This window comes from Achromobacter sp. MYb9 (assembly GCF_002975275.1).
Classification (GTDB): domain Bacteria; phylum Pseudomonadota; class Gammaproteobacteria; order Burkholderiales; family Burkholderiaceae_B; genus Achromobacter.
Genome location: NZ_PCOQ01000017.1, coordinates 54,183 through 135,708 on the forward strand (window position 1 = coordinate 54,183; position 81,526 = coordinate 135,708).

Here is an 81,526-nt window from a genome sequence, read left to right on the forward strand (position 1 = left end):
CGCAGGGGGATCGGACGCTGCCGGGCGCCGAGCCGTCCGCTTCGTCGCAGCACGGGTTCCTGGCGGTGTTAAGCGCCGACGACATCTGGCGGGTGTTCGACTATCTGCGTTTGCGGGCGTATGGTACGAGCGGCGGCGCAGGCATGCCGGCGATCCCCGCGCCAGTGGTGGGCCTGGTTTGCCGCGATGGCCGGGCCGAGACCCTGCGCGGATTGCGTGGCTTGCCGTTGCTCGTGGTAGCGCATGCGCCAGGCACGCCGGATGTGCCGCAAGACCCGCGCTTATTGACGATCGCGCTGACCCGCGGCGCGGTGGGCGACGTCAATGCCGATTGCACGGCGGCCGCGCGCGGCGCCTGGGATGCCTATGCGTTGGCGGCCGGTGTGCCGCCCGATGCGCTGGCCGGCGCGCAATTCATGGTGGACCGGCACGGCTGGTTGCGTGCCCGCCGGCTGCCCGGCACGGCGCCGAGCTGGACCAGCGCCGACAACGTCTGCGGCCCGGGCGGCCGAATCGATGGCGCGGCGCCCGGCGGGCTGGGCAATTTATTGATGGCAATGGATCGTGTGGCGATTAGGTTGCCCTCCAGCAGGCCTTGAAGCGCTACCGCCCTGGACAGCATGTGAACCTTTCCGAGGAGGGCTAATGCGCGGAAGGTAACACCGCGATGGCGAAGCCCATGCATAAATGGGGGGGCGGGACATCTGGCCCGGTCAGGTCAGCGTGCTGCGCATCAGGATTTCGGTTAGCGCACGCGTCGGCTTGTTGGGGGCAGGGGCCGCGATGACGATGAATTCCACTTGCGGCAACGGGGGCAATTGGGCGGCTCCGGCAGGTGCGGCCAAGCCCGCCGTGGACAGATGCGAGGGCTGCACCGTGATACCCAGCCCGGCGCGGGCGGCGGCCTGGCAGCCGGCGTAACTGGTGCTGGTGCAGACGATCTGCCAACTGCGGCCGGCGCGCGCCAGCGCGTCCAGCGTCAGCGTGCGGGTCACGCTGGGCTCGCGCAGCAGAATCAGCGGCAGCGGTTCGTCGGCGGCGATGCGCAAGCCTTCCTTGGCCCGCCACAGCAAGGCTTCCTTGTGCAGGGTCTGGCCCCGGCGGTCGCCGCGGCGGCGTTTACCGATCATCACGTCCAGCCCGTTGTCGTCCAGCAGCTTGTAGAGCTCGCTGGTGACGCCGATGGTCAGGTCCAGTTCCACTTCAGGATGCGCCAGCCGGAAGGCGGCCAGCACGTCGGGCAGCGGTCCCATCGCCAGATCGTCGGATGTGCCCAGGCGGACGCGGCCGCGCAGCCGGGGCGCATCGAACAGCCGTTCGGCCCGTTCATGGGCGTCTAGGATGATCTGCGCGTGCACCAGCAGGCTGCGGCCATCGCTGGTTAACGTGAGCGAGTGCGTGTCGCGCAGAAACAGGCGGCGGTTGACGGCCTGTTCCAGTTGCCGGACATGTTCGCTGACGGTCGGCTGGGTCAGGCCCAGGCGCCGGGCGGTTTCAGTAAAGCTGGGCGCGGCGGCGGCCGCGGCAAAGGTCTTGAGCCAGAGGGGATTGAGCATGGCGGCGACGGCTGGTCATAGGATATTCCGATGACAGTTAAAGTAATCAGTGGACTTCACGATGGCAAGAGGCGCGCCTATAGTTTTCCGTAACTTCTCGGAAAATCCTCTCGCCATGCGCCGCTTCCTGCCCGACTCATTCACGCTCACCCTGATCGCCACCGTGGTTTTCGCCAGCTTTTTCCCCGCGGTGGGCAAGGGTGCGTCATTCATGATGGTGGCCAGCAACATCGCCATCTCGTTGCTGTTCTTCTTGCACGGCGCGCGCCTGTCCACCGACGCCATCGTGGCGGGCGTGAAGGATGTGCGCTTGCATGGGCTGATCCTGGCAAGCACCTTCGTCTTGTTCCCGGCGCTGGGCCTGGGCTTGCGGGCGCTGTTCCCTGGATTGCTGGCGCCGTCGCTGTGGCTGGGCGTCCTGTTCGTCTGCACGCTGTCTTCTACCGTGCAGTCGTCGATCGCCTTCACGTCCATGGCGCGCGGCAACGTGCCCGGCGCCATTTGCGCCGCGACGGCGTCCAATCTGCTGGGCACCGTGCTGACGCCGTTGCTGGTGGCCGTGCTGTTGCACCGCCAGGGCGGCGGGCACGGCCTGGCCGATGCGGGGCGCATCCTGCTACAGCTGTTGCTGCCGTTCGCGGTGGGCAGCCTGTTGCGGCCGTGGATCGGGGCGTGGGCGCAGCGCAACAACCGCGCCTTGTCCAAGGTGGACCGCAGTTCGATCCTGCTGGCGGTCTACACCGCGTTCAGCGAAGCGGTGGCGCAAGGCATCTGGCATGCGTTTCCCGCGATCGATCTGGCCACGATGGTGCTGGTGAACGCGATGTTGTTGGGGGCGGTGCTGCTGATCACGACGTGGGGCAGCCGCAAGCTCGGGCTGTCCAAGGAAAACGAGATTACGCTGGTCTTTTGCGGATCGAAGAAGTCGCTGGCCTCGGGCATTCCGCTGGCGGCCGTCCTGTTCGGCACCGCGCAGATGGGCGTGGTGGTGCTGCCGTTGATGATCTTCCACCAGATGCAGCTGATGGTCTGCGCCGTGTTGGCGCGCCGCTATGCGGAACGCGTGGAGCCGGCCCGGGAAGCGGTGGTGGGCGCTTAGCCAGCGGGTGGCCGGTCGGTCGGTCAGTCAGTCAGGCCTGATCGTCCAGCGGGCGGATCTTGCCGCCGGGCTGCCAGAACACGGCGCCGTCGCGTTCTTCGACGGCAAGTACCGTCAGGCGGCCATTCTTGCAGGGACCGCCCACGCACAGGCCGGTGTCGGGTTGGTAGGTCGCGCCGTGGCGCGCGCACATGATCAGGTCGCCGGCGCGGGTAAAGAAGCTGCCTTCCCAATCGAGTTCGACCCCGACGTGGGCGCAGCGGTTCAAGTAGCCGTGCACGCGGTCCTGATAGCGCACGAAGAACGCGGTCGTTCGGCCCGCGCTGTCGGTCACCGGCACTTTCACGCCCAGGCCGCCGTTGACGAGCTCGGCGGCAGCGCAGACTCGGACTTCGGGGGCGGCGGGGGAATCCAGCATGGCAAGCCTCGTGAGGAAAAGGGTGCGATCTTCGGACAGGGCGCGGGGCTTGTCAATCGGCGGGCAAAACCGGGGCGCTGTCCTGCTGACGGGCCCACATGCCGGCGTAGACGCCGCCTTGCGCCAGCAACTGCGGATGGCGGCCGCGTTCGATGACGCGGCCTTCGGACAGCACGATGATCTCGTCCGCGTCGGCGACCGTCGACAGCCGGTGGGCGATGATCAGCGTGCTGCGCCCTTGGCTGACTTCCCGCAGGTTGGCCTGGATTTCGCGTTCGGTATGGGTATCCAGCGCGCTGGTGGCTTCGTCGAAAAGGAAAATGGCGGGATTTTTCAGGATCGTGCGGGCGATCGCCACGCGCTGCTTTTCACCGCCCGACAGCTTCAGGCCGCGCTCGCCCACCATGGTCTGGTAGCCATCGGGCATCGTCATGATCAGGTCGTGGATATGCGCCAGCCGCGCAGCGGCCTGGATGTCGGCATCGGTTGCGCCGGGCCGGCCGTAGCCGATGTTGTAGTGGATGGTGTCATTGAACAGCACCGTGTCCTGCGGCACCACGCCGATCGCCGCGCGCAGGCTGGCCTGCGTGACGTCGCGCACGTTCTGGCCGTCGACGACGATGGCGCCGCTATCGGCGTCGTAGAAGCGGAACAGCAGGCGGCCAATCGTGGATTTTCCGGCGCCGGACGTGCCGACGACCGCCACCGTCTTGCCCGCGGGGATGGTGAAGCTGACGCCCTTCAGGATGGGGCGGCGCGCGTCGTAGCCGAAATGGACGTCGCGGAATTCGACCTGGCCGCCCGAGATCCGCAGCGGGTGCGCGTCGGGGTGGTCGGCCACTTCGCGGTCCTGGCCTAGCAGTTCGAACATGCGTTCCATGTCGATGATGGCCTGCTTGATCTCGCGGTAGATGAAGCCGAAGAAGCTAAGCGGTTGGTACAGCTGCAGCAGGTAGGTGTTGACCAGCACGAAATCGCCCAGTGTGTAGCGGCCTTCGGCGATGCCGGTGGCGGCCATCCACATGACCAGCGTCAGGCCGACCGAAATGATGGCGGCCTGGCCCACGTTCAGGATCGACAGGCTGACCTGGCTGCGCACGGCGGCGCGTTCGTAGCGGGTCAGCGAGGCGTCGTAGCGGCGCGCCTCGTGCTCTTCGTTGCCGAAGTACTTGACGGTCTCGTAGTTCAGCAGGCTTTCGATGGCCTTGGTGTTGGCCTCGGAGTCGGTCTCGTTCATCTGGCGCCGGAACTTGGCGCGCCACTCGGTGACGGCAAGCGTGTAGGCCATGTACAGGATCACGGTCGCGCCCGTGGCCAACGCCAGCCAGACATCGAACATTTTCCAAAGCACGATGCAGACCAGGCCGATTTCAAAGAATGTCGGCAGGATGTTGAACAGCAGGAACGACAGCAGCGTCTGGATGCCTTTGGTGCCGCGTTCGATGGCACGGGTCAACCCGCCCGTCTGGCGCGACAAATGAAAACGCAACGCCAGGGCGTGCAGGTGCCGGAAGATCCGCAGGCCGACGGCGCGGATGGCGTGCTGACCGACCCGCGCGAAAATGGCGTCGCGCAGTTCGGAGAACAGCAACGACAGCACCCGGGCCGTGCCGTAGGCCAGGATCAGCCCCAGCGGTACCGTCACGGCGCCGGGGGCGCCTTTGCCCAGTTCGTCGATGGCGTGCTTGTAGATCAGGGGCACGTAGACGGTTGCCGCCTTGGCGGCGAACAGACAGAGCAGGGCGGCGACGACGCGCACTTTCAGCCCCGTCATGCCCGGGGGCCAAAGATAGGGAAACAGGGTGCGCAAGGTGGAAAAACCGCCGCGGTTGCTGGGCGGCGCGTCAGGGGGAGTCATGGCTGGCTGGGGACCGGATGCGGGGGGCGGGAGGGCGTCTACCGGCCATTATCGGGTACCGGCGCTATTATTTGGCTGATAACCCCTGGTGCATACGGACCATTGCCGGGGGACGTCTATCCGGTATTGCGATGCGGGCGTAGCTCGGCAAGCCCGCTCCTTTTTTCTCTTCAATCCTGGGGTAAGCCGGGCTGTGCCCAGGATTGCGCGACCTGGCGCATATTCGCCGCGCCGGTGTCGCGGTGCAAGCAACGGAGGGTCTTATGGCGAAAGTACCCGCAGTGAAATTGAACGACGGCAACAAGATCCCGCAACTGGGTCTGGGCGTTTGGCAGGTGCCGGACGAGCAGGCGGCGTCCAGCGTCAAGGAGGCGCTGGCGGCCGGTTACCGCTCGGTGGATACCGCGGCCATCTATGGCAACGAGCAGGGGGTGGGCGCCGGGCTGCGAGCGGCCGGCGTGGCACGCAAGGATCTGTTCGTGACCACCAAGCTATGGAACGACCGCCATGGCTACGACGACGCCCACAAGGCGATGGACGAGAGCCTGGAGAAGCTGGGCCTGGCGTATGTGGACCTGTACCTGATCCATTGGCCGGTGGCGGGCAGCACCAAATTCCTGGACGCCTGGCGCGCCATGGTCGAGATGAAGGAAGACGGCCGCGCCCGTTCGATCGGCGTATCCAATTTCACGCAGGCCAACCTTGAGCGGCTGATGGAATCGTCGAAAGTGGTGCCGGCGGTGAATCAGATCGAGCTGCATCCCGGCTTCACCCAGCGCGAGCTGCGGGCGTTCCATGCCAAGCATGGGATTGCGACGGAATCCTGGAGCCCGCTGGCCCAAGGCGGCATCACCAAGGAAAAGGTCATCCTGGATCTGGCCAAAAAGCACGGCAAGTCGCCGGCGCAGGTCACGCTGCGGTGGCATTTGCAAAGCGATCTGATCGTGATCCCGAAATCGGTCACGCCCGCCCGCATCCGTGAAAACATTGACGTTTTCGACTTTGAGCTGTCGGGCGACGATATGGCGGCGATCGACGGTATCAAGGAAGGCGCGCGCCTGGGGCCGGACCCCGAGCGCTTCGGCGCCTAAGGCCGGCAATCGTAAAAAATCGGCGGGGGTGGGGCTGCGGGGCCCCGACACCCCTCTGTCCAACGGGCTAGTGCTTCAGCGGAAAGCACCAGTAACGCACGATGACGACCAACAGGATGGTCAGCGTGATCCACGAGGCCCAGTGCCAGCCGCCCGTGCCAAGCAAGGCAGCCAGCAGGCCGAACACGCTTAGCGCGCCCAGCAGGATCGGCACACCCCAGACAAACATGAAGCCGCGGCCGCCTTTGCTTTTACGGGCGCTCATGCGGGAGTCCTTTGCGGGGTGGCGGCGGCCTGGTGCTTTTTCACGAGTTCGTTGATGCGTGCTTCGGTGGCGCGGCGGCGCGCCACCCACAGGTAGAGGCCGCTGACGAGGACCACGATGGTGATCAGGTCCAGCAAGGCCCAGATGATCTTCAGGGGCAGGCCGGCGTAGTCGCCAAAGTGCAGCGGGCGGGACACTTCAAGCGCGGTCAGGTACCAGGGCATCTTGGCCACGGTCGTCAGCGCGCCGGTCTTGCCGTCCACCAGCACTGGCGTGTTCAATTTAGACGTCAACGGGGTATCGCCGCGCATCCAGGCGATGTAGTGGTGCGGGCTGCCGAACGCGTTGCCGGGAAAGGCGATGAACGACACTTCGTTGCCGGGCAGGGCTTTTTTCGCCGTGTCGGCCGCCAGTTGGGCCGACGCCAGTTCCGTCGGTACGGTCTGGCCCTTGTAGGGCTCCAGGATGCGCACGAGTTCGGTCGATTGCCACAGGCGGAACAACGGCGTCGATAGTTCATTGATGACGCCCGTGACGCCCACGACGAACGCCCAGACCAGCGTGACGATGCCCAGCAGGTTGTGCAGGTCGAGCCATTTCAGGCGCGAAGACCGCGCGGCGCGAACGGTGCCGAACTCCAGCTTCTTCATGAAAGGCCCGTACAGCACGACGCCGGACACGATGGCCACGCAGAACAGCAGGCCCATGAAGCCCAGGAACAGTTCGCCCGGCAGCCCGGCGAACAGGTCCACGTGCAGGGCCAGCATGATGCCCATGAAAGAGAACTTGTCCTCGGTATAGAGCGGGCCCTCGAGCAGCACGTCGCCCGTGCGGGCGTCCATGCGCACGGCGTGCCCGGAGACCTGGCCGTCGCCCGGCGTCTTGGCCATGCCCACCCAGACCTGAGGTTCGTCGGGGTCGAAGAACAGGTAGTCGATCACTTCGCCGGGATACAGGGACTTGGCGCTTTCGACAAGCTTGTCCAGGTGGGCGGGCGGCGTGTTGGCCGGCACGTCCGACAGGGGCTTGGCGTCATCCAGCCAATGCTCGATCTCGTGATGGAACACCAGCGGCAAGCCGGTAAGACAGATGATGAGCAGGAAGATGGTGCAGACGAGACTGGTCCATTTGTGGATCCAGTACCAAGTCTTGATGGTGGAAGCGGCTGTCATGGCGACGGCAAAAGGTGGCCTGCGCGGCCCCCTTTCAGTTATTAGTTGGGAAAGTCGGAACATTATCACGAACAATACCGATTCTCGTAACGCAATATTTTGACCCCGACGCCGAGCGGGGCGAGACGGCGCCGGGCAGCAAAGCGGGTTAAAAAGAAGGGTCAGGTTTCAACAGGCAGGCATTGCCACGACCGGCTGGTGGGGACGGATCCGTCCCCGTTCGCGGGGGGTGGTTTCCGGATCATCATGGAGCAGCGATTTCTGAAAGTTCCCCGCAATGAACGCGGCCGCGATTTTGCGGTGGGCGACGTGCATGGGCATTTTTCCCGTCTACAGGAAAGTCTGGACCGGCTGGGTTTCGACCCGGCGCGCGACCGGCTGTTTTCGGTGGGGGATCTGGTCGACCGGGGCCCGGAAAGCGAGGCCGCGCTGGAATGGCTGGCCCAGCCCTGGTTCCATGCGGTGCAGGGCAATCATGAAGACTATGCGATCCGCCACGTCCGCACGGGGCAGGTGGACGTCATGAACTGGCGCGGCTATGGCGGCGGCTGGTTCCTGGACCTGCCGGCCGATCGGCAGGAGGTCTTTGCCGAAGCATTTGCGCGGCTGCCCATTGCCATCGAGGTCGAAACGTCCACTGGCGCGGTCGGTTTGTTGCACGCGGATTGCCCGGTGCTGTTCTGGCCAAGGCTGGAATCCGCGTTGCAAGACCGCTACAAGCGCACCAGCGCGGCGTGCCAGTGGTCGCGGGAACGCTTGCGGCAAATGGACAGGACGTTCATCAAGGGCGTGCGGGCGGTGGTGGCGGGACATACGCCGGTGGCGGCGCCCCTGCTATTGGGCAACGTGTATCACATCGATACCGAGGGCTGGCGGTCGGGCTATTTCACGCTGCTGGACCTGGAGTCCCTGCAGGCCTGGCCACGCGAGGTTGTCACCGAGCTGGCGACCGAGGAGTAGGCCGCCGGTCGTCAGCCGGTGGAACGGAAAAGGGCGCCCTGGAGGCGCCCTTTGTGTCGGTGCAAGGCCGGGATCAGAGCGGCCGGGCCGCGACTGGGGCAGAGGTGGTGATCGCGCTTGCGCTGACGCCGTTGCCGTCCAGGCCGAGGGCAGGCGAACCTGCGGCAGGCGAACCTGCGGCGGGGGCATTGTTCGCCCGGGGCGCCGGGATCGGCATCAATGGGGCCTGGATCGGGCTGTTGGGGTTCGGCGGCTGCACGGAGGTGCCAGGGGCCGGCAGCGGCTTGACCGAGGTGTCGACGCCGTCGGTGGAGCGGTTGTTGTTGAGGAAATCGGTCAGGGCATCTCCCGAGGACAAGTCCAGCGAGGCGACGGCCTGGCCCGGCGGGAATTCCGAGAAGTAGTACTCGCCGTTCTCGACCAGCAGCCCATCCGGGCGCGGCGCCTGCTTGGCGTCCGGCACGCCCTTGAGCACCGGCTGCATGAAGTCCAGCCAGGTCGACAGGGCCAGGCCGCTGCCGAATTCGTTCGTGCCCAGCGATTTTGGCTGATCGAAACCCATCCAGACCGTGGTGGCCAGCGCGGGCGTGAAACCCGAGAACCAGACGTCCACGGCTTCGTTGGTGGTGCCGGTCTTGCCGCCGACGTCGTTGCGCTTGAGCACCTGGTGCGCGCGCGCCGCGGTGCCGCTGGTGGTGACGCCGCGCAGGATGTCGTCCATGACCCAGGCGGTGCGCGGATCGATGGCGCGGGCGGCTTCGTCGCCCGCGCGGACGGGTTGCGCCTGCATCAGCACTTTGCCGGAGCGGTCGGTGACGTGATCGACCAGATACGGCGTGACGCGATAGCCGCCGTTGGCGAAGACGCTGTAGCCATTGACCACCTGCAAAGGCGTGGCGCCGCCCGCGCCCAGCGCCAGCGGCAGCACGGCCGGCCAGCGCGACTTATCGAAGCCGAAGCGGGTCAGGTAGTCCTGCGCGTACTGTGGCGAGATGGCTTGCAGGATGCGGATCGACACCATGTTCTTGGAACGGTACAGGCCCTGGCGCAAGGTGAGCATGGGCTCGTACTTGTTGCCGTCGTTCTTGGGCTGCCAGTCTTTTGAGCCGGTCTGGGCCGCGGTCAGCATGAACGGCTGGTCCGAGATCTGCGTGGCGGGCGTGAAGCCGCGTTCCAGCGCCGCCGCGTAGACGAACGGCTTGATGTTGGAACCGGGCTGGCGCCAGGCCTGGGTCACCCGGTTGAAGGTGCCGCGGTTGTAGTCGAAGCCGCCGATCATGGCGCGGATGGCGCCATCCTGGGGCGCCATGGACACCAGCGCCGCCTGCAGAGCCGGCATGTTGATGATTTCCCAGCCCTCCGTTTCCTTGTCGCCGGTCTTGTGGATGTAGACCACGGAACCGCGGCGGATGCGCTGGCTGTCGCTGGCCTTCGGGTTCAGGGCGCGGGCCACGACGGCCAGCGCCTTCTTGTCCGAAATGGTGATGATGTCGCGTCCGCTGCGGGCCAGCTTCACTTCCGTGGGGCTGGCCGCCAGCACCATGGCCGCCAGCAGGTCTTCGCTGTCGGGCGCCTTGTCCTGCACGCCGTCCAGGATCTCGTCCAGCGCCTGCGGGTCGCTTTCCACGCCGTCGGGCAGGTCGAGCTGGTCTTCCGGGCCGGGATAGACGGCACGGCGCGTGTAGTCCAGCACGCCGTCGCGCACGGCGCGGTAGGCGGCTTCCTGGGCCTTGGAATCGATCGTGGTGTAGACGTCGATGCCCTTGGAATAGGTTTCTTCCTGGAACACGCCATACATCAGTTGGCGCGCCAGTTCGGCGGGGTAGTCGCCATGCACGGCGAAGCCGCGCGCGCTGGTGCCGTCCGCGCCGCGGATCGTCAAGCGCTGCTTCAGGGCTTCATCGGCCTGCTCGGGCGTCAGGTAGTCCAGCGTCTTCATGCGGCCCAGCACGTAATGCTGGCGGATTTCCGCGCGCGGAAAGTTGGTGATGGGGTTGAAGCGCGAGGGGGCCTTGGGGATGCCGGCCAGCATGGCGGCTTCGGCCGGCGTCACCTCGGACAGCGGCTTGCCCAGGTAAGTACGCGAGGCGGCGGCGAAACCGTAGGCGCGATGGCCCAGGTAGATCTGGTTCATGTAGAGCTCAAGGATCTGGTCCTTGCTGAGCTCGTTTTCGATCTTGAAGGTCAGCAGCAGCTCGTAGAACTTGCGCGAATAGGTCTTTTCCGACGACAGGTAGAAATTGCGCGCCACTTGCATCGTGATCGTGCTGCCCCCTTGCGACTTCGAGCCCTTGACGACGTTGGTCAGCACCGCGCGCGCGACGCCCATCCAGTCCACCCCGCCGTGGCTGTAGAAGCGGTCGTCCTCGGCCGCCAGCACCGCCTGGCGCATCACGGCCGGGATCTCGTCGAAGCGCAGCACGTTACGGTGCTCTTCGCCGTATTCACCGATCAGCACTTTATCGGCCGTATAGATGCGCAGCGGCACCCGCGGGCGATAGTCCGTCATGGCGTGCAGATCGGGCAGGCTGGGCCAGGCCAGCGCCAGGGCGAGGCCAAGCAGAACGGCCCCGCACACGCCAGCGCCGGCCGCGGCGATACCCGCTTTGACCAGGATTCGTTTCCAGGGAAGGCCCGATTTGCCGCCCGGGGTGGCGGAGGATTGCTGGGGGGTGCTCATTGCAGGCGATTCTAGGACAGAACGCTATAGACCGGCCATGGCGCAATAAGGTTTCAGTAACCAAAGTTGCCGGGGAGCGGTGGGGGGCGTGTGCCACGTAAATATAGGGACGGGGTCTAGGATACGCGGGGCGGGGGTTTCGCGCGCGTGCGCATCGAAATGCGCTGTGAAATGTATTGCGCGCCGTGACAAACGGCAAGGCCGGTTGCACGCTTTTGTCGGAATTCAGCGTCGGTTCAGCGCATCGGCGTCTTGCAGGTACCGTTGCGGCGGCGCGCCTAGCGCCCGGTGGAACATCGCGCTGAACGCACTGGGGCTGCGGTACCCCAGGTCGGCTGCGATTCGCGCCACCGGTACCCCCAGCGACAAGCGGCACACGGCGTCCGCCAGCCGCACCTGCTGCACCCACTGCCGATAGTTCAGGCCCAGTTCGGCCTGGAACAGACGGATCAGGGTGCGGGCGCTGGCGCCCACGTCGCTGCCCCAGTCTTCGATGCTGCGTTGCAGGCCGGGTTGGTCCAGGATGGCCATGCAGATGGTCTGCAGGCGACGGTCGCGCGGCCAGGGAATCTGGATGGGCACCACGCGGGCGGCCGCCAGTTCGGACAGGATCAGTGCCGCGACCTGTTCTTCGCGGCCGCCCAGCGGGTAATCGGCGGGCGCCGCCGTCAACGCCAGGATCAGTTCGCGCAGCAGGCCGCTGACCTCGATCACCTGGCACTGCGGCCAATAATCCGCCGCCACCCCGGCCTGGATGTAGAGCGATCGCATGGACACCGCGCCAACCATGTCGACGCCATGCGGCACGCCCGCCGGCACCCACAGCGCGCGTAGCGGCGGCAGCGCCCAGAAGCCGCTGGGCGTGGTGACGCGCATCACGCCGTCGACCGCATAGATCAACTGGGCGCGGGGATGGGAGTGCGCGCCGGTTTGCGCGCCCGCCGGGAATTCCTTGGCCATGGCCGTGACCGCGCGCGGCAGGTGCTGGTAGTCCTGGGCATTGATGCTGCGGGCGGCGTCGGGCAAGGGCGGGCGGGTAGGCACGAGTGTCACTTCCGACAAAAGGATGAGGCGAAACCTGAAAGGGCCGTAGCCGTATTTTGTCACTTGCACGACGAAAATTGGCAGATCTTCGTTGCGCCGGATTTCTACACTGTCTGCTGGTCCCCGGCATGGCGCCGGGCCGCCCGGACCCTCTTGCATGCGCACCATGAATTCCGCCCAGAATCCTGTCGCCAGCGTCACGGACGCCACCCTTCCCACTCCCGCTTCCACGCCGGCTGCTGCACCGCCCGCGTCGGACCCGTCCACCGCGTTCAAGGTGCTGGGCGCCATCAGCGTGGCGCATTTGATGAATGACATGATCCAGTCGATCCTGCTGGCCATCTATCCGATGCTGAAAGCGTCGTTCAGCCTGTCGTTCGCACAAATCGGGATGATCACGCTGGTCTATCAGCTGGCGGCGTCGCTGCTGCAGCCGTTCATCGGCTTCTACACCGACCGCCATCCCAAGCCGTATTCCTTGCCGGTGGGCATGGGCTTCACGCTGGTGGGCCTGCTGCTGCTGTCGGTGGCGCCGTCGTTCGGCTGGCTGCTGGTGGCCGCCGTGCTGGTGGGAACAGGTTCGTCCGTGTTTCATCCGGAGTCGTCGCGGGTGGCGCGCATGGCGTCGGGGGGGCGGCACGGTCTGGCGCAATCGCTCTTCCAGGTGGGCGGCAACGTGGGGTCGGCGCTGGGGCCGCTGCTGGCGGCCTTGTTCATCATTCCGCACGGGCAGGGCAGCGTGGCGTGGTTTTCGCTGGCGGCGCTGTTCGGCATCGTGGTGCTGACGGGCATCGGACGCTGGTACAGCGCCAACCGCGTGCGGCTCAAGCCACGCGCGCGACGCGACGGGGCGGGCAACGGGCTGTCGCGCAACCAGGTGCTTGGCGCGTTGACCGTGCTGGGCGTGCTGGTGTTTTCCAAGTACTTCTATCTGGCCAGCTTGAACAGCTATTTCACTTTCTACCTGATCGGCAAGTTCGGCTTGTCGGTGCGGGAGGCGCAGCTGTACCTGTTCCTGTTCCTTGCCGCAGTGGCGGTGGGCACGGTGGTGGGCGGACCTATCGGCGACCGCGTCGGCCGCAAGATCGTGATCTGGGTATCCATCCTGGGCGTGGCGCCCTTCACGCTGATGCTGCCCTACGCAAACCTGTTCTGGACCGGCGCGCTGGTCGTCGTGATCGGCATGGTGTTGGCGTCGGCATTTTCCGCCATCGTGGTGTATGCGCAGGAACTGGTGCCGGGCAAGGTGGGCATGATCGCCGGCCTGTTCTTCGGCTTCGCGTTCGGGATGGGCGGCGTGGGCGCCGCGGCGCTGGGCAAACTGGCGGACGCGACCAGCCTGGGCCATGTGTACCAGGTGTGCGCGTATCTGCCGTTGCTGGGCGTGGTGGCGATTCTGTTGCCGAATGTCGAGAAGCCCCGGGCCGGCAGCACCCGGGGCTGAAGGGGCCAGCCGTCAGCCCGCTTGCACCGAGCGCAGGCGGGGTTGGCTTTTTTCTATTTGCTGGATATCGCCGTCGGGGCCATGGTGGATGATCGAGATCTGCGACGTGCGCAGGTCCGCGAGCTGAGCCGCCGTGACGGCGAAGCTCTGCGCCAGCCGGTGGTCCGAAAGCGGGCGGATCGGCTTGCGGCGGTCCTTGCCGCCGAAGCGCCGGTGGTTGTAGACCGCCCAGCCCACCAGGATGGCGGCATTCGCCAGCGCCAGCAGGCCGTATCCCCAGAGCGTGCGCGCGGTGGGCAGGAAGACGGGCCACAAGGCCACGTCCGGCCCGCCCGCCGCGGCGCGCAGGATGGCGACGATGCCCGATCCGAACAGGTAGGCGAAGGCGAACCAGCCGACGGCGGTCAGCAGCAGGTCGACGAGGTAGCCCGCGCGCGAGCGTTGCGTGGTGATGATCATGAGACGTCCGGTGATTTGATGCCCCGGTCCGGGCTGGTCCAGCGCGCGCGCCGGGCCTGCTTGCGAAGCATGACTTTGGGAAAACTGATCAGCGTGGTGAACAGGGTGACCATCCAGTAGGCCAGCGGATACCAGATGACCCAGTACAGCGCGCGGGTCAGGCCGGGTTCATAGCGGCGGTCGATCAGAATGCTGACGACGAATTGCAGCAGGCATACCATCGCCAGCATCATGCCGGTGAAGGCGGGCGGCATCAGGCTGGCGATCTGCATCTGGTTGGGCAGGGTGACGAACTGGCTGATCACCCATAGCAACACCGAGATCGCGAATGCGAACGCCCAGGCCGTGGACAGGCAGAATTCCGCTACCAGCGGCCACAGCCGGCGATGGCGCCAGCTCCAGATGGAACGCAGGTTCTTCAGGAAGACCTCCGCGCCGCCTTGGGCCCAGCGCAAACGCTGCTTCCACAATCCGCGCAGGGTTTCCGGCATCAGGATCCAGCACAGCCCGCGCGGTTCGTAGAAGATCGACCAGTGGTCGCGCTGCAACTTCCAGCTGATGTCGATGTCTTCGGTGATCATGTCCAGGCTCCAGTAGCCCACGCGGTCCAGCGCCACGCGGCGGAACGCGGCGACCACGCCGGATACGGTGAACACCTGCCCGTAGACGCGCTGCGTGCGTTTGATCAGGCCGATGATCGACGAGAACTCGCCCACCTGGATGCGGCCGATCAGCGTGGAGCGCGTGCGGATGCGCGGGTTGCCGGTGACGGCGCCCACTCGCGGATTGTCGATCAGGGGCGCCACCAGATACGCCGCGGCATCCGGGTCCAGCACCGCGTCGCCGTCGATGCAGACCAGGTATTCGCTGCGCGCGGCCAGCGCGCCCATGCGCAAAGCCATCGCCTTGCCCTGGTTCTGGGCCAGGTGCACGACACGCAGTTTCGGTTGCGACGCCGCCAGCCGGTCCAGCATGGCGGCGGTGCCGTCGCTGGAGCCGTCATTGATGGCGATGACCTCGATATGCGGATAGTTCTGGCCCAGCGCGGCCAGCAACGTTTCTTCGCCGTTGGCGGCTTCGTTGAAGCAGGGCACCAGGATGGACACCAGCGGATCGCCGGCCAGCACGGGCGGCTTGCGGTCTTTGCCCCATGTCCAGTGGCGCTCCCAATGCCACCAGAAATAGATGCCGCCGGCCATCCACATGCCGGACATGAAAAGGGGATAGAAGAAGACGAAGCCCAGCAGCGCTTCTCCGGTCAGCATCAACGTGAAGCCGAACGGCGCGCCGAGCACCGCGCAAAGAATTATCAGGGCGAGCAGACGGTCGATCATCGGAGGGGATACCAGGCTTCGGAGATGGCGGGCCGGATGTCTTGCAACCGGGGCTGGTCTTGCGAGAAGTCATCGGGGTAGTAGCCGAAACTGAGCGCGCCGCGCCGTTGCAGGCGCTGCATCCAGCCGGCCAGCACCGCGGTGTCCACCGGCGCGCCGTCGGGCTGGCCGGGGCCCGCGCGCCAGTCGCGGCTTTGCAGTTCGAACACGGTCTTGCCAAGCGCGCCCGGACGGCGGCCGACGGCGTCCACCATCGAATCCAGCCAGGCGTTCTCGCGTCCCTTGGGCACGTTTTCCATCAAGGGCATCGCCATGGGGGCGGTCCAGTCGTACGCGCCCAGGAAGTCGTCCAGATTCTGCGCGAACCAGGTCTCGGACTCGGGATTCAGCACGGGTTGCGCATAGATGTTGCGCGCCGTTTTGATCTGCGGGCCGCGCACCGCCCGCACGCGTTCCGCGAGTTGGGCGGTGAAGTCCACCAATGCGCGGCTCTTGAACCGGGTCCAGCGCTGCAGGGTGTCCGGGTCGGCGCGCAGCGCCTCGATGCTTCCCGGCAGGCCGGCCGCGCGGTAGGCGGCAAGCGCGGCGGGGCTGGCGTCTTCGAAGTCGGACAACAGGGCGTCGTCGTGAAACAGCACGCCGTCGAAGATCGCGTAGCGCGCCAGGTCTTCGTACAGGTCGCCGATGCGCGTGCGCACCGTGGCGTCGAAGGGGGACAGGCGGCGGTACTGATCGGGGTCGGGCTGCGCCGCTGCCTGCGAGTCGGGTTCCCAGCGGGTGACACGCGGCAAGGACGAATCAAGGTCGAACGCCAGCACCGGCATCCAGGCGTAGACCATCACGTTGGCCCGGTTATGCAATTGCCAGGCCGCGCGGTTGAACAGGTCCGCGCGCATGGGCAGCCAGCGGTTGGGGAAGTACACCGACTTCACCAGGCCGTCGCCTTCGGGGTCCGCATAGGCCTGCAGGAAAACGGTGTTGATCTGCATGTCGAGGATGCGCTGCACCAATTCGCCCAGGTTGCGGTCCGTCTGCGCCGGATCGGGGTCGTAGACGTAGTCCAGATCAATGTGCGCCACCCGCATGAAAGGGCTGGCTTCCATGCCGATGACACTGTTGGCGAAGGGTTTCAACGCGGGGTCGCTGGCCAGCAGCAACCGTGGCGTGGACATCAGGCGGCCCAGCCGGCCGGCGCCGTCTTCCAGCGTCAGCGCCAGTTGATAGCCGTGTTCCCCCGTGATGCGCAGCGTGGAGCCGCCTTCCGCCCCGTAAGGCCAGACCCACACGCGGGGCGCGCGGCCGGTCGCGCGGCGAATCTTGTCGGTGATGGCAGCCACGTCGCGGCCCATGCGGGCGTTGAATTCGGCTTCGGTTTCGTACTGGCGCGTCTGCGCGTTGTAGGCGCGGATGGCCGCGGCCGGTTCGGTATTGCCCTGGGGGTTGGCCAGCGCGCCGTAGTGGGACGCGTTGGTGTGCGCGGCGATCTCCACCAGACCGGATTTCGAGATCTCGCGGATTTCGTCCCAGTTCAAGAAGCGCTTGCGCGCCTCGGGGCTGCCGCCGAAGTCCACCGGCTGGCCTGCCGGCGTGTCCATCCAGACCCCGACGGGGGCTAGCAGCGCGGGCCAGCCATAGGCTTTCAGGATGGGCAGGACGCGGGTGTAGAAGCTGCGGTAGCCGTCGTCGAACGACAGCAGCACGGCGCGGTCGGGCAGCGGCTTGCCGCCCTGGCGCGCCGTCAGGATCTGGTCGACGGACACGGCCTGGTAGCCGTTGGCGCGCAACCAGGCCAACTGTTCGACCAGCCGGTCGGTGCGCACGCTGAGAAAGCCCTGGTCGGGGTCTTCGTCTTCGACGTCGTGATAGGCCAGCGCCAGGAACTGGTCAGGCTTCCAGGGCTGTTCCGAGGCGGCCAGGGGGCGTTCGGCCGGCGGCGTGTAGACAGGAATGTCCTTGGCACAGGCGGTCAACGCCAGGATGACCAGCAGCAGCAAGCCTGCCAGGATCAAACGGGTAGGGGTGTTAAGCGGCATGACGGGTTCCGGGTCCGGGTTCGGATGGAGGTTCAGAAACGGTAGGCAAGGTCGAACACGATGCGCAGTTCGCGTTCGCGCACGCCGTCGTAGGGCCGGCTGATGCCGGTGACCATGGCGCCCATGTCCAGCACGTCGTTGGCGCGGTAGCGTTGGCCATAGCCCAGCGCGATGACGCCGCCGGTGCCGTAGCCTTGCTGGCTGTAGGCGCCGGCGCCCAGCGTGCCGATCTGTTCCCATGCGGTTTCGTAGCGGCGGTAGAGCGTGTGCGTCAGGCGCACGCCGGGCACCGCCATGAAGTCGGCGCTGGGGTTGAAATAGGGGGCGTCGTCGCGCGTATTGCGCTGGGATGACAGCTCCAGTTCCAGATCGGCCTTGAGGTGGGGGGCGGTATAGACGCGTTCGCGGCCGTTGATGCCCAGTTCCCATCGCTGGTTGCCGTCGCTGAACCGGGAAGGCGCCACGGCCAGCGTCCATTCACGCCGTTCGTTGGCGCGCCAGCGCACGTACCCCGTCAAGCGGTTCGACGAGATATCGTTGGTCAAGGCGCGCAGCGGCGTGTCGCGCGACATGATTTCGCCCGATCCGCCGATTTGCCAGTGGTCGTCCAGGTCGTAGGCGGCCGACAGGCGCACCCCGGGCTTCACGCCATGCCCGTAATCGTGGGTCGAGACTTCGCCCTCGACCGTCAGGTCGCGGCCCCGCCATTCCACGCCCGTCCGCAGCCAGCGGTAGTCGCCGCGGCCTTCCTCGAAGTCGCCGGTTGCATAGCCGCCACCGCCGAATACGCGCCAGTTGTAGTGGATGGGCGATGAATAGAGCACGGCGTCGATGCCGAAGTCGCCATTGCCGTTGACGGGGCTGTCCGAGGCCAGGCCGCGGTAGCCGCTAATGCGCAGTTCGGCCTTGTTGTGGACTTCCCATTCGCGCGCCAGGCGGCGGCTGGTCAGGTTTTCCGGCGCGCGCGCCAGCGTGTCGGCGGATAGCGCTTCCGCCTGCCGCCATTCCTGCAGGTCCAGCGCGGTGAAGCCCTGGCCGTTTTCCACGCCCAGGCTGCGGGGCGATTGGGTTTCCGCCATTTTCAGCTCCGCCTCTGAAGCACGCGGCAGCTCACGCGCGCGATAGACGATGGCCAGGTCACTGCGCAGGCCGGAATTGTTGGGCGCGTTGGCGACCATGTCTTCCAGGTGCTGCTGCGCGGCGACGGTATCGTCGGCCTGCAGCCGGGCCGCTGCAAGGGTCTGGCTGCTTTCCAGCTTCAGGTCGTTGGGAATGCGGGTGGCCTGGCCCTTGGGGTACAGCCACGGGGCGTAGCCCGACTGCACGGCTTCGGTCACGGCGCCGGTCTCGTCGTATTGCTCGCCTTCGGCCAGCGCGTAGTAGCGTCCGGTCTGGTTGGCCAGCCGCTGCTCGGGGTCGTCGTGGTCGAAGGCCTCGTCCGCGGCAACCTGCCGGTAGAGGTCGCGCGCGCGTTCGGGCTGGCGCTGGTACAGATAGGCCGACGCCACATCGTTCAAGGCGTAGCGCGGCACGCTGATGCCTTCGGCGATGAGCGCTTCATATTCCTGCGTCAGGTCCGCCATGCGCGCGCGGGCATGCAAGGCGTGCAGGCGGTCGATGCGGGCACGAGCCACATCGTCGCGGGCCGCCTCGCCCAGTTGCCGCCATGCGGGGATCAGGGCGTCATAGCCGGCCAGCGCCCGGTCGGCGATCGCGAAGCGTTCGGCCTCGCTGCGGGTCGGCATTGCGGCCAGGCGCACCTGCTGGGCCAGCGCGTCGGCTTCAAAGCCCCGCATCTGCGCGGCATTGAACAGGTCCGGGCGCCGTTGCGCGCGTTCCAGCGCCATGTCGGCCATGCGTGCGCGTTGCAGCGCGTAGATGTACTCGCGCTGCACGGCAGGGGATTCGGGCGCAAGGCCCTGCGCCAAGTCTGCCTGGTGCAGGGCTTCGAACGGCTGGCCTTGGCGGGCGTGGACATAGGCCAACGCCAGCCGCGCGTCCGGGTTCCGGGGCTGGCGCGCCACCCATTTCAGCCCGGCGGCCCGGGCCGCGTCGAACTGGCCGGCGTCCGCGAGGGTCATGATTTCACCCGCGGCGAAAGCGGGCTGCGCCGGATGGCGGCGCAGCCCTTCGCGGTAGCGGGCCAGGGCATCTTGCCAACGCTGTTCATCGCGATAGGCCCGGGCCACCGCCAACTGCACGTCGGCGGGCAGAACCGCGCTGGCCGGTAGCCGTTCATAGGCCGTGATGGCTTCGGCGGGCTTGCCGGCCCAACCGGCAATGATGATGTGATCGTGGATCGCCCGTGTGCTGGCCGTCGGGCCTTGCTGGCGCAGCATGGCCAGCGCGGGTTCGTAGTCGCCGGCGCGGGCGCGGAGGATCAGCGCGTCGTAATCGGCTGACGGCCCCGCAAGGGCCAGGGCTGGAGCCAGGGCCGCGCAGGCGGCCAGGCGGCGAAGTGTCGTTCGGGCAACCTGGGGCTGCTTGGGGCCTCTACTTTGCATCGTTGTACTTCCGCAGTTGCGACTAGGGATGTTCATGGCTCCGCCTCCCGGCGGGCGCGCTGGCGGACGAACCGGCAGCGACGCGAGCGGCGCGCAAGGCGCGCTCGGAAGGCGAAACGAACATGTGGTGTGGACTGCGCGGCGCCCGCTACGGGGACCTTCGCACGCGCGCTGAGGCGGGTGCATGGCTAGTACGCGCCACGCCCGTGGGGCGTGGTCGAGGAGCTTCTTGTGGCTTCTTCGACAAGCGAGACTGTAGGGGTTTTCCGCCAATTCAACTGTCAATTACTGCAAAGGGGGGGGCCAGGCGCGTTGCCCTTGGCGTATTCTTCGTCGCATACCGTGCAATCGTCCTGGCGCGGGTAGTAAAGGTTCTGGACACATCGCATTCGCCTCGCGTCGGCCATTGGCCGTCTTGCGTGCAATGCGGCTATTTGTCCGTCTGGTAACAAAAAGCATCAAAAATGCTGACGTGTAACGCGTCTCCACTTACGAACCCAGTGCAACGGCAATTCCAAGCGACGGTAAGCGCCCTGCGGCGCAAGCCGTAAAAACCATGACGACTTCCTTGTTCTTCCTGATGTGGGGGCTTGCCACGGCGTTGGCGTTGCCGCTGCTGCTGCCGTTCCTGGCGCGCGGCGTGGGCGGCGTCCGGGCCTTCATCGTGGCGAATGCGCTGGCCGTGCTGTCCCTGCTGTCGTATGCGTCGGGCGACTTCGTGACGCCCGGCGTCTATGTGATGGTGTCCAACGCCGCGTGGGTGTGCGCGGTGGGCCTGGTCTACGTGGGCCTGCGCCAGTTCTTCGGCCTGCGTCCCCACATCGCGCGTACCGTCGGCATCGGCGCGGCCTGTCTGCTGGCGCTTGCGCTGATGCTGTACGGCAACGACAACATGAGCGGGCGCATGATGCTGTTTTCCATCTACACCTGCGGGTACATGGCGATGGCGGGGCGGGTGATTTTCCAGCAGCGCAAGCAGATCCTGACCCGCGGCGTGACGCTCTATCTGATGCTGGCGACGGGCGGCCTGGCCGGCCTGCACGGGCTGCGCGTCGTGGTCTACAGCACCGGCCTGGAACCCCCGGTGTCGCTGCTGCAGCCGTCGGCATGGGGGCTGTTCTTCATCGTATGCGGGTCGGCCACCGTGCCGGCCCTGTTCCTGGGGCTGTTGCTGCTGATTCAGACCAGCCTGTCGGAACAGATGCAGGCCGCGCTGACGTTCGACAGCCTGACGCGCGCCTACTCCCGTCGCAGCATCCTGGACGAACTGGAGCATGAGCTGCTGCGATGCAGCCGCACGGGCGGCCAATTGGCGGTGCTGGTGCTGGACATCGATCATTTCAAATCCATCAACGACCGCTACGGCCACGCGGCCGGGGACACGGCGCTGCGACACTACGCGCACGTGGTGCAGAACGCGGTGCGGGCGTCGGACCGATTTGGCAGGCTGGGAGGCGAAGAATTCGTACTGCTGATGTACGACTGCGATCCGGCGCAGGCGTTGATCCACGCGCAGCGGGTGTGCGACGCCTTGCGGGATACGCCGCTGTACCTGCAGGGATGCGAAGTGCCGATGACCACCAGCGGGGGCCTGGCGTCCTACCAGGCGGGGGACAGCGCCGATGTGATTCTGGCGCGCGCGGACGTGGCGTTGTATCGCGCCAAGGAGCAAGGGCGCGACCGTGTGGAGATGGCCTTTTCAGGCCGTGGCGTCGGCCGGGTGCACGTAACCGGGCAGGCGGCCAACGCGCCGTTGGCCGTCCAGGAGGCATCGGGGGACTAGCAGCCCCGGCGCCTCCTGGTGTGGGCAGGGGCCTAGGGTTTGAGGTGTTCCGTCAGGAACTTTTCCATTGCCTCGTAGAACTCGAACTTGTTCTCGTCGTTGTGGAACCCGTGGCCTTCGTTGTCCTTGACCATGTATTCCACTTCGATGCCGCGGGCCCTCAGCGCCTTGACCATCTGGTCGCTTTCATCCTTGTTCACGCGGGGGTCCTTGGCGCCCTGCGCAATGAACAGCGGCGTCTTGATCTTGTCCGCGTGCAGCGCCGGCGACGTGGCCGCCAGGCGGTCGCGGTCGCGCTCCGGATGGCCCACCATGTCCTGCATCTTGTCCAGCATGGGCTTCCAGTACGGCGGAATGGACTTCATGAACGTGAACAGATTCGACACGCCCACGTAATCGACCGCGGCGGCATAGAGGTCAGGCGTGTAGGCCACGCCGGCCAACGTGGCGTAGCCGCCGTAGCTGGCGCCGTAGATGCCGATGCGCTTGGGGTCGGCGATGCCTTCCTTGATCAGCCATTGAACGCCGTCGGTGATGTCGTCCTGCATTTTCAGGCCCCATTGCCCGAAACTGGCTTCCCAGAAAGCGCGCCCATACCCCGTCGATCCGCGGAAGTTCATTTGCAGCACGCAGAAGCCGCGGTTGGCCAGGAACTGCGTTTCGGGGTTGTAGCCCCAGCCGTCACGCGCCCACGGGCCGCCATGCGGGTTCACGATGCAGGGCAGGTTCTTCGGGTCGCGGCCGGCCGGCAGCGTGAGATAGCCGTGGATGGTCAGGCCGTCGCGGCTTTGGTAGCTGATCGGACGCACGCGCGACATGTCCGCTTCCGGGATGGCCGGGTTGATGTCGGCCAGCTTGGTCAGCGTGTCGGTGGCGGCGTCGTAGATGTAGCGCGATCCGGGCGTGCGGTCGTTGTAGGCGGCGACGATGAACTTGTTTTCATCGCGGTTGGAGCCTTGCAGCGCGACCTCATAGCCTTTGAGCTTTGTCGACAAGGTCTTGAACAGCGCTTCGGACTGGGCGTCGAAGAACTTGTATTGCGGCTTGTCGGTCTGGTAGGCGGCCAGGGTCAGCACGCGCCGCTTGCGCGAATAGCCGGCGCCGTCCAGGTCCACGGTATCCGGCGTGAAGACTTCTTCTTCGGCGTCGGGCTTGGCGGGGTCGATAACGACCAGCGAGAGTTTGTCGCGGCCCCGGTTGCTTAGCGCGTAGATCTTCTTGTCGTCGAAGGTAAAGAAGGACGGGCTGACGCTGGTGCGGTAGTCGGTCGTGATCAGCGGACGGAACTCGGAGGCTTCGTCGTCGCGATAGAGCAGGGTGGTGTTCAGGCCGTCGCTGGTGACGGCGGCGCGCACCTTGCCCGCGTGGTCCGTCTGCCAGCCGACGATGTTGCCGGGGTTCTGCGCCACCAGCACGGCGGCGCCGGTATGGACGTTGACGCGGTAGACGTCGAAGACTTCAGGGTTGCGCTGGTTGTGGCTGATCAGGACGTGGTCGGGATCGTCTTCCAGGTCGTCTTCGATGCTGGCGCGGGCGCCTTCATACGGGGTCAGGTCGGTGATCTGGCCGGTCTTGGCGTTGACGGCGAGCACATGGTAGTTCTCGTCGCCGCCGAAGTCCTTCTGGTAGAGCACGACGTCGCCGCCCTTCCAGAAATAGTTGCTGATGTCGCGGGCGGTTTCGCGCGTCAGCTGGCGGGGCTCGCCCACCAGCTTGCTGCCTTCCAGCGGCTGCACATAGATGTTCATGCGGGCCGGATTGCCATCCACGCTGGTGGGCTGCATGAACGCCAGCGTCTGGCCGTCTTCGGCCAGGCGGAAGAAACCGCGTTCCGGATTGCGGAAGAAATCTTTCAGGGGGTAGGCGCGAGGGGGCGGCGGCGTGGCGCATCCGCCCAGTGTGGTGCCGACGATGCTGGCGGCGAGAACGGTGCGCGTCATGAATGAAAACAAGGGGAGACCTCCGTGATTTCAATGCCTTACGTTATGGCAATACGTGATGGGCATTGGCGGACTGCGGCGCGTGCCGGCGCCGGGCGCCGGCGGCTCGTCGATAATGCCATAGTCGCGCGGGCGGTGTCGAACCGGCCCCACTTATGCCGCCGGACGGTTTGCGGGATAATCGCGGCAATTCATCTGGAGAATTACATGTACAGGAATCTGGTCGCGGCATCGGCGCTGGCGCTGGGCCTGGCGGGCTGCTCGCTGGGCATTTCGCAGGACAGCGCGTCGCCGCACAGCGAGTTCAAGGCGCCGGTCGCCTTCAAGGATGCCTACGCCACGGTGATCCGGCAGTCGAACAACTGCCTGCGCAGCACGGACAACGCCTACCGCGTGATCCCCGAACTGAACGAAGGCGCGCAGTCGGCCGTGGTGCGCGTGCTGGCGCCGTACAGCGATAACGAGATGTCGCGGGTCGACCTGAAGGCTGCGGGCGAGAAGTCCACGGATGTACGCATCGTGATGTGGGGCAAGGGCACCTGGGACGCCGCGGCGATGCGCGCGATGCAGGACGCAATCTACTACAGCATCACGTCATGCAGCACCTACATGCCGCTGGATCCGCGGCCGCCGGTCAAACCGTCGCGCGACCTGCCGAACTAGCGTCAATCGCCGCCGGGACGGCGGCGGATGATCTTGAAGGTGGCGGTGGCGCGGGCGACCAGTTCGCCGTCGGCGCGCCGGATGTCGCCTTCGCAGAAGGCGATGGACGCGCCACGGCGCAGGCAGCGCGCTTCAATGACCAGATCGCCCGTGCCAGGCGACAGGAACGTGGTGTTCATGTCGATGGTGGCCATGCCTTCGGTGGCGTCGGCCGAACCGCGAGCCGCGGCGCTGAGGGTGAAGTCCAGCACGCTCATCAGCGTGCCGCCATGCACGTCGCCACGGCTGTTGGTCAGGTCCTGGCGCCACGGCAGCGTGGTGCGGGCGTAAGCCGGCGCGATGCTCTCGGGCACCAGGCCGATGAAATTCATGAAGGGTATCGTCAGGCCGAAGTAATCAGTTTGGGCGGGTGCGGTCATGGAACGGTTGTGAGCGGAAAGGGATAGCGGGATCAGCCGGTCATAATATATTTTTTTGCAGTGGCCGCCAGCGCATCGCTGCGCCGGCCACGGTGTTCCGAGCGGAATGTCTCAATTAATGCGCAAGATCGTGCATGTGGACATGGATGCGTTCTACGCGTCCGTGGAGCAGCGCGACAACCCTGAACTGCGTGGCAAGCCGGTGGTCGTGGCATGGACCGGCCCGCGTTCGGTCGTGTGCGCCGCGTCGTACGAGGCCCGGCGCTTCGGCATCCATTCGGCCATGTCCGCCGCCCGGGCGGAACGGCTCTGTCCGCAGGCCATCTATGTGCCGCCGGACTTCAACCGCTACCGCGAAGTCTCGCGCCAGATTCGCCAGATATTCGCCCGCCATACCGACCTGATCGAACCGCTGTCGCTGGACGAGGCCTACCTGGACGTCACGATCAACAAATGCGGGCTGCCGTCGGCCACGGAAGTGGCGCAGGTCATCCGGCACCAGATCCGGGAAGAGACGGGGCTGACCGCGTCGGCGGGCATCGCGCCCAACAAGTTCCTGGCCAAGATCGCGTCGGATTGGAACAAACCCGACGGGCAGTTCGTTGTTCGGCCCGGCAAGGTGCTGGCCTTCTTGCAGCCCTTGCCGGTGCGCAAGGTGCCCGGCGTGGGCAAAGTGACGCAGGCCCGGCTGGAGCAGCTGGGCATTCTTACCGTGGGCGATCTGGCCACGCACAGCGCCGAAGAGCTTGAGCATTACTTTGGCCGCTATGGCAGGCGCTTGTACGAATTGGCGCGCGGCATCGACGAGCGCGAGGTGCAGACCGACCAGCCGTTGCAGCAGGTTTCGGCGGAGACGACCTTTTCGGAAGACATCCAGCTGGATGCGCTGGGCGACGCGATCGACCGCATGGCCGATCGGGTATGGGACCAGGCGCTGAAAAAAGGCGCGCTGGGACGCACGGTGGTGCTGAAGTTGAAGACGGACCGTTTCCGCATTCTGACGCGCAGCCAGACCAGCCCGAATCCGCCGGCATCGGCGGCCGAGCTGGCCGCCGTAGCGCGGTTGTTGTGCGAACGCGTGGAATTGCCGCCGGAAACGCTGTACCGGCTGGCCGGGGTCGGGATGAGCAATTTTGCCGATCCCGCCGAGCAGTCGCGCCAGCCGGATCTGTTCGGCGGCGCGTTCTGACTGGCTGGATCAGGCCAGGCGGGCTTTCACTTGCTGGGACAGCGCGGTCATGTCGGCACGGCCGGCCAGGGCCTGCTTCAGCAGCGCCATGACCTTGCCCATCGCGGGCGCGCCGGTCACGCCTTGCGCGGCAACTTCGGCCAGGGCGGCGTCGATGGCGGCGGCCACTTCCTCGGGCGTGGCGGCTTGCGGCAGGAACTCCTGCAGCACGGCCATTTCGGCTTTTTCCTGCTCTGCCGTTTCCGTGCGGCCGGCCTGTTCGAACGCGGCGATCGATTCGCGGCGTTGCTTGACCTGCTTTTCGATGATGGCGGTGATTTCAGCGTCGGTCAGGTCGCGGCGTTCGTCCACTTCCTTCTGCTTGACGGCAGCCAGCAGGAAACGCAGCGTCGTGAGGCGCTCGGCGGCCTTGGCGCGCATCGCATCCTTGACGGAATCGGAGAGGCGGGTCTTGAGCGTAGCAGTGCTCATCGGGGAACCTTTTGTGTGGTGTTGCGGCAAACGGGAAGTGTAAACCCGGACGGGCCTACTTCAATTGGGTCAGGTCGCCGCGCAGGGCCACCCCAGCGACCACCGCGCCCGCATGGCATTCGTAGTCGGTTTTGCTGGTGTATTCGTTCTTGCGATAGTAGCTGACGATGTTGGTCACGGCGTTCGCATTGGCCTTCTTGGCCGCTTCGTGCAGGGCGATGACGGCGGATTGCGCCACCCACTCGCAGGCCTCGGCGTCTTTCTTCGCGAAGGCATTGGTCTTGCGGTTGGTCACGACGCCAGCTTCCAGGACCCGTCCCTTGGGTCCGGTGCCTGCCAGATAGAACTTGACGCTTCCGTCGATCTTGCCGGCGGCCAGTGCCGCATCGATGGCGGGCTGCAACGGCAGGAACACGGTGCGGTCGGCGGCCAGCGCCTGTGCCGAGCAAGCCAGTGAAAGGGACAGGGCTCCAAGCAGCCTGGAAGGGAAGGTCATCAAACGCGCTCCATGGATGGAAAGTTAAAAGGGGCGGGCGCCGTGTTCAGGGCCACCGCCGGAAAATCAGGGAAGTATTGATGCCGCCAAAGGCGAAATTGTTGTTCATGACGTATTCGTTGCTCATGCGCCGGCCTTCGCCCTGCACGTAATCGAGTTCGCCGCAGCGGGGGTCGACGTTGCGCAGGTTCAGCGTGGGGGCGTACCAGTCGCTGTTCAGCATCTCGATGCTGAACCAGGATTCCAGTACGCCGCAGGCGCCCAGGGTGTGCCCCAGGTAGCTCTTTTGCGAACTGATGGGCATGCCGCTGCCGAACAGGCTGTGCGTGGCTTGCGTTTCGGCGATGTCGCCCTGTTCGGTCGCCGTGCCGTGTCCGTTGACATAGCCGATGGCCTGCGGCGGCAACGCCGCGTCCGCCAGCGCCATTTCCATGGCGATGCGCATCGTGCGGGCCTCGGGGCGGGTGATGTGCGTGCCATCCGAATTGCTGCCGAACCCAACGACCTCGGCGTGGATGCGGGCGCCGCGGGCCAGGGCGTGGTCCAGCGATTCCAGTACCAGCATGCCGCCGCCTTCGCCGATCACCAGCCCGTCGCGGTCGCGGTCGTAGGGGCGGGGCGTGAGTTCCGGCGTGTCGTTCTGCTGGCTGGTGGCGTAGAGCGCGTCGAACACCAGCGCCTCGCTGGCGCAGAGCTCTTCCGCCCCGCCGGCCAGCATCATTTCCTGGCGGCCGTAGCGGATGGCTTCATAGGCGTAGCCGATGCCCTGGCTGCCCGACGTGCAGGCGCTGGACGTGGGGATGATGCGGCCCTTCAGTTCGAAGAAGATGCCGACGTTGGCCGCGGTGGTGTGCGGCATCATGCGCACGTACGAGTTGGCGTTGAGGTCTTCGGTGACGCCGTTGAGCAGCATGTTGCCGAAGGCGCGGATTTCGGCCGTGCTGCCCACGGAAGACCCGCAGGCCACGCCCATGCGGCCGTCGGTGATGCTCGGGTCGCCAAGCAGCGCGGCGTCGGTCAGCGCCAGTTCGGCGGCGCGGACGGCCAACTGCGAAACGCGCCCCATGCTGCGCAATTGCTTGCGGGTCCAGTGCGCGGGCACCTGGAAATCTTCGACGGGGCCCGCCAGCCGGGTATTCAGTTCGGCGTATCGGGACCAGTCCGGCATGTGCCGGATGGCGCTGCGGCCCGACGCGAACGCCTGTTGTATGTGGGCCCAATCGGAACCCAGGGCGCTGATGCCGGCCATGCCGGTAATGACGACGCGCTTCATCAGCACAGGCCTCCGTTGACGGCGATGACCTGGCGGGTGATGTAGGCCGCGCCCGGCGACATCAGGAACACCACGGCGGCGGCCACTTCTTCAGGTCGGCCCATGCGCTGGGCCGGTACTGCCTTCAGGATTTCTTCCACGGGCACGTGTTCGTCGATCATGTCGGTATCGATCAGGCCGGGGGCGACGCAGTTAACGGTGATCTGGCGCTTGGCCAGTTCAACGGCCAGGGCTTTGGCGGCGCCGATCAAACCGGCCTTGGATGCGCTGTAGTTGACCTGGCCGCGATTGCCCACCAGCCCGGAGACCGAAGCCATGCAGACCACGCGCCCCGCGGCACGGCGCCGGATCATCGGCATCGCAAGCGGACTGAGCACGTTGTAGAAGCCGTCGAGGTTGGTTCGCAGCACCTGGTCCCAGTCGTCGCCCGTCAAGGCGGGGAAGGCGCCGTCGCGCGTCAGGCCGGCGTTCAGCACGACGCCATAGTAGGCGCCGTGGGCATCGACATCCGCTTGCAGGACGGCGGCGCATTGCGCGCGGTCCGCCACGTCGAACTGCAGGATACGGGCTTGGCGGCCACGGGCCAGGACGTCGGCCAGCACGGCCTCGGCCTGGTCGCGCTGCTGGCGGCAATGCAGCACCAGGTCATGGCCGGCGTCGGCCAGGGCCAGCGCGATGGCGCGGCCGATGCCGCGGCTGGAGCCGGTTACGAGGATAGGGGCAGCGCTCATTGAAGGGGGGCTTCCTGGATAAATGCGGTGGGATCTTTGGGCTGATAGACATTCAGCCGGGCCTGGGCCAGCAGGCGGGTCTGGTCGTGCAATTCGCATTCGAAGACGCTCATGCCGCTGGCGTCGATCAGGCCGCGTCGAACATGGATGGTTAACGCGGCCCCGGCGGGCAGGCGGTCAGCGTGGCAGTCGTAGCGCCGCGTGCCAAGCAGAAAGCCCAGCTTGACGGCCTGGCCTGCCTGGCGCGCCTGACAGCCGGCCCAGGCGCCCACGGCTTGCGCCATGAGTTCCATGCCCAGCCAGGGCGGCAGCGAGCCGTCGGGCCATGAATAGGGACCGGGGCGAACGACGGCGCGCGCGCTCAGGCTGTCGGCGTCGTAGGCTTGCACGTCGTCGATCAGGATCATGTTGCCGGCGTGAGGCAGCAGGGTGGCGACGGGCCAGGGGCATGGGCTCATGCGCGGGCTCCGAAGATCAGGCTGGCGTTGTTGCCACCGAAGGCGAAAGAGTTGCTCATGGCGATGCGCGGCCGGCCTTGGGCGTAGCGGTGCTGGCCGGTGCTGAAGTCCAGCGCGGGCAGCGCGGGGTCGGGGTGGCCGTCCCAGACGTGGGGCATCAAGCGGCCGTCGGGGTTGCCCGCCGACAGCGTGATCCATGCCAGCGCAGCTTCCATGGCGCCCGCGGCGCCCAGCGTGTGGCCGGTCAGCGCCTTGGTGGAGGCGCAGGGCACGCCTTGCGGGAACACGGCATGCATGGCCTGGCTTTCCATGGCGTCGTTGTGGGTCGTGCCCGTGCCGTGCAGGTTGACCCAGCCGATGTCGGCGGGCGACACGTCCGCGGCGCGCAGGGCGGCCTGCATGGACAGGCGCGCGCCGGCGCCGGAGGGCTCGGGGGCGGACATGTGCCAGGCGTCGGAACTGGCCCCACCGCCCAGCAGGGCGACGGCGTGCGGGTCGGCGGCATCGCGTTCCATCAGGAACAGGACGCCGGCTTCGCCGATGTTGATGCCACGGCGGTTGGCCGAGAACGGCAGGCACAGCGCGTCGTCCACGGCTTCCAGCGTGGCGAAGCCGTTGATCGTCAAGCGGCACAGCGTGTCCGCGCCGCCGCAGACCACGGCGTCGCACAGGCCGGCGGCCAGCATCCGGTGCGCCGACAACAGCGCGCGGGCGCTTGACGTGCAGGCCGTCGACAGCGTGTAGGCCGGCCCCGACACGCCCAGATAGGCCGCCAGGAAGGCCGCGGGCGAGGACAGGGCCTGGCGGCGGTAGTCGTAGCTGGCGGGCCAGGCTCCCTGGGCGGCCAACTGGCGGAAGGCGGGCGCGTTGTCGTTGACTCCCGACGTGCTGGTGCCCAGTACGACGGCGATGCGCGCCGGGCCATAGCGGTCGATGGCACGTTGCAGCTGTGGTTCGATCTGGGCGGCGCAGGCCAGCAGCAATTGGTTGTTGCGGCTGTGATGCTGCGCGGGCTGCGTGTCGGGTATCGCCGGCAAGGCGCCGGTGTAGCCGCCCAGCGTCAGGCTGCGGCCGTCGACCCAGCCCGTCTGGGCCACCATGCCGCCCGTATCGCCGTTGAAAGCGGCTTGCGCCGCCGCATCGATGCCGGCGCCCAGCGCGCAGACGATGCCGGGTGTGCCCAGCCAGCTGTTCATGGCTGCTCCTTGAGCGGCGCGATCCGCCAGGTGACGCCGTCGGCGCCGGTGATGGAAAAGACGTCCGGTTCGGCGGCCCGCGGCCAGCGGACGGTCCAGCGCGCCGCGCCGCGATCCCGCAAGCTGCGTTCGGCCGCGCCGTCAGGAGCGTGGCGGGCCTGCCAGGCGCCGGCGCCATAGGCGGCGTCAAGTTCGGCTTGCGGCGTCCAGGCGAACATCAGGGCCGCGAACAGGCTGCGAGCCTGGGCGTTCGGACGCAGAAATCCATCGTTGCGCCACTGTCCGTGCTCGTACATCTGCCGGGCCTGGGGCACGCCCATCGGGTCGAACAGCGACCACCGCAGCGCGGCGCCTTCGCGTTGCACCACCAGCATCGTATCCAGTGACGGCTGGCCGGCGGCCGTTTGCACCACGTGCAGCTGGCGCGGCACCGTGAAGGCCGTTTCGCGCGCAGGGACGGGCGGCGCGCCGGCGCAGCCCGCCAGCAGCGCGATGGCGATCACCGCGGCGATGACGCGGCAGGGGGACAGGAGGGGCAAGGACGAGCGCATGTCGGTATCAGGCGGGTTCCGCCTGCGCATTGGCGCCGCGGCAAAGTTCGCTCAGCATGCGCAGACGGCGCTGCGGGCTGGCGACGAAAGGATTGTCGGCGTCCCAGGCGTAGCCGGCAAGGATCGAACTGATCATGCGGCGTATGTCCGGTTGCGCGTTTTTGTAGAAGACCACATCCTGGAATTCGCCGCTATACCAGCCTTGCACGTAGGCGCGGAACGTCTCGACCCCCACCATCAGCGGATCGGCGAAATCGCGTTGCCAGTCGACCGGTTCTCCGCCCAGTTGGCGGTGCAGGGCGTCGGTGGCCAGTTTGGACGACCGCAGGGCAATGGTGACGCCGGACGAGAACACCGGGTCCAGAAATTCGGCGGCATTGCCCAACAGCGCGTAGCCCGGGCCATGCAAGCGCGTGACGCTGGCCGAATAGCCGCCGATGGTATTGGCGGGCGTATCCCAGACCGCGTTCGCAAGGATGCGCTTCAGGTTGGGCGCGGCGTCGGCCATGGCGCGCAGGGTGCTCATCAGGTCCTGGTCGGGCGCGCCGAACAGGTCTTGCCCGCCGACGACGCCAAACGAGCAGCGGCCGTTCGAGAACGGGATCAGCCAATACCAGATGCCCGGTTGCTCGGGATGCACGCTGATCAGGATTTTTTCGCGGTCGAAACCGGGGTCGTCGATGCGGTCTTCGATATGGGTGAAGATGGCTTTGCGCGGCGGCATCGACGACGGGCGTTCAAGATCCAGCAGGCGCGCCAGCACGCGGCCGTAGCCGCTGGCGTCCAGCACGAAGCGGCTCTTGACCTGGTAGGTGGCGCCGTCTGCGCCGCGCACGTCCAGAAGGGGGCCGTCGCCGCTGAAATCGGCAGCGGTGACTTCCTGTAGGTAGCGCACGTCCACGCCCTGGCGGGCGGCATCGTCGGCAAGCACCTTGTCGAACTGCGCGCGCTGCACCTGGAAGGTCGTGCCCGGGCCCGCGGTGAACTTGTCGCGGAAGTCGAAATACGTGTATTGGTCGCCGCGCGCGAAGGCGGCGCCGTTCTTCACCTGGAAACCCGCCGCCGCGACGGCGGGCATCATGCCGGCTTCCTCAACGAATTCCAGGCAGTGCGCCAGGAGGCTTTCGCCGATGGAAAAGCGCGGGAACTGCTGGCGCTCCAGCATCAACACATCGTGCCCTTGCCGTTTCAGCAGGGCAGCGGCGACGGCGCCGGCGGGGCCGGCTCCGATGACGACGACTTCACGATGTTCCATGCGGATTGATTCCATGTCGGTACGAAGAAAAGGGGAGGAAGGGGCTCAGGCTGTGCCCGGCGGACGGATCCAGGGAGCCCACAGCAAGGAGAAAGCCACGCCAAGGGCCACCGCCAGTCCGAAGTTGGCGATGGCCGGCGTCTGGCTGATGGCCAGCAACCCGAATGACAGCAGCGTGGTGACGGCGCCCAGCAAGATGCCCACCAGGCTGGCGGCGGCCCCCGCGACGCGCTCATACATGAAGATGGCGTAGTCGACGCCGATGGCGGACACCAGCAGCAGGCCGAACAGGCTGAACAAGGTCAACGGCTGACCCAGGTAGCCCAGGGCGGCCAGCGAGCAGGCGGTGGCGGCCAGCGGCACCGCCAGGATGCGCCAGGCGGCGGCGCGCCCAAGGGTCAGCAGCAGCAGCGCCGCGGCCACCGCGTACGACAGCAGCTTGAGTTCGGCGGCTTCGATGCGGGTCGAGGCGAACATCCGGTTCAGGTCGCCGCTGCGGTCCACCAGCATGACGCCCGGCAGGCCATCAGCAATGCCCTCAAGCGCGGCCGCATCGCGCAGACCCAGCAGCGTGACCATGCCCGCCGCTTCGCCATCGCGCACGCCCAGCCATTGCGCGCGCCAGCGTTCGGCCAGGGGGCCTTGCAGCGCGGCGTCGATCGTGATCGCGGGTAGCGAGGCCATCGCTTGCAGCTCCTGGCGCAGCAGGTCGAAAGGAATGCCGATGTCCGTCAGCGGCTTCCAGGTGCCGGGCTGCAAGGCCAGGGCGGCCAGCCGCTGGCCCAGCGCAAGTTGATCCGCGGCGGGCGATACCAGTTGGCTCAGGGCGCTGTAGGCCGCCAGGTCGCCGCGCTTGACCAGCACGTCCAGCTTTTGGGCGACCTGCGATTGGCGGCGCAGCAGCGCGTCTTCGCTGTCGGCGCGGACCAGGAAAAACTGGCTGGTCGGTGTAAAGCCGGTGATGTCGCCGATCTGGCGCGCCTGTTGCAGCAGGGGCGCGGGCAGGCTGAGCCACTGGCGCAGGTCGTCCTGGATGGCCAGCCGGCTGATGCCGCCGATGGTTGCCGCCGCCAGCACCAGCGCGCCCGCCCCAAGCAGGGCGCGCTGGCTGGCCAGGCGCGCGCGCAGGCGCAGCGCCGCATCGGCTGCGTACAGCAGCGGGGGCCAGGGCCGGGGACGCCAGCCGTCCATCCAGGCGGGCAATTGGCACACCGTGCAGGCATAGGCGCCCAACAGCCCGGCCGCGGAAAATACGGCCGTCTGCGTCAACGCGGGAAAGGGGGTGAAGGCCAGCGCGATGTAACCCACCAGGCTGGCGGCCAGGCTGATCGTCAGGCCCGGCAAGACGCGGCGCAGCGCCGGCCATGCCTGCCAGTCGGCCATGCCGTAGCTTTTGCCGAGCCAGTGCATGGGGAAGTCGACCGCCACGCCGATCAGGCTGGCGCCGATCACCAGCGTCAGCACGTGGATCGAACCGAACACCGCGACGCAGGCCACGGCGCCGGTCAACAGGCCCACCGCGACCGGCACGAACGCCAGCAGCGCACGCGCGCGGCGCAAGGCCAGCAGCAGCACAAGCACGATGCCGACCATGGCGCTTGAACCGATCCAGGAACTTTCCGCCACGGCCTGCGCGCGCCCGGCGGCCGCATAGAGCGGCCCGCCCGCCACCAGCAGTTGGGCGCCGCTGGCGTGCAGCGCCTGGCGGTCCTGATCGATCTGCTGCGAAATGCCCTGAGGGGCGTCGCTGTCGAAGGCGTCGGCGCGGGTTTCGGCGCGTATCAGCACCCAGCGCTTGCCGCCGTGTTCGGCTTGCAGCGTGCCGGTGCCCATGTCGTACTGCACCGCGCCGCCGGGACGCAGCGCTTGTTCGGCGCGGCGCGTCAGGCCCAGCCAGTCCTGATCGGCGGGCACCAGGCCGGAAGACGAGAACGGGTCCGACAGTTCGCGGGCACGCCGCTGGGCGTAGGCGGTGGGGTCGGATGCCAACTGTTCGCGGTCCGCGGCGGGCAGCATGGCAAGGCGGCCGGCAAGCAACTGCGCGCGCAACGCGGCAACGTCCACGTTCAGTTCCATCTGCACGGACGAGAACAGCCCGCTGCGGGTCCAGCGTTCGGCCAGCAGACGCGCAGGGGCCACCGGGTCCGCGTCCGGCCGCGCCGCCACCAGCGCCACGATCTGGCGCGATAGCGGTTCCTGGATGCGGGCTTCGGCCAGCTGGCGCGTGGCGTCGGCCGTTGCCTGCGGCACCAGGTCCATCAGGTTGGCGGATACCGGCCACCCGTTGCGGCACTGCCAGACGCCGGCGCACAGCACCAGCAGCAGGCCCAGCTTGAATAGCCGCGGCAGCCAGCGTTCAGTCTGAAAACGCACGTTGCTCCTCGGGGCTCAACCGGTCGGCGGCGGCCGCGTCCGTCATCTGCAGAACGCTTCGGTCGCCTTGCGTTTCGCGCAGTTCGATGCGGTCGACGAGTTTGCCGCCGTTGATCTGGATGGTGTCGAAAATCTGGCGTAGCAAGGCCGAACGCGGCGTCAGCAGCAATTGCCAAGCATCGGCCTGGCCCGTCAGCGCCAGGTCGAAGTTCTCTTGCAGCCCGCTGGTGTCGCCCGCCAGCACCGACAGGAACAGGCGGTTTTCGCGGCCCGATCCCGTCTGTTGCGGCAGCGCCTGCCAGGCGCCGGATTCGTCGCGCCGCGAAATGCCGTTGGCGTTGATGCGCAGGTCCTGGGCGATGGGCGTGCGCAGCAGCCACAGCAGCCCTTTGCCGGCCGCCAGCGTGAAGTCGCCGCGGCTGGTCAGCGGCTGGGGTAGCGAACGCAGGAATTTCTGCTGCACGAAATGGCCACGGACCACCGGCGTGGCGCGCAACTGGGCCTGCAAGTCGTTCAGGTCGAACGCCCGGGCGGTCCAGGGCAGGGCGGTCAACGCCAGCAGCAGGAACAGGCGCGTCGCCGTCTTCAGGAAAGCCATCGTCATGCGCGGACCTCCAGGGATTGCAGCTTGCGTTGCACCGCTTCCACGAACGCGGCGGGCGACGCCAGTTGCATTTCACGCGTTTCAATGCAGACCGCGACCTGTTCCGAGGTCGCGCGCGTCAGCCGGGTGCCGGTTGCCGCATCCAGGATCAGGTAGTTGATCTTCAAGCGGTTTTCCCATTCGACCAGTTCGGCGCGCACCGTCAGGCGCTGGCCGAATTGGGCGGGCTGCGCGTAGCGCAGATGCATATCGATGACCGGCCAGGCGTAACCGCTGGCGCGCATGGCGTCGTAGTTATGGCCCAACTGGTCCAGCAGCTCGCAGCGCGCTTGCTCCAGGTACTTCACGTAGTGGCCGTGCCACACGACGTTGAGCGAGTCGACGTCGAAGAACGGGACGCGGACTTCCACTTCGGCGCCGATAAGGCCTCGTTTACGCATCGTCTTTCCAGAAGGGGTAGAAGTTGAACCATTGCAGCGGCGCCTCGCGGCAATGCGCGGCAAGGCGGTCGGCGTAGCGCTGCGCCCAATGGGCGATGCGCGCCTGGCGCGTGGCGCGCGTCCATTCGATGCCGTCGGACAGGCGTTCCATCGCGACGCGGTAGCGCGCGCCGTGGCGGGTGCAGAACAGCAGGTTGACCGGGCAGCGCAGCAGGCCGGCCAGCAGCCAGGGCCCTTGCGGCAGCGGGGCGCTGGCGCCCAGGAACTGCACGGGCGTGGTGCGGTCGCCTTGCAGCGGTACCCGGTCGCCAGCGATGGCCAGCCATTCGCCGCGATCCAGGCGCTGCGCCAGGTCCAGCATGGCTGGCGCGTCCAGCTCGCTGACCTGGATCATGCGCGGGCCCCCGCCGGCTTCCGACAGCAGGCGATTGAAGTGGACGGCGTGCTTGCTGTGGACCAGGACATTCAGGCGCAGCGCGCCGGACCGTTCCGCCAGCGCACGGCAGACTTCGATGTTGCCCAGGTGCGATCCCACCAGGATCTGACCGCGCCCGGTGCCCATTTGCCCGTGCAGGCCGTCGGGGTCGGTGATGTCCAGGTCGGCCAGCGTGATCTTGCCTTGCCATACGTCCAGCTTGTCCAGCATGGCGTGGGCGAACGCCAGGTACTGGCGGTACACGGGCGCGGCGCGCGGCAGCGGCGCGGGCAATCCGCCGGTTTGGGTCAGCCGTTGCTGATATTGCGCGATGGCGCGCCGGGCGCGGCCGCCGAAGGCGTAGAAGTACAGCACCACCAGCCAGACCACGGGGGCGACCACGCGGCGGCCCAGCCGGCGGGCCGCCCACGCCGTCAGGCGCATCAGCACGGGGCTGCCGCGTTCGGCCTGAGCGGCCCAATGGGGATCGGCGGCGCTCAAGGCCGCGGCCCTCGCGCCAGTCGGCGCCACAGCAGGGCGGGCGAACGGACCAGCATGCCGAAGAACAGCCGCGCGTGCATGCGGCTGATCAGCAGGTTGTCGCGCAGGCCCTTGAAATGCGAAATGCCACCTTCGGGATAGACCACCCGCGTGGGCAGCCACGTCATGGCGACGCCGCGCCAATGCAGGCGCACCAGGATGGCGATGTCGAAGTCCATGCGGCGACCCACGCGAGCGCCGTCGATCACCGGCAGCACGTGTGCAAGCGGATAGACGCGAAAACCGCACATGGCATCGGGGATGTCGAGCGACAGAGTGTTGATCCAGACCCAGATGCGTGTCAGCCAGCGGCCGTAAAGGCGGCTGCGCGGCACGTCGTCGCCATAGACGGGTGCGCCGCAGATCACGGCTTGCGGCCGGGCCCGCGAGGCATCGGCAAACGCGGTGGCGTCGGGCAGCGCATGCTGTCCATCGGCGTCCACCTGCAAGGCGTGGGTGTATCCCAGCGCGGCGGCGGCGCGCAGCCCGTCTTGCACCGCGGCGCCCTTGCCGCCGTTCACGGCGCGGCGCAGCAGATGCGTACGCGGCAGCCTGGCCAGCGCGTCCAGGGCCGCCGCGCAGTCCGCGTCCGAGCCGTCGTCGACCAGGACGCAAGGCAGGTCCTGCGCGGCCAGGCGCGCATGCACGGCCGCGACCGTGGCGCCGTGGTTGTAGACCGGGATCACCGCGCAGAGCTTATGTGCCGGCATGGCTGCCCGCCTGCAGAATGCGGCCCGACGAGCAAGGCGCGTCGTCGACGGTGCACGTGAAATACAGTTTCTGCTTCGTTTCGTCCCAGCGCAGCGCCATTACGGCGACGTCGCCCGGGCGCAGCAGCTTCTGGAACTTCAGGGCTTCCATGCCGCCCACGCGCAAGTCCGGGCGCAGGTCGCGTTGCGCCAGCGATACCGCCCAACCGATCTGGGCAACGCCAGGCACGACGGGCACCGACGGGAAATGTCCGCTGAAGTGCGCCAGGTCGTAGGGAATGTCGAGCGCGTAGCGGCGTTCGCCAGCGGGCTGGTCGGGCAATTCCACCACGATAGTATCGACGGCGCGTGCGCCGGCCGCCGTGTCGAAGTCGGCCTGCGGCAGCTTGCCCTGGGCATTGACGGGCAGGTGCCGATAGAAGCGCCAGCTGCGGGGAATGGCCAGCGATTCGAAGCCGGTGCCCATGTGCGCGCGCAAGGTGTCCACGACCGTTTTGCGGCCCTGGTTGCGCAAAGCGTGCAAACCGGTGGCTGACAAGGCGACCAGCCCTGTCAGCCGCGCGGCGCCGGAAGGCCGGCCCAGCCGGGCGTCGTCCACATAGGCATGGCGCATCAGGAACTGCTCCAGCATGGGCAGCGAGATGCGCTTTTCTTCGATCTTGATGATGCGGTCCAGCCGGCCCAGCAATTGGAAGCCGCCTGGCGTGAGGCTCGCGCCGTCGGAGGTTTGCTGGTCGGCCGGATTCACCCACGGCGACTGCACGCGCAAGGCGCCTTCGGCGTTGAGGCTGACGGTCGTGCCAGGCAACGGTTGCCAATCGGCCGAACCCGTGCGCCACGCCACGGCGCCGGTTTCCGAGCTGCCGTAGATTTCGGTGGGGCGCAGGCCCAGGTCGCGCTCGATGGTGTCGGATACCTCGATGGGCAAGGCGCCGCCCGACGTATGGATGCGGACGAGCCGGCCGCGCAGCTGGGCCCAGTCCAGCCGTTGCCCAAGGCGGCGCAATAGCGCGGGGCTTGCGATCCAGGTGAAGGACGGGTAGCGCAGGCTGGCCTGCTGCAGCTCTTCGGGGTAGAGCCGCTGGCGGCGGTCGATCTGCCGCCCCGCGCACAGCGGCCACAGCACGCGGAACGGCAGGCCGTACATGTGCTGCGCCGACACGCTGCCCAACACCGGCGAGTCTGGCTCGGGCCATTGCTGTTGCAGCGCGGAGACTTCCGCCGCCAGTTGCCGCCATTGTTTGACAAGGTGCTTGGGGCTGCCGCTTGAACCCGAGGTGCACAGCACCAGCGTCAGGGAGGGATCCAGCTGGGCGGGCGTCATGGCGTCGCCGTCGTGCAGGCCGGACAAGTGCCACTGCCTTTCGGCGGGCAAGGGCAGAGCGCTGTCGGTCAACCAGGCGTCGACGTCCGTGTCCAGCGTGGCGCAAGTCTGCGCCTGCGCATCGCCGGGAAGCACGGCGACCACGCCCGCGCGCCAGCAGGCAAACAGGGCGGTGGCCAGTGCGGCGGCGTCATCAAACCACAGCGCCAGCCGGCGCACCGAGCGCGCGCGCAGCGCACCCGCGGCCAGCAGGCTGGCTTCTGCGAAGGCGGCGCGCGTCAATGGGGGGGAGTCGGCGACAGGCACGCCGCCGGCATCGGCCGACGGCAGCAACAGGCGTTCCAGCGGCGTCCAGCGCATGCTCAGGCCGCCTGGGCGGCTGCCGGGCGCAGCAGCCATTCGCCCGCGATCAGCAGGCCCATCAGGCCGTAGCTGACGGCCCCGTTGTAAGCGACCCACCAGCTCCAGGGCGCCCACGCGGCCAAGCTCGCCGCGATGGCGCCGTTCACCGCGAAGAACGCGCACCACACGCGGGTTACGTTGCGGGTGTAGCGCACGCCTTCAGGCGGCAGGTCGGGATGGCGCAGGCGCGCCAGCTGCTCGATGACCGGGCGGCCCACCCGCAGGCTGATGCCGAAAACGGTAAGCATCATGGCGTTGACCAGCACGGGATACCAGCGCAGCCAGGCTTCGGAGTTGGTCGCGGCAAGCACGAGGCAGAACGCGACGGCGACGGCGGGCAGCAACCGTCCGCCGGGTTGCGCGGCGCGCGCGGTCAGGCCGCGCGCCAGCCACAGCGCGGCCAGCGGCAGCGCCAGCCAGGCTGGATTCACGTGCCCCAGCGTCGCGTAGACGGCAAAGGGGTACGCGACGCCGGCGGCGGCGAGGCCGGCCGCGACGCCGCGTTTCATGCGTCGGGCGCCTGCTTTTGCCACATCGCCTGGACGACGTCTTCGACGGTGCGTACCGTGCGGAAATCGTTGGCGTCCAGCTTGCGGCCGGTTTGACGGCGGACGTGGTCGATCAGGTCGATGGCATCGATGCTATCGATCTCCAGGTCCGTATACAGATTGGCTTGCGGCGTGACGCGATCCGGTTCGATCTCGAAGAGTTCGACCAGCGCATCGCGCAGCGTATTGAAGATGTCCTCGCGGGTATGCATCGTGGACTCCGTATGCGTTAGGCGCGCCGTTGCGCGGCGACAAAGGCCGCCAGGCTATTGATGCTGGTGAAGTGATCGCGCATGTTGCGCGTTTCGGGATCGATGGTGATGCCGTAGCGTTTTTGCACCGCCAGACCAAGCTCCAGTGCGTCCACCGAGTCCAACCCGAGTCCGTCGCCGAAGAGCGGGTCGTCGGACGCGATGTCGGCGGGCGTCATGTCTTCCAGCCCCAGCGATTCGATGACGAGCATCTTGAGCTCAAGTTCCAATTCATTCATCCCGCTTAGACTCCGCTACCACCGTGCTGGGTGGGTTCGTTCATGAGAGCGCCGGCCGGCGCGGGGCGCGCCAGCTCGGCTTCGAAATAGGCATGTAGCCAGGCATTCATTTTGCGCCCGGCGATCGGCAGAGGATGCGCGTCGCCCCACACGGCCGGGTCGATATCCTCGCCCACCTGGATCACATAGCGCATGCGACGCGGTGGAATCCGGTACCAGGGCTCGCCTTTGGTAAGGCTGCGCGGGGTCATCCGGATGATCACGGGCGTGACGACTTTGGCGCCGCGCAGGGCGATGGCGCAGGCGCCGCGATGGAATTGCGGCGACGCATCGGGAGGCGTGCGCGTGCCCTCTGGGAAGACGATCAGTGTTTCGCCATTGCGCAGCACGTCGGCGGCGCGGTCGAACATGTCGAAGCTTTCATCATTGGTGATGTAGCCGGCGTTGGCGATCGGGCCGCGCGTGAACGGGTTGGTGGCCAGGCCGTGCTTGACGATGCAGTTGGCGTTCTTGACGTGGCCGACCAGGAACACGACATCGAGCAGTGAGGGGTGGTTGGCCAGGATCATCTGGCCCGGCTTGCCCAGGCGCTCGGCGCCCTTGAACTCCACCGTCAGGATGCCGACGCGGACCATGAAACGGATGAAGAACCGGAAAGTACGGTTCAGCGCCGACCGCGCGCGGCGCTGGCGGTCCGCCTTGCCGCCCGGCAGCAGGCGCTGCGGCGGAAAGACGAGCACGCGCAGCAGCACGCCGCCCAGCCCGAACATCGTGAAGGCCATACCGGTGGCGACCAGGCGCCAAAGCCAGAAGTCCTGCCGGGATTGTGGGGCGCTTGTCATGCCGTGCGTGTCCAGGTCCAGCGTCGGGCGTGATTCTGATGCGTCCAGGCGGGAGTTTTCAAAGTCAGGTGGCGCAGCAGGTTCAGCGGATTGGGCCAGGCCTGCGCGGCGTCAGGCGGCGTGCCGTCCGGGGTGGCTGCCATCGCCAGCGTCCATTCCGTTCCGGGGCGCAGGTGGAATGCCGTCGCATACGTATATGGCACGTCGTCGATCCAGGGGGCGTAGGGAGCGGGAGGGCGTTCTTCCGCCAGCACCACCAGGACGTCTTCGTGACCCTGGGCGAACAGCATCGCGCCTTCGATAAAGGCATGCTCAAGCCCATCGTCTTCCACGGACAGGGCGATGGATTCAGTGGTTTCGCGGCGTATGATCGACCATTGCGCCGCGATGGCGTTGTGCACGGACAGGCCGAAGGCGGTGGGCGATAGCGGCTCATCGGCCGCCAGCGACTGCAACAGGCCGAAATTGCGGGTGGTTTCCCCGTGGCGCGACGCGAATACCAGCGGCATGCCCGCGCCTTCCGCAGCCAGCGGCCAGGCGCACGCGAACACGGCGCGAGCTAGCGAGCTGAGCCGGCGGCGCTGCATCGGAGGCAGGAAATCCAGGCGGGGTGCGCATTGGTCCGCGAGGGGGCAGTAAGGATGTTCGGCCCACTGCAACCAGTCGGTGGGCGTATCGATTCCTTGCGCCCACCCCTGCCATTGCGCGATTGAGAACGTCAACATAGCGCGCGATTCTACTATGCCGCTACCCGTTGATTTTGTTTTGGATGGTTACTTTATGGCCAATTCGTCACTGTAAGCATCTGTTTGGCTGGAATAACTGGTTACGTATTGCTGTGGAAATTCAGGAACTATTCATGTACTGGGCGGACCAACGCGCCGCCGGTCTTTATCGGGAAGAGAACGTGTCCGACGAGGACGCGCGCCGGCTGCCCGCGAGCGATAGCCGGCAGGCAAGAAAGGACGACTGGCAGGTCAGCCGCGTCTTGCTGCACGAAGCCAGGTCGGCGATGACGCCTGGCGCGGTGTTGTCGCTGAGCCACAGCGGCGGCCATGCCATCTGCGCCCAGGCGCCGGCAGGCTGGAAATTGGGGGCCGACCTTGAACACATGCGGCCGCGCGACGTCCTCCGGTTAGCGGACTGGGTCTGTTCACCGGCCGAAGCCGCCGCGCTGGCGGCCCTGGACGGTGACGCGCAACGAGAGCGCTTCTATCTGCTCTGGACCTTGAAAGAAGCCTTCATCAAGGCGGCCAACCTGGACTTTCCGGCGGACATGGCGTCCGTGGGTCTGGCGCCGGACGCGGGCGGGGAGTGGCGCCTGAACGCGCCGGCGGGCGCGTGGCGGGCATGCAGTTGGCGGGTGGGGGGCGCATGGATGGCGTCGATGGTCTGGTTGGCGTCCAGTGATAACGCAATGTCACCGCAGTGGCGGGCGCCAACCGTCTGTCCGTTGCCGCCGGTGACGCTTATCGGTCATTGGGCGTCTGCCGCAGGGTGATCGCGCCCGGGCGTTTTGCCATGCGCTTTTAAAGATGTATTATAAATATATCTTTAAAAGCGAGCCCGCTCGCAACGCAAGGAGCCCCCTGATGTTGAGCCCCCAAGTCCGTGCGCTGGTCAAAGCCACGGCCCCTGTCCTGAAGACGCACGGCGTGGCGCTGACGCGCCATTTTTATGCGCGCATGTTCGAACACAATCCCGAGTTGAAGCACATCTTCAACCAGGCCCACCAGGCCGGTGGGCAGCAGCAGCACGCACTGGCGGGCGCGGTCACCGCCTACGCGGAACACATCGACGATCCTTCGGTGCTGATGCCGGTCGTGACTCGCATCGTGCACAAACACGTCAGCCTGGGCATCCGGCCCGAGCATTACGCCATTGTGGGCAAGCACCTGCTGGCCTCCATTCGCGAGGTGCTGGGCGAGGCCGCCACCGACGAACTGGTCGACGCCTGGGGCGCCGCCTATGGTCAGTTGGCGGATCTGCTGATCGGCGAAGAGGCGCGCCTGTACGCCGAATCCGCCGGGAAGCCGGGCGGCTGGACGGGCTGGCGGGCGTTCCGCGTGGTGGGCAAGCAGGCCGAAAGCGCTGAGATCACGTCGTTCTACCTGGCGCCGTCCGATGGCGGCGCCGTGCCCGCGTATCAACCCGGGCAATACGTGTCCGTGCGCGTCTACGTGCCGGAACTGGGGCTGATGCAGCCCCGCCAATACAGCCTGTCGGACGCACCCGGGCAAGACCGCCTGCGCATTTCGGTCAAGCGCGAACCCGCCGGGGCGCAGACGCCGGCGGGGCGCGTGTCCAATGCCCTTCACGACCGGCTGGAAGAGGGCGGCGTGCTGGACGTGGCGCCGCCGCAAGGCGATTTCCACCTGAAGGCAGACAGCGACGCGCCCGTCGTGCTGCTCAGTGGCGGCGTTGGCCTGACGCCGATGGTGTCGATCCTGAACCATCTGGTCCGCAACAACGACGAGCGCCAGATCCGCTTCGTGCACGGCTGTCGCAACCGGTCGGTGCATGCCATGAAAGACCACGTCAACCGCATCGCCGCCGAGCGCGGCAACGTGCGCAAGGCTGTGTTCTATGAAGAAATCGGCCACGACGACGAACCAGGGCGCGACTACGATCACGCCGGCCGCCTGGATTTGCGCGCCATCCGCGATGACGTCATCGTGCCCGGCGCCGACTACTACCTGTGCGGACCCGCGCCCTTCATGCTGGCTCAGCGCGAAGCACTGCTGGCGCTAGGCGTGGGGCCTGACCGCATCCATGCCGAAGCTTTCGGCACCGGCGGCGCGCCGGCCTGACGGTGTATCCTGGCGGCCTGATCCGCCTGGGCCGCCAGGCACCCGTCTTCCTCCTATGCAACTGACCCGATTCACCGACTTCGGCCTGCGCGTCTTGATGTATCTGACGCAATGCCGCGACCGGCCCGCCGCCGTCACCATCCCGGAGATCGCCGGACGCTTCGACGTGTCCCGCAATCACCTGGTCAAGGTGGTGCACTTCATGGCGCAGCGGGAATGGGTCAACACCACGCGCGGCAAGGGCGGGGGCCTGAGCCTGGCCCGGCCAGCTTCCGAGTACCGGGTGGGCGACCTGATCCGCGAACTCGAGCAGCAGGGGCCCTTGATCGATTGCCGCGAACCGCCCTGTGCCCTGGACGGCTCCTGCCGCCTGTCGGGCGTGCTGGCGCAAACCCTGAACGCCTTCTACGACGCCCTTAACGCCTACACGCTGGCCGACCTGGTGCGGGACCCTACCGCCGCGGCCATCATCAAGCTGCACCGCGCCGCCTGAGGCGGGCATGACGTTTTGTTATGGATGCTGCCCGCTTTGGCATTTGCCGTGCGGGCGCTGAACGTTCCAGAATAGCGGCTTATCTCCCTCGGGGGCAGCAAGCACACGTAGTGTGCGCGGCGTGGGGGCTATTTTTGCCGCCGGGCCGCCCCAAGGCAAAAAGCGCCCCCTCGGGGGGCAGCAAGCACACGCAGTGTGCGCGGCGTGGGGGCATAAACCCTTTTTTTTTTTTAGGACTCGGGCATGCGCGTTTGCGTAATTGGTGCGGGTGTTGTTGGCGTGACCTCCGCTTATTTCCTGGCGCGCCAGGGGCACGATGTGGTGTTGGTGGACAGCCAAGCGCGCCCGGCGGAAGTGTCCAGCTACGCCAACGGCGGCCAGCTCAGTTATAGCTATGTGGCGCCGTTGGCCGGCCCGGGCGTGTTGCCCAGCGTGCCCGGCTGGTTGTTGCGCCAGGATTCGCCACTGCGTTTCCGGCCCAGGCTGGACCTGCATCAATGGCGTTGGTGCCTGCAGTTCGCGCTGGCGTGCCGCGCGTCGGTCGCCCGGGCGTCGACGGCCGAGTTGCTGGGCCTGTCCTACTTGAGCCGCGACGTCATGCATACCTTGCTGGCGCAGGAAGACCTGGATTTTGGCCATTTGAAGAACGGCAAGCTGATTGCCTATCGCAGCGCCGCCTTGCTGGACAAGGCGCGCGCGCTGGTGGCGTACCAAGCGGGGCACGGCGCCGACCAGCAAGTGCTGGACGCCGCGCAGACGCTGGCCATGGAGCCGGCGCTGGCCGCCATGGGCGACAAGCTGGCCGGCGCGATCTACACCCCCAGCGAAGAGGCGGGCGACTGCCGCCAGTTCACCGAGGCTTTGTTCGACCGCCTGCAGGCATTGGGCAATGTGGAATGCGCCATGTCCAATCCGGTGTCCGGCCTGCAACGCGAAGGCCGGCGCATCGTCGCGGTGAACACCCGCGAGGGCGACATCGGCGCCGACGCGGTCGTGCTGGCCACCGGTGTCGGCACGCGCGCCTTGCTCAAGCCGTTGGGCCGCGACGTGCCCTTGTACCCGCTAAAGGGCTACAGCCTGAGCGTGCCGCTATCCGCCGACGACGCCGTTGCTCCGCACATCAGCGTGACCGACTATGAACGGCGCATCGTCTACGCCCGCGTGGGCGGCGTGCTGCGGATCGCGGCCATGGTCGATATCGGCAGCGCCAACGCCGATATCGAACCGGCGCGCGTGGCATTGTTGAAGCGGCAGGTGCACGAGGCCTTTCCGGCATTGGACTTGCGCCAGGCCGTGCCTTGGGCCGGTCTGCGTCCCGCCACGCCGACGGGCAAGCCGCTGATCGGGCGCAGCGACGCGGCGGACAACCTGTGGCTGAACATCGGCCAGGGGGCGCTGGGATTCACGTTGGCCTGCGGTAGCGCGGCATTGCTGACCGCGCAGATGGCGGGCCTGGAACTGCCGCTGGACCCCGCGCCTTTCCGGCCGTGATGCTTGCGCCGGGATGGGCGGATATGTCCATTTTGCGATAGCTGCCGCCTTTTCATCGGCAGACGGACCTTCGCGCGCTTAATAGGATAGCGATTGTTCCCCCGCCACGCGCCTTGACGGCACGCGGGCGGGCGGGACCCGATCCCTTTCTGCGAGCGCATTCATCATGTCCTTTCTGTTCCCCTTGTTCGCCATCTTGTTCTGGGCGGGCAATGTCATCGTGTCCAAATTGGCGGCCAGCGCCATCTCTCCCACCGCGATCACGTTCTATCGCCTGGTGCTGGCCCTGTTCCTGATGGGACTGTTCACGGCCCGCCCGGCGTGGCGCAACCGCAAGACCATCTTGCGGCACTGGCCCAAGCTGGCGCTTTATGGCGCCTTGTCGTCGGCGGTGTTCCAGGCGCTGTCCTACCGCGCGGCGGAAACCACCACCGCCACCAACATGGCCATTCTGACGGCGCTGATCCCCCTGCTGAGCATGCTGCTTAGCGTCGTCATCCTGCGCGACCCCCTTACGCTGGGCATGGCCGCAGGCGGGGTGATGTCGTTCCTGGGGCTGCTGTACCTGGTGGGGCAGGGCGACATGCTCAGCGTGTTCCAGCACGGCATCCATGCCGGCGATGGGCTGATGCTGCTGGCCGCCTTGTCGTACGCGTTGTACGGGGTGCTGCTGCGCTATTGGAAGGTGCCGGTTCCCGCCTGGCAGTCCACCTTCGTGCAGTCGATTTTCGCGCTGCTGTACATGCTGCCGCTGTACCTGCGCGTGCCGGCGGCGCAGGCCGCGCTGGACGTGAAGACCATTCCCCTGATTCTCTATGCCGGCATTTTTTCGTCGGTGTTGCTGTCCTATCTGTGGATCGAAGGCGTGCATCGCCTGGGGCCCAACCGTTGCAGCATTTTCATCAACCTGCTGCCGCTGTTTACGGCGCTGGCGGCATTCGTCATGCTGCGCGAGCAGTTGCACGCGTATCACCTGCTGGGCGGGGCAGTAACGCTGGCGGGTGTGCTGATGGCCCAGACGGTGCAGCGTCCGTTGATGCGCCGGGCGCCCGCCGCGCCGCTCACCGCCGCCGCGGCGGCCAAGCGCTAGCAAGCCGCTTCACGGCGGTTCACGCTGGCGCGCCCGTTCACGGGCGTTCAATACAAGCGCCTCCCGTTGCGCGATAGTGCGGCTCTTTAGCGGGAGCGCTCATGAGCCTTTTCCAGAGAACCACCATTGCCCTGGCGCGCAGCCCGATGATGGGCCGCGCGATGCGGGCGATGGCGGCCCGGTCGTCACTGGCCAGCCGCTTTGTCGGTGGCGCGGATGTGGATGCCGCGGTCGGGACCGCCTTGCGGTTGCGCGAGGCGCACGGCATCCGGGCCTCGCTCTTCTATCTGGGCGAGTACGTGGCGGATCCGGCCGCCATCGAACACAACGTCACGCAGTCCATTGCCGCCTGCGATGCGCTGGGCAGGGCGGGCCTGGACGTGCACGTGTCGGTGGACCCCACCGCCATCGGCTACATGGACAGCGACGCGCGGGGCGAAGCGAACGCGCGGCGCATCGGCGCGGCGGTGTCGCGGGCCGCGGGTGGCGGGCAGGATTGGGTGGTGCTGGACATGGAAGATTCCGGCATCCGGGATCGCACGTGCGGATTGCATCGCGGCTTGCTGGAAGCGGGCTTGCCCGCTGGCCTGACCCTGCAGGCGCGGCGCCGGCGCACGCCGGAAGACCTGCACTGGGCGATTCGGCAGCGGACTTCGCTGCGCCTGGTGAAAGGCGCTTTCCCGGAGCGCGAACTGGACCACGACGGTCGCGCGCGCATCGACCAGGCGTACCTGGACGCGGCCTCCATCATGTTGTCGCCCGAGGCGCGCAAGGCGGGCTTTCTACCCGTCTTCGGCACGCACGACGACCGTTTGGCCGGCGCGATCATGACGATGGCACGTGAGCGCGGCTGGGCGCCGGACGGTTTTGAATTCGAAATGCTCTATGGCGTGCGGCCCGATTGGCAGCTGGCCCTGCGCGGCTTGGGCTATAACGTCAGGGTCTATCTTCCGTTCGGCGGCGACTGGTGGCCGTATGCCATCCGCCGGGTGGGGGAAAATCCCCGTAACGCGTGGCTGCTGGCCCGCTCCCTGGGTTCGGACGGGAGCTACTTCAGCTAGCCGCAAGGGCTTGTACACCATGGCGGTTTCTCAACATATCTGGCATTGCGGCGCGGGCTTGCCCGCCGACGTGCTGATCGCGGATCTTCGCGCGTATCGCTATGCGCCGCACTTCCACGATGCGTGGTCCATCGGCGCGATCGAACACGGCAATTGCACGTTCAGCGTGCATGGCCAGGCGCATGCGGCCGGCGAGGGCGACCTGGTGGTGATCGCGCCCGGCCAGGTCCATACCGGGGGCACCTCGGCCACGCCGTTGGCGTACCGCATGGCGTACATCGACGCCCGGTGGTTCGACGACCATGCGCGTGCCTTGTTTGCCGACGGGGCCCGATTGCCGGGGCCTGTCATTACCGCGCCCGGCCTTTGCGCGCAATGGCTGGCCGCGCTGGCACCGGACCCGATGCCGGATGCGGTCCGGCGCCAACGCCTTTCCGCCGCGTTGTTCGGGCTGTTGGCCGAGCACGCCGAAACCGGCGACCCGGCGCGGGCCGACGTGCCCGACGTCTGCACGCTGCTGCGCGAGCGCATGGCCGCCGATCCGTCCTGCGCGCCTGACCTGGAAGCGCTGGCGCAGGCGCAGGATCGCCACCGCACGACGCTCGTCAAACAGTTTGCCCGTCGCTACGGCCTGCCGCCGCAAGCCTGGTTGCGCAATTGGCGAGTGGCGCGCGCGCGGACGCTGCTGCGCGACGGCTTGCCGTTGGCGCAGGCCGCCCAGGCGGTGGGGTTCGCGGATCAGGCGCATCTGACCCGCGTGTTCAAGCAGGTCTACGGCAGCACGCCAGGCGTGCTGCAAAGGGCTGGCGCGTCCCACACATTGTGAGCGCGGGGCGTCTCTATCCGGTAGTCGGAGTACTTCTGCGTGAAAAATGCGGCGCCCAGCCGCTCTGCCGCCAGCAGCGGCTGGCGGGGATCCGCGGCAACTTCACCGCGCCGATTGCCGGCGCCATGCACATAGCCCACAAAGTCGGAATGGGTGTAGCGCGCGTACTCCTGCACCTGGTGCACGATGCCCAGCGCCGCGCCGGGATAGGTCTCTTCGGACGCGACCGTCAGGCCCAGCCGTTTGCCGGTCATCGCGGCCTTGACCCGTTCCGGTTCGGCGCCCGAGCCGGCGTAATGAGTGAACGACCGGTCGAAGAACGCTTTGGCCTGTGCGGACATGCCATACCAATAGACCGGCGTGCAGAGCAGAAGGCCGTCGGCCGGCAGAAAATGTTCCAGGAACAGTTCGGCGTAGCGATCCGCGGGCGGCGAGCCGCGCCGCAGGTCGGGCAGGAAGCCCTGGATGTAGTCGTCCAGGAACAGCAGGGTGGTGGAGATGCCCGCCGCATCGGCGCCACGTTGCGCGGCCGCTGCCAGCGCGGCGCTGTTGCCGTCGCGCCGGGGGCTGCCCACCAGGATGAGCAGCTTGTGCTTGTGGTGATTTGAATTCATGCCTTGTCCTCGGGGTTCGGGGGATTCTTCGTAGGAAGGGGCAACTGTAGGCATGCACGAACCCGGCGACAAATGACGATTCCTTGGCTAAGATGAATTCATTTCATGTGTTGGCCACGTCCATGTTTGCTTCCCTTCCTGTCACGGCGCTGCGGGCCTTCGAGGCGGCGGCCAGGCTGCGCAGCTTCAAGTCCGCCGCGGCCGAGCTTGCGGTGACGCCCACCGCGGTGTCGCATCAGATCAAGGCGTTGGAACGGCAGGTAGGGATCGCGCTGTTCGATCGCGTGCCGCGCGGCGTGCGGCTGACCGATGCCGGCGCGCGCCTGTTCGTCAGCGTGCATGGCGCATTGCTGGATATCGCCCAGACGCTGGATGCCTTGCGGCCGGCGCCCGCGTCTGGCGCGCTGACGGTTTCCACCACGCATTCCTTCGCGGCGCTGTGGTTGGTGCCCCGCCTGGGGCGCTTCTACGATGCCTATCCGCAATACCAGTTGCGCTTGGATGCTGGCGCGGATCCCGTGGACTTGCTGCAGGACGCCAGCGTGGACGTCGCGATCCGGTACAGCCCGCGCGCCTATCCCGCCCTGCACGCCGCCTGCCGGTTGCCCGAATGGTTCGGCGTGTACGGCGCGCCCTCGCTCGTCGCGCAAGCCGGAAAGCGCGCGCCAGCGCTGGTGACGGTGCGCTGGCGCGATTCGCAACTGTATGACCAAGGTTGGCAGGCCTGGTGCGAAGCGGCGCGCTTGCCGTCGTGGCGCGAACCGGCGGCGGTGCATGCCTATACCGAAGAGCATTACGCCCTGCAGGCGGCCATCGCGGGGCAGGGCCTGGTGCTGGCCAGTTCCGTCATGGTGTCGGACAGCGTGGGGGCGGGCACGCTGACGGCGTATCGTCCTGATGTGCGTGTGGCCGGGTCCGCCTATACCGCGCTGTGCGCGCCGGGCCGCGAACGCCATCCGCCCGTCAAGGCGTTCCTGGACTGGTTGAGCCGCGAGTTCCAGGCATAGCGCGGCCGGTCGTGCCCAGCGTGCCTGGCATGGACTTCGGCATGGACTTCGGCAGCAGTGGCAGCGCAGCCAGCATGCACAACCCGGCGATCACCCAGGTGGCTGGCCAGGAGCTTGCGGCGACCACGTGGGGGATCGCCAGCGGCGTCAGGAACAGGCCCAGGTAGACGCAGCTGTTGGCCATGCCCAGCGCCGTACCCGCGCGGGGCGCGCCGGCCAATGTCGCCAACTCGGTATAGGCCACGCCGTGCCAGGCGGATGCGCAGATCCCCGCCGCGGCAAGCAGGCTGGCCGCCGCCAGCACCGCGCCGGGGCCGGCCGGCGCGCCTTCGACGCCCCACGCCGTCGCGCCCAATGCCGCGAACAGCAGGCAGCTTAGCCAGGCGCAGCGGCGCAGAAACCCGCGCCGGTCGCCACGGCGGTCCGTCCAACGGCCGCTGGCGATTCTTGCCACCATGGCGCCCAATTGCACGGCCACCATCACCATCGTCAACGTGCCGATGCCGGCGTGGCTGAAGTCGTGCAGGAATACCGTGGCGAACGTCAGTACCGCGAATTGCGGGCAGCACATGATGCCGATGGCGACAGCGGCCCGCCAGACGCGGCCGTCCCGCAGCGGGGAGGCGGCCTCCCGCGCCGAAGCGGTGGTGGCGGACGAGTCGGCTTGAGCCGTCCTGGCAATCCGGGCCGGGGCTGCCCGCACGCGCTCCGGTTCACGCAGCCACACCGCTGCCAGCGCGGCGGCCAGGCCGCACATCACGCTCAGCGCGCCGAATACGGCGCCAAAACCCGCGTGTGCCGCCAGCCATGGCAGCAGCAGGGCGCCCAGGCCTCCGCCCAGCGGCACGGCGGTTTGCCGGATGCTCATGGCCAGCCCGCGTTCGCCTTCGTCGAACCAGGCCATCACCGCCCGTCCGCTAGCGCCGTTGACGCTGCCGCCCAGGATGCCGACCAGCACCAGGCCCAGCGCCAGCAGCCACAGCGCGGGCACGCCATTGGCGGTGGGCGAGGCGAACCCGCTCATCCAGGCCAGCGCCGCCGCGGTGGCGCCCAGGCCGGTGAGCAGCACCGGCCGGTCGCCCCAGCGATCGGTCAGCAGGCCCCAGGGCAATTCGAACAGCGCCACGCCCAGCCCCAGCAGGCCCAGCGCCAGGCCCAATTGATCGTTGTCCAGCCGGTAACCCGACCGCATGAACACCGCCGTCGTGGGCAGGCCGGCCGCCGCCGCGGAGAAGGCGGCATTGGCGGCAACGCCCACCGCCAGCACCTTCCAGCGATGGGAGGGCCGTTGCGCATCGGCCGTTGAAGCGTGGGGGAGAGGCGGGATCATGCAAGGCTCCGAAAGCGCCAAAAAAGGCATAAAAAAAGGGGGCGACAAGGCGTCAACCCAGACGTCAAAGAAATCGACCCGGCCAGTCTGTGCTTCTGTTATCGTTTTGAAAATCAGGAAATATTGTTTGGACAGTTCAGAAATTCAGGACTATTGATGCGAGCGGTCACCTTCGACCTGGATGTGTTGCGCAGCTTTGTCGCGGGCGTCGACCTGGGTAGTTTCGGGCGCGCCGCGGACCGGCTGGGGCGTTCCACGTCGGCCGTCAGCGCCCAATTGAAGAAGCTGGAAGAGCAGGCCGGCGTGCCGCTGCTTCGCAAGGAAGGCCGCGGCCTGGCGCTGACCGAGGCGGGCGAAACGATGCTGGCCTACGCCCGCCGGCTGCTGGCCCTGAACGACCAGGCCTCGCGCGCCGTGCGCGGCGCCGAACTGCAAGGGCGCGTCCGCCTGGGCTTGCAGGAAGACTTCGGCGAAATGCTGTTGCCGCAGGTGCTGGGCCAGTTCGCAAGGGCGCATCCCAAGGTCAGGATCGAAGCGCGCGTCGGGCGCAATGCCGATTTGCTGGAACGCGTCACGCTGGGGCAACTGGACCTGGCGCTGGCCTGGGACCACGACGCGCGCATGCCGCATGGCCAGCGGCTGCTGGAGCTTCCGATGTGCTGGATCGGGCCGGCGTCGCCCGCCGCGTTCCTGTTTCACGACGACGGCGATCTGCCGCTTGTGGCCTTCGAGGCGCCGTGCCTGTTTCGAGATGGCGCGACCCAGGCGCTGGACCGCGCGGATCAGCCCTGGATGGCGGCTTTCACCAGCCCCAGCCTGGCGGGCTTGTGGGCGGCCGTTACCGCGGGCTTGGGGCTGGCGGTGCGTACGCCGTTGGGCTTGCCCCCCACCGTCCGTGCGCTGACGCCGGGCGAGCACGGTTTGCCGGCCCTGCCGTCAATCGCGCTTTCGCTGTATTGGGCCCAGGCGCAGCCCGACCCCGTGGCCGCCGCGCTGGGCGATATCGTGCGGCAGTGCATTCATGACAGCGCCCCGCGCGCGTTGGCCGGAGATACCCGCCGTGAATCGATTCCATGAAATGACCGTGTTCCTGGCGGTGGCCGAGGCGCAGGGCTTTGCAGCGGCCGCCCGGCGGCTGGGGATGTCCGCGCCCACCGTGACGCGCAGCGTCGCGGCGCTGGAACGGCGTCTGGGCGCGCTGCTGCTGGTTCGCACCACGCGCAGCTTGCGCCTGACCGAAGCCGGCGAGCGCTACGCCGCCGACTGCCGCCGCATTCTTGACGAGGTGGAACAGGCTGACGATGCCGCCGCCGGGGTGATGGCGGCGCCGCGCGGCGCGCTCAGCATCACCGCGCCCGCCTTCTTCGGCGAGCTGCATGTGATGCCGGTCGTGCTGGGCTATCTGCGGGCGCACCGCGACGTGTCGGTGCGCACTTTGCTGGTGGACCGCGTCGTGAACCTGCTGGACGAAGGCGTCGATGTCGCCGTGCGCATCGGCGCCTTGCCGGATTCAAGCCTGACCGCGGTGCCGGTGGGGCACGTGCGCCGCGTGGTGTGCGCCGCGCCGGATTTTCTGCGCCAACACGGCGCGCCCAGGGACTTGGACGCGTTGCCGCGTTTTTGCACCATCACCGCGGCCATGGAAGGGCGCGGCGTGCAATGGCGCTTCCAGCAAGACGGCCAGCCCCGGCGGGTGAACGTGGATTCGCAGTTGACGGTCACGTCGTTCCAGGCGGCGGTGTTGGCCGCCTGTGAAGGCTGGGGGCTGACGCAAGTGGTGTCGTATCAGGTGGCCCGGCATCTGGCCAGCGGCGCCTTGCAGGTGGTGCTGCGCGACTTCGAACTGCCCCCGTTGCCGGTGCACGTGGTGTACCCCGAGGGCCGGAAAAGCTCGGCAAAGGTGCGCAGTTTTGTTGAGTTCTGCGTGCAGGCCTTGCGCCGCGACCTGGCCGCGCTACCGGCCTGACGCGCCGCGATCCTCCACTTCCCCGTCACTTTTTCGGAACGACCCCAGCGTTTCTTTCACCGTGCGCAAGAGTGTCTTGCGGCGGCTGGCTGTTCTCGCCCCGCGCATGCAGGATCAAGATGGAGCCACGATTCATCCTCTTGAGAAATTCCATGACGACCGCTCCGTTGACCTTCTACAGCTTTCCCTTGTCCGGCCACGCGCATCGCGTCGCGCTGATGCTGTCCCTGCTTGACGTGCCGCACCGCCGCGTCGATGTGGACCTGCGTCAGAAAGAACAGAAGCGTCCTGAATTCCTGGCCATGAACGCGTTCGGCCAAGTGCCGGTGATCGACGACAACGGTGTCGTGCTGGCGGATTCCAATGCCATCCTCGTCTATCTGGCCAAGCGCCATGGCGGTGGGGCCTGGCTGCCGGAGGATCCCGCTGGCGCGGCCCGCGTGCAACGCTGGTTGTCGGTGGCCGCGGGCCCCTTGGCGAGCGGCCCGGCCGCGGCCCGACTGGTGACGGTCTTCGGCGCGTCTTTCGATGTCGAGGCCACGCTGGCGCGTGCGCATGCCTTGCTGTCCGTCATGGACGGCGAGCTTGCGCAGCACGAATACCTGGCAGGCAACGCGCCGACCATCGCGGACGTGGCCTGCTATACCTACGTGGCTCATGCGCCGGAAGGCAACGTGTCGCTGGCGGACTATCCGCATGTGCGCGCGTGGCTGGCCCGCATCGAAAGCCTGCCGCGCTTCGTGCCGATGGCCAGCACGGCCGCGGGTCTGGTAGCCGCCTGAACACCGGCGCCATGCCGGCAAGGAGCACGTCATGAACGTTTCTGATCCTGTCCTGGATTCGCCGCCCTGGCACGCAGGCGAGCGGCGGCTGCAAGCCCGCGCGGGCGTGGCCGACCGCATGGCGCAAATAGGCCCCAAGGTCGTGCGCGACTATATGCCGGACCAGCATCGCGAGTTCTTCGCCCAGTTGCCTTTCCTAGTGATGGGCACGGTGGATGAGCAGGGCGATCCGTGGGCGGGCGTGCTGGAAGGGCTGCCGGGATTTGCGGTGTCGCCCGACGCGCGAACCCTGCGCGTGGCGGCCGTGCCGGATGCCGACGATCCCCTGCTTGCCGGCCTGGGCCCGGACCAGGCAGTCGGTCTGCTGGGAATCGAACTGCATACCCGGCGCCGCAACCGCATGAATGGCCGGGTCGCGGCCTGGGACGGCAAGCGCTTCGATGTCGCCGTGGCCCAATCGTTCGGCAATTGCCCGCAATACATCCAGTCGCGGGATTTCCATTTTTCGCGCGCGCCGTCATTGCGCTTTCCTGGCGCGGCACGCGTGCGCGATGGGCTGGACGACGCGGGGCGCGCATTGATCTCGGCCTCTGATACGTTTTTTGTCGCAAGCTATGTCGACGCCGACGCGCGCGGCGGTCGCGCGGTGGACGTGTCGCATCGCGGCGGCAAACCCGGCTTCGTGCGCGTCGACGGCAACGTGCTGACGATTCCCGACTTCTCGGGCAACCGCTTCTTCAACACGCTGGGCAATCTGGCGGCGAATCCGCGCGCGGGTCTGGTCTTCATCGATTTCGCGCGCGGCGACATCCTGCAACTGTCGGGACGGGCGGAAGTGATCCTTGATAGTCCCGAGATCGATGCCTTCGCCGGGGCAGAGCGCCTGTGGCGCGTGGACGTGCGCCGCGCGGTGTGGCGGCCGGGGGCGCTGGCGCTGCGGTGGACGTTCGATGCGTATTCGCCGACGGCGCTGGCCACGGGGCAGTGGCCGGCGGCCGATGCCGATTCGTCGGGGCAGGCGCCCGGGCCCTAAGCGCCCGGCGTGGTCTTTTGCACCACGGTGTCTTCCGGGTCCAGCAGCCGCCCGTCCTGTGCGCGGATCTCCAGCCGGCGCACCGTTTGGCCGCGCTTGCGGTCGATCAGCGTAGAGTGCGCTTCGGCGGGAGCGTAGTAGTGGTCTTCGCCCCATTGGCGCAAGCCCACGATCACCGGAAACAGGGCGCGGCCCTTTTCCGTCAGCACGTATTCCTGGTAGGCGCTGCCGTCCGATGCGGGGACGGCGGTAAGAATGCCGTGGGCGACCAGCGTGCGCAGCCGGTCGCTGAGGATGTTCTTGGCCACCCCCAGGCTCTTCTGGAATTCGCCGAAGCGCCGCAAACCGTCGAACGCGTCGCGCACGATCAACAGCGACCACCAGTCGCCAATCGCGTCTAACGAGCGGGCCACCGGGCAGGCGGCGCCTTCAAGGCTGGTGCGTTTGACCATGTCGGGCCCTTTCAACAAGAGGATGGCGATGACGGCGGATCGAACTTAATGGTTGCATTATAAAACCTTAAGATCTAGCATTCTGGTTTCGTAATAAAACCATATTGGAAATCCGATGCCTTCCCTATCCGACGCCTCCGAACGCGATGCCGCGGCGCCGATGCCGACATGGCTGGTGATGCTGCTGGCGGTGGCCTGCGCACTGAGCGTGGCCAACGTGTATTACGCGCAGCCCTTGCTGGACGCCATCGGACGCGAGTTCATGCTGGACGATAGCGCCGTGGGCATCGTCATCAGCGCCACCCAGCTTGGGTGCGCGCTGGCCTTGTTGTTCGTCGTTCCGCTTGGGGATCTGCTGGACCGCCGCCGGCTGATGATCGGACAGTTGGGGTTGCTGGTACTGGCGCTAGGCGCCGTGGCGTTGGCGGGCAGCACGCCGTGGCTGTTGGCGGGCATGGTGGCGTTGGGCCTGCTGGGCACCGCGATGACGCAGGGCTTGCTGGCCTTGTCCGCCGCACTGGCGGCGCCGGCGGAACGCGGCCGGGTCGTGGGCGCCGCGCAGGGCGGGGTGGTCATCGGCCTGCTGTTGGCGCGGACGGTGGCCGGGCTGGTCGCGGATGCGTGGGGATGGCGCGCGGTGTATCTCGTGTCGGCGGCGCTGGCGGCTCTGTTGGCCTGGGTGCTGATGCGTCGCTTGCCGCAACGCCGCTTGCCCGTGGCGAACCTGTCGTACTGGGCGCTGCTGCGGTCGCTGTATGCGCTGTTGGCAACAGAACCCGTGTTGCGCGTGCGCGGCATGATCGCGCTGCTGATGTTCGCGGCGATCAGCGCGTTCTGGACGGCGCTGGTGTTGCCGCTGGCCGCGCCGCCGTATTCCCTGTCGCACACGGCCATCGGCGCGTTCGGGCTGGTGGGCGTGTTGGGCGTGCTGATGGCGGCGCGCGCCGGCCGGTGGGCGGACCGCGGGCTGGGCCAGCGCACCACTGCGGCGGGCTTGTTGCTGTTGTGCCTGGCGTGGGCGCCCATCGCCATGCTCGACCAAAGCCTGTGGGCGCTGGCGCTGGGCGTATTGATCCTGGACGTGGGGCTGCAAGCGCTGCACGTGACCAACCAGACGATGATCTTCAGCATCAGCGCGCAGGCGCATAGTCGCCTGGTGGGGGCCTACATGATGTTCTACGCGGTCGGCAGCGGACTGGGGGCCATCGCGTCGACGGCGACCTATGCGCGGGCGGGATGGCTTGGCGTCTGCGTGCTGGGCGCCGGCATCAGCGTGGCGGCGCTGCTGTTTTGGGCGGTGACGTTGCCGCGCAAGACGGCGGCAGCGGCGCTGCGGTGCTGAAGCGGCAGTCCTGCAAGCCCTGCGCGCCAATGCGAAAGACCGCGAAATCGCGGTCTTTCGGTCTGGCGTCTACAAGTACGGTTACGGCTGGATGTCGTAGTCCTTGGCGCCCAGCACCACGGCGGCCAGCCCCGGCGCCTGCGTCAGTTTGTGCAGCGCATAGCACTGGACCGTGGCGATCTTGGCCTGGTGGAACTCGGGGTCTTCATGCTGGCGGTCCAGGCTGACGAGCAGTGCGCGCGCCATCTGCCAGCCGGCCAGGGTGGTGCCGGCCAGCAGCAGGTAGGGCACCGCCGAACCGAACACGGCGTTCGGGGCGCTGGCGGCGTTGGCCAGCACGAAGTCCACCACATTCCCCAATGCCAGACGTGCCTGGCGCAACGGCTTAAGCACCAGGGTGGCGGCCGGTTCGCTGCGCGATTCCAATTCCGCTTCCGTCTGGCGGACGGCTTCCAGCAGTGCTTGAGCCACGGCGCCGCCGTCACGAAGCGTCTTGCGGCCGACCAGGTCATTGGCCTGGATGGCGGTCGTGCCCTCGTAGATGGTCAGGATGCGGGCGTCGCGGTAGTACTGGGCCGCGCCGGTTTCTTCGATGAAGCCCATGCCGCCATGCACCTGCACGCCCAGGCTGGTCACGTCGATGGACATTTCGGTGCACCAGCCCTTGACGATGGGCACCAGGAATTCCTGGACGGCCAGATGGCGTCGGCGCGCGTCGGGATCGGGGTTGGCGTGCGCCTGGTCGGCATGGCCGGCGGTGACGTAGGCCAGCGCGCGGCCGGCCTCCGTCAAGGCGCGCATGGTGCCGAGCATGCGGCGCACGTCGGGATGCTGGATGATGGCCACGGCCTCGCGCGAAGATCCGTCCACCGGGCGGCTCTGCACGCGCTCGGCGGCATAGGCCAGCGCGTGCTGATAGGCGCGGTCGGCAATGGCGATGCCCTGCACGCCCACGGCATAGCGCGCGGCGTTCATCATGATGAACATGGCGTCCAGCCCACGGTTCTCCTGGCCGACCAGGTACCCCAGCGCGCCGCCTTCGTCGCCGAACTGCAAGGTGGCGGTGGGGCTGGCCTTGATGCCCAGCTTGTGTTCGATGGACACGCAGGCGACGTCGTTGCGGGCGCCCAGCGAGCCGTCTTCGTTCACCAGGAACTTGGGCACCAGGAAGAGCGAAATGCCCTTGACGCCTTCGGGGGCATCGGGCAACCGGGCCAGCACCAGGTGCAGGATGTTCTCGGTCAGGTCGTGATCGCCGTAGGTGATGAAGATCTTCGTGCCCGACAGGCGGTAGGTGCCGTCGCCCACCGGTTGCGCACGGGTGCGGATCATGGCCAGGTCCGAGCCCGCCTGCGGCTCGGTCAGGTTCATCGTGCCGGTCCATTGGCCCGAGATCATGGGGCCGATGAAGCGCTTTTTCAGCTCGGGCGATCCGGCCGTCAGCAGCGCCTCGATGGCGCCATTGGTCAGCAGCGGGCACAACGCGAATGACAGGTTCGCGGCATTCAGCATTTCGGAACACGGCGAACCGATCAAGCCGGGCAGGCCCTGGCCGCCATACTCGACCGGATGCGACATGCCCTGCCAGCCGGCTTCCGTGTACTGGCGGAAAGCCTCCTTGAAACCCGGCGAGGTGGTGACGGCGCCGTCGCGCCAGGCGCTGGGTTCGCGGTCGGCGGGGTGGTTCAGCGGCGCCAGGACGTCGGCGGTGAAGTGGGCGGATTCTTCCAGCACCGCCTGGGCGGTGTCGGGCGTGGCCTCCTCGAAACCGGGCAGGGCGGCAACTTGCGGCAGTCCGGCCAGATGGTTCAACACGAACAGCATGTCTTTCACGGGGGCTTGGTACGTCATGGCGTCGGAGCTCCTGGATAGGGTTGTACGGGGCCGGTGTTCAGCCGGCCTGATCGGGTTTGGAACCGGGTTTGGAATCCGGTGCGGGGCCGGGCGCGGCGACGTCGATGGCCCGGGTCGCGCCCACTGCGGCGCGCAGTTCGAATTTCTGGATCTTGCCGGTGGAGGTCTTGGGCAATTCGCCGAAGCGCACGGCGCGAGGCACCTTGAATCCCGGCAGCAGCAGCTTGCAATGCGCGATGATGGCTTCGGCGGTGGCGGTGCAGCCGGGCTTGAGTTCGACGAAGGCGCAGGGCGTTTCGCCCCATTTGGGATCCGGCATGGCCACCACCGCCACGGCCGCGACGGCGGGGTGGCGGTACAGCGCGTCTTCGACCTCGATGCTGGAGATGTTCTCGCCGCCCGAGATGATGATGTCCTTGCTGCGGTCTTTGATGCGGACGTAGCCGTCGGCGGTCATCACGCCCAGGTCGCCGGTATGGAACCAGCCTCCTGCGAAGGCGTCTTCGGTGGCGCGCTCGTTCTTCAGGTACCCCTTCATGCAGATGTTGCCGCGGAACATGATCTCGCCCACGGTCTGCTCATCGGCGGGCACCTCTTGCATTGTGTCGGGGTCGCGCACTGAAATGCCGGCCTGCAAGTGGTAGCGCACCCCCTGGCGAGCGGTCAGCAGGGCGCGGCGATCGTCGTCCAGCGCGTCCCAGGCGTCCTGGCGGGCGCAGACCGCGGCCGGCCCGTAGACTTCCGTCAGTCCGTACACATGGGTCAGTTCGAAGCCGATGTCGCGCATCTTGGCGATGACGGCGGGCGCGGGCGCGGCGCCCGCCACCATGGTGCGCACGGTATGCGTGATGCCGGCGCGCATCTCGGCCGGCGCATTGGCCAGCGCGCTTTGCACGATGGGCGCGCCGCAGTAGTGGGTGACGCCTTCGTCGCGGATCAGGTCGAACACGGTCTTGGGGTCGAACTTGCGCAGGCACACGTTCACGCCGGCCCGGGCGGCGACGGTCCAGGGGAAGCACCAGCCGTTGCAGTGGAACATCGGCAGGGTCCACAGATAGACCGCGTGCTTGGGCATGTCCCATTCAAGGATGTTGCTGACCGCGTTGAGGTAGGCCCCGCGGTAGTGGTAGACCACGCCCTTGGGGTCGCCGGTGGTGCCGGACGTGTAGTTCAGCGCGATGGCGTCCCACTCGTCGGCGGGCGGCTGCCAGTCGTAGCGGGCCGCGGCGCCGGCCAGGAAGGCCTCGTAGTCGGTTGCGCCCGGCAGGGTGGCGGGCGCGCCGTCCAGGTCGTGCACGGAAATAATCTTCAGATGCGGGAATTCGGCGCGCGCGCGCTGGGCGACGTCGGCGTACTCGGTGTCGACGATCAGTGCGCGGGCTTCGCCGTGGCCCAGCATGAACAGCACGCTGGGCGCGTCCAGCCGGGTGTTCAGCGTGTTGAGCACGGCGCCCAGCATAGGCACGCCGAAATGCGCCTCGACCATGGCCGGGATGTTGGGCAGCATCACCGCGACGGTGTCGCCGCGGCGGATGCCGGCCTGCGACAGCGCGTTCGCCAGCCGCTGAGCGCGTTCATACGTCTGCGCCCAGGTGCGCCGGACCGTGCCGTGCACCACGGCCAGGCGGTGGCCGTAGACCTCCGCCGCCCGCGCAATGAAATCCACGGGGGTCAAGGCTTCGTAGTTGGCGTCGCGGCGCGTCAGGCCGTGGTCGAACATGCTGCTGCTCATGCGTTGTCTCCGGGCGGGGCGCAGGGGGCCCCTTATCTATTTCGGGAACGTTGATTCCCGTCGCTTGCGCCAGCTTAGGACGGGCCGGAAAATACTGTCTGTCGCCTGCATGACAGACCGCCGGCCGACCCGCGAAATCCAAGTTTTACACGGTTCTGCCCATGTTCGATGTTTCAAACACTGTTTCCGCCACCGAACTGTCCCGGCTGTTCCAGGCATGCGCCTGGTTCGGTGCGCTGGACGCCCGCCACCAGGACCTGGTGCTGGCGACCTCGCGCGCCGAACACGTGGCCAGCGGTGCGTGGATCGCGCGGCGCAATGCGCCGTCGGACTATTGGCTGGGCGTGCACGCCGGCCTGTTGAAGCTGGCGATCTACAACGAGTCGGGACGCAGTTGCACGTTCTCGGGCGTGCCGCCGGGCGGGTGGTTCGGCGAAGGCAGCGTTATCAAGCGCGAACTCCGCAAGTACGACGTGGTGGCGATTCAGCCGTCACTGGTGATGGAGGTACCGGTGGCCACGTTCCATGCGTTGTTGTCGGCCAGCCTGCCGTTTTCTCACTTCGTGATCGGCCAGTTGAATGACCGGATGGGCGAATTCATCGCGTCCATCCAGAACCACCGCTTGCTGGATGCGGATGCGCGCGTGGCGCAGTCCCTTGCCCAGTTGTTCAACCCGCAGCTGTATCCGTCCACGGACCTGACGTTGGCCATTTCGCAGGAAGAACTGGGCTTTTTGACCGGCTTGTCGCGCCAGCGGGTCAACCAGGCGTTGCAGGCGCTGGCCGACCTGGGGATGCTTGCGCTGGCGTACAACCAGATCAAGGTCCTTAGCCTGGATCGCCTGAGGCAATACGGGCGCGATCAGATCTGAAAAGGCCTAGCCGCGCCGTAGCGCGCGGGTCAGGGCGGCGCGGGCCAGGATACGGGTGGAATCCAGCGTGGGCAGGCAGGAATTGCCGTCGTTCAGTACCAGCGGAAGCTCGGTGCAGCCCAGCACCACGGCATCGCAGCCGGCGTCTTGCAGCGTCGCGATGATGCGGGCAAGCCGCGCCACGGATTCGGGCTTGAACACGCCGTACACCAGCTCGTCCATGATGATGCGGGCGAGCGTCGTCCGGTCTTCCTGGCTGGGGCGCACGGCCGCAAGCCCCAGCGCGCCCAGCTTGTCGGGGTAGACGTTGCTGTCCACCAGCCAGCGGGTGCCCAGGATGCCGACGCGCCGGTAACCACGCGCGACGGCCTCGGCAGCGACGGTTTCGGCGATGTGCAGCCAGGGCAGCGGCGACTGCGGCAGCACATGCGCCAACGCCTGGTGGATGGTGTTGTCCGGGCAGATCAGGAAGTCCGCGCCCGCACGCGCCAGTTTGTCCGCCGACGACCGCATCAGCGCGCCCACCCCCGGCATATCGCCTTGGTCCAGGCACGCCACGTAGTCCGCCAGGGAATGCGTGTGCAGCGAGATTTCAGGGTGCGCGTGCGGCCCCATGCGTTGCGCGCCTTCGGCGCACAACGTGCGGTAGCACAGCGCCGCGCCCTCGGCGGAGCAGGCGACGATACCGATGTGTAGCGGCGGGGTGTTCATTCGGAAGGGGCCTTGTTCAAGGCACGCACGTGGCGGGCGATGTGGCGGAAGCTCTCGGCCATCGCCGCCTGTTGCGGCGCGGGCAATTGCGACAGGAAGAGCTCGTCGATAGCGGGTCCGTACACCTTCCACATCTGGAGCCGCAGGGCGCGGCCCTTGGGCGTCAGCCGGGCATAGGTGGCCCGTCGGTCTTCGTCCGACCGGAACCGTTCCACCAGGCCCGCGGCTTCGATGCGGTCCATCAGGCGCGTCAGGTTGTAGCGCGCGATCACCATGCGTTCCGCCATTTCGAACATGCGCGCCGTACCGTCGGGCGCGCGTTCCAGCGCCCACAGGGCGTCATACCACGCCAGCGGCGGCAGGTCGGCGGCCGATAGCCGCTTTTCTATTTCCTCCACCACCAGCGCATGCGCGGTCAGAAAGAGGCTCCACGCGTCGGGCTTGCCCGTGGCCATGCGGTCGGTTCCTTTGGGTTGAAAGACAGGGGTGCTGCGGACGATTGTAGAAGGCGGGACCCGACGTGTCAGGGTAGAAAGAACCTATTGGTAGTGATTTATACCCTTTCTGGTTCGGGTCAAAACTACCGTCCAGATTTCAAGCGGTTGATTTGACGCCGTTTTTTCCTGGCACGGAATTCGCAAGGGAGGACACACCCCACTAACCGCAACACTGGAGGGCGTTCCCATCATGGGTCCGTATCGGAAATTATGGTTCACCTTGATCGCCGTCGTGGCGATCACCTTCGCACTGCTTGGCTTTTATGGCGGCGAGGTCTACCGGCACGCACCCCCGATCCCGGGCACGGTCGCCACCGCGGACGGCACGCGCCTGTTTGGCCGCGACGACATCCTGGACGGCCAGACCGCCTGGCAATCCGTGGGGGGCATGCAGTTGGGTTCGATCTGGGGGCACGGCGCCTACCAGGCCCCGGACTGGACGGCCGACTGGCTGCACCGCGAATTGACCGCATGGCTGGATCTGGCCGCGCGCGATGAACATGGCCAAGCCTACGCGCAATTGGCGCCCGCCGCGCAGGCGGCCCTGCGCGAAACGCTGAAGGCCGAATACCGGTCCAACCGCAGCGACGCCGCCACCGATACGCTGACCGTCAGCCCGCGCCGGGCGCGCGCCATTGCCCAGACCGCCGGCTATTACGATCAGCTGTTTTCCGATGCGCCTGCGCTGCACACAAGCCGCGAGAGCTTCGCGATGAAGGAAAACACCCTGCCTGACGCGGCGCGCCGAACGCAGCTGACCCAGTTCTTTTTCTGGACGGCATGGGCGGCGGCAACCGAGCGGGAAGGAAAATCCGTCACCTACACCAACAACTGGCCGCACGAGCCGCTGATCGGCAACCAGCCCAGCGCCGAAAACGTCATGTGGTCCATCATCAGCGTCGTGGTGCTGTTGGCGGGCATCGGCCTGCTGGTCTGGGCGTGGGCCTTCTTGCGGGGCAAAGAGGAAGACGAACCCAAGGCCCCCGAGCGTGATCCGCTGACCACGTTCGCGTTGACCCCGTCGCAGCGCGCCCTGGGCAAGTACCTGTTCCTGGTGGTGGCGCTGTTTGGCTTCCAGGTGTTGTTGGGCGGCTTCACGGCGCACTACACGGTCGAAGGCCAGAAGTTCTACGGCATCGACGTGTCGCAGTGGTTCCCGTATTCGCTGGTGCGCACATGGCACATCCAGAGCGCCTTGTTCTGGATCGCCACCGGCTTCCTGGCCGTGGGCCTGTTCCTGGCGCCGCTGATCAATGGCGGGCGCGATCCAAAGTTCCAGAAGGCGGGCGTCGACATCCTGTTCTGGGCCTTGGTGCTGGTGGTTGCCGGGTCGTTCACCGGCAACTATCTGGCGATTGCGCAGATCATGCCGCCCGAGCTGAATTTCTGGCTGGGCCATCAGGGTTACGAATACGTGGACCTGGGCCGGCTGTGGCAGATCGGCAAGTTCGCCGGCATCTGCTTCTGGCTGGTGCTGATGCTGCGCGGCATCGTGCCCGCCTTGCGCAAGCCGGGCGGCGACAAGAACCTGCTGGCGCTGCTGACCGCCTCTGTCGGTGCGATCGGCCTGTTCTACGGCGCGGGCTTCTTCTACGGCGAACGCACGCACCTGACGGTGATGGAGTACTGGCGCTGGTGGATCGTGCATCTGTGGGTCGAGGGCTTCTTTGAAGTGTTCGCGACCACGGCGCTGGCGTTCATTTTCTCGACGCTGGGGCTGGTGTCGCGCCGCATGGCGACGACGGCCAGCCTGGCCTCGGCGTCGCTGTTCATGCTGGGCGGCATCCCGGGTACCTTCCATCACCTGTATTTCGCGGGGACCACCACGCCCGTGATGGCGGTGGGCGCCAGCTTCTCGGCGCTGGAAGTGGTGCCGCTGATCGTGCTGGGTCACGAGGCCTGGGAAAACTGGCGCCTGAAAACGCGCGCCCCGTGGATGGCCGACTTGAAGTGGCCGTTGATGTGCTTCGTGGCCGTGGCGTTCTGGAACATGCTGGGCGCGGGCGTGTTCGGCTTCATGATCAATCCGCCGATCTCGCTTTACTACATCCAGGGCCTGAACACGACGCCCGTGCATGCGCACGCAGCACTTTTTGGCGTCTATGGATTCCTGGCGCTGGGGTTCACGCTGCTGGTGCTGCGCTACATCCGTCCGCAGTACGCGCTTAGCGCCGGCCTGATGAAACTGGCGTTCTGGGGCTTGAACATCGGCCTGGCGCTGATGATCTTCACCAGCCTGCTGCCGATCGGCTTGATCCAGTTCCATGCCAGCGTCAGCGAAGGGCTGTGGTTTGCCCGCAGCGAAGCCTTCATGCAGCAAGACCTGCTGAAGACACTGCGCTGGGGCCGGACGTTTGGCGACGTGGTGTTCCTGCTGGGCGCGCTGGCGATGGTGCTGCAGGTGATCCTGGGGCTGTTGAGCGCCAGACCCGCGCTGGCCGAACCGCGCCTGCAAACCAGGACGGCACGGGGGTAGGGCAGCGGCCCCGCGTTTGCGCCAGCGCAACGTCGCGGGGCCCGTCCGCCGGTTCAATGGAGACTTGCCCGCGCCGGCTCGGCGCGGGACCTCCGGAGCCTCGTATGCGCTTCCTTTCCATCGCGGTCCTGTCCTTGCTGACGGCCGCTTGCGGGCCGGCTGACCCGGCCCGCTCCGACTTGCCGGAACTGACTCGCCTGCCCCCGGGCGAACTGCGCCATCTGCCACCCGGCGAGGTGCTGCAAGACGGTTTCCCCGCAACGCCCGTACCGCGGCTTGCGCGCTTTCCCAAGGGCTTTTCCATCATGACCCGCCAGGTGAGCCAGGCGGAATACGCGGCATGCGTGGCGGCGGGCGGATGCAAGGCCCTGGATGCCGGGCAACGGCGGGCGTCCGCATTCGACCGGCCCGCCATCGGCATCAGCTGGACCGACGCCAACGCCTACGCCGCGTGGCTGTCGGCGCGCACGGGGCAGCCGTTCCGGTTGCCGACGTACGCCGAGTGGGCGTATGCGGCGGGCGAGGTGTTTCGCGAGGCGCCCGCGACCGTGTTTCCGGACCGCGAAGACCCCGCGCGGCGCTGGCTGGCGGAATACGCGCAGCAAGGCAGCGCGCGGACGGATGACGCGGTGCGCCCGTTTGGCGCGTTCGGCGTCAACGCCAACGGCGTGAAGGACATGGCCGGCAGCGTGTGGGACTGGACATCGGATTGCCATGTGCGCCGCGAGCTGAGCGCGCCTGAAGAGCCGGCAGGCGACGGGCCGTCCCAGGGCGTCCCGAGCGGCAATTGCGGCATTCGCGTGGCGGCGGGCCGGCACATTGCGTATTTGCCGGACTTTATCCGACACCCCAAGAACGGCGCGTGTTCGGTCGGCGTGCCACCCGCGAACCTGGGCCTGCGCCTGGTGATGCAGGCTCGGTAAGGGTCAATGGGGCAGGGCAGCCGAGGCCGGGGGCGCGCCGTCCCGGCACGACAGGCACGCGGCGCAATCCGCGAGGGCGGGGACGTGTCCGCACAGGCGGGCCAGCGCCGCTGGCGACCGCAGCACGATACGCATGCGTGCGCTGCCCCCGACGATGCCGCGTTGCTTCCAATCGCTTAGCAGCCGGCTGACGGTGTGCAAGGTGGTGCCCGTCATTTCGGCAATGTCCTGCCGCGTGATGGGAAAGCCGATATCGACGCCGTCGCAGGTGCGCAACCCGGTCTGCTCGACCAGCCGCAGCAGGGTGCGCGCCACGCGTTGTTCGACGTCGTCGTTCGCAAGTTCCCGGATGCGTTGGTGCGCATCTTGCAGGCGTTGTCCCATTGTGTGCAAGGCGGCGGAGGCCAGTTGCGGATGGCTGGCGGTGAAGCGGGTCCAGGCCGACGCGGGCCATGCCAGGCACACGCTTTCCTGCACGGCCGCCACGGTGGCCGGATAACAGGCCTGCCCCATGGCGCAGGCCAGCCCGAACATGTCGCCCGGGTTGACGTAGCGCACGATGATCTGCTCGCCGTCGGGCGTGACCTGGGTGACCTTCAGGCAACCGTGCAGCAGCACGAAGAAGTGCGCGCCGGGCGCGCCTTGGCCATACGCCACGGCCCCGGCCTGAAGGCGGCAGGGCGTGGCGCCTTGCAGCGCGGCCCGCAATTGCGCATCGGACAGGGGGGCGAACAAGTCCAGGTTGCGCAACAGCGTGTGGCAAAGGGGCGACGACATCGCGGTGCTCCGCTTGAAGGCGTGGTGCAGTTTCCACGGCTTGATGGTGACACCGCCGCCTTGTGCCGGCAATGCGCGCGCGGGCGATGCCTGGCCGCCAGTTTGCGCTACAGCAAAGAAGGATCAGTGCGCGCGGCCTTCAATGGGCTTGCCGACAGACTCGGCGCTGAAGAATCGGAATGAGGAGTTGCACATGAATGCGTTGCGTCCCACCGTGATTGCCACGGCCTTGATTTTCACGCTGGCGGGCGGCCTGGCCGGCGCCCGGAACGCCGATGAATTGCCACGCGCCAAGGTCGCGCTGGTTGCGCCGCCGCTTGTCCACCCGCATGAGCAAGTGGCCAGTTCGGGGCCCAAGGTGATCGAATTCGTCATGACCATCGAAGAAAAGAAAATGGTCATCGATGGCCAGGGCACGACCTTGCAGGCCATGACGTTCAACGGTTCGCTGCCGGGCCCGACGCTGGTCGTGCACGAGGGCGACTACGTGGAAGTGACGCTGGTGAACCCTGCCACCAACGCGATGCCGCACAACGTGGACTTCCATGCGGCGACTGGCGCGCTGGGCGGCGCCCAGCTGACCAATGTGAATCCGGGCGAACAGGCGACGCTGCGTTTCAAGGCGGACCGCAGCGGCACGTTCGTCTATCACTGTGCGCCGACCGGCATGGTGCCCTGGCACGTGGTGTCGGGCATGAGCGGCACGTTGATGGTGTTGCCGCGCGACGGCCTGAAAGACCCGCAGGGCAAGCCGCTGCGCTACGACCGCGTCTACACCATCGGCGAATTCGACCTCTACATCCCGAAGGACGAAAACGGCAAGTACAAGGACTACGCGACCCTGGCCGACAGCTATGCGGACACCCTGGAAGTCATGCGCACGCTGACCCCCTCGCACATCGTGTTCAACGGCAAGGTCGGCGCGCTGATGGGCGACAACGCGCTGACGGCCAAAGTGGGCGAGACCGTACTCCTGATCCATTCGCAGGCCAATCGCGACACGCGGCCGCATCTGATCGGCGGCCATGGCGACTGGGTCTGGGAGACCGGAAAGTTCGGCAACCCGCCCCAGAAAAACCTCGAGACCTGGTTCATCCGGGGCGGTTCCGCCGGGGCCGCGCTCTATACCTTCAAGCAGCCGGGCGTGTACGCCTACCTGAACCACAACCTGATTGAAGCGTTCGAGCTGGGCGCGGCCGGACACATCAAGGTGGAAGGCGAATGGAATAACGACCTGATGCGGCAGATCAAAGCGCCGGGCCCGATCCCGCGCTGATCGTTCCGTCGGGCAAGGGCGCCATCCCGCTGGCCGGCGGCGGGATGGAACAGTTGCACTTGCAATTGTTTAAAAACCTCCCTACGATTGCAATTGCACATTATGCAATTGCAATTCACGATGTGAAATAACGGCGCCGGCTATTGCGACCCAGGCGCCGCCCACACGCCCCAAGGAGGACGCCCATGGACACCTCGATCGACCCGATCGACGCCGACCCGCAGGAAACCCAGGAATGGCTTGAAGCCATGCAGGCCGTGCTGGCCCACGAAGGCCTGCCGCGCACGCACTATCTGCTGGACCAACTGATCAACCAGGACCGCGCGGCCAACGGCCGTTATGCGGCGCCGGGCGCAACGCCCTACGTGAACACCCTCTCGCCCGGGGCACAGGCGCGGTTTCCGGGCGACGTCGGCATCGAGCTGCGGCTGGATGCCTACTTGCGCTGGAACGCCATGGCCATGGTGCTGCGGGCGGGCAAGACCTCGGGCGTGGGCGGTCACATCGCCACCTATGCGTCGGCGACCACGCTGTACGAAACGGGCTACCGACATTTTTTCCGCGCGGCCACGCCGGAGTTCCTGGGCGACATGCTGTATATCCAGGGGCATTCGGCGCCCGGCATCTATGCGCGCGCCTATCTGGAAGGCCGCATTTCGGAAGCCGAGCTCGACCGCTTCCGGCGCGAGATCGGCGGAGGCGGACTCGCCTCGTATCCGCACCCGCGCACCATGCCGTCCTTCTGGCAATTCCCCACGGTGTCGATGGGCCTGGGGCCCTTGATGGCGGCTTATCAGGCGCGCTACATGCGGTACCTGGAAGACCGCGAGCTGATCCCCGAGCAAGGCCGCAAAGTGTGGGGATTCCTGGGCGACGGCGAACAGGATCAGCCTGAAACGCTGGCCGCCGTGGCGATGGCCGGACGTGAAAAGCTGGATAACCTGATCTTCGTGGTCAATTGCAACCTGCAGCGGCTGGACGGACCGGTGCGGGGCAACGCCAAGATCATCCAGGAACTCGAAAGTGTTTACCGGGGCGCTGGCTGGAACGTCGTCAAGGTGATCTGGGGTGCCGGCTGGGATGCGCTGCTGGCAGCGGACCACGACGGCCGCCTGCGCCGCCGCATGATGCAGTGCCTGGATGGCGAATACCAGGTGTTCAAGGCACGCGGGGGCGCCTACGTGCGCGAACATTTCTTTGGCACGGATCCCGTGTTGCGGGAACGCGTGGCGCACCTGACGGACGACGAGATCGGCGCGCTGAATCGTGGCGGGCATGATGTCGCCAAGGTCTATGCTGCCTACGCCGCGGCGCTGGCGCATCGCGGCCAGCCTACCGTCATCCTGGCCAAGACCGTCAAGGGCTATGGGATGGGCGCCGCGGGCGAGGCGGCCAACACCAACCACCAGCAGAAGAAGATGGCGGACCCGGCGGTGCGCGCGTTCCGCGACCGCTTCGCCATCCCCGTGCCCGACGACCAGTTGGAGCAGATTCCCTACATCAAGCCCGCGCCGGGCAGCGCCGAGCAGGCCTATTTCGATGCCGCCATCACGCGAGCCGGCGGCCATCTGCCGCGACGCGCCGCCGGCCCTGGGCCGCTGGCCACGCCATCGCTCGACGCGTTCGCAACGCACCTGAAGGGCAGCGACGGGCGCGAGTTCTCGACCACGATGGCGTTCGTGCGCGTGCTGGCGCAATTGCTGAAGGACCCGGAAATCGGCCAGCGCATCGTGCCGATCGTGCCCGACGAGTCCCGCACGTTCGGCATGGACGGCATGTTTCGGCAGGTGGGCATCTATTCCCATGTGGGGCAGCTCTACACGCCGCAGGACGCCGACCAGCTTAGCGTCTACCGCGAAGACCGCCAGGGCCAGATCCTGCAGGAAGGCATCAACGAGTCAGGCGCGATGTCGTCGTGGATCGCGGCGGCCACCTCCCACAGCACGCACGGCGTGGCCACCATCCCGTTCTATATCTTCTATTCGATGTTCGGTTTCCAGCGCGTGGGCGACCTGGCGTGGGCGGCGGGCGATATCCGCGCACGCGGTTTCCTGCTGGGCGCGACCTCGGGGCGCACCACGCTGGAAGGCGAAGGGCTGCAGCACGACGACGGGCACAGCCACGTGCTGGCTTCCGTCATCCCGTCCTGCCGCGCCTACGATCCGGCCTATGCCTACGAGATCGCGGTGATTGTGCAGGACGGCATGCGCCGCATGTACCAGGACCAGGAAGACGTCTTCTATTACCTGACCCTGATCAACGAAAAGACCGCGCATCCGGCCATGCCGGCGGGCGCCGAGGCGGGCATTCTGAAAGGCATGTATCGCTTGCGCGAAGGGATGCCGGGCGCGCTGCGCGTGCAATTGCTGGGAAGCGGCGCGATCCTGCGCGAAACGCTGGCCGCGGCCGACCTGCTGCAACAGGATTTCGGCGTGGCGGCCGACGTCTGGAGCGTGACGAGCTATTCGGAATTGGGCCGCGATGGCCAGGAGGCCGAGCGCTGGAACCGCCTGCATCCACTGGCTGACGCGCGCCGCGGCTATGCCGAGACCGCGTTGGCCGGCAGCATCGGCCCGGCGGTGGCGGCCACCGACTATATGAAGATGGTGCCCGAACAGATTCGCCCGTTCATGGCGGGCCGCCGCTATGTGACGCTGGGGACGGACGGGTTCGGAAGGTCGGATACGCGGCAGGCGCTGCGCTCGTTCTTCGAAGTGGACCGCCACCATATCGTCGTGGCGGCCCTGAAGGCGCTGGCCGACGACGGCCTGGTTGAACGCGTGAAGACGGCCGAGGCCATCGCCCGCTACGGCATCGACGCTGAAGCCGTCTGGGCCGCGTTGCCATAGGGCGCGCGTGGCGTGCCGGGCGTTAGACGCGGCGCGCCAGCATGGCCCAGACGCCGGCCACGGACAGCATGGCGCCGCCGCCCAGGTTGAAGCCGCGCTGGGCGCGGGGCGATGCCAGCAGGCGGCGGGCGGACCCCGCGAACACCGCGTACGCGGCGGCGTTGATGCCGGCGCAGGCGACGAACGTGGCCGAGAGCATCCACAGCTGGCGGGTCACGTCGCCCGCCGGGTCGATGAACTGCGGCAGGAAGGCGACGAAGAAGATCATGCCCTTGGGGTTCAGCGCCGTCACCAGATACGTGTTGGCGAACAACTTCCAGCGCGAGCCCGCCGCCGTGGCCTCGGGCAGCGTGGCGGGCGCCACGCCGGCACGCAGGAGCTTGAAGCCCAGGTACAGCAGATACAGGCCGCCCACGGTCTTGACCACCGTGAACCAGAACGCCGACGCCGCCAGCAACGCGCCCAGGCCCACCAGGGACAGCACCAGCGCGGTGGAATCGCCCAGCGCCACGGCCAGCACCAGCGGCAGGCGCGCGCGCTTGCCATGCGTGATGGAATAGCTGATGACGGTGAGAATCGTCGGGCCGGGCAACATGACAAGCAGGGCCGAGGCGCCCAGGAAGGCCAGCCAGGTTTCAAGCGACATGGGATGCGTGCTCCGATCAAGGATAAGGGGCGGCTGCCGGACAGCCATGCCGGTGACTGTAGGCCAATCGCATCGCTTTGGGAATGCCCGGGCGCCGGGTGGTGTTAAATACGGTCTTCCCGAACAGTGAACGCGTGGCCGCAGGGCTTGTCGCGAAGGAAACATCATGGCATTCGATTTTGATCTGTTTGTGATCGGCGCGGGTTCCGGCGGCGTGCGCGCGGCCCGTTTCGCGGCGGGCTTCGGCGCGCGCGTGGCGGTGGCCGAAAGCCGCTACCTGGGCGGCACCTGCGTGAACGTGGGTTGCGTGCCCAAGAAACTGCTGGTCTACGGTGCCCATTACAGCGAAGACTTCGAACAGGCGCACGGCTTTGGCTGGACGGCCGGCAAGCCGTCGTTCGATTGGGCTACCCTGATCGCCAACAAGAATCGCGAGATCGAGCGCCTTAACGGCATTTACCGCAGTTTGCTGGTCAATAGCGGCGTGACGCTGCTGGAAGGCCATGCCCGCATCGTCGACCCGCATACGGTCGAGATCAATGGCCAGCGCCACAGCGCGGGCCATATCCTGGTGGCCACCGGCGGCTGGCCGCAGGTACCGGAGATCCCAGGCAAGGAACACGCCATCACCTCGAACGAGGCCTTCTTCCTGAAGGCGCTGCCGCGCCGCGTGTTGGTCGTGGGCGGCGGTTACATCGCCGTGGAATTCGCCTCGATCTTCAATGGCATGGGCGCGCAGACCACCCAGGTCTATCGCGGCCCGCTGTTCTTGCGCGGCTTCGACCAAGGCGTGCGGGAACACCTGCGCGACGAACTCGGCAAGAAGGGCATCGACCTTCGCTTCAACACGGAAGTCACGCGCATCGACAAGCAGGCCGACGGGTCGCTGGCAGCCAGCCTGAAGGACGGTTCCGTCATCGAGACCGATTGCGTGTTCTACGCCACGGGCCGCCGTCCGATGCTGGACAACCTGGGCCTGGAGAATACGGGCGTCAAATTCAAGCAGGACGGCTTCATCGACGTGGACGACGAATACCGCACCGCGGAGCCTTCCATCCTGGCCATCGGCGACGTGATCGGGCGCGTGCCGCTGACGCCGGTGGCGCTTGCCGAAGGCATGGCCGTGGCCCGCCGCCTGTTCCGCCCCGAGGAATACCGCAAGGTGGACTACAAGCTGATCCCGACCGCCGTGTTCAGCTTGCCGAACATCGGCACCGTGGGCATGACCACCGAAGAAGCCCGCGAAGCCGGCTACGAGATCAAGCTGTTCGAAAGCCGTTTCCGGCCCATGAAGCTGACGCTGACCGAGTCGCAGGAAAAGACGCTGATGAAGCTGATCGTGGACGCCCAGACTGACCGCGTGCTGGGCGTGCACATGGTGGGCCCCGACGCGGGCGAAATCGTGCAGGGCATCGCGGTGGCGCTGAAGGCGGGTGCGACCAAGCAGGTGTTCGACGACACCATCGGCATCCATCCCACGGCAGCCGAAGAGTTCGTCACGCTGCGCACGCCGGTCGCGCAATAGGGCGTCGCGGACGAGACGGCGCGCGCTACAGCCGTTCGATCATGGCGCGCGCCGCGGCGGGTGCGCGCTCTTTCGCGCCATTGATGAAAAACGCATAGACGTCCTGCGGCCGCGCCGCTGCAAAGGGCTTGGGGCCGATGCGGCGCAGGTCGGCCGGATCTTCGCCGCGCGCCCAGGTGTGCAGCCGGTCGGCCCACGCGTCCAGCACCTTGGGCGCATAGCCCGCCTTGAAGGTGGGGCTGGCGCGCATCAGCCGGGCATAGACGAAATCGCCCGTGCGGTCGGCGATGGCCGGGAAATCCTCGCTGTCGGTGTAGACGGTGGCCGCGCGATGGCGGCGGGCCAGCTCCAGGTATTCGTCGCAGGCAAAGCTGGGATGCCGCACGTCCAGCACGTGCCGCAGCGGCAGGCCGTCCACCTTGTCCGGCAACCATTCCAGGAACGCGCCGAAATCGTCGGCGTTGAAGGTCTTGGTGGGGGCAAACTGCCACACCACCGGCCCCAGCTTGGGCCCCAGTTCGGCGATGCCGCTGTGCACGAAGCGCCGGATCGAATCGCCGGCGCCCGCCAGTTCGCGGCGGTTGGTGGCGTAGCGCGACGCCTTCAGCGAAAACACGAAGCCGTCCGGCGTCTCGTCGCGCCACTTGGCGAACGTGGCCGGCTTCTGGGTGCTGTAGTAAGTGCCGTTGATCTCGATGGCGGTCAATTGGCGGCTGGCATATTCCAGTTCCCGCGCATGCGGCAGGCCTTCGGGATAAAACGGACCGCGCCAGGGGGCGTAGGTCCAACCCCCGATGCCGACGCGGATGATGGGGGGGCTTTCCACCACGGACGGGTGACGATGCGGCATGTCCAGGTGCTCCATGCAGTCGGAAGAACCTGACCACTGTATCGCCGCGCGCATGCCGTCGTAAAGCCTGGCGGGCCGGATCGGGCTGTCATGCCGGCGCAGTTGTCGCATCCGCGATACGGCAATTCGACCCTTTGCGAAGTTCAAAGATATGCCCCCACGCCGCCCGCGCGTTGCGGGTGTGCCGGCCTGGATTCGCCGTTCTTGGGGCAGGGTGGCACGATGACAAAAAAACACTGTTCCGATACAGTTTTGCGATAACGTGTAGGCCTCGAATCCGACTTCGCCCGGCGCCTGCCGGCTCATCATGCCTGACCTGACTCATTTGCTGACGTTCGCCCTGGTTGCGCTGGGCATGGTGCTCACGCCTGGGCCCAACATGATTTATCTGGTGTCCCGGTCCATTTCCCAAGGCCCCCAGGCCGGCCTGATTTCGCTGGGCGGCGTGGCGGTAGGATTCATCTTCTATGTGCTGTGCGCGGCGTTCGGCATCACGGCCCTGCTGCTGACGGTGCCCCTGGCTTATGACGCGCTGCGCATCGGCGGCGCGTTGTACCTGCTGTACATGGCCTGGCAGGCGATCCGGCCGGGCGGCCGTTCGCCGTTCCAGGTACGAGAGCTACCCAAAAGCAGCCCGCGCACGCTGTTCACGATGGGGCTGGTGACCAACCTGCTGAATCCCAAGATCGCGGTCATGTACGTGTCGCTGCTGCCGCAGTTCATCCAGCCCGACCACGGCAGCGTCTTCACGCAGTCGCTGGCGCTGGGCATGACGCAAGTGGTGATCAGCCTGTCGGTCAACGCCGTCATCGCCATCATGGCGGGCTCGATCGCCGGCTTCCTGGCGGGCCGTCCCTTGTGGATGGTGGTGCAGCGCTGGTTGATGGGCACGGTGCTGGCCGGCCTTGCCGTGCGCATGATCATGGATACGCGCCGCTGATGGAACGGGACGACGGTTTTTTCGCGTCGCTGGGCGGCATGCTCGGCGAAGCCCTGCGGGGCATCGTGTCCGGCATCCAGTGGCTGCTGGGCGGCTTGGGCGGCGCCTTGGGTGATTTCTATGCCGGGTTGGCCCGTGCGATGGGCATGAGCCCATCCCTCTTCAACTTCGTCCTGCTGGTGCTGGGCCTGATGTTCCTGTGGGCGGCGGTCAAGGCGTTGCTGCGCCGCGCCATCGTGGGGTTCCTCTTCTGGCTGGTCCTGGCGATGCTGGTGCTGGGCGGCCTGGTGGACTAAGGCCGGCCCACACTGAAGGTGCGCCGCTTGGAGCCCGACGTCCTGGGTCAGCGGCGGGTTTTCAATGCAACCTCCCGTAGCCGGCCAACCAACGCAGGGAACCGTTCGGCCCCGGTGTTGCCATATCCGATCACCAGCCCGTTGTCTTCGGCGCGGGGCGTGATCGCGAACGATGACAGCGCGCCGGGATTCATCCCCAGCTTGCGCGCCTGCTCCACGATCTCCACATCGGAAAACGCCGGCGGCAGCCGCACGGTCAGATGCAATCCGCTATGGCCGCCCAGAACTTCGTGATCGATTTCCAGGTGCGTGGCCAACGCGTCGCGCAGCGCCGCCTGGCGTTCGCGGTACAGCCGCCGCATGCGGCCCAGATGGCGGGAAAACTGGCCGTTGTCGATGAACGCGGCCATGGTCAATTGTTCCAGCCGATGGCCGCCCCGCAGCATTTCGATGACGGACGGCATGGCTTGCGCCGCGATGGTTTCGGGCAACACCAGGAAGCCCAGCCGCAGGGCGGGGAACATGGTCTTGCTGAAGGTGCCCACATACAGCACGGGGGCGTCGGGCAGCAGGCCTTGCATGGCCGCGATGGGTTCGCCCTGGTGGCGGAATTCGCTGTCGTAATCGTCTTCGATGATCCACGCGCCCGCGCGCCGCGCACGGTCCAGCAGGTCCAGCCGGCGCGCCACCGACAGCACCGCGCCGGTCGGGTACTGGTGCGACGGCGTGGTCTGTATCAGCCGCGGCGGGCACGTCTGCCACGCCGATTCGGGGATCACCATGCCATCGGCATCCACGCGCATCGCCACGACGTCCAGGTCGCCCGCATGGAAGGCTGACTTGGCCCCGCGGTAGCCGGGGTCTTCCAGCCAGGCGGTGTCGCCGGGGTTGGTCAGGAGCTGGACGCACAGCGCCAGTGCCCCCTGCGCCCCTTCGGTGATGACAATGCGCGAGGCGTCGCAGCGCACGCCGCGCGATACGCGCAGGTACTGGGCGATGGCTTCGCGCAGCGCGGGTTCGCCCACCGGGTGGCCGTAGCCCAGCGTGGTGGCCGGGGCGGCCTGCAGCGCCCGGTCCTGCGCGCGGCGCCACGCATTCACCGGAAACTGCGTCAGCGCCGGCGTGCCGGGCGTCATGGGCAGCGAGCCATCGTGCAGGTACCGCGTGGATACGATGCGCGACAGGCGTTTGGCGGTGAAGGACGCCTTGGCCGGCGGCGGCGCGGCGTGCCTGGCGGCGTTGCTGGCCGTCGCCGACAAGGGCGCCACGCGCGTGCCTTGCCGGTCGGCAATGACATAGCCTTCGGCCGTCAGTTGTTCGTAGGCGATCAGCACCGTGTTGCGCGAAATGTCCAGGTCTTCGGACAACGCGCGCGAGGACGGCAGTTTGCCGCCGGCGGGCAATTGACCCGCCAGAATGGCCTGCTTGAGCCGCTGAATCAACTGGCGCTGCCGGGGTAACGCGCCGGGCCCGCGCGCGAGCGGGCTGGATAGCAGTGCCGCGTCCTTGGGGACGCCCTGGGGGGAAAGGGGGGGCATGGCCCTATTAAATTCAAGGATCGTGGTGCTTTTTATGATGCCACGATTCCGATATCGTGAGGTCATGCGTGTTGCGTTCCGCCACAGCCCGGCGACGCGCGCTAACCAGGATGAGGCTCTGTAGCATGCAACCCCGCGTCAATGCTTTCCAACAACCCGTCGGCCCCGATGTTCCCGGCTGGACGCCGCGCGCGCGTCCGCCCCTGACCCCCGCCATCGGACAGTATTGCCGGCTGGAACCCCTGTCCGCCGAGCGCCACGCCGCGGATCTGTATCAGGCGTTCAGCCAGGCGCCGGACGACAGCGACTGGACGTACATGGGCGTCGGCCCGTTTGCCGACGAGGCGGCCTACCGGGCGTTCGCCGAGTCCGTGCAGGCGGGCAACGACCCCTTGCATCACGCCATCATCGACCTGGAAACGGGGCGCGCCATCGGCACGCTGGCGCTGATGCGCATTGATCCGGCCAACGGCGTGATCGAAGTGGGTTTCGTGTCGTTTTCGCGCCAGCTGAAACGCACCCGTATCGCGACCGAGGCCCAGTTCCTGCTGATGCGCCGCGCCTTCGACGAACTGGGTTATCGCCGCTATGAATGGAAGTGCGACAGCCTGAATGCGCCGTCGCGCAAGGCGGCCGCGCGGCTGGGATTCCAGTTCGAGGGCATCTTCCGGCAAGCCACGATCTATAAAGGCCGCAGCCGCGATACGGCGTGGTTTTCGATCATCGACGGCGAATGGCCGGCGCTGCGTGCCGCCTACGAACACTGGCTGAACCCCACGAACTTCGACGCCGAAGGCAATCAGCGCACGGGTCTGGCGGAACGGATTGCCCGGGAAAAGGCCGCGTGCGTCTGATCCCGGTCGCGCTTGCGTTGTTCTGGGGGCTGAATTGGCCGGCGGTGAAGATCATTTTGTCGATCTTCCCGCCGTTCACGCTGCGTGTCATCGGCCTGGGCAGCGGCGCGGTGCTGTTGCTGCTGCTGGCGCGCGCCAAGCGGGTGGCGCTGCTGCCGCCGCGCGCGTCATGGCCGGGCATCGTCGTGGGCGGCATCTTGGCCGTGGCGGTGTTCAACCTGGCGGTGGCGTGGGCGCAGCTTAGCACCAGCACATCGCGCGCGGCCGTGCTGACCTTCACGATGCCGATGATGTCGGCGGTGTTGGCCTGGGCCGTGCTGGGCGAACGCCCGGACCGGCGCCGCGCCGTGGCGCTGGGGCTGGGCGCGGTGGGCGTGGCGATCCTGGCTTGGCCAGTGCTGCGCGCGGTCTTCGCCCAGCACGACATCGCCGCGACGAAGGGCCTGGCCTTTCCGTTGATCGCCGCCTTCGGCTGGGCGGCTGGCACGGTCTACCTGAAGCGCTGGCCGGTGGCCGGCAACCGGATCGTGGTGACGGCCTGGCAACTGGTGGTGGGCGCGGCCTGCGCGTTGACGGGCATGCTGATCGTGGGCGAATCGTTTCCAATGCAAGGCTGGAACGTGCAAGTGGCCAGCGCGCTGGCGTATCACATCATTCTGGGTACGGCCGTGGCGTATTGGCTGTGGTTCGTGCTGAGCGAAAAGGTCAGCGCCACGGTCGCGGCGTTGACGACCCTGATGGTGCCGGTCGTCGGGGTGCTGGGTGCAATGGCGTTGGTGGGCGATCGGCCTGCCGCGGCGGATTGGTGGGGATTCGCCTTCGTGCTGGCGGGCGCGGCGCTCATCGTGCTGAATCTCGGCAGGGGGCGGGGGTGACTTGCCCGGGCCCATCCTGTTCCAACCCATCGGGCCGTAAGCCGGCTACCCGCGTCGCCTGCGCAACAGGTTCCTGATCATTTCACTGCCGCTGACCAGCGTGATGCCCGCCAGCACCAGCGCGGCGCCGATGACAAAGCCGGGATCCAGCGGTTCGTCCAGGATCAGCACGCCGAAGCTCACGCCGAACAGCGGCGTCATGAACGACAGGATCGATAGCCGCGACGCAAGGTAGCGGCGCAGCAGCCAGAACCATGCCAGGTAGCTGGACAGCGCCACCACCACGGATTGGAAGGCCACGCTAAGCACCGCCGCCTGCGTGTAGCGGATGGCGTCCTGGCCCGTCGCGGCGGCATACGCCAGCAGCACGGCGGCGGCCACGCCCATCTGATAGAACAGCGTCTTGGAGGGCGCGGCTTCAGACAGGGAGGTCTTGCGGATGGCGACCGTGGTGGCGCCCCAGAGCAGGCCCGCCGCAAGGCCCATGGCGTCGCCCAACAGCATATTGGCGGCGCCCGCCTGCGCGGGCTTTCCCAGGAATGCCATCGCGATGCCGCCGAATGCGATCGCGACGCCCAGCCACTGCAGCGGTTGCATGCGTTCTTCGGGCAGCAGCCAGTGCAGGCCCAGCGCGGCGAAGATGGGGGCGGTGTACAGGAACACCGACATGTGCGAGGCCGTGGTGTAGAGCAGGCCCTGCGCCACGAACAGGAACTCGCCCGCGAACAGCAAGCCGACGACGAGGCCGGGCAGGGCGGTGCCGTCGCGGAAGGCGCGCCGGCCTTCCGCGCGCCACACGACCACCGCCAGCACCAGCGCCGCGAACGTCGAGCGCAGGCCGATTTGCATGATGGGCGCTATGTCGCTGGCCACCAGCTTGATGGCGATCTGCTGGAATCCCCAGCACACGCACAGCGCCAGCATGCCGCTGGTCGCCAGCGCGTCCAGCGGCAAACGCGTGGGCTTGGCGGCGGGCGCGCTCACGGCAGTTCGGCGGGGTAGCTATCCAGCGCCAGGCCGATTTGTTGGCGCAGGTCCCATTCGGCCAGCGTCGACTGCACCGGTCCGAAGAAGGCGCCGTCGCGCGTGACGAACATGGCGGGCAGGTGAAAGACCTCGTAGCGTTCGACCAGGCCGCGGTTGTCGCCCGCATCCACCCAGCACACGCGTTCAACGGGCAATTCCAGCGCGGGAAGCTGCTCGCGCGCAATGCGGCAGGTGCCGCAGGTGCGGCTGTGGAAGACCAGCAGCGTCAGGCCGGGCGCATCCAGCAGGAAGCGGTCAGCGGTGCTGTCATTGAGTTCAATCTGTTCCATGGGGGCGGGGCAAGCGTGTCGTGGGCGCCAGACCAACCGGGCGCAAGGCGTCCATTATGGCAGCGTGGCGCCCGGGGGCCGGCGATACCCTCGGACGCCGAATGGGTGTGCGGGCTCAGGCGCCGCGCAGCCCGTCGCGCAATACCCGGTCCAGTTCCAGCACCGACTGGTACAGGACCCGGGTGCCGTCCAGCAGTTGCGCCGACTCGATCCACTCTTCCGGGCAGTGGCTGCGGCCATTCAGGCACGGGATGAAGATCATGCCGATCGGGCCCGTGGGCGCCATGTACACCGCGTCGTGGCCCGCACCGCTGGGCAGGCGCATCGAGGCGTAGCCGAGCTGGTCGGCCGCCGCCTTGACCGCATCCATCACCAGCGGCGAACAGTCGGTGGGCTGCGCGCGGCTCAACGGCGTGAAGCCCGCCGTCAGGCGCAGCGCCTTCAGGTCGTCGGCCACGCCGGCCATCAGCGTTTCCGGGAACGTGTCCAGCACGGCGTTGCTGTCGCTGCGCATTTCCAGCGTGAGTTCCACCCGGCCAGGAACGGCGTTGGCGGCGTTGGGCGTCATGGACAGCCGGCCGACCGTGGCCACCACGTAATGCGGATTGCCGCTGGCGGCGCTGGCCTGGCGGCTGGCCGCGTCGATGATGCGGGCCGCGCCCACCAGCGCGTCACGGCGGATGTCCATGGGCGTGGTGCCCGCGTGGTCGGGCTGGCCCTGCACCACGATCTGCACGCGGCGGATGCCGACGATGTTGGTGACCACGCCGATCGGCAGGTTGCGGCTTTCCAGCACGGGGCCCTGTTCGATGTGCAGCTCGACGAACGCGGCGGTGCCGCCGGCGCCGCGCAACGGCGCATGCAGCGCCGCCGGGTCGCCGCCGACGCGGGCGATGCCTTGGGCAAGCGTCTCGCCGTCCGGGTTGCGGGCGGCCAGCATGTCGGCGCTGAGTTGACCCGAGAGCGCGCGGCTGCCCACGCAGGAAATGCCGTAATCGCTGGGCTCTTCGGACAGGAAGTCGATGACCTCGAACGGATGCGCCAGTTCGATGCCGTGGTCTTGCAGGGTGTGCGCGACTTCGATGCCGGCCAGCACGCCAATGATGCCGTCGAAGCGGCCGCCGGCCATGACGGTGTCGCAATGCGAGCCGGTGGCGATGGGCTTGCGGGCGGCGTCGCGGCCGGCGCGGGTGCCGATCAGGTTGCCGCCGGCGTCCACGCGGGTGGCCAGTCCTGCGGCTTCGAACTCGCCGCGCAGCCAGGCGCGGGCTTCGTCGAACAGCGGCGAGAAGGCGCGCCGCGTCCAGGGGACGTCGGGCAGCGTGAAGCGCGACAGGGCTTCAACACGGGCCCACAGGCGGTCGGCGTCAAGCGGGGGGAACGGGTGGGAGG

At 67.2% G+C, this 81,526-nt stretch carries 77 protein-coding genes (1 of these 77 running past the window's edge); 31 read left to right on the top strand and 46 right to left on the bottom strand.

Annotated elements, in window-relative coordinates:
- A protein-coding gene (locus CQ050_RS21595) for a cytochrome c (RefSeq protein ID WP_233214212.1) crosses the window boundary here: on the top strand, window positions 1–599 show its 3' portion. 529 nt of this gene lie to the left of the window's left edge; only the last 599 of its 1,128 coding nucleotides appear in the window; its start codon lies beyond the left edge, outside the window; it ends in the stop codon at window positions 597–599.
- 114 nt (window positions 600–713) lie between these two features.
- Here the strand turns inward: CQ050_RS21595 and CQ050_RS21600 are convergent, their stop codons facing one another.
- Window positions 714–1,556 carry a LysR family transcriptional regulator gene (locus CQ050_RS21600; protein ID WP_105558869.1) on the bottom strand — a complete coding sequence of 281 codons (843 nt, stop codon included), beginning with the start codon at window positions 1,554–1,556 and terminating at the stop codon, window positions 714–716.
- Window positions 1,557–1,671: 115 nt separating this feature from the next.
- Here CQ050_RS21600 and CQ050_RS21605 point away from each other — a divergent pair, with 115 nt between their 5' ends.
- A complete protein-coding gene (locus CQ050_RS21605; protein WP_105558870.1) occupies window positions 1,672–2,655 on the top strand; it encodes a bile acid:sodium symporter family protein in 984 nt (327 codons plus the stop codon).
- 31 nt (window positions 2,656–2,686) lie between these two features.
- Here the strand turns inward: CQ050_RS21605 and CQ050_RS21610 are convergent, their stop codons facing one another.
- Together CQ050_RS21610 and CQ050_RS21615 are read right to left on the bottom strand one after the other, a co-directional pair.
- Complete coding sequence (locus tag CQ050_RS21610; RefSeq protein WP_105558871.1) at window positions 2,687–3,073, bottom strand: Rieske (2Fe-2S) protein; 387 nt, start codon at window positions 3,071–3,073, stop codon at window positions 2,687–2,689.
- Between the two features lie 52 nt (window positions 3,074–3,125).
- Complete coding sequence (locus CQ050_RS21615; RefSeq protein WP_199196889.1) at window positions 3,126–4,931, bottom strand: ABC transporter ATP-binding protein/permease; 1,806 nt, start codon at window positions 4,929–4,931, stop codon at window positions 3,126–3,128.
- A gap of 263 nt (window positions 4,932–5,194) precedes the next feature.
- Here CQ050_RS21615 and CQ050_RS21620 point away from each other — a divergent pair, with 263 nt between their 5' ends.
- Entirely contained in the window at window positions 5,195–6,022 is an 828-nt protein-coding gene (locus tag CQ050_RS21620) for an aldo/keto reductase (protein WP_105558872.1), read from the top strand.
- Between the two features lie 67 nt (window positions 6,023–6,089).
- Here CQ050_RS21620 and CQ050_RS21625 read toward each other — a convergent pair whose 3' ends face one another.
- Window positions 6,090–6,287, bottom strand: a complete 198-nt coding sequence (locus tag CQ050_RS21625; protein WP_105558873.1) for a hypothetical protein — start codon at window positions 6,285–6,287, stop codon at window positions 6,090–6,092.
- Window positions 6,284–7,459, bottom strand: coding sequence for a PepSY domain-containing protein (locus CQ050_RS21630; protein ID WP_105558874.1), 1,176 nt, complete (start codon window positions 7,457–7,459; stop codon window positions 6,284–6,286). The genes CQ050_RS21625 and CQ050_RS21630 overlap by 4 nt, the downstream gene beginning before the upstream one ends.
- A 246-nt stretch (window positions 7,460–7,705) precedes the next feature.
- Here CQ050_RS21630 and CQ050_RS21635 point away from each other — a divergent pair, with 246 nt between their 5' ends.
- On the top strand, window positions 7,706–8,419 hold the full coding sequence (locus CQ050_RS21635; RefSeq protein WP_105558875.1) for a metallophosphoesterase: 714 nt from the start codon (window positions 7,706–7,708) through the stop codon (window positions 8,417–8,419).
- A 73-nt stretch (window positions 8,420–8,492) separates the two neighbouring features.
- Here the strand turns inward: CQ050_RS21635 and CQ050_RS21640 are convergent, their stop codons facing one another.
- Together CQ050_RS21640 and CQ050_RS21645 are read right to left on the bottom strand one after the other, a co-directional pair.
- On the bottom strand, window positions 8,493–11,099 hold the full coding sequence (locus CQ050_RS21640; RefSeq protein WP_105558876.1) for a penicillin-binding protein 1A: 2,607 nt from the start codon (window positions 11,097–11,099) through the stop codon (window positions 8,493–8,495).
- 225 nt (window positions 11,100–11,324) lie between these two features.
- Window positions 11,325–12,143 carry a helix-turn-helix domain-containing protein gene (locus tag CQ050_RS21645; RefSeq protein WP_105558877.1) on the bottom strand — a complete coding sequence of 273 codons (819 nt, stop codon included), beginning with the start codon at window positions 12,141–12,143 and terminating at the stop codon, window positions 11,325–11,327.
- Window positions 12,144–12,309: 166 nt separating this feature from the next.
- Here CQ050_RS21645 and CQ050_RS21650 point away from each other — a divergent pair, with 166 nt between their 5' ends.
- Window positions 12,310–13,587, top strand: coding sequence for an MFS transporter (locus CQ050_RS21650; RefSeq protein WP_105558936.1), 1,278 nt, complete (start codon window positions 12,310–12,312; stop codon window positions 13,585–13,587).
- A 12-nt stretch (window positions 13,588–13,599) separates the two neighbouring features.
- Here the strand turns inward: CQ050_RS21650 and pgaD are convergent, their stop codons facing one another.
- From pgaD to pgaA, 4 genes are read right to left on the bottom strand one after another with little or no spacing between them, the layout of a single operon-like run.
- Window positions 13,600–14,046: a poly-beta-1,6-N-acetyl-D-glucosamine biosynthesis protein PgaD gene (gene pgaD / locus CQ050_RS21655; protein ID WP_105558878.1), complete on the bottom strand. Its 447-nt coding sequence runs from the start codon at window positions 14,044–14,046 to the stop codon at window positions 13,600–13,602.
- Window positions 14,043–15,380, bottom strand: coding sequence for a poly-beta-1,6-N-acetyl-D-glucosamine synthase (pgaC, locus tag CQ050_RS21660; RefSeq protein ID WP_105558879.1), 1,338 nt, complete (start codon window positions 15,378–15,380; stop codon window positions 14,043–14,045). The genes pgaD and pgaC overlap by 4 nt, the downstream gene beginning before the upstream one ends.
- Window positions 15,377–17,413: a poly-beta-1,6-N-acetyl-D-glucosamine N-deacetylase PgaB gene (pgaB, locus tag CQ050_RS21665; protein WP_105558880.1), complete on the bottom strand. Its 2,037-nt coding sequence runs from the start codon at window positions 17,411–17,413 to the stop codon at window positions 15,377–15,379. Before pgaB ends, pgaC begins: the two co-directional genes overlap by 4 nt.
- Window positions 17,414–17,445: 32 nt before the next feature.
- A complete protein-coding gene (gene pgaA / locus CQ050_RS21670; RefSeq protein WP_105558881.1) occupies window positions 17,446–19,917 on the bottom strand; it encodes a poly-beta-1,6 N-acetyl-D-glucosamine export porin PgaA in 2,472 nt (823 codons plus the stop codon).
- A 556-nt stretch (window positions 19,918–20,473) separates the two neighbouring features.
- On the opposite strand from pgaA, the gene CQ050_RS21675 reads away from it, so the two are divergent.
- On the top strand, window positions 20,474–21,700 hold the full coding sequence (locus CQ050_RS21675; protein ID WP_105558882.1) for a GGDEF domain-containing protein: 1,227 nt from the start codon (window positions 20,474–20,476) through the stop codon (window positions 21,698–21,700).
- A gap of 32 nt (window positions 21,701–21,732) precedes the next feature.
- Here CQ050_RS21675 and CQ050_RS21680 read toward each other — a convergent pair whose 3' ends face one another.
- On the bottom strand, window positions 21,733–23,640 hold the full coding sequence (locus CQ050_RS21680) for a prolyl oligopeptidase family serine peptidase (protein ID WP_369868617.1): 1,908 nt from the start codon (window positions 23,638–23,640) through the stop codon (window positions 21,733–21,735).
- A gap of 207 nt (window positions 23,641–23,847) precedes the next feature.
- On the opposite strand from CQ050_RS21680, the gene CQ050_RS21685 reads away from it, so the two are divergent.
- Window positions 23,848–24,303 (top strand): BPTD_2524 family lipoprotein, encoded by a 456-nt coding sequence (locus CQ050_RS21685; protein ID WP_105558884.1) that lies wholly within the window; start codon window positions 23,848–23,850, stop codon window positions 24,301–24,303.
- Between the two features lie 2 nt (window positions 24,304–24,305).
- Here CQ050_RS21685 and CQ050_RS21690 read toward each other — a convergent pair whose 3' ends face one another.
- A complete protein-coding gene (locus tag CQ050_RS21690; RefSeq protein ID WP_105558885.1) occupies window positions 24,306–24,722 on the bottom strand; it encodes a PaaI family thioesterase in 417 nt (138 codons plus the stop codon).
- 106 nt (window positions 24,723–24,828) lie between these two features.
- Between CQ050_RS21690 and dinB the strand changes: the two genes are divergently transcribed.
- A complete protein-coding gene (gene dinB, locus CQ050_RS21695; RefSeq protein WP_105558886.1) occupies window positions 24,829–25,911 on the top strand; it encodes a DNA polymerase IV in 1,083 nt (360 codons plus the stop codon).
- A gap of 9 nt (window positions 25,912–25,920) precedes the next feature.
- Here dinB and CQ050_RS21700 read toward each other — a convergent pair whose 3' ends face one another.
- The 19 genes from CQ050_RS21700 to CQ050_RS21785 are packed head-to-tail and all read right to left on the bottom strand — an operon-like array spanning window position 25,921 to window position 41,755.
- Entirely contained in the window at window positions 25,921–26,382 is a 462-nt protein-coding gene (locus CQ050_RS21700; protein WP_105558887.1) for a GatB/YqeY domain-containing protein, read from the bottom strand.
- 55 nt (window positions 26,383–26,437) lie between these two features.
- Window positions 26,438–26,878: an excinuclease gene (locus CQ050_RS21705; protein WP_105558888.1), complete on the bottom strand. Its 441-nt coding sequence runs from the start codon at window positions 26,876–26,878 to the stop codon at window positions 26,438–26,440.
- A gap of 46 nt (window positions 26,879–26,924) precedes the next feature.
- On the bottom strand, window positions 26,925–28,151 hold the full coding sequence (locus tag CQ050_RS21710) for a beta-ketoacyl-ACP synthase (protein ID WP_105558889.1): 1,227 nt from the start codon (window positions 28,149–28,151) through the stop codon (window positions 26,925–26,927).
- Window positions 28,151–28,882: a 3-oxoacyl-ACP reductase FabG gene (gene fabG / locus CQ050_RS21715; protein WP_105558890.1), complete on the bottom strand. Its 732-nt coding sequence runs from the start codon at window positions 28,880–28,882 to the stop codon at window positions 28,151–28,153. The genes CQ050_RS21710 and fabG overlap by 1 nt, the downstream gene beginning before the upstream one ends.
- The gene (locus CQ050_RS31015) at window positions 28,879–29,340 is read right to left on the bottom strand and encodes a hotdog family protein (RefSeq protein ID WP_199196890.1); all 462 of its coding nucleotides are present in this window, start codon (window positions 29,338–29,340) and stop codon (window positions 28,879–28,881) included. Before CQ050_RS31015 ends, fabG begins: the two co-directional genes overlap by 4 nt.
- Complete coding sequence (locus CQ050_RS21720) at window positions 29,337–30,536, bottom strand: beta-ketoacyl-ACP synthase (RefSeq protein ID WP_199196891.1); 1,200 nt, start codon at window positions 30,534–30,536, stop codon at window positions 29,337–29,339. Before CQ050_RS21720 ends, CQ050_RS31015 begins: the two co-directional genes overlap by 4 nt.
- Window positions 30,533–31,087: a DUF3261 domain-containing protein gene (locus CQ050_RS21725; protein ID WP_105558891.1), complete on the bottom strand. Its 555-nt coding sequence runs from the start codon at window positions 31,085–31,087 to the stop codon at window positions 30,533–30,535. Before CQ050_RS21725 ends, CQ050_RS21720 begins: the two co-directional genes overlap by 4 nt.
- A gap of 7 nt (window positions 31,088–31,094) precedes the next feature.
- Complete coding sequence (locus tag CQ050_RS21730) at window positions 31,095–32,342, bottom strand: NAD(P)/FAD-dependent oxidoreductase (protein WP_105558892.1); 1,248 nt, start codon at window positions 32,340–32,342, stop codon at window positions 31,095–31,097.
- A gap of 45 nt (window positions 32,343–32,387) precedes the next feature.
- Complete coding sequence (locus tag CQ050_RS21735) at window positions 32,388–34,715, bottom strand: MMPL family transporter (protein ID WP_105558893.1); 2,328 nt, start codon at window positions 34,713–34,715, stop codon at window positions 32,388–32,390.
- Complete coding sequence (locus CQ050_RS21740; RefSeq protein WP_233214213.1) at window positions 34,699–35,319, bottom strand: outer membrane lipoprotein carrier protein LolA; 621 nt, start codon at window positions 35,317–35,319, stop codon at window positions 34,699–34,701. The genes CQ050_RS21735 and CQ050_RS21740 overlap by 17 nt, the downstream gene beginning before the upstream one ends.
- The gene (locus CQ050_RS21745) at window positions 35,316–35,759 is read right to left on the bottom strand and encodes a thioesterase family protein (RefSeq protein ID WP_105558894.1); all 444 of its coding nucleotides are present in this window, start codon (window positions 35,757–35,759) and stop codon (window positions 35,316–35,318) included. The genes CQ050_RS21740 and CQ050_RS21745 overlap by 4 nt, the downstream gene beginning before the upstream one ends.
- Window positions 35,752–36,675, bottom strand: a complete 924-nt coding sequence (locus tag CQ050_RS21750) for a glycosyl transferase (RefSeq protein ID WP_199196892.1) — start codon at window positions 36,673–36,675, stop codon at window positions 35,752–35,754. Before CQ050_RS21750 ends, CQ050_RS21745 begins: the two co-directional genes overlap by 8 nt.
- Complete coding sequence (locus CQ050_RS21755) at window positions 36,672–37,424, bottom strand: glycosyltransferase family 2 protein (protein ID WP_105558895.1); 753 nt, start codon at window positions 37,422–37,424, stop codon at window positions 36,672–36,674. The genes CQ050_RS21750 and CQ050_RS21755 overlap by 4 nt, the downstream gene beginning before the upstream one ends.
- Window positions 37,411–39,147 (bottom strand): AMP-binding protein, encoded by a 1,737-nt coding sequence (locus CQ050_RS21760; RefSeq protein WP_233214214.1) that lies wholly within the window; start codon window positions 39,145–39,147, stop codon window positions 37,411–37,413. The genes CQ050_RS21755 and CQ050_RS21760 overlap by 14 nt, the downstream gene beginning before the upstream one ends.
- On the bottom strand, window positions 39,111–39,659 hold the full coding sequence (locus CQ050_RS21765; RefSeq protein ID WP_105558897.1) for a hypothetical protein: 549 nt from the start codon (window positions 39,657–39,659) through the stop codon (window positions 39,111–39,113). The genes CQ050_RS21760 and CQ050_RS21765 overlap by 37 nt, the downstream gene beginning before the upstream one ends.
- Window positions 39,656–39,910, bottom strand: a complete 255-nt coding sequence (locus tag CQ050_RS21770; RefSeq protein WP_105558898.1) for an acyl carrier protein — start codon at window positions 39,908–39,910, stop codon at window positions 39,656–39,658. The genes CQ050_RS21765 and CQ050_RS21770 overlap by 4 nt, the downstream gene beginning before the upstream one ends.
- 17 nt (window positions 39,911–39,927) lie before the next feature.
- Window positions 39,928–40,188: a phosphopantetheine-binding protein gene (locus CQ050_RS21775; RefSeq protein ID WP_105558899.1), complete on the bottom strand. Its 261-nt coding sequence runs from the start codon at window positions 40,186–40,188 to the stop codon at window positions 39,928–39,930.
- 5 nt (window positions 40,189–40,193) lie between these two features.
- Window positions 40,194–41,030: a 1-acyl-sn-glycerol-3-phosphate acyltransferase gene (locus tag CQ050_RS21780; protein ID WP_105558900.1), complete on the bottom strand. Its 837-nt coding sequence runs from the start codon at window positions 41,028–41,030 to the stop codon at window positions 40,194–40,196.
- Window positions 41,027–41,755, bottom strand: coding sequence for a beta-ketoacyl synthase chain length factor (locus tag CQ050_RS21785; protein WP_105558901.1), 729 nt, complete (start codon window positions 41,753–41,755; stop codon window positions 41,027–41,029). The genes CQ050_RS21780 and CQ050_RS21785 overlap by 4 nt, the downstream gene beginning before the upstream one ends.
- A gap of 134 nt (window positions 41,756–41,889) precedes the next feature.
- On the opposite strand from CQ050_RS21785, the gene CQ050_RS21790 reads away from it, so the two are divergent.
- The 7 genes from CQ050_RS21790 (at window position 41,890) to CQ050_RS21820 (ending at window position 48,801) form a co-directional block, all read left to right on the top strand.
- On the top strand, window positions 41,890–42,531 hold the full coding sequence (locus CQ050_RS21790; protein WP_233214217.1) for a 4'-phosphopantetheinyl transferase superfamily protein: 642 nt from the start codon (window positions 41,890–41,892) through the stop codon (window positions 42,529–42,531).
- A 91-nt stretch (window positions 42,532–42,622) separates the two neighbouring features.
- Window positions 42,623–43,840, top strand: a complete 1,218-nt coding sequence (gene hmpA, locus CQ050_RS21795; protein WP_105558903.1) for an NO-inducible flavohemoprotein — start codon at window positions 42,623–42,625, stop codon at window positions 43,838–43,840.
- 55 nt (window positions 43,841–43,895) lie between these two features.
- Window positions 43,896–44,333, top strand: coding sequence for an Rrf2 family transcriptional regulator (locus tag CQ050_RS21800; RefSeq protein ID WP_105558904.1), 438 nt, complete (start codon window positions 43,896–43,898; stop codon window positions 44,331–44,333).
- A gap of 243 nt (window positions 44,334–44,576) precedes the next feature.
- Entirely contained in the window at window positions 44,577–45,824 is a 1,248-nt protein-coding gene (locus CQ050_RS21805) for a D-amino acid dehydrogenase (RefSeq protein ID WP_105558905.1), read from the top strand.
- Window positions 45,825–45,990: 166 nt separating this feature from the next.
- Window positions 45,991–46,914 carry a DMT family transporter gene (locus CQ050_RS21810; RefSeq protein WP_105558906.1) on the top strand — a complete coding sequence of 308 codons (924 nt, stop codon included), beginning with the start codon at window positions 45,991–45,993 and terminating at the stop codon, window positions 46,912–46,914.
- Window positions 46,915–47,015: 101 nt separating this feature from the next.
- Window positions 47,016–47,975: a proline dehydrogenase family protein gene (locus tag CQ050_RS21815; RefSeq protein ID WP_105558907.1), complete on the top strand. Its 960-nt coding sequence runs from the start codon at window positions 47,016–47,018 to the stop codon at window positions 47,973–47,975.
- A 19-nt stretch (window positions 47,976–47,994) separates the two neighbouring features.
- Window positions 47,995–48,801: an AraC family transcriptional regulator gene (locus CQ050_RS21820; protein WP_105558939.1), complete on the top strand. Its 807-nt coding sequence runs from the start codon at window positions 47,995–47,997 to the stop codon at window positions 48,799–48,801.
- Here CQ050_RS21820 and CQ050_RS21825 read toward each other — a convergent pair.
- On the bottom strand, window positions 48,747–49,415 hold the full coding sequence (locus tag CQ050_RS21825) for a flavodoxin family protein (RefSeq protein ID WP_105558908.1): 669 nt from the start codon (window positions 49,413–49,415) through the stop codon (window positions 48,747–48,749). The two genes, CQ050_RS21820 and CQ050_RS21825, sit on opposite strands and share 55 nt — an antisense overlap.
- A gap of 122 nt (window positions 49,416–49,537) precedes the next feature.
- Between CQ050_RS21825 and CQ050_RS21830 the strand changes: the two genes are divergently transcribed.
- Window positions 49,538–50,422 (top strand): LysR substrate-binding domain-containing protein, encoded by an 885-nt coding sequence (locus CQ050_RS21830; RefSeq protein WP_105558940.1) that lies wholly within the window; start codon window positions 49,538–49,540, stop codon window positions 50,420–50,422.
- Here CQ050_RS21830 and CQ050_RS21835 read toward each other — a convergent pair.
- Complete coding sequence (locus tag CQ050_RS21835) at window positions 50,379–51,752, bottom strand: MFS transporter (protein ID WP_105558909.1); 1,374 nt, start codon at window positions 51,750–51,752, stop codon at window positions 50,379–50,381. The genes CQ050_RS21830 and CQ050_RS21835 overlap by 44 nt on opposite strands.
- A gap of 156 nt (window positions 51,753–51,908) precedes the next feature.
- Here CQ050_RS21835 and CQ050_RS21840 point away from each other — a divergent pair, with 156 nt between their 5' ends.
- From CQ050_RS21840 to CQ050_RS21855, 4 genes are all read left to right on the top strand, one after another.
- Window positions 51,909–52,829 (top strand): LysR substrate-binding domain-containing protein, encoded by a 921-nt coding sequence (locus CQ050_RS21840; protein ID WP_105558910.1) that lies wholly within the window; start codon window positions 51,909–51,911, stop codon window positions 52,827–52,829.
- Complete coding sequence (locus CQ050_RS21845) at window positions 52,813–53,718, top strand: LysR family transcriptional regulator (protein ID WP_199196893.1); 906 nt, start codon at window positions 52,813–52,815, stop codon at window positions 53,716–53,718. Before CQ050_RS21840 ends, CQ050_RS21845 begins: the two co-directional genes overlap by 17 nt.
- A 152-nt stretch (window positions 53,719–53,870) precedes the next feature.
- Window positions 53,871–54,500: a glutathione S-transferase family protein gene (locus CQ050_RS21850; RefSeq protein WP_105558912.1), complete on the top strand. Its 630-nt coding sequence runs from the start codon at window positions 53,871–53,873 to the stop codon at window positions 54,498–54,500.
- A gap of 31 nt (window positions 54,501–54,531) precedes the next feature.
- Window positions 54,532–55,533, top strand: coding sequence for a pyridoxamine 5'-phosphate oxidase family protein (locus CQ050_RS21855; protein WP_105558913.1), 1,002 nt, complete (start codon window positions 54,532–54,534; stop codon window positions 55,531–55,533).
- Here CQ050_RS21855 and CQ050_RS21860 read toward each other — a convergent pair.
- The gene (locus tag CQ050_RS21860; protein ID WP_088590441.1) at window positions 55,530–55,985 is read right to left on the bottom strand and encodes a helix-turn-helix domain-containing protein; all 456 of its coding nucleotides are present in this window, start codon (window positions 55,983–55,985) and stop codon (window positions 55,530–55,532) included. The two genes, CQ050_RS21855 and CQ050_RS21860, sit on opposite strands and share 4 nt — an antisense overlap.
- 115 nt (window positions 55,986–56,100) lie before the next feature.
- Here CQ050_RS21860 and CQ050_RS21865 point away from each other — a divergent pair, with 115 nt between their 5' ends.
- On the top strand, window positions 56,101–57,327 hold the full coding sequence (locus tag CQ050_RS21865; RefSeq protein WP_105558914.1) for an MFS transporter: 1,227 nt from the start codon (window positions 56,101–56,103) through the stop codon (window positions 57,325–57,327).
- Window positions 57,328–57,408: 81 nt separating this feature from the next.
- Here CQ050_RS21865 and CQ050_RS21870 read toward each other — a convergent pair whose 3' ends face one another.
- Both CQ050_RS21870 and CQ050_RS21875 read right to left on the bottom strand, forming a co-directional pair.
- Window positions 57,409–59,178 carry an acyl-CoA dehydrogenase gene (locus CQ050_RS21870; RefSeq protein WP_105558915.1) on the bottom strand — a complete coding sequence of 590 codons (1,770 nt, stop codon included), beginning with the start codon at window positions 59,176–59,178 and terminating at the stop codon, window positions 57,409–57,411.
- 40 nt (window positions 59,179–59,218) lie between these two features.
- The gene (locus CQ050_RS21875) at window positions 59,219–60,901 is read right to left on the bottom strand and encodes an acyl-CoA synthetase (RefSeq protein WP_105558941.1); all 1,683 of its coding nucleotides are present in this window, start codon (window positions 60,899–60,901) and stop codon (window positions 59,219–59,221) included.
- Window positions 60,902–61,074: 173 nt separating this feature from the next.
- Here CQ050_RS21875 and CQ050_RS21880 point away from each other — a divergent pair, with 173 nt between their 5' ends.
- Window positions 61,075–61,785 (top strand): Crp/Fnr family transcriptional regulator, encoded by a 711-nt coding sequence (locus CQ050_RS21880; RefSeq protein WP_105558916.1) that lies wholly within the window; start codon window positions 61,075–61,077, stop codon window positions 61,783–61,785.
- A 6-nt stretch (window positions 61,786–61,791) separates the two neighbouring features.
- On the opposite strand, the gene CQ050_RS21885 is transcribed toward CQ050_RS21880, so the two are convergent.
- Both CQ050_RS21885 and CQ050_RS21890 read right to left on the bottom strand, forming a co-directional pair.
- A complete protein-coding gene (locus CQ050_RS21885; RefSeq protein WP_105558917.1) occupies window positions 61,792–62,496 on the bottom strand; it encodes an aspartate/glutamate racemase family protein in 705 nt (234 codons plus the stop codon).
- A complete protein-coding gene (locus CQ050_RS21890) occupies window positions 62,493–62,951 on the bottom strand; it encodes a MarR family winged helix-turn-helix transcriptional regulator (protein ID WP_105558918.1) in 459 nt (152 codons plus the stop codon). The genes CQ050_RS21885 and CQ050_RS21890 overlap by 4 nt, the downstream gene beginning before the upstream one ends.
- A gap of 232 nt (window positions 62,952–63,183) precedes the next feature.
- On the opposite strand from CQ050_RS21890, the gene CQ050_RS21895 reads away from it, so the two are divergent.
- Window positions 63,184–65,469, top strand: coding sequence for a nitric-oxide reductase large subunit (locus tag CQ050_RS21895; protein WP_105558919.1), 2,286 nt, complete (start codon window positions 63,184–63,186; stop codon window positions 65,467–65,469).
- A 104-nt stretch (window positions 65,470–65,573) separates the two neighbouring features.
- Window positions 65,574–66,392 carry an SUMF1/EgtB/PvdO family nonheme iron enzyme gene (locus CQ050_RS21900; RefSeq protein WP_105558920.1) on the top strand — a complete coding sequence of 273 codons (819 nt, stop codon included), beginning with the start codon at window positions 65,574–65,576 and terminating at the stop codon, window positions 66,390–66,392.
- Window positions 66,393–66,395: 3 nt separating this feature from the next.
- Here CQ050_RS21900 and CQ050_RS21905 read toward each other — a convergent pair whose 3' ends face one another.
- Window positions 66,396–67,169: a Crp/Fnr family transcriptional regulator gene (locus CQ050_RS21905; RefSeq protein ID WP_105558942.1), complete on the bottom strand. Its 774-nt coding sequence runs from the start codon at window positions 67,167–67,169 to the stop codon at window positions 66,396–66,398.
- Window positions 67,170–67,362: 193 nt separating this feature from the next.
- On the opposite strand from CQ050_RS21905, the gene nirK reads away from it, so the two are divergent.
- Both nirK and aceE read left to right on the top strand, forming a co-directional pair.
- Complete coding sequence (gene nirK / locus CQ050_RS21910; protein ID WP_105558921.1) at window positions 67,363–68,445, top strand: copper-containing nitrite reductase; 1,083 nt, start codon at window positions 67,363–67,365, stop codon at window positions 68,443–68,445.
- Between the two features lie 185 nt (window positions 68,446–68,630).
- Window positions 68,631–71,294, top strand: coding sequence for a pyruvate dehydrogenase (acetyl-transferring), homodimeric type (gene aceE, locus CQ050_RS21915; RefSeq protein WP_105558922.1), 2,664 nt, complete (start codon window positions 68,631–68,633; stop codon window positions 71,292–71,294).
- Window positions 71,295–71,316: 22 nt separating this feature from the next.
- Here the strand turns inward: aceE and CQ050_RS21920 are convergent, their stop codons facing one another.
- Complete coding sequence (locus CQ050_RS21920) at window positions 71,317–71,940, bottom strand: LysE family translocator (RefSeq protein WP_105558923.1); 624 nt, start codon at window positions 71,938–71,940, stop codon at window positions 71,317–71,319.
- Window positions 71,941–72,106: 166 nt separating this feature from the next.
- Here CQ050_RS21920 and gorA point away from each other — a divergent pair, with 166 nt between their 5' ends.
- Entirely contained in the window at window positions 72,107–73,465 is a 1,359-nt protein-coding gene (gene gorA / locus CQ050_RS21925) for a glutathione-disulfide reductase (protein ID WP_105558924.1), read from the top strand.
- Window positions 73,466–73,490: 25 nt separating this feature from the next.
- Here the strand turns inward: gorA and CQ050_RS21930 are convergent, their stop codons facing one another.
- Window positions 73,491–74,315, bottom strand: a complete 825-nt coding sequence (locus CQ050_RS21930) for a DUF72 domain-containing protein (protein ID WP_105558943.1) — start codon at window positions 74,313–74,315, stop codon at window positions 73,491–73,493.
- 307 nt (window positions 74,316–74,622) lie between these two features.
- Between CQ050_RS21930 and CQ050_RS21935 the strand changes: the two genes are divergently transcribed.
- Both CQ050_RS21935 and CQ050_RS21940 read left to right on the top strand, forming a co-directional pair.
- On the top strand, window positions 74,623–75,255 hold the full coding sequence (locus CQ050_RS21935) for a LysE family translocator (protein ID WP_105558925.1): 633 nt from the start codon (window positions 74,623–74,625) through the stop codon (window positions 75,253–75,255).
- Window positions 75,255–75,551 carry a hypothetical protein gene (locus CQ050_RS21940; protein WP_105558926.1) on the top strand — a complete coding sequence of 99 codons (297 nt, stop codon included), beginning with the start codon at window positions 75,255–75,257 and terminating at the stop codon, window positions 75,549–75,551. Before CQ050_RS21935 ends, CQ050_RS21940 begins: the two co-directional genes overlap by 1 nt.
- Window positions 75,552–75,598: 47 nt before the next feature.
- Here the strand turns inward: CQ050_RS21940 and CQ050_RS21945 are convergent, their stop codons facing one another.
- Complete coding sequence (locus CQ050_RS21945) at window positions 75,599–77,089, bottom strand: PLP-dependent aminotransferase family protein (RefSeq protein ID WP_105558927.1); 1,491 nt, start codon at window positions 77,087–77,089, stop codon at window positions 75,599–75,601.
- 125 nt (window positions 77,090–77,214) lie between these two features.
- Here CQ050_RS21945 and CQ050_RS21950 point away from each other — a divergent pair, with 125 nt between their 5' ends.
- The gene (locus tag CQ050_RS21950; RefSeq protein ID WP_105558928.1) at window positions 77,215–77,943 is read left to right on the top strand and encodes a GNAT family N-acetyltransferase; all 729 of its coding nucleotides are present in this window, start codon (window positions 77,215–77,217) and stop codon (window positions 77,941–77,943) included.
- Entirely contained in the window at window positions 77,934–78,818 is an 885-nt protein-coding gene (locus CQ050_RS21955; RefSeq protein ID WP_105558929.1) for a DMT family transporter, read from the top strand. Before CQ050_RS21950 ends, CQ050_RS21955 begins: the two co-directional genes overlap by 10 nt.
- Before the next feature lie 45 nt (window positions 78,819–78,863).
- Here CQ050_RS21955 and CQ050_RS21960 read toward each other — a convergent pair whose 3' ends face one another.
- From CQ050_RS21960 to CQ050_RS21970, 3 genes are all read right to left on the bottom strand, one after another.
- A complete protein-coding gene (locus CQ050_RS21960; RefSeq protein ID WP_199196895.1) occupies window positions 78,864–79,742 on the bottom strand; it encodes a DMT family transporter in 879 nt (292 codons plus the stop codon).
- A 56-nt stretch (window positions 79,743–79,798) separates the two neighbouring features.
- Window positions 79,799–80,134, bottom strand: a complete 336-nt coding sequence (locus CQ050_RS21965) for a co-chaperone YbbN (protein WP_006226863.1) — start codon at window positions 80,132–80,134, stop codon at window positions 79,799–79,801.
- A gap of 115 nt (window positions 80,135–80,249) precedes the next feature.
- Window positions 80,250–81,526, bottom strand: a 1,277-nt coding sequence (locus CQ050_RS21970) for a Zn-dependent hydrolase (RefSeq protein WP_233214218.1), incomplete at its 5' end; no start/stop codon positions are given.

Excerpts from the sequence above, each read along its gene's own strand:
- CQ050_RS21600 (WP_105558869.1), bottom strand. The coding sequence starts at position 1,556 with ATGCTCAATCCCCTCTGGCTCAAGACCTTTGCCGCGGCCGCCGCCGCG.
- CQ050_RS21605 (WP_105558870.1), top strand. The coding sequence starts at position 1,672 with ATGCGCCGCTTCCTGCCCGACTCATTCACGCTCACCCTGATCGCCACC.
- CQ050_RS21610 (WP_105558871.1), bottom strand. The coding sequence starts at position 3,073 with ATGCTGGATTCCCCCGCCGCCCCCGAAGTCCGAGTCTGCGCTGCCGCC.
- CQ050_RS21615 (WP_199196889.1), bottom strand. The coding sequence starts at position 4,931 with ATGACTCCCCCTGACGCGCCGCCCAGCAACCGCGGCGGTTTTTCCACC.
- CQ050_RS21620 (WP_105558872.1), top strand. The coding sequence starts at position 5,195 with ATGGCGAAAGTACCCGCAGTGAAATTGAACGACGGCAACAAGATCCCG.
- CQ050_RS21625 (WP_105558873.1), bottom strand. The coding sequence starts at position 6,287 with ATGAGCGCCCGTAAAAGCAAAGGCGGCCGCGGCTTCATGTTTGTCTGG.
- CQ050_RS21630 (WP_105558874.1), bottom strand. The coding sequence starts at position 7,459 with ATGACAGCCGCTTCCACCATCAAGACTTGGTACTGGATCCACAAATGG.
- CQ050_RS21635 (WP_105558875.1), top strand. The coding sequence starts at position 7,706 with ATGGAGCAGCGATTTCTGAAAGTTCCCCGCAATGAACGCGGCCGCGAT.
- CQ050_RS21640 (WP_105558876.1), bottom strand. The coding sequence starts at position 11,099 with ATGAGCACCCCCCAGCAATCCTCCGCCACCCCGGGCGGCAAATCGGGC.
- CQ050_RS21650 (WP_105558936.1), top strand. The coding sequence starts at position 12,310 with ATGAATTCCGCCCAGAATCCTGTCGCCAGCGTCACGGACGCCACCCTT.
- pgaD (WP_105558878.1), bottom strand. The coding sequence starts at position 14,046 with ATGATCATCACCACGCAACGCTCGCGCGCGGGCTACCTCGTCGACCTG.
- pgaC (WP_105558879.1), bottom strand. The coding sequence starts at position 15,380 with ATGATCGACCGTCTGCTCGCCCTGATAATTCTTTGCGCGGTGCTCGGC.
- pgaB (WP_105558880.1), bottom strand. The coding sequence starts at position 17,413 with ATGCCGCTTAACACCCCTACCCGTTTGATCCTGGCAGGCTTGCTGCTG.
- pgaA (WP_105558881.1), bottom strand. The coding sequence starts at position 19,917 with ATGCAAAGTAGAGGCCCCAAGCAGCCCCAGGTTGCCCGAACGACACTT.
- CQ050_RS21675 (WP_105558882.1), top strand. The coding sequence starts at position 20,474 with ATGACGACTTCCTTGTTCTTCCTGATGTGGGGGCTTGCCACGGCGTTG.
- CQ050_RS21680 (WP_369868617.1), bottom strand. The coding sequence starts at position 23,640 with ATGACGCGCACCGTTCTCGCCGCCAGCATCGTCGGCACCACACTGGGC.
- CQ050_RS21685 (WP_105558884.1), top strand. The coding sequence starts at position 23,848 with ATGTACAGGAATCTGGTCGCGGCATCGGCGCTGGCGCTGGGCCTGGCG.
- CQ050_RS21690 (WP_105558885.1), bottom strand. The coding sequence starts at position 24,722 with ATGACCGCACCCGCCCAAACTGATTACTTCGGCCTGACGATACCCTTC.
- dinB (WP_105558886.1), top strand. The coding sequence starts at position 24,829 with ATGTCTCAATTAATGCGCAAGATCGTGCATGTGGACATGGATGCGTTC.
- CQ050_RS21700 (WP_105558887.1), bottom strand. The coding sequence starts at position 26,382 with ATGAGCACTGCTACGCTCAAGACCCGCCTCTCCGATTCCGTCAAGGAT.
- CQ050_RS21705 (WP_105558888.1), bottom strand. The coding sequence starts at position 26,878 with ATGACCTTCCCTTCCAGGCTGCTTGGAGCCCTGTCCCTTTCACTGGCT.
- CQ050_RS21710 (WP_105558889.1), bottom strand. The coding sequence starts at position 28,151 with ATGAAGCGCGTCGTCATTACCGGCATGGCCGGCATCAGCGCCCTGGGT.
- fabG (WP_105558890.1), bottom strand. The coding sequence starts at position 28,882 with ATGAGCGCTGCCCCTATCCTCGTAACCGGCTCCAGCCGCGGCATCGGC.
- CQ050_RS31015 (WP_199196890.1), bottom strand. The coding sequence starts at position 29,340 with ATGAGCCCATGCCCCTGGCCCGTCGCCACCCTGCTGCCTCACGCCGGC.
- CQ050_RS21720 (WP_199196891.1), bottom strand. The coding sequence starts at position 30,536 with ATGAACAGCTGGCTGGGCACACCCGGCATCGTCTGCGCGCTGGGCGCC.
- CQ050_RS21725 (WP_105558891.1), bottom strand. The coding sequence starts at position 31,087 with ATGCGCTCGTCCTTGCCCCTCCTGTCCCCCTGCCGCGTCATCGCCGCG.
- CQ050_RS21730 (WP_105558892.1), bottom strand. The coding sequence starts at position 32,342 with ATGGAACATCGTGAAGTCGTCGTCATCGGAGCCGGCCCCGCCGGCGCC.
- CQ050_RS21740 (WP_233214213.1), bottom strand. The coding sequence starts at position 35,319 with ATGACGATGGCTTTCCTGAAGACGGCGACGCGCCTGTTCCTGCTGCTG.
- CQ050_RS21745 (WP_105558894.1), bottom strand. The coding sequence starts at position 35,759 with ATGCGTAAACGAGGCCTTATCGGCGCCGAAGTGGAAGTCCGCGTCCCG.
- CQ050_RS21755 (WP_105558895.1), bottom strand. The coding sequence starts at position 37,424 with ATGCCGGCACATAAGCTCTGCGCGGTGATCCCGGTCTACAACCACGGC.
- CQ050_RS21760 (WP_233214214.1), bottom strand. The coding sequence starts at position 39,147 with ATGGCTGCTGCGCCCGGCAGCCGCCCAGGCGGCCTGAGCATGCGCTGG.
- CQ050_RS21765 (WP_105558897.1), bottom strand. The coding sequence starts at position 39,659 with ATGAAACGCGGCGTCGCGGCCGGCCTCGCCGCCGCCGGCGTCGCGTAC.
- CQ050_RS21770 (WP_105558898.1), bottom strand. The coding sequence starts at position 39,910 with ATGCATACCCGCGAGGACATCTTCAATACGCTGCGCGATGCGCTGGTC.
- CQ050_RS21775 (WP_105558899.1), bottom strand. The coding sequence starts at position 40,188 with ATGAATGAATTGGAACTTGAGCTCAAGATGCTCGTCATCGAATCGCTG.
- CQ050_RS21780 (WP_105558900.1), bottom strand. The coding sequence starts at position 41,030 with ATGACAAGCGCCCCACAATCCCGGCAGGACTTCTGGCTTTGGCGCCTG.
- CQ050_RS21785 (WP_105558901.1), bottom strand. The coding sequence starts at position 41,755 with ATGTTGACGTTCTCAATCGCGCAATGGCAGGGGTGGGCGCAAGGAATC.
- CQ050_RS21790 (WP_233214217.1), top strand. The coding sequence starts at position 41,890 with ATGTACTGGGCGGACCAACGCGCCGCCGGTCTTTATCGGGAAGAGAAC.
- hmpA (WP_105558903.1), top strand. The coding sequence starts at position 42,623 with ATGTTGAGCCCCCAAGTCCGTGCGCTGGTCAAAGCCACGGCCCCTGTC.
- CQ050_RS21800 (WP_105558904.1), top strand. The coding sequence starts at position 43,896 with ATGCAACTGACCCGATTCACCGACTTCGGCCTGCGCGTCTTGATGTAT.
- CQ050_RS21805 (WP_105558905.1), top strand. The coding sequence starts at position 44,577 with ATGCGCGTTTGCGTAATTGGTGCGGGTGTTGTTGGCGTGACCTCCGCT.
- CQ050_RS21810 (WP_105558906.1), top strand. The coding sequence starts at position 45,991 with ATGTCCTTTCTGTTCCCCTTGTTCGCCATCTTGTTCTGGGCGGGCAAT.
- CQ050_RS21815 (WP_105558907.1), top strand. The coding sequence starts at position 47,016 with ATGAGCCTTTTCCAGAGAACCACCATTGCCCTGGCGCGCAGCCCGATG.
- CQ050_RS21820 (WP_105558939.1), top strand. The coding sequence starts at position 47,995 with ATGGCGGTTTCTCAACATATCTGGCATTGCGGCGCGGGCTTGCCCGCC.
- CQ050_RS21825 (WP_105558908.1), bottom strand. The coding sequence starts at position 49,415 with ATGAATTCAAATCACCACAAGCACAAGCTGCTCATCCTGGTGGGCAGC.
- CQ050_RS21830 (WP_105558940.1), top strand. The coding sequence starts at position 49,538 with ATGTTTGCTTCCCTTCCTGTCACGGCGCTGCGGGCCTTCGAGGCGGCG.
- CQ050_RS21835 (WP_105558909.1), bottom strand. The coding sequence starts at position 51,752 with ATGATCCCGCCTCTCCCCCACGCTTCAACGGCCGATGCGCAACGGCCC.
- CQ050_RS21840 (WP_105558910.1), top strand. The coding sequence starts at position 51,909 with ATGCGAGCGGTCACCTTCGACCTGGATGTGTTGCGCAGCTTTGTCGCG.
- CQ050_RS21850 (WP_105558912.1), top strand. The coding sequence starts at position 53,871 with ATGACGACCGCTCCGTTGACCTTCTACAGCTTTCCCTTGTCCGGCCAC.
- CQ050_RS21855 (WP_105558913.1), top strand. The coding sequence starts at position 54,532 with ATGAACGTTTCTGATCCTGTCCTGGATTCGCCGCCCTGGCACGCAGGC.
- CQ050_RS21860 (WP_088590441.1), bottom strand. The coding sequence starts at position 55,985 with ATGGTCAAACGCACCAGCCTTGAAGGCGCCGCCTGCCCGGTGGCCCGC.
- CQ050_RS21865 (WP_105558914.1), top strand. The coding sequence starts at position 56,101 with ATGCCTTCCCTATCCGACGCCTCCGAACGCGATGCCGCGGCGCCGATG.
- CQ050_RS21870 (WP_105558915.1), bottom strand. The coding sequence starts at position 59,178 with ATGACGTACCAAGCCCCCGTGAAAGACATGCTGTTCGTGTTGAACCAT.
- CQ050_RS21875 (WP_105558941.1), bottom strand. The coding sequence starts at position 60,901 with ATGTTCGACCACGGCCTGACGCGCCGCGACGCCAACTACGAAGCCTTG.
- CQ050_RS21880 (WP_105558916.1), top strand. The coding sequence starts at position 61,075 with ATGTTCGATGTTTCAAACACTGTTTCCGCCACCGAACTGTCCCGGCTG.
- CQ050_RS21885 (WP_105558917.1), bottom strand. The coding sequence starts at position 62,496 with ATGAACACCCCGCCGCTACACATCGGTATCGTCGCCTGCTCCGCCGAG.
- CQ050_RS21890 (WP_105558918.1), bottom strand. The coding sequence starts at position 62,951 with ATGGCCACGGGCAAGCCCGACGCGTGGAGCCTCTTTCTGACCGCGCAT.
- CQ050_RS21895 (WP_105558919.1), top strand. The coding sequence starts at position 63,184 with ATGGGTCCGTATCGGAAATTATGGTTCACCTTGATCGCCGTCGTGGCG.
- CQ050_RS21900 (WP_105558920.1), top strand. The coding sequence starts at position 65,574 with ATGCGCTTCCTTTCCATCGCGGTCCTGTCCTTGCTGACGGCCGCTTGC.
- CQ050_RS21905 (WP_105558942.1), bottom strand. The coding sequence starts at position 67,169 with ATGTCGTCGCCCCTTTGCCACACGCTGTTGCGCAACCTGGACTTGTTC.
- nirK (WP_105558921.1), top strand. The coding sequence starts at position 67,363 with ATGAATGCGTTGCGTCCCACCGTGATTGCCACGGCCTTGATTTTCACG.
- aceE (WP_105558922.1), top strand. The coding sequence starts at position 68,631 with ATGGACACCTCGATCGACCCGATCGACGCCGACCCGCAGGAAACCCAG.
- CQ050_RS21920 (WP_105558923.1), bottom strand. The coding sequence starts at position 71,940 with ATGTCGCTTGAAACCTGGCTGGCCTTCCTGGGCGCCTCGGCCCTGCTT.
- gorA (WP_105558924.1), top strand. The coding sequence starts at position 72,107 with ATGGCATTCGATTTTGATCTGTTTGTGATCGGCGCGGGTTCCGGCGGC.
- CQ050_RS21930 (WP_105558943.1), bottom strand. The coding sequence starts at position 74,315 with ATGCCGCATCGTCACCCGTCCGTGGTGGAAAGCCCCCCCATCATCCGC.
- CQ050_RS21935 (WP_105558925.1), top strand. The coding sequence starts at position 74,623 with ATGCCTGACCTGACTCATTTGCTGACGTTCGCCCTGGTTGCGCTGGGC.
- CQ050_RS21940 (WP_105558926.1), top strand. The coding sequence starts at position 75,255 with ATGGAACGGGACGACGGTTTTTTCGCGTCGCTGGGCGGCATGCTCGGC.
- CQ050_RS21945 (WP_105558927.1), bottom strand. The coding sequence starts at position 77,089 with ATGCCCCCCCTTTCCCCCCAGGGCGTCCCCAAGGACGCGGCACTGCTA.
- CQ050_RS21950 (WP_105558928.1), top strand. The coding sequence starts at position 77,215 with ATGCAACCCCGCGTCAATGCTTTCCAACAACCCGTCGGCCCCGATGTT.
- CQ050_RS21960 (WP_199196895.1), bottom strand. The coding sequence starts at position 79,742 with ATGCTGGCGCTGTGCGTGTGCTGGGGATTCCAGCAGATCGCCATCAAG.
- CQ050_RS21965 (WP_006226863.1), bottom strand. The coding sequence starts at position 80,134 with ATGGAACAGATTGAACTCAATGACAGCACCGCTGACCGCTTCCTGCTG.